Source organism: Mycobacterium xenopi (assembly GCF_009936235.1).
GTDB lineage: Bacteria > Actinomycetota > Actinomycetes > Mycobacteriales > Mycobacteriaceae > Mycobacterium > Mycobacterium xenopi.
In genome coordinates, this window is the sequence record NZ_AP022314.1 from 1,544,365 (window position 1) to 1,659,707 (window position 115,343).

The window sequence follows — 115,343 nt, forward strand, 5'->3', positions numbered from 1 at the left end:
GATCACGCAGTCGTCGCCGAGCGAGATGCCCAACCCGGAGTTCGCGCCCAGCAGGCAGCGTTTGCCGATCGAGATGACCTCGGTGCCGCCGCCGGACAGCGTGCCCATGATCGATGCGCCGCCGCCGATGTCCGAGCCGTCACCGACCACGACGCCGGCCGAGATGCGGCCCTCCACCATCGACGTGCCCAGTGTGCCGGCGTTGTAGTTGACGAAACCTTCGTGCATGACGGTGGTGCCCGCAGCCAGGTGGGCACCCAGGCGAACCCGATCGGCGTCGGCGATGCGCACGCCGCTCGGCACCACGTAGTCGAGCATCCTTGGGAATTTGTCGACGCCGTACACGGTGACCGGGCCGCGCCGGCGCAGCCGGGCGCGGACCGACTCGAAACCTTCGATCGCACACGGTCCGTGGTTGGTCCACACCACGTTGGTCAAGATCGCGAAGAAACCGTCGGCGTTGAGGCCGTGCGGCGCGACGAGCCGGTGCGACAACAGATGCAGCCGCAGGTAGGCGTCGTGGGCGTCGACGGGTTTGTCGTCCAGTGAGCCGATCGCCGTGCGCACCGCGACCGTTTCGACGCCCCGGTCCTCGTCGCGGCCGGCCAGTGCCGCCAGGTCGGCGGGAACCTCGGCCGGCGACAGCCGGGTGGTGCCGGTCTCGCCGGAGTCGCTGAGTTCCGGTGCGGGAAACCAGGTGTCGAGGACTGATCCGTCGCCGGCAAGCGTCGCCAGCCCGATACCCGAAGCTCCAGTCACGGGCTCCACGCTACTTTCTTTCGCCGAGCAGACGTAAACGCCCCCATATACGGCCTCGCAGGGGCGCTTTTGCGTCTATTCGGCGGCTATGGTGACAGCGTGCTGGACCTACATGGCGACCCCGTCGAGCTGACCGCGGCGCTGGTCGACATTCCCAGCGAGTCGCGGGCGGAGCGCCGCATCGCTGACGAGGTCGAGGCCGCGCTGCGGGCGCAGACCACAGGGTTCGAGATCGTCCGCAACGGCAACGCCGTACTGGCACGCACGCATCTCGGTCGTCCGACGCGGGTGCTGCTCGCGGGCCATCTCGACACCGTCCCGGTGGCCGACAACCTGCCCAGCCGGCGGGACGGCGACCTGCTGCACGGCTGCGGCAGCGCGGACATGAAATCCGGTGACGCGGTGTTCCTGCATGTGGCCGCCACGGTCACCGCACCTTCACACGACCTGACCCTGGTGTTCTACGACTGCGAGGAAATCGAGTCCACAGCAAACGGTTTGGGCCGCATCGAGCGCGAATTGCCGGACTGGCTGCAAGCCGACGTGGCCATTCTTGGCGAACCCACCGCCGGCTACATCGAGGCGGGCTGCCAAGGCACGCTGCGCGCCGTCGTCCACGCGACCGGAGCCCGGGCCCATTCGGCGCGATCATGGCTGGGCGACAATGCAATTCACAAACTCGGCGCCGCGCTCGAGCGGCTTGCAGGCTATCAGGCGCGCAGTGTCGAGATCGATGGCTGCACCTACCGCGAGGGGTTGTCGGCAGTGCGCATCGACGGCGGCATCGCCGGCAACGTCATTCCCGACGCCGCGTCGGTGACGGTCAACTACCGGTTCGCGCCGGATCGCTCACCGGCCGAGGCGCTACGCCATGTCGCCGAGGTGTTCGACGGGCTCGACGTGCGCATCGAGCAGACCGACGTCGCGGCGGGCGCGCTGCCCGGGTTGTCCAAGCCCGCGGCCAAGGCCCTGGTCGAGGCGGCGGCCGGGCAGGTCCGGGCGAAATACGGCTGGACCGACGTAGCGCGGTTCGCTGCCCGCGGCATTCCCGCGGTGAACTACGGTCCGGGCGACCCCAACCTGGCTCACCGACGCGACGAACGGGTGTCGGTCGGGCAAATCACCGCCGCGGCTGACATGTTGCGCCGCTATCTGACCAGTTGAGCCCGCCGCGACTGAGCTGCGGCGTCGGCGGCGGCCGGATGCAACCCCGCGTCGGCGAGGTCGGCTGCCACCTCGGCCAGCGCGTCGGCGTCACCGGCGGCTAGCGCGCGCGCATGAGCCAACGTCAGCCGCCCGAGCACGCAGTCCACTTCGACCGCGAGGCGTTCGGCTCGATACACCGCACGGATGTCGCCGAGTCGCGCCGCGTCCTGCAGCGCACGCAGCGCGATCGCCGACTGGCCACCGCGCTCGGCGGCCTGCACCGCTTCTCGGGCGGCATCGATCGCGCCGATCTCGTCGCCGCGAGCCGACCTCGCCCAGGCTTTGGCCAAAGCCAGCTCCGGGGCGAACAACGCCGATTTCAGACCGTGCCGAGACTCCGCTCGGCTCAACACCTTTGCCGCTTCCACTTGCTTGCCCTGCTGACCCAGCGCGTGCGCGAGCAGCATCAGCGACAGCGGGCCCCACGAATACCCCGTGCGCGCCAGCGCATCGCTGGCCGGGCCCAGCAACGCCACCGCGGTATCGAAATCACCCTGGGCGATCGCCACATATGCGACCAGCACCTCGCCGATCGCCCGACCCGGCTGCTGCAGTTCGGCGAAATCGGTGTACCGCTGCGCCAACGAGCGTGCTGCGTCCAGCCGTCCCGCCATCACCAGCGCCGTGACCCGGGCAAAGCCACTGGTGAACCTCAACAACCCCGGATGTTCACCGGCCACCGCCCGGGCCGCCAGCGCCTCGACCTCGCCGAACCGGCCCGTGCGGGCAGAACACAGCGCCGCGGTCGACGCCGCCCATCCCACGCCCACTTCGTCGGCGTGCGGAGAGGCCAGCACCTCGCCGGCGATCCGCAACGCGCGCAGCGGGGTACCTGAGTTCATCGCGAAAGTCGCCGCGAGCGCGTCGAGCGTGGCCTTCGCGGTCGGTGCCGCCACCCGGTTGCGAATGGTCTGCAGGAATGCGGTTGCCCGCTCCGGCTCGTCGAGCATCCAGAACTGGTTGGCCGCGCGCGGCAGCGCCCAGGCCATCAGCTCGGTGTCCGACAACGTGTCCGGGTCCACGGCGGCCAACACGGCTCCGGCCTCTCGGCCGTGGCCCTGCCAGGCCAGCGCGTATGCCAACACCAGCCGCGCCGCCAGCCCCTCTGAGCGGTCCAGCGCTGCGCGCGACAGCCGCTCGGCAAGCACCAGGTCGCCCAGCCGCAGCGCCTGCTGCGCCGCGCTCACCGTGGCCGCAACCGGCGCGGGCGTGTCGCTGTCGGCGGCTAGCGCGGCCAGGCGCAGTTGGTCGCCGACGTGGTCGGACGGGTGCGTTGACAGCTGCGCAACCACCGCCGCCCGCAGCGACCGGGCACGCTCCGGCCCCAGCGCGGCCCGGGCCCGCTGGGCGTAGAGCGGATGAGCCGCCCGCGCCTGCTCCTGGTCGTCGAAGAGGACCACGCCCGCGGCTTGTTCGACGGCCTGTTCGCCGGCTAATGCGGTCAAATCCGTCCGGGGCAGGGGTTCGGCGACGGCCAGGTAGTCCAGCACGCCGCGCACCGGCTGCGGCAACCCGCGAAGGTAGACGTCGATCAGCGCAAACAGCGGCAACCGCTGCACGTCGCGGCAGCGCCAGCCGTCGCCGGCCTGCACCAGCCCGTCGCCCTCGATCAGATGCCGCAGATACAGCGGGTTGCCCTGGCTGCGGGCGAAGATCTCGTCGGCCAGCGCGCCGGGCGGTGGCGTCCCCAGCGCGGACGCCAGCACCGCCGCCGTCCCCGCGGCATCCAGCGGCCGCACTTCGATTCGGCTGAGCAGCTGATCGGTCCACAACGCGGCGACCACGTCGGGCATCGGGGCCTCCGAGTGCACGGTGACCACAAGGCGCGCCGAACCGGTCAGAGCCAGCTGATACACCAGCGTGGCCGAGAGGCTGTCCAAGTCGTGGGCATCGTCAACCACCAGCAGCAGGTCGCCGTCGGCGCTGGTGAGAGATTCGCGGGCAGCGCGCAGCAGCGCCGCCGCCGCCCGATATCGGCCAGGGTCACCAAATGGCGGAACGCGCCGAAAGGCGCCATGCGCTCCGACGAAGTGCCCGCCACCCACCGCACGATCGTCGACGGCCGCCGCGCGGCAAACCTCCCAGCCGCGGCCCGCGCCAGCGACGTCTTGCCCACACCGTCGGCACCCACCAGCACGGCGCCGGACACGTGCGGGCTTTCCAGGGCGTTGGTCACCTGCTGGACGGCGGTTTCGTCCACCTCGGCTACCCAGCGCATCGCCGGATTGTATGGCGCGGAGCTGAACCGGCACGGCGATAGGTCGAAATGCGCTCCGCGGCAAGGCTGGTCTACGTTTCGGTGTATGAAGCCGAGGCAGTGGGCGATCTGCGTGTACTGCGCGTCCGGGCCGACCCATCCGGACCTGCTGGCGTTGGCTGCGCGGCTCGGTGAGGCGATCGCCGATCGCGGCTGGACCTTGGTGTGGGGCGGCGGCAACGTTTCGGCCATGGGCGCGCTGGCCACAGCGGCGCGTGCCCGCGGCGGCCGGACGGTCGGCGTCATCCCGAAAATGTTGGTGCATCGCGAAGTCGCCGACACCGACGCCGACGAGCTGATCGTCACCGACACCATGCGCGAGCGCAAACAGGTCATGGAAGACCGCGCCGATGCGTTTATCGCACTGCCCGGCGGGATCGGCACGCTCGAGGAGCTGTTCGAGGCGTGGACCGGCGGCTATCTGGGCGTGCACGACAAACCGGTGGTGATGCTCGACCCGGACGGGCACTACGACGGGTTGCGGGCATGGCTATACGGGCTGATCGACAGTGGATACGTCTCGCAGATGGCCTTGGACCGGTTGGTGGTGGTCGACGACGTGGACGCGGCCCTGGCGGCGTGCGCTCCCCGTGGGGGTTAGGCTGGCCGCCGACTGCGGTTCAGCAAAGGGGAGACACCGTGTCCGATCATGACTCAGGTACCCGCACCAGCGTCGGGCTAGCCGACGTCGCCGCCCGGGTACCCGCCGTGTTGGCCGACGTGCCGGTGCTGGCGCGGGGGGCGCTGACCGGGCTGTTGCCCCAGCGCAACTCCAAGGCGTCGATCGGCAGGGTGTTCCAGGATCGGGCCGCTCGCTACGGCGACCGGGTCTTCCTGCGGTTTGGTGACCAGCGATTGACCTACCGCGAAGCCAACGCGACCGCCAACCGCTACGCCGCGGTGCTGGCCGCACGGGGAGTCGGCCGCGGCGACGTGGTCGGCATCATGCTGCGCAACTCGCCCGACGCGGTGCTGATGATGCTGGCTGTGGTCAAATGCGGGGCGATTGCCGGCATGATCAACTACCACCAGCGCGGCGACGTGCTCGCTCACAGCCTGGGACTGCTCGACGCCAAAGTGCTGGTCGCGGAATCCGACCTGGTCAGCGCCGTCCTCGAGTCCGGGGCGCCCGCCGACCCGGTAACCATCGAGGAATTGCAGCGACTGGCGGCCACCGCGCCCGCCAACAATCCCCCCTCGGCGTCGGCGGTGTTGGCCAAAGACACCGCGTTCTACATCTTCACGTCGGGCACGACCGGTTTCCCGAAAGCTAGCGTGATGACCCACTTCCGGTGGCTGCGGGCGTTGGCCGCGTTCGGCGGCGCGGGGCTGCGGCTGCACAGCAACGACACGCTGTACTGCTGCCTGCCGCTGTACCACAACAACGCGCTGACGGTCGCGCTGGCCTCGGTGCTCACCTCCGGCGCCACGCTGGCGTTGGGCCGGTCGTTCTCGGCGTCACGGTTTTGGGACGAGGTGATCGCCAACGACGCGACCGCGTTCATCTACATCGGCGAGATCTGCCGCTACTTGCTCAACCAGCCGCCCAAGCCGACCGACCGCGCGCACAGGGTGCGGCTGATCGCCGGCAACGGGTTGCGCCCGGAGATCTGGGACGAGTTCACCGCCCGGTTCGGCATCGACCGGGTGTGTGAGTTCTACGCCGCCAGCGAGGGCAACACCGCATTCATCAACATCTTCAACGTGCCCAAGACGACCGGCATCTCGCCGTTGCCGTTGGCCTACGTGGAATACGATCCCGACACCGGCGCGCCGCTGCGTGACGACAATGGTCGGGTGCGCCGGGTACGGCCGGGGCAGCCGGGCCTGCTGCTGAGCCCGGTCAACTGGCTTCAGCCCTACGACGGCTACACCGATCCGACCGCCAGTGAAAAAAAGTTGGTGCGCAACGCTTTTCGTGAAGGTGACTGCTGGTTCAACACCGGCGACGTAATGAGGCCGCAGGGCATGGGACACGCCGCATTCGTCGACCGGCTCGGCGACACTTTCCGGTGGAAGGGCGAAAACGTCGCCACCACACAGGTCGAGGCGGCGCTGGCGTCCGACAAAGCCGTCGAGGAATGCGCGGTCTATGGGGTCGAAATACCACGCACCGGGGGCCGGGCCGGGATGGCCGCAGTCAAGCTGCGGGGCGACGCCGAGTTCGACGGCAAGGCGCTTGCGGAAACGGTGTACGACCGGCTGCCCGGGTACGCGTTACCGCTTTTCGTGCGGGTGGTGGAGTCGATGGAGCACACGACGACATTCAAAAGCCGCAAAGTCGACCTGCGCGAGCAGGCATATGGCCCCGGCATCGAGGACCCGCTGTATGTGTTGGCCGGCCGCGACGAGGGCTACGTGCCGTTTTACCCCCAATACCCCGACGAGGTCGCGGCCGGTAAGCGACCGCGGCCCTGAGCCGGACACGGGCAAGATAGGACGCGTGCACTCGACGCTGTGTGGCCGTCCGGTGGCCGCTGATCGTCCGCTGATCATGGCGATCGTCAACCGCACTCCGGACTCGTTTTACGACCGGGGCGCCACGTTCAGCGACGATGCGGCCAAGGCTGCCGCCCACCGCGCGATCGCCGACGGCGCCGACGTCATCGATGTCGGCGGCGTCAAGGCCGGGCCCGGCGACGACGTCGATGCCAGAACCGAAGCTGCGCGCGTGGTGCCGTTCATCGAATGGTTGCGTGCCGCGTACCCGGACCAGTTGATCAGCGTCGACACCTGGCGTTCGGAAGTGGCCCGGCTGGCCTGTCGCGCCGGCGCGGACCTGATCAACGACACGTGGGGCGGCGTCGACCCCGAGATGCCGGCAGTTGCTGCCGAATTCGGTGCCGGTCTGGTGTGCTCCCACACCGGGGGGGCGGCACCGCGAACCCGGCCGTTCCGGGTCAGCTACGGGACGACCACCCGCGGTGTGGTCGACGACGTGATCCGTGAGCTGACCGCCGCCGCGGAGCGCGCGGTCGCGGCCGGGGTTGCCCGCGACCGCATACTGATCGACCCCACCCATGACTTCGGCAAGAACACCTTCCACGGTTTGGCGTTGTTGCGCCACGTGGAAGATCTGGTAAACACCGGATGGCCCGTCTTGATGGCGCTCAGCAACAAGGACTTCGTCGGGGAGACTCTTGGCGTGGACCTCACCGAACGGCTGGAGGGGACACTGGCAGCCACTGCGCTTGCGGCCGCCGCCGGTGCCCGGATGTTCCGCGTGCACGAGGTGGCTCCCACGCGCCGAGTACTGGAGATGGTCGCGTCCATCCACGGGACCCGTCCGCCGACGCGCACGGTGAGAGGACTGGCATGACGGCATCAGACCTGGTCGATCTGGCCGGCGACGGAGTCCTGGTTGCCCGCCCCGGTGACACTTGGCTGCCCGACCGCAGCTGGAACCGCCCGGACTGGACAATCGCCGACTTGGAGGCGGCCAAGGCCGGTCGCAGGGTCTCGGTGGTGCTGCCGGCTCTCAACGAGGAAGAAACCATCGGATCGGTCATCGACAGCATCTCGCCGCTGGTCGGTGGGCTGGTCGACGAGCTGATCGTGCTGGACTCCGGCTCCACCGACGACACCGAGATCCGCGCCATCGCCGCCGGTGCCCGCGTCGTCACCCGTGAGCAGGCCCTGCCGGACGTTCCGCCGCGGCCGGGCAAGGGCGAGGTGTTGTGGCGTTCGCTTGCGGCCACCACGGGCGACGTCGTGGTCTTCGTCGACTCCGACCTGATCGACCCCGACCCGATGTTCGTGCCGTGGCTGGTCGCCCCGCTGCTTACCGGTGATGGCATCCACTTGGTCAAGAGCTTCTATCGACGGCCGTTGAACGTCAGCGGCAGCGCGGGCGCCACCGGCGGAGGCCGGGTGACCGAACTGGTGGCGCGACCGCTGCTGGCGGCGCTGCGACCTGAGCTGGGGCATGTGTTGCAGCCGCTGGGCGGTGAGTACGCGGCCAGCCGGGAGCTATTGATGTCGCTGCCGTTCGCGCCGGGTTACGGCGTGGAGATCGGGCTGCTGGTCGACACCTACGACCGGCTGGGTCTCGACGCAATCGCGCAGGTCAACCTCGGTGTGCGGGCGCACCGTAACCGGCCGCTGGCCGAGCTGGGTGCGATGAGCCGTCAGGTCATCGCCACGCTGTTGTCGCGCTGCGGCATCCCCGACTCTGGGGTCGGGTTGACCCAGTTCTTCGCCGACGGCGATGGTTACACCCCGCGCACGTGGCCCGTGTCGTTGGTGGACCGGCCGCCGATGAGTGCACTGCTTCCACGCTAAGACGCCCGCGACGGCGCGGCGCGGGATGAGGCAGGATCGTTGGCGTGGCGTTGGTGTTGCTGTATCTGGTGGTGCTGATTTTGCTGGCGCTTGTCCTGTTCGGCGTGGCCAGCCTCCTGTTCGGCCGCGGCGAACAGCTGCCGCCGCTGCCGCGGGCCACCACGGCAACCGTGCTGCCCGCCTCCGGTGTCACCGGCGCCGACGTCGAAGCGGTGAAATTCACCCAGGTGCTGCGGGGGTACAAGACCAGTGAGGTGGACTGGGTGCTGGATCGGCTCGGCCAGGAACTCGACCTGCTGCGCAGCCAGCTCGCGACGGCTACCTCCACGGCCGGGGCCGAAGACCGCGAAGACCTCCCAGACGACAAGGAACCGGGGTGACCGCGCCCGACGGCGGACTGATCCGCTGCCCGTGGGCGACCACCGAGCTGTACCGCGACTACCACGACCGTGAGTGGGGCCGTCCGGTGCGCGACGGGGTTGCGTTGTTCGAGCGGATGTGCCTGGAGGCCTTTCAGAGCGGACTGTCGTGGCTGATCATCCTGCGCAAGCGGGAGAACTTTCGGCGGGCCTTCGCAGGCTTCGACATCGAAACCGTCGCCGGCTACACCGACGCCGACGTGACCCGGTTGATGGCCGACGACACCATCGTGCGCAACCGGGCCAAGATCGAAGCCACCATCGCCAACGCGCGGGCGGCAGCGGCCCTGGGCTCCTCCGACGACCTAGCCGAGTTGCTGTGGTCGTTCGCGCCGCCCCCGCGGCCAAGGCCCGCCGACGCATCGGAAATCCCTTCGGCCACCGCCGAATCCACCGCCATGGCACGCGAACTCAAGCGGCGAGGGTTTCGGTTCGTCGGGCCCACCACCGCCTATGCCCTGATGCAGGCGAGCGGGATGGTCGACGACCACCTCAGCACCTGCTGGGTGCCTATGTTGGCCCAGTAGGATTTCCCAGAACCGGGTCTTGTACACCCTGACCGTCCCAATAGGGAACAATAGGGGGGTGAATTGGCAGTTCATTGCCGGGTATGGGGGGTCCCGGCCTGGACAAGGTCCGTGATGTCGGGCCGGCTCGAACCTGGAGGGAGTACTCGATGGCGGCGATGAAGCCCCGGACCGGAGACGGTCCTCTGGAAGCGACCAAGGAGGGGCGCGGCATCGTGATGCGGGTACCGCTAGAGGGCGGTGGTCGACTCGTCGTCGAGCTCACGCCCGACGAAGCCGCCGCACTGGGTGACGAACTGAAGGGCGTTACCAGCTAACCCGTCTCACCCAACCCATTGTGGGTCCGGCGAGCGGTCGCTGCTATGCGCACACCTTCCGGTAGATATCCAATGTCTGTTCAGCGATGTGCGCCCACGAGAATTCGTCGATGCACCGCTGACGACCGGCCCGGCCGTAGCGCTCGGCTTTCTCTGGGTCGGCGACCAAGGCATTGACCGCGTCGGCCAGCCCCGCTTCATAACCGGCCGGATCGGCGGGGTCGTAATTCACCAGCGACCCGGTGATTCCGTCGGCCACCACCTCCGGTATCCCGCCGACATCTGAGGCTACCACCGCGGTCGCGCAGGCCATTGCCTCGAGGTTGACGATACCCAGCGGTTCGTAGACCGATGGGCACACGAAAACAGTTGCAGCAGAAAGTATTTCACGTATCTGCCCGATGGGCAGCATCTCCCGGACCCAGAACACACCGGTGCGCTCACGGGCCAGTGCGGTTACCGCGGTGGCTACCTCTGCGGCGATCTCCGCGGTGTCGGGGGCGCCGGCGCAGAGCACCAGCTGGATGTCGGGGCTGAACCGGTGCCCGGCGGCCAGCAGGTGCGCGACCCCTTTTTGCCGGGTGATCCGCCCGACGAACGCCACGATCGGCCGACTGCGGTCCACGCCGAGCCGGGCTAGCACGGATTCGTCGCCTTGGGGATGGGCTGGATGCCACACGTCGGTGTCAATTCCGTTGCGCACCACATGCACTCGGCTCGGATCCAGCGCCGGGTACAGGCGCAGCACGTCGTCGCGCATGTCGGAGCTGACCGCGATGACGGCGTCGGCGGCGTTCAGCGCGGTGCCCTCCACCCACGACGACACCCGGTAGCCGCCGCCAAGCTGTTCGGCCTTCCACGGCCGCAACGGCTCCAGCGAGTGCGCGGTCGCCACATGCGGGATGTCATAAAGCAAGGCGGCCAGATGACCGGCCAGGCCGGTGTACCACGTGTGCGAGTGAACGACATTTGCGCCCGCGGCGGCGTGGGCCATCACCAAGTCGGTGGACAACGTCGCCAGCGCCGGGTTGGCGCCACGCAGTCGCGGGTCGGGCTGGTGCGCGGACGCCGTCGGGCGAGGAGCGCCCATGCAGTGCACGTCGACCTCGCACAGGCGGCGCAGCTGCGCGACGAGCTCGGTGACGTGCACGCCGGCACCGCCGTAGACCTCCGGCGGGTACTCCCGGGTCATCATCGCCACGCGCATACCGGCACGCTAGCGGCCCGGTGAGGAGTCGGGCCATCCGATCTACTGGTTTGCCCCTGCGATGTGGCGGCAATACTTAGGGCGAGCCGCGCCAAATTCCTTGACGGGCAGTCCGTCAACGTGGGCGAATCGAGCCAATGCCCTGGCAGGGGCTCACAGCGGCCGATAGGTTTGAGCCATGAGGGAAGCGCCACATGTGCTGGGCATCGTCCTGGCCGGGGGGGAGGGCAAGCGGCTTTATCCGTTAACCGCGGACCGGGCCAAGCCCGCGGTTCCCTTTGGCGGCGCCTACCGGTTGATCGACTTCGTATTGTCCAATCTCGTCAACGCCCGATACCTGCGGATCTGCGTTCTCACGCAATACAAGTCGCACTCCCTCGACCGCCACATATCGCAGAACTGGCGGCTCTCCGGCTTGGCCGGTGAATACATCACTCCGGTCCCTGCGCAGCAGCGACTCGGCCCACGCTGGTACACCGGCTCCGCCGACGCGATCTATCAGTCGATGAACCTCATCTACGACGAGGACCCCGACTACATAGTGGTTTTCGGGGCCGATCACGTGTACCGGATGGACCCCGAGCAGATGGTGCGGTTCCACATCGACAGCGGCGCGGGCGCGACGGTGGCTGGCATCCGGGTGCCCCGCTCGGAGGCGACGGCGTTCGGGTGCCTCGACGCCGACGACTCCGGTCGCATCCGCAGCTTTGTGGAGAAGCCCGCCGACCCGCCCGGCACGCCCGACGATCCGGAGTCCACGTTCGTGTCGATGGGCAACTACATCTTCACCACCAAGGTGCTCATCGACGCGATCCGCGCCGACGCCGAGGACGAGAATTCCGACCACGACATGGGCGGTGACATCATCCCCCGGCTGGTGGCCGACGGGTTAGCCGCGGTCTACGACTTCTCCGACAACGAGGTGCCGGGCGCCACCGACCGAGACCGGGGCTACTGGCGTGACGTCGGGACTTTGGACGCGTTCTACGACGCGCACATGGATCTGGTGTCGGTGCATCCGGTGTTCAATCTCTACAACAAGCGCTGGCCGATCCGCGGTGCGACCGAAAACCTGGCCCCGGCGAAGTTCGTCAACGGCGGGTCGGCGCAGGAGTCGGTGGTCGGTGCGGGCAGCATCATCTCCGCGGCGTCGGTGCGCAATTCGGTGCTGTCGTCGAACGTGGTTGTGGACGACGGCGCGATCGTCGAAGGCAGTGTGATTATGCCCGGCACCCGGGTGGGCCGCGGCGCCGTGGTGCGCCACGCGATCCTGGACAAGAATGTGGTCGTCGGGCCCGGCGAGATGGTCGGCGTCGACTTGGAAAAGGACCGGGAACGCTTCGCGGTCAGCGCTGGCGGCGTGGTTGCGGTCGGCAAAGGGGTGTGGATCTAGGGGCTCACCATAGGTAGGGCACCAGGTGGTAGCGCACCTGCTGCAGGTACTCGCGGTATCCACCGAGTCGCTGCGCGAGCAACTGTTCTTCGTCGCGGATGCGAAGCACCAATGCGACCAGTCCGGGTACGACGAAGACGAGTCCGCAGTACGAGCCGAGCGCAAGCGGGGTGCCCACCATCAAGATGACGTTGCCGGTGTACATCGGGTGTCGCACTAGCCCGTAGAGGCCGGTGGTGACGAGTTGCTGGTCTTCCTCCACGGTGACGTTGGCGGCTGCATAGCTGTTTTGGATGATCACCAGCATTGCGACGCCGAGGCCGATCGCGACCAGTACATCGCCGACCAGCGACACTGTCGCCGGCACCGGCGACCAGCCAAAGCGGTGGTCCAGTGCGCTGACCACGAACATGGCCGCAAAGCAGATGAACAACCCGGCGATAACGATCCGCTGCAGCGTTCTGGTCTCCGCCAATGGTCCGGCACGCATCCGCCGTTCCAGCGCGGCTGGGTTCGTCCGCAACAGATAGATGCTGGGAAGCCAAGTGGAAAGCGCGAACACGGCGAGAAATACCCAGGCCTGCCAATAGTGCAAGGTACCTGCCGGCAAGAACAACATCACGCCGAACACGAGCAGGCCTAAGGCAGCCGAGAGTGCGCCTTTACCAAAGGTTTTCATGCAGCTCTCCTCAACAACGCAGATCCCGACGTCGAAATGCCGCAAGTCCCGACGCGATCAGCGCCGCATCGGTCAGCAGCAACCACAGCAGCGGAACCGGTGTGAAGTTGCCGTCGCCCACCCGCGGTATGTGAGTGAAGGGCTCTAGATCCAAAACCCATTGCGCAGAACCCGACAACGAGCCAAGCAGGTACAGCGCGACGAACCCGACGAGCACACCCCACGCCACTGACGCAAGCCGCGGCATCAGTCCGAACAGTGCAGCCGTGACCGCTGCGAGCAGCCACACGGCGGGCAGCTGTACGGCCGCGGTGCCGACGACCGTGGACAGCTTGCCGCCCACGTCACCGGCCGCTGTGCCGTAGCTGAGCCCAGCCGCTATCCCCGCAAGCACCATGGCGACCGCCGGCCCGGCGATTGCCATAGTCAAATGAGTTGCTGCCCAATGGATTCGACCCACAGCGCCAGCCAATATCGTTTCGGCTCGCTGGCTGGTCTCCTCTTGGTGCAGTCGCAAGCTGAGTGAGATGCTGAACGCGGCCGCTGCCATCCCCAGCATGGTGAATGCCACCGTGATGAAAGCCTGCTCCAGTGCACCGGTGCCGCCCATGCGCGCCACGATGTCGCGGGCAGCGGAGCTGCCGATCTCCTCGCCGATGCCGTGCACGATGCTGCCGATCAGCAAGCCGTAAAGACACAGCCCGACGGTCCAGATCAGCACCGCACCACGGTCTAGCCGCCACGCCAGGCCGGCCGCGCCGCGCAGCGACCAGCCGGCCTTTCCGGGTCCGGGACGTTCGGCGATCAATCCCGCGCCAACGTCGCGCCGCGCCAGCAGCAGGTAGGCCACGACGATCAGCACGGCGGTCGTCAGCAGGTGTAGTGAGAGCACCCACCAGCGGTCCCCGGCATACGGGCGCACCTGCAACGACCAGCCCAGCGGCGACAGCCACGAAAGTGCACCGGAGCCGGCGTCACCGATGGCGCGCAGCGAAAACGCGACCGCCAGCACTGCGAAGGCCGCGCTGCGGGTGAAACGGGCGCTGGGTGACAGTTGTGCCGCCACCGCTGCCACGGCGGTGAACACGAGACCGGATGCGGCCAGCGCCGCGCCAAAGGCAAGCGATCCGCCGGAGGGTACGTCGGTGCTCAGCAGGCCGGCGGCACCGATCATGCCGGTGGCAATTGAGGCCCCGGACGACAACAGCAAGGCAGCCGTCAGGCTGGCGTATCGGCCGACCGACGTCGAGTCGAGCAACTCGGCCCGGCCGGTCTCTTCGTCGGCGCGGGTATGGCGAATCACCGTGAGGATCACCGCGATAGCGATCAGCAGATGGAACATCCCGGCTTTCCAGACGCCGACGGCGCCGAGGTTGTCCGCATAGATTTGCCCGTAGAGCGCCCGCTGGGCCGGGCTGGCCATGATCGAGGCCGCAAACGCAGCCCGGGCGGCCTGGTCCGGATACACCTTCTCGATGCTGCCGACGTAGACGGTCGCCAGCGGCACCGACAGCAGCAGCACCCACAGCGGCAGCACGATGCGGTCGCGGCGCAGGTACAGCCGGAGAAGCCCAAGTGTTCCGGAAAAGTTCGATTTCCGCGCCGGCGGCGCCTGGTGAGCGGGTCGGTGCGGTCGGTCCAGCGTGGCTGTCGTCATGCCGATACCTCCTGCCTGCTGTGGTCCCGTTGGCCGTCGACGCCGTAGTGGCGCAGGAAGAGTTCCTCCAGGGTCGGCGGCTGACTGACCAGGCTGCGCACACCGGCGTCGCCGAGAACCCGTATCAGCTCGCCGAGGCTTTCGCTGTCGACGTGGGCACGCACAGTTTTGCCTTCGACGCTGACGTTTTCGACACCTTTGATTCGTGTGAGATCGCCTGGGTCGCCGATCATTTCGGCCTTGATTGAGGTTCGGCTGAGATGGCGCATGTCGTCCAGGGAACCGCTCTCGACGGTCTTGCCGGCCCGGATGATGGTCACTCGATCGCAGACCGCCTCGGTTTCGGCCAGGATGTGGCTGGACAGCAGTATGGTCACGCCGCGATCGCGTGCTTCGCGCACGCACTCTTGAAAGACGTGCTCCATCAACGGGTCTAGGCCACTGCTGGGCTCATCGAGCAGCAGTAGTCGCGCTTGTGAGGAAAACGCGGATATCAGCGAAACCTTCTGGCGATTGCCCTTCGAATACGTGCGGGCCTTCTTGCATGGATCGAGGTCGAAGCGTTCGATCAATTCCGCACGCCGCTTCTCATCGATGCCGCCGCGCATGCGGGCCAGCAAGTCGATCGTCTCCCCGCCGGTGAGATTCGGCCACAAAGTCACATCGCCTGGCACATAGGCGATCTGGCGATGTAGCTCCACAGCGTCGGTCCATGGGTCGCCGCCCAGCAGGCGGGCTGTGCCTCCGTCGGCTTTCACGACACCGAGCAGAATGCGGATGGTCGTCGACTTGCCCGCGCCGTTGGGGCCGAGGAAGCCATGCACCTCGCCCTCGCGCACTGTGAGTTCTAACCCATCCAGAGCCCGCACTGCGCCGAAGCTTTTTCTTAGGCCGTGAATTTCGATAGCAGCTTGACGGTCGTCAACTGACATTGGCTTCTCCTTGATCGGCTCGGCCTTCTGCTTGGGCGAGAAATGCGTCGTACATGGTCCGGTCCGCCATCAGGCCTTCGGTAGAGACCTCGAGGGCCGGCAGCACCATGTCACGCGCGTAATCGCGCAGCACTGCCCGCAGATCCGCAGGGGTTTCGTGCATCTGCAGATACAACAGAAAGCCGCCGCCACCGGTGATAGCCAGATACTTGGCCCTGGCCGCTGGATCGCGGCTGGGTTTGATGGTGCCGGCCCGCACACCCTCTTCGAGATATTGCTCGGTGTTGTCGATCATCCTGTGCCACAACATGTTTGCTAACTCGCCACCGGACATCATGCTGCGGACCAGGTAAGCCATCATCGGCGCGTACGATTCGATTTCGGCCATCTGCGCAAACCAGGTGGCCGGATCATTGGATCGCACGGCCTCGGACTTTTCGCTGCGGATCTGCTCGGCGACGTAGTCGTCGCAGGCTTTGCGCAGGCCTTCCTTGGAGCCGAAGTGGTGGATCACCAGCGCGGCGCTCACCCCTGCCGCTTCGGCGATCCTTCGCAGTCCGACGTCGAACCCATGCTCACCGAACTGCTCGATGGCCGCATCGCGAATCCGGGCGGCCGCGGTGAGATCGGCTGAACGCATGTTCAATAGACTAAACGCACGTTCAGCCTGCGGTCAAGGGGGCGGCCCGTAAGCGATTCGTAAAAACTCGTAAAAACTCAGTCGCGGACCGCGGCCAGCAGTCCGTCCCCGAGCGGTACCAATGCGGGCGTAAGGCGTTCGTCTTCGGCGATGAGCCTCGCCGCCTCGCGCACCGCTGCCACCTCCGCATCATGTGCGGCAGGGTCGTTGGCCCGGCCGCCCAGCGCCGCCCGATGCACGACCGCGACACCGCCCGAGCGGAGCAGGCGCACGCCCTCGACGACGTAATCCGGCTGGTCGACGGGATCGGCGTCGATGAATACCAGGTCGTAGGACTCGTCGGCAAGCCGGGTCAGTACCTCTTGCGCGCGCCCGCTTATCAGACGTGTGCGTGACGGCGCGATGCCAGCCTCGGCGAAGGCTTGTTTGGCGATCCGCTGGTATTCCGGCTCGATATCGATCGTGGTCAAGACACCGTCGTCGCGCATACCGGACAACAGCCACAACCCACTGACCCCCGCGCCGGTGCCCACTTCCACGACGGCCTTTCCGCCGCTGAGCTTGACCAGCACGCTCAGCAGTGCGCCGACCGCGGGTGTGACGGCGTCGGCCCCGATTTCCGCCGCGCGGTCGCGGGCCGCAGCGAGGATCGCATCCTCAGAGATCGAGCCCTCGGCGTGCGTCAACAGGGATTCGGCCCGGCTCGCCGGGACCGCCTGGCCCGAAGTGTGGTTGGTGCTGGCCATGCCCGCAGCGTAGGTGCAATCGAAGTCGCACCCTGACAGGCGCGCCCGGCCCGATAGCGTCGACACGCCCGGACGCGTCCAGTGTTCAACGTCACACACCGGGGAATAGCCGCACTACAGTAGGGGTGCGGTCCCGTTTCTCAGTGAAAGCTCAGTCTGCTCATATGTCGGCCACACGCCGATACGCGACGGTATCTGCATGGAACGCGGGGAATGGTCTGGGAATACACCTGAGATTCCCGGCGTTGGGGGCGGTGACGAACTGCCGACGATTTATCGCGGTCTCGACCCGGAGGAACTAATCATCACCACATTGATCGGCCCAGCGAGCATGTCGCACCCCGAGCGGTATCGCGACGCCGACTGGGTGGAACTTTCTGACGAGCCCTACGGCACCGCAGTCTTCGACGCGACCGGGGACAAGGCCACGATGCCGTCGTGGGATGAGCTGGTGCGCCAGCACGCGGACCGGGTATACCGGCTAGCCTACCGGCTTTCGGGCAACCAGCACGACGCCGAGGACCTGACCCAGGAGACCTTCATCCGGGTGTTCCGTTCGGTGCAGAACTACCAGCCCGGCACATTCGAAGGCTGGCTGCACCGCATCACCACGAACCTGTTCCTGGACATGGTGCGCCGCCGCAGCCGCATCAGGATGGAAGCGTTGCCCGAGGATTACGACCGGGTGCCCGCCGCCGAGCCCAACCCCGAGCAGATCTACCACGACGCCCGGTTGGCCCCCGACCTGCAGGCCGCGCTGGATTCGCTGCCCCCGGAGTTTCGCGCCGCGGTGGTGTTGTGCGACATCGAGGGTTTGTCCTACGAAGAGATCGGCGCCACGTTGGGGGTGAAGCTGGGCACCGTGCGCAGCCGCATTCACCGGGGCCGACAGGCGCTGCGCGACTATTTGGCGGCCCACCCCGAGCATGACCGAGGCGCAACCCAGGACGCCGCGGAAAAGTCTGCATAGCGCCGCGCCGGCGGTTCATCGGCTGTTCACGGATGTCCGGCATGAGGCAGCGCGCTACATTCAAAGTAGTGCCGTGTAGGCCTGGGTAAATGTCGAGAGGAGCAGGTGATGGCCGATCGGGGACAAGTGTTCCGCCGAGCGTTCTCCTGGCTGCCCTCGCAATTTGCCTCCCAGAGCGACGCGCCCGTGGGCGCGCCACGCCAGTTCGGCTCCACGGAGCACCTGTCCACCGAGGCCATCGCCGCATTTGTCGACGGTGAACTGCGGATGAATGCGCACCTGCGCGCCGCGCATCACCTGTCGCTCTGTGCGCAGTGCGCCGCCGAGGTTGAGGATCAAAGCCGTGCGCGCGCTGCGCTGCGCGACTCGCAGCCGATCAGAATCCCCAGCACCTTGCTCGGCATGCTGGCCCAGATTCCTTATTCTCGGCCCGATAGCGCAGCCTGGCTCGACGACGACGTCTCGGGATCTGATCTGTCCGACCAATTGGCTGATGGCGGCGCGCATGACCGGCGCAAACGCCGGTAGGGTGGGCACGCGGCGCGCAACGCCGTGCACACGCCTAGACCGCGCGTTGTCTCGAGCGCCTAGAAGAGGATGACGTGAGCTCCGATCAGGACTACCACGGCGCCCATCGGCTGGCGCCGCGTCCCATTTCCCGACCACCCGTCGACCCGGCCTCGCGGCAGGCTTTCGGCCGCCCCGCTGGGGTACAGGGCTCGTTTGTCGCCGAAGGTGTGCGCCCGCCGAAATACCGCAACCAGACCGAGTTCGTCCCGCATGACCAGCCTGCCGACCCGGTGCTGGCCGAGGCCTTCGGCCGGCCGTTCCCGGGTGCCGAGTCGTTGCAGCGTCATCCGGCCGACGCCGGGGCGCTCGAAGCTGAAAAGCACAAAGACGGGGAAGAGCCCGACGATCCCTGGCGTGACCCGGGTGCCGCCGCGGCGTTGGGTAGGCCGGCGCTGACACCGCCGGCTCCCGCGCCCCGGTTTGGCCACGGCGACAAACTCGGTGTACGCGACGTGCTCTTCGGCGGAAAGGTGTCCTATCGGGCGCTGATCATCCTGGGCGTGATCGCGCTGCTGATCGGCCTGGTCGGGGGATGGGTCGGCCGCAAGACGGCTGAAGTCGCCGAGGCATTCACCACCTCCAAGGTCACGCTGTCCACCAAGGGCAACGCCGAAGAGCCGGCCGGGCGCTTCGCCAAGGTCGCCGCGTCCGTGGCCGATTCGGTGGTGACCGTCGAATCGGTCAGCGACCAAGAAGGCACCCAAGGCTCCGGTGTCGTCATCGACGGCCGCGGCTACATCGTCACCAACAACCACGTCATCTCCGATGCGGCCAACAACCCGAGCCAGTACAAGACGACGGTGGTGTTCAACGACGGCAAAGACGTGCCGGCACACCTGGTCGGCCGTGACCCCAAGACCGACCTGGCCGTACTCAAAGTGGACAACGTGAACAACCTGACGGTGGCCCGGCTCGGTGACTCGGACAAGGTGCGCGTCGGTGATGAGGTGCTAGCGGCCGGTGCGCCGCTGGGGTTGCGCAGCACGGTCACCCACGGGATCATCAGCGCCGTGCACCGGCCCGTCCCATTGTCGGGGGAGGGTTCCGATACCGACACCGTGATCGACGCCGTGCAGACCGATGCGTCGATCAACCACGGCAACTCGGGCGGGCCGCTAATCGACATGGACTCCCAGGTCATCGGCATCAACACCGCCGGCAAGTCGCTGTCGGACAGCGCCAGCGGGCTGGGCTTCGCCATCCCAGTGAATGAAACGAAAAGGGTTGCGCAGAGCCTGATTCGGGACGGCAAAATCGTGCACCCGACGCTGGGCGTCAACACCCGCTCGGTGAGCAACGAGCTCGCCAAGGGTGCTCAGGTCGCCAACGTCAAGGCGGGTAGTCCCGCCGAAAAGGCCGGCATCCTGGAAAACGACGTGGTGATCAAGGTCGGCAACCGCACCGTCGCCGACGCCGACGAGATGGTGGTCGCTGTGCGTCAGCTGACGATCGGACAAGACGCGCCGATCGAAGTCATCCGCGACGGTCGCCACGTCACGCTCACGGTCAAACCCGGACCGGATACCAGCTAAGTGTTCGCCAACGTCGGCTGGGGGGAGATGCTCGTCCTGGTGGTGGTCGGGCTGGTGATCCTTGGCCCCGAGCGGCTTCCGGGCGCGATCCGGTGGACGGCCAACGCGCTGCGCCAGGCGCGCGACTACCTCAGCGAGATGTCCAATCAGCTGCGCCAGGACATCGGACCGGAATTCGACGACTTGCGTGAACCGCTCAGCGAATTGCAGAAGCTGCGGGGCATGACCCCGCGCGCGGCGTTGACCAAACACTTGCTCGACGGCGACGATTCGCTATTTCGCGTGTTCGACCGGCCCGACGGCGTCGCCGTCCAGCCAGCGCCGTATCCGCCCGCGCAGCCGCCGCCGGTCGCAGGCCCCGCCCCGTTCGACGTCGACGCGACCTAATCAGAGGCCAGCTCCGGCATCAACGGCTGGCTCTGGCGTTCTCAGGGCAGACAGGAGCCGCTTAACGGCGCACTGGGTCCAGGCCCAGCGACATGCCGGCCAACCCGCGTTGCCGCGATGACAGCGCATCGGCGATGTTGCGCAGTTCCTTACCCGCCGCGGAATCGGGTGCGCTCAACACCATCGGCACCCCGGAATCGCCGGCGGCGACCAGCGCAGGATCCAGCGGAATCTGTCCCAGTAGCGGCACGTCGGCACCGACCGCGCGGGACAGCCGCTCGGCGACTTGCTGGCCGCCGCCCTCGCCGAACACCTGCATCTTGGCACCGTCCGGCAACACCAGCCACGACATGTTCTCCACCACCCCGACGATGCGCTGGCGGGTCTGCAACGCGATGCTGCCCGCGCGCTCGGCCACTTCGGCGGCGGCGAGCTGCGGTGTGGTCACCACCAGGATTTCGGCGTTCGGGATTAGTTGCGCGACCGAGATGGCGATGTCGCCGGTGCCCGGGGGCAGGTCCAGCAGCAGCACGTCCAGCTCGCCCCAGTACACGTCGGCCAAGAACTGCTGCAGCGCCCGGTGCAGCATCGGGCCACGCCAGGCCACCGGGGCGTTGCCCTTGGTGAACATCGCGATCGATATCACCCGCACGTCGTGGGCGATGGGCGGCAGAATCATCGATTCGACCTGGGTAGGCCGATCGGTGGTGCCCATCATCCGGGGGATGGAATGGCCGTGAATGTCGGCGTCGAGCACGCCAACCGACAACCCTCGAGCGGCCATCGCCGCGGCCAGGTTGACGGTCACCGTCGATTTACCGACCCCGCCCTTGCCGGAGGCCACCGCGTAGACCCGGGTCAGCGACCCGGGTTGCGCGAACGGGATCACCGGTTCGCGGGCGTCCCCGCGCAGTTGCTTGCGCAGCTCGGTGCGCTGCTCGTCGCTCATCACGTCGAGGCTGACCTTCACCGCGCCGGTTCCGGGAACATCGGCGACCGCACGAGCGACGCGCTCACTGATTTCGGTTTTCTTGGGGCAGGCAGCCGTCGTCAGGTAGATCTCGACGTACACCGCGTGGTCGGGCGCGACCTCGACGCTTTTGACCATCCCGAGTTCGGTGATGGGACGCCGCAATTCGGGATCGATCACCTTGGCCAGCGCGCCCCGTACGGCGGCCGAAAGCTCGGCGGTGTCGTCGTGAGTTTTGGACATCATCGCCGAGTCTAGTTCGGCGACGACGCGAGCCGATTCGGCCTGAGGAGGAGCCCAACGGTCGGCTCAGGCGGCCGTCAGCTGACCGGCGCGGCTGCGGGCGGGGGCGCCGACGGCGGCCCGGCCGGCGGCGGGCCTGGCTGTGGGGCGGCGGGGCCCGGTCGCGCCGGCGGGGAGCCGGGCTGGGACCCGACCGGCCCGGCAGCCGGTGCCGCGCCTGTCGGTCCGGGCTGCGGTCCGGCCGGGGGCTAGCTGGCGGCGCTGCCGGCATGCCGGGGACATCATGTCGGCCGCCGGCGGGGCCGACCCTGGCGGCACCGTCCCGGGCGGCTGCTGGGCCGGGTCCGGGCCGATGCAGATGAGGGTGCAGGACGGCGCGCGGGGAGCCGACGACTGCCATGGCCACATCGGCTGCTGGGTCGGCATGGTCGACTGGCCCAAGTCGATCAGCGGCATCTGGGCCAGCGGGTCGGTCGACGGCAGGCCGTGGATGTTGAGCGGCAACCCGGGCCCCAGGCCCTCCGGGTTCTCCAGATGTATGTCGCCAAGCGGCGGTGGCGGGCCGGTCAGCGGTGGCAGGTCCACCGGAACCACGCCGGTGGCGTATGCCGCTGCCCAGCCCAGTACGTTGCGGGCATACGGCATCGAGTTGTTGTAGCGCAGGATCGCAGCGATCACCTGCGACGAATCCCGCAGATTGAGCCCCCCGCTGCACAGGTATCGGGCGGCCGCCAGCGTCGAGTCGTACAGGTTCTGGGGGTCGGCCACCCCGTCGCCGTCGCCGTCGGACGCGTAATGTGCCCACGTTCCGGGTAGGAATTGCATCGGCCCCATCGCCCGCGCGTAGGTCACCCGGCCGGCGATGCTGCTTTGGACGACGATCGCGTTGCCGGGCAGTGTGCCGTCGAGCGCCGGGCCGTAGATGGGCGAAATCGCAGTGCCGCGCGCGTCGGTGGCGCCACCGTTGGCGTGCATCGACTCGATACGGCCGATGCCGGCCAGCAGGTTCCAACTGACACCGCAGCCGGGATCGGACGCGGCCATGATTTGCTCGGCATTGCGGTAGGCCGACAGCGCCATCTTCGGGATTCCCAGCACCCCGGGAGTATTGACGACGAACGCGGGGGGCGGAGCCGACAGGGTGGCCGCCGCGACGCGGAATCTGCTCGGCCGACGCGTGACCGCGATGACGGTCGGGCGGGACAGGTCGGCACCGGATCGGGTGACCGCAGCCACGGGCGTGATGCCGGTGTCGCGCGTCGCCGGCGCCGGTCCCGGAAAGCGCGGCGCGGCCGCACCGACAGCTCCGGCGAACATCAGCGGAGTGATCAGGGCCACGCCGAACACCGGGGTCTGCGTCACGCGGGCCGCTTGCCGGCGCAGCGAAGTGATGGGGCCCGCGCCGAGGGCTGGTGCCGACGCCACCCGGTGCCGCAGCGAAGTGAACACGGCCGCGGCCAGCGCCGGTGTGCGAGCCACGCGAGCTGCTTGTCGCCGCATGGCTGCAAGGGTCGGGCGTGCCCCCGATCGTCCCCCTATGCGCACTCGACCGTCCTCAGTATGTGACTCAAGCGTCCGTGACCCGAAAAGGGCGTCGTGAACTAGGTCACCATACATAACTCTGGTGACGGCAGTGGCAACAATGGCGGAGTTGGGCCTGGCGCCGATGCGCGTTTCAGCTGTGTCGCCTGGCGCGACGGACCGCGCCGTCCGCGGCACGGGCTGGCTTCTCAGGCTGCCGATCCTCTAGGAGCTCACGCAGGCCTTCCAATTCGTGGCGCAGGTAGTCGCGGGTCTTTTGCACCTCGCCGATGGCCAGCCGGAGCGCAGCCAGCTCGCGAGCCAGATATTCGGTGTCGGCCTTGGTCTGGGCGGCGCGGCGACGATCCTCCTCCAGCGCGACGCGATCCCGATTCTCCTGGCGATTCTGGGCCAGCAGGATCAGCGGCGCGGCATACGCGGCCTGCGTGGAGAACGCCAGGTTGAGCAGGATGAATGGGTAGGGGTCCCAGCGAAAGCCAGCCGCGGACACGTTCAGCGCGATCCAGGCCACCACGACGACGGTCTGCAGCAGCAGGTAGCGGCCGGTCCCGAAAAAGCGGGCGATGGACTCGGTGATCTGCCCGACCGCTTCGGGGTCGACTCGCGGTGCGGCCATCCGCGAAGTGCGTGGAGTGTAGAGCCGCTGCCGCGGCGGGGAATTGGTCACGAGGTGCTCCCGACGCCGTCTAGGGCGGATTCTTCGTCCGCCTCGCGCCAGTCGGGTGGCAGCAGGTGGTCGAGCACATCGTCGACGGTCACCGCGCCGAGGAGGTGGCTCTGGTCATCGACCACCGGCCCGCACAGCAGGTTGTAGGCGGCGAAATAGCGAGTCAACGGCGCCAGCGGCAATTCCGGTGTCAGGGTGGGCAGATCGGCGTCGACGATCCCGCCGACGAGGGTGGCCGGTGGCTCACGCAGCAACCGCTGCAGGTGCACGCAACCCAGGTACCGACCGGTTGGGGTGGCCGTCGGGGGGCGTGCGACAAACACCAGCGAAGACAACGCGGGAGTGAGATCGGGGTCGCGCACCCGGGCCAGTGCTTCGGCGACCGTGGTGTCCGGGGTCAGCACAATCGGATCGGACGTCATCAAACCGCCGGCCGTGTTGGGAGAGTGCTTGAGCAGTCGTCGCACCGGGTCGGATTCGCCGGGATCCATTCGGCCCAAAAGCATCTCGGCCTCAGCCGGATTCATTGCGCCGAGCAGGTCTGCGGCGTCGTCGGGGTCCATCGCCGCCAGCACATCCGCCGCGCGTTTGGCGCCCAGCTGCTGCAACAGGTCGGCCTGGTCGTCTTCTGGCAGCTCTTGCAGGATGTCGGCCAACCGGTCGTCGTCAATGGCGTTGACCACTTCGTAGCGCCGCTTGGGCGGTAGTTCCCGGATGGCATCGGCCACCTCCACCGGCCGCAGCCCTTCGAACTGTTGCAACAACTGCGCCACCGCCTGCCCCGGCATCGCCAGCGCCGACGGCGTCAGACCCACCACGTTGTGCCAGTCGACGATGTGGGCCGCGCCGCGCCGCCCAACCGGCGCGGGATGCGCACGGCGACCCTGGTCACCATCCAGTCGCGGGTCCGGGTCTGCTCGATCCCCAGATCGGTGATGACGACGTCGGTATCGGCCAGCTGCGGCAGTTCCGGGTCGTTGACCCGCACCCGGGTGTCGAGCACCTGACCCAGGACCAGCGCTTCACCGGGCCGCTGCTCGAACCGGCGCAGCGACACGTTAGCGGTGGTGAGAGTGACCGCGTTCGGCTCGATCGCCGCAACCCGCAGCATCGGGACGAAAATGCGACGCCGGGTCACCAGTTCGACCACCAGCCCAAGCACGCGTGGCTGCTGGCGAACAATGCTGATGCTGATCACGACGTCGCGAACCCGTCCCAACGATTCGCCCATCGGGCCCAGGACCAGCATTCTCGCCAGCCGCGCGACATAGACCCTGTTGACCGACGTCATGGATGCCAGGGTAGGAGTGAAAGCGTGAACGACGCCTATCGACCCCGCCGCACCTGTCTGTCGGTGCCGGGCAGCAGCCAGAAGATGATCGACAAGGCCAAAGGCCTGCCCGCCGACGAGGTTTTCCTCGACCTCGAAGATGCCGTGGCGCCGGCCGCCAAGTCCTCGGCGCGTGCCCGGGTGGCCGCCGCGCTGGGCGAACCGGGATGGGCCGGACAACTGCGCGGGGTTCGGGTCAACGACTGGACCACCCCGTGGACGCACGCCGACGTCATCGAGGTGGTCTCGGCCGTCGGCGCCACACCAGGGGCCCAGCTCGACGTAATAGTGCTGCCCAAGGTCTCCGACGCGTCGCATGTGCACGCGCTTGACCTGCTGCTGACCCAACTGGAGACCGTCCACGGGCTGCCCGTCGGCGGTATCGGCATCGACGTGCAGATCGAAGACGCCCAGGGTCTGACGAACATCAACGCGATCGCGGCCGCGCCGCGGGTCCAGGCGCTGGTGCTCGGCCCCGCCGACCTGACCGCCAGCCTCAACATGCGTGCCCGTGTGGTCGGCGAACAGCCCGAGGGTTACGACGTCGGAGACGCCTACCACCATGCGCTGATGACGATTTTGGTGGCGGCTCGCGCCCATGGTGTGGCCGCGATCGACGGGCCCTACCTCAAGGTCCGCGACATCGAGGCGTTCCGGCGCGTTGCGGGCCGGTCGGCGGCTCTGGGTTACGACGGCAAATGGGTGTTGCATCCGGATCAGATCGCTGCGGGCAACGAGATCTTCAGCCCTCGCCAGGACGAATACGACCACGCCGAGCTGGTGCTCGAAGCCTATGAATGGCATACCTCGGCCGCGGGCGGAGCTCGGGGCGCGGTGATGCTCGGCGACGAGATGATCGACGAGGCCAGCCGCAAAATGGCGCTGGTTGTGGCCGCTAAGGGCCGGGCGGCTGGAATGCGGCGCCAGTCGGGGCCATTCGTGCCACCGACGGATCACAAGCAGGCTAGCGCAGCGCGTAAATCGTGATGATCAAGTTCACCAGCAGGGTGGCGACACCGACCACGATGCCGGCGACGGCCAGGCCGTAGCCCTCCTGGCGGGTCTGCTTGATCTGGTTGAGTGCCACCGCGCCCAACACGATGCCGACGATGGAGCCGATCCCGCACAGCAACCCGATGAACGACGCGACCAGGGAGGCGATGGCCAGCGTGTTCGTGCCGGGCTGCGGCGGGGGCCCGTAGCCCCCGAATAATCCGGCCCAGGGTAGCCACCCGGATACGGCTGGCCGTAACCGCCCGCCGAGGAGCCGTACTCCGGCGGTCCCGGGGGATACGACGCGCTGTAGCCAGACTCGTTTTGGTAGCCCGGGGGCGCCCCGTAACCGGTAGGCGGCGGGCCGGGTGGCGGATAACTGGGCTGCTGGTAACCGGGCGGAGGATAAGCCGGTGGTGGATAGCCTGGCGTCGGTGGAGCCTCGAATCCCGAGGGTGGCGGCTCGAATCCGGAGAACGCAGGCTCGCCGGCAGCATTTCGCTCGGACTCACCCGGAGGTTGCCCACTCGACCCGGGTTTTGTGCCGCCGTCGTGCGCGTTCTCGCCGGAATCGCCACCGGGAGTTGTCATGCGTTTCAACCTAGCTTATGACCTGCTGGCGTGTGTGGTCATAGTCGGCGGGCACCAACGGCTGATCCGGCGCGTTGGGGAAGATAGCAATCGAGTGCCGGGCAGTCGACGAACCGATGGCCGGCGCAGAGGAGGATAAGGATCGATGACCAGCCCGTTCCAGCCCGGAGAAGTTCCCGGTGCCACGCCGGGTAACCCCGCCGCCGGTCGGCGTGGCGTGCCGGCCCTGCCCACGCCGCCGAAAGGCTGGCCGGTCGGGTCCTATCCGACCTACGCCGAGGCCCAGCGTGCCGTCGACTACCTGTCCGAACAGCAGTTCCCGGTCGAGCAGGTGACGATCGTCGGGGTCGACCTGATGCAAGTCGAACGGGTGACCGGCCGGTTGACCTGGCCGAAAGTGCTGGGCGGCGGCATGCTCACGGGCGCGTGGCTGGGCCTGTTCATCGGTTTGGTGCTCGGCTTCTTCAGCCCGAACCCGTGGGCCGCGTTGACCACTGGTCTGGTCGCCGGTGTGTTCTTCGGCTTGATCACGTCGGCTGTTCCCTACGCGATGGCCCGCGGCACAAGGGATTTCAGCTCGACGATGCAATTGGTGGCGGGCCGCTACGACGTGCTGTGCGATCCACAAAACGCCGAAAGGGCGCGTGATTTGCTGGCCCGTCTGGCGATCTGACGGTCAGTGTGCGGCACGCCCGCGCAAGTGTTGCAAATCACGCGTAGCTGGCTCTACGGTTCTGGCGCGGGACAGCGGGAAAAACCCCGACGGAAAGAGGCGGGTGTGGTGGCGAGTCGTCGCGTGCGCGCACGGCGGATGTGCGCGGTCGCGTTGGCGGCGTTGACCACCGCGTTGCTGCCGCTGGCCTGTGGGCAGGGCAACGGCGGGCCGGTGATCAGCCTCTATACGCCCGCCGACGACAGCGGCACCTACACCGCGATCGCCAAGCGCTGCACCGCCCAGTTCGGTGGGCGTTTCGCCATCCAGCAGATCAGCTTGCCGCGCTCCGCCGACGACCAGCGGCTGCAGCTGGCTCGCCGGCTCACCGGCAACGACCGCACCCTCGATGTGATGGGCCTCGACGTAGTCTGGACCGCGGAGTTCGCCGAGGCGGGCTGGGCGCTGCCGCTGTCCGACGACCCGGCCGGCCGCGCAGAAGCCGACGCCACCGCCGACACGTTGCCAGGTCCGCTCGCCACAGCCAGATGGCAGCACAAGCTCTACGCCGCGCCGATCACCACAAACACCCAATTACTTTGGTACCGAGCTGATTTGATGGATCAGCCGCCGTCGACGTGGGATGGCATGGTGGCCGAGGCGACCCGGCTGCACGCGGCCGGAGAACCCAGCTGGATCGGCGTGCAGGCCAAGCAGTACGAGGGTCTGGTGGTGTGGTTCAACACGTTGCTGACCAGCGCCGGCGGGCAGGTGCTCTCCGACGACGGCAAGACCGTCACCCTGACCGACACGCCGCAGCATCGGGCCGCAACTGTCAAGGCTTTGCAGATCATGAAGTCGGTGGCGACCGCGCCCGGCGCCGACCCGTCGATCACCCAATCCGATGAGAGTTCGGCGCGGTTGGCGCTCGAAGCGGGTAGGGCAGCGTTGGAAGTCAACTGGCCGTTCGTGCTCCCCTCGATGCTGGAGAACGCCGTGAAGGGCGGGGTCGCGTTCCTGCCGCTCAACCAGCGGCCCGACCTGGTCGGCAGCATCAACAGCGTCGGCTCGTTCCGGCCCGACGATGAGCAGTTCCGGGCCGCTTACGAAGCCAGCAAGAAGGTGTTCGGGTTCGCGGCCTACCCGGGTGTGCAGCCCGGCCAACCGGCCCGAGTAACGATCGGCGGGCTGAATTTGGCGGTGGCCAAGACAACTCGCCACAAGGCAGAGGCGTTCGAAGCGGTGCGGTGTCTGCGCAGCCTGCCCAACCAGAAGTATGTGTCGATTCGAGGCGGCCTGCCGGCGGTGCGCGCCTCCCTGTATTCCGACCCGCAATTCCAGGTGAGGTATCCGCAGTACGAGATCATCCGCCAGCAGCTCACCACCGCCGCCGTGCGGCCCGCCACTCCGCTCTATCAGGCGGTTTCCACCCGGATCTCGGCGACGCTGGCTCCGATCACCGCCATCGACCCCGAGCGCACGGCCGATGTGCTCACCGTCGAGGTGCAAAAGGCCATCGACGGAAAGGGGCTGATCCCATGACCGTCGCTGCCACCGAACCGTCGGCCACCGCGGCCAGCGAGTCGCGCAAGTCCGAACGGCGCCTGGCGTTGGTTCTCATCGCCCCCGCGGTGATCCTGATGCTGGCGGTGACGGCTTATCCGGTCGGCTACGCGGTCTGGCTGAGCTTGCAGCGCTGCAACTTCGCAACCCCCCGCGACACCCGCTTCGTCGGCCTGGCCAACTACCAGACCATCCTGACCGACCGGTTGTGGTGGACGGCGTTCGTGGTCACCCTGGCGATCACTGCCGTCTCGGTTGCCATCGAGTTCGTGGTGGGTCTGGCGTTGGCGCTGGTGATGCACCGCACCGTCGTCGGCAAGGGCGTGGTGCGCACCGCGGTGCTGATTCCCTACGGAATCGTCACGGTGGCGGCGTCGTATAGCTGGTATTACGCCTGGACACCTGGCACCGGGTATTTGGCCAACCTGTTGCCACAAGGCAGCGCGCCGCTCACGCAGCAGATCCCGTCGCTGGGCATCATCATCCTGGCCGAGGTGTGGAAGACCACCCCGTTCATGGCATTGCTGCTGCTGGCAGGGCTGGCGTTGGTGCCCGACGACCTGCTGAAGGCCGCGCACGTCGACGGCGCCGGGCCCTGGCGACGGCTCACCAAGGTCACCTTGCCGCTGATCAAACCGGCGATCCTGGTGGCGCTGCTGTTCCGGACGCTGGATGCGTTCCGCATTTTCGACAACATCTACGTGCTCACCGGTGGCTCCAACAAAACCGAATCGGTGTCGATTCTGGGTTACGACAACCTATTCAAGGGCTTCAACTTGGGCCTGGGATCGGCGATATCGGTGCTGATCTTCGGTTGCGTGGCCATCATCGCGCTCATCTTCGTCAAGGTGTTCGGCGCGTCGGCGCCCGGAACTGACGGGGGCGGGCGGTGAGCCATGGCTGAGCGGATCGGCGTCAGGCGTGGCCTCGGCTGGGCGGTCATCGACACCCTGGTGGTGGTCTATGCGCTGTTCCCGGTGCTCTGGATCCTGTCGCTGTCGCTGAAACCGAGCTCAAAAGTTAGGGACGGCAAGCTGATTCCGTCGACGGTGACTTTCGATAACTATCGTGGCATCTTCCGCGGTGACTTGTTCACTTCGGCGCTGATCAACTCCATCGGCATCGGTTTGATCACCACCGCGATCGCGGTGGTGGTCGGCGCTATGGCAGCCTATGCGGTGGCACGCCTGGCCTTCCCGGGCAAGAGGTTGCTTATCGGTGTCGCGCTGTTGATCGCGATGTTTCCCCAAATTTCGCTCGTCACGCCGATTTTCAATATCGAGCGCGAATTCGGGTTGTTCAACACCTGGCCGGGGTTGATCATCCCCTACATCACGTTTGCGTTGCCGCTGGCCATTTACACGTTGTCGGCATTCTTCCGCGAGATCCCATGGGATCTGGAGAAGGCGGCGAAGATGGACGGCGCGACGCCGGGCCAAGCATTCCGAAAGGTGATCGCACCGCTTGCTGCTCCGGGGATCGTGACCGCAGCGATCCTGGTGTTCATCTTCGCGTGGAACGACCTGCTGCTGGCGTTGTCGTTGACCGCTACCAAGGCCTCGATCACCGCGCCCGTGGCGATAGTCAATTTTCCCGGCAGTTCGCAATTCGAGGAACCAACGGGATCCATCGCGGCCGGCGCGATGGTGATCACGGTCCCGATTATCGTTTTTGTTCTAATCTTCCAACGAAGGATTGTTGCCGGATTGACCTCAGGTGCGGTGAAGGGATAGCTCGATGGCCGAGATTGTGTTGGACAGGGTGACCAAGAGTTACCCCGACGGCGCGACGGCCGTGAAGGAATTGAGCATTACGATCGCCGACGGCGAGTTTGTCATTCTGGTCGGGCCCTCGGGTTGCGGCAAGACCACAACGTTGAACATGATCGCCGGCCTGGAAGACATTTCCTCTGGCGAGTTGCGCATCGACGGTGAACGCGTTAACGAGAAGGCGCCCAAGGACCGTGACATCGCCATGGTATTCCAGTCGTATGCGCTTTACCCGCACATGACGGTGCGGCAGAATATCGCCTTCCCGCTGACTTTGGCCAAGAAGAAAAAAGCGGAGATTGCCGAAAAGGTCGAGGAGACCGCGAGAATCCTCGACCTAACCGATCTTCTGGACCGCAAGCCTTCGCAATTGTCTGGGGGGCAGCGCCAGCGCGTCGCGATGGGGCGGGCAATTGTGCGGCACCCCAAAGCGTTTCTGATGGACGAGCCGCTGTCGAATTTGGATGCCAAACTACGGGTGCAGATGCGCGGCGAGATCGCCCGGCTGCAGCGGCGGCTGGGCACCACGACCGTCTACGTCACCCACGACCAGACCGAGGCGATGACGCTCGGCGACCGGGTGGTGGTGATGCACGGGGGCGTCGCGCAGCAGATCGGCACCCCCGACGAGCTCTACGAGCGGCCGGTCAACCTGTTTGTCGCCGGGTTTATCGGCTCGCCCGCGATGAACTTCTTTCCCGCGACCCTGACTCCGACCGGTCTGAGTCTGCCGTTCGGCGAAGTGACGCTGACGCAGCCAGTGCATGACGTGATCGCACAGCATCCCGCGCCGGAGAATGTCATCGTCGGTGTGCGCCCCGAGCATCTTGCCGATGCCGCGCTGATCGACGCCTATCAACGCCTGCGGGCACTCACGTTCGAGGTGAAGGTCGACCTGGTGGAATCGTTGGGCGCCGAAAAATATGTGTACTTCACCACTGCCGGCTGGGATGTGCATGCGCCTCAGCTCGACGAACTGGCCGCCGAATCGGGGGCCCGGGAAAGCCAGTTCGTCGCCCGCGTCCCGCCCGAGTCGAAGGCAACAAAAGGGCAGTCGCTCGAATTGGCGCTCGACACTGTGAAACTCACCGTTTTCGACGCCGACTCAGGCGTCAACCTGACCATTCCGCCACCGCCCGAGTAGACGCCGACGAGCAGACACGTCGACACGCCGGGCTAGAGCCAGTCGCGGCGGCGGAAGTTGCGGTAGAGCACCAGGCAGATAGCCACCATCACGGTGACCACGACCGGGTAACCCCAATGCCAGTGCAGGATGGGCATGTACTTGAAGTTCATCCCGTAGATGCCGGCGATCATGGTCGGCACGGCGGCGATCGCCGCCCAGGCCGAGATCTTGCGCATGTCGATGTTCTGCTGCATGCCGACCTGGGCCAGCGCGGCCTGAACCAGTGAGGTGAGCATTTCGTCATAGCTGGAGATCTGGTCGGCCGCTTGCGCCTGGTGGTCGGCGACGTCACGCAGATAGCGCCGCACTTCCTTGGAGATCAGGTCCTTGTGCTCGGACTGCATCCGCTGGAACGGGACCGACAGCGGACTCACACATCGGCGCAGTTCGACGACTTCACGCTTGAGCAGGTAAATCGGTTCGATATCGAGCTTGTGGCCGGGGGTAAACGCGACCTCCTCGAGGTTGTCGATGTCGGCTTCGATGAGGTTGGTCACGTCAAGGTAGTGGTCCACCACGTAGTCGGCGATCGCGTGCATCACCGCGTACGGCCCCAGCCGCAGATGATCGGGATCGGCCTCCATCCGCTTGCGCACATCGGCGAGCCCGCCGTGCTCGCCGTGCCGGACGGTGACCACGAAATCCTTGCCGACGAAGACCATGACCTGGCCGGTCTCGACGATCTGGCGGGCCAGTACCACCGAGTCGTGCGGGACGTACTTGACCGTCTTCAACACCAGAAACAGGGTTTCGTCGTAGCGTTCCAGCTTGGGTCGCTGGTGTGCGACGACGGCGTCCTCCGCGGCCAGCGGGTGCAGTCCGAAAACATCGGCCACGTCTTGCATCTGGTGCTCGTCGGGCTCGTGCAAACCAACCCAGGCAAACGCTTCCTGGCCGGTCTGCTCAAGCTCACGCACCTTGGCCAGCGCGTCCGCGTGGGTGTACACCCCGGGCAGCCGTGCGCCGTCCACGTACACACCGCAGTCGACCATCGCGTTCGCGACCGGGACAGGCGAAGGCTGGCTGTTCGGCTCGGCGAATTTGGGCCGGGCCACCGGTCGAAGTGAGGTGCGAAACGAGGGCATCGGGTCAATCTCCCGTCGCAGCGCAGGTCTGATTCGGCGCCGGTCCATGCTACGCCGCGGCGACACGTCAACGCCCCATCACCGCGGCCCGGCCAGCCATGAACCGGCCGGCGCGATGCGGCACCACCAGGTCCGTACCCGCGAATTCGGGGCCGCCCCGGTGCGCTAGTTTCGACCCGACGCAACCTGAGCCCAAGGAGCACCTGACGTGAGCACATCTGCCCTTAAAGTGGCCGTCACCGGCGCCGCCGGCCAGATCGGTTACAGCCTGCTGTTCCGCCTGGCCAGCGGCGCGCTGCTCGGCCCTGACCGCCCGATCGAGCTGCGTCTGCTGGAGATCGAGCCCGCGTTGAAAGCGCTCGAAGGTGTGGTGATGGAGCTTGAGGACTGCGCGTTCCCGCTTTTGGCCGGCGTCGAAATCGGCGCGGACCCGGCCAAGATCTTCGACGGCGTGAGCCTGGCCTTGCTCGTCGGCGCCCGCCCGCGCACCAAAGGCATGGAGCGCAGCGACCTCCTCGAAGCCAACGGCGCCATCTTCACCGCGCAGGGCAAGGCCCTCAACGACGTCGCCGCCGACGACATCCGTGTCGGCGTGACCGGTAACCCCGCCAACACCAACGCGCTGATCGCGATGAACAACGCGCCCGATATTCCGCGGGAGCGGTTCTCGGCGCTGACCCGGCTCGACCACAACCGGGCGATCGCCCAGCTGGCCAAGAAGACCGGCGCCGCGGTCACCGACATCAAGAAGATGACGATCTGGGGCAACCATTCGACCACCCAGTACCCCGACATCTTCCACGCCGAGATCGCCGGCAAGAACGCCGCAGAGGTGGTGGGCGACCAAGCCTGGATCGAAAACGACTTCATCCCCACCGTGGCCAAACGCGGCGCAGCGATCATCGAGGCCCGCGGCGCTTCCTCGGCCGCCTCGGCGGCGTCGGCGACGATCGACGCTGCCCGCGACTGGCTGCTCGGCACCCCTGACGGCGACTGGGTGTCGATGGCGGTGGTCTCCGACGGCTCCTACGACGTGCCGGAGGGCCTGGTGTCGTCGTTTCCGGTGACGACCAAAGACGGCAACTGGAGCATCGTTTCCGGTTTGGAGATCGACGAGTTCTCCCGCGGCCGAATCGATACGTCGACCGCCGAGCTCGCCGACGAGCGCGCCGCGGTCACCGAACTTGGCCTGATCTGAGGCCCAGTACGCTGAAAGACCGTGCCAGAAATCGTGCCCCACGCGGTGACGAACCCAGCTGACGAGCGCTCCCAGATTCTCATCGGCGACGAGGAGATTTTCGAGGCCCACGTAGCGGGGAAGCTTTCCGTGGGGCTCAAGACTCGGCTAGACACTCAGCGTGCGTTGTCGATCGCCTATACCCCCGGGGTGGCGCAGGTCAGCCGTGCCATCGCCGCCGACCACACGCTGGCGGCCCGCTACACCTGGGCGAACCGGCTGGTCGCCGTCGTCAGCGACGGCAGCGCGGTCCTCGGTCTCGGCGACATCGGCCCCGCCGCGGCACTTCCGGTGATGGAGGGAAAGAGCGCGCTGTTCAAGGCGTTCGGTGGCTTGGACTCAATTCCGATCGTCCTGGACACCAAAAATCCCGACGAGATTGTCGAAACATTGGTGCGGCTGCGGCCGAGCTTCGGCGCGGTTAGCCTCGAGGACATCTCCGCGCCACGCTGCTTCGAGATCGAACGCCGTGTCGTCGATGCACTGGACTGCCCGGTCATGCACGACGACCAGCACGGCACCGCGATCGTCGTGCTGGCGGCGCTGCTGGGTGCCAGCACGCTGCTCGACCGCGACATGGCCAAACTGCGCGTGGTGATCTCCGGCGCCGGAGCTGCTGGGGTTGCTTGCGCGAATCTCCTTCTTGCCAACGGGATTTCCGACATCACGGTGCTCGATTCGAGCGGGATTCTGCACCCCAGCCGTGACGACATGAACAGCGTCAAGGCTGAACTGGCGCAGCGCACCAACCCGGCCGGGCGCACCGGCGGCATGGTGGAGGCGCTTGAGGGCGCCGACGTGTTCCTCGGGGTATCTGCCGGGGTGGTACCCGAGGATTTGATCGCCACCATGGCGCCCGACGGGATCGTGTTCGCGCTGTCCAATCCCGACCCGGAGATTCACCCGGACGTGGCGGCCAAGTACGCGGCGGTGGTAGCCACGGGCCGAAGCGATTTTCCCAACCAGATCAATAACGTGCTGGCGTTTCCCGGGGTTTTCCGGGGCGCGCTGGACGCGGGCGCCAGCCGGATCACCCAGAAGATGATGGTGGCCGCGGCCGAGGCGATTTTCTCCGTGGTCGGCGACGACCTTGCGCCCGACCGGATCGTCCCGAGCCCGCTGGATCCGCGGGTCGCGGCGGCGGTGGCCGCCGCGGTGTCGGCCGCGTCAGATACCGCAGAGTGACGGTCCGCAGGCTTACCGCGCTGGCACTGACCGCAGCAGTGGCGCTGGTCGGCTGTGGTCATGGTTCGCGTGCGACCCACCCGGTGCGCGAACTCGTCGTGGCATCCGCTCCCGATTCCGAGTCGGTGCTGCTGGCCGATATCTACGCCGGGGCGCTGCGCTCCTACGGTTTCCCCGCGCGCGTCGAATCGGCAGCCGACCCGTTGAGCGGGCTGGACTCCGGCACTGCCGACGTAGCCCCTGGTTTCACCGGTCGCCTGCTGCAAAGGTTTCAGCCCGGCGCCACCGTGCGCTCCGACGCGCAGGTGTACCGTGCGATGGTCGGCGCGCTGCCCGAGGGCATTGCCGCCGGCGACTACGCCACCGCCGCCGAGGACAAACCCGCGCTGGTGGTGAGTCGATCCACAGCCAAGGCTTGGGGTGGCAACGAGTTGAGCGAGTTACCGCGGCATTGCGGCGGGCTTGTCATCGGTTCTGTCGCGACAGTCGCGACACCGCAGAAAATCAGCCGCTGTCGGCTACCTCCGAGCCGTCAATTCCCAGATAGCACAACCATGTTCGCTGCCCTGCGGTCCGGGGAGCTGACCGCGGCGTGGAGCAGCACCGCCGCTCCCGATGTGCCCGCCGATCTGGTCATGCTGGTCGACGGCAAACCGGCTCTGGTGCAGGCGGAGAACGTGGTGCCGCTGTATCGCCGCAACGAGCTGACTGACCGGCAGGTGTTGGCGATCAACGAGGTCGCCGGGGTGCTGGATACTGCCGCGCTGGCCGACATGCGCCGGCAAGCCGCCAAGGGCGCCAATCCTCAGGGTCTGGCCGACGCGTGGCTGGCCGACCACCCGTTGGGCCGTTCTTAGTGGGCCGTCGGCCCAAGTCAGCGGGGCAGCATGCGTCCGAGCACCGGGGTGAACAGCCGCTGATATCCCGGGCCAGTTAGCCGCACCAGCAGGTCAAGCACCTTGGCGTCGGTGCCCACCAGCACCCGCGCCTTGTTCTTGCGCACCGCGTCCAGGATGATCCGGGCAGCGCGCTGCGGGCTGGTGGTGGCCAGCCGCTTGTCGAACAGCTCCGCTAGTTGGTCCTTGTCGAGTCCTTCGGCGGCGGTGGCGTTTCGGGCGATCGCAGTCTTGATACCGCCGGGGTGCACCGCCGTCACCTTCACCGGGTGACCGGCCAGCGCCATCTCCTGTCGCAAGGCCTCGGTGAACCCGCGCACCGCGAACTTGGCCGCGTTGTAGGCGGCCTGGCCCGGCACCGAGAACAAGCCGAAGACGCTGGAGACGTTGATGACGTGCCCGTCACCGGAGGCGATCAGGTGCGGCAGAAACGCCTTGGTGCCGTTGACAACTCCCCAGAAGTCGACATCCATGACCCGTTCGATGTCCTTGAACTGGCTGACTTCGATGTCACCGGTGAAGGCGATGCCCGCGTTGTTGTAGATCTGGTTCACCTTGCCGAAATGCTCGTTGACCTGATCGGCGTAGGCCAGGAACGCCTCGCGCTCGGTGACGTCGAGCCGGTCCGCCCTGACCGGCGCACCGATGGCCGTCAGCCGCTCTTCGGTCCGAGCCAGTCCTTCCGTGTCCACGTCGCTGATCGCCACCTTGGCACCGGAACGGGCCAGCTCGATGGCCAACGCCTGGCCGATGCCCGACCCCGCGCCGGTGACCACGGCGACCTTCCCGGCAAACCCCTCCATGGACACGCTCCTTGCTAGTTGTCTCCCGTCGAGGCTAGCCGGTACCAGAGGTCCGAGGTACCTGGGGTCGGTGAACCAGGCAACGCCGCCACCGCGAGCGGGGCGCAAAATGGGCGGTTGCGACGTGCTCAGCCGAACGCCAGGTCGATGATTTCCTGCTGCTCGACCGCGTGGACCTTCGACGAGCCTGACGACGGCGCGGACATCGCCCGTCGCGAGATGCGCTTGAGCCCGGTTAGCTTGTCGGGCAACAACTCTGGCAGCTCGAGCCCGAAGCGCGGCCATGCGCCCTGATTGGCCGGTTCTTCTTGAACCCAGAAGTACTGGTCCACCGACGGGTAGCGGTCCAGTGTTTCTCGAAGCCGGCGCCGCGGCAGGGGAGCCAGCTGCTCGATCCGCACGATCGCAATGTCGTCGCGGTGGTCCTTGGCCTTGCGGGCCGCCAACTCGTAGTACAGCTTGCCGCTAGTCAACAGGACGCGGCGAACCTTGCTCCGATCGCCAATGCCGTCCTCGTAGGTGGGCTCTTCGAGCACCGAGCGGAACTTGATTTCGGTGAAGTCCTTGATTTCACTCACCGCGGCCTTATGGCGCAACATCGATTTCGGCGTGAACACGATCAGCGGACGCTGAATCCCGTCGAGGGCGTGGCGGCGCAGCAAATGGAAGTAGTTCGACGGCGTCGAGGGCATCGCGATCGTCATCGAACCCTCCGCCCACAGCTGCAGGAAGCGTTCGATGCGACCGGAGGTGTGGTCGGGGCCCTGGCCTTCGTGACCGTGCGGCAGCAGCAGCACCAGGTTGGATAGCTGCCCCCACTTGGCCTCGCCGGAGCTGATGAACTCGTCGATGATCGGCTGAGCGCCGTTGACGAAGTCGCCGAATTGGGCCTCCCACATGACGAATGCGTCCGGGTTGCCGACGGTATAGCCGTATTCGAAACCGACAGCGGCGAATTCGGACAGCGGCGAGTCGTAGACCAAGAACTTGCCGCCGGTCGGGCTGCCGTCGGTGTTGGTGGCCATCAGTTGCAGCGGGGTGAACTCCTCGCCGGTGTTGCGGTCGATGATCACCGCGTGGCGTTGGGAGAAGGTGCCGCGTCGGGTGTCTTGCCCGGACAGTCGCACCAGCTTGCCCTCGGCCACCAGCGATCCGAGCGCCAGCAACTCGGCGAACGCCCAGTCGACCTTGCCCTCGTAGGCCATCTCCCGGCGCTTTTCCAGCACCGGCTTGACCCGCGGGTGCACGGTGAACCCCTCCGGCAGCGCCAGATGCGCGTCGCCGATGCGGGCCATCAGCGCCTTGTCGATCCCGGTGAACAGCCCCCGCGGAACCTGTTGATCGGCCTCCACCGATTCGCTGGGCTGCACCGGGTGTTTTTCCAACTCGCGGACTTCGTTGAACACCCGCTCCAACTGGCCCTGGTAGTCGCGCAGCGCGTCCTCGGCCTCTTTCATCGAGATGTCGCCGCGGCCGATCAGCGCCTCGGTGTAGCTCTTGCGGACCCCGCGCTTGGTCTCGATCGCGTCATACATCGCCGGGTTGGTCATCGACGGGTCGTCGCCCTCGTTGTGGCCGCGACGGCGGTAGCACAGCATGTCGATGACGACGTCTTTTTTGAACTTCTGCCGGAAATCCACCGCCAGCCGCGCCACCCACACACACGCCTCCGGGTCGTCGCCGTTGACGTGAAAGATCGGCGCCCCAACCATTTTCGCGACATCGGTGCAGTACTCGCTGGACTTGGAGTGCTCCGGCGACGTGGTGAAGCCGATCTGGTTGTTGACGATGATGTGGATGGTGCCACCGACACGGTAACCGGGTAGCAGCGCCAGGTTCAGCGTCTCGGCGACCACACCCTGCCCGGCGAAGGCGGCATCACCGTGCAGCATCAACGGCACCACCGAGTAGCCCTCTTCGGTGTCGCCCTTGTCCAGCAGGTCCTGCTTGGCCCGCACCTGGCCCTCCAGCACCGGGTCGACGGCCTCCAGGTGCGACGGGTTCGCGGTCAGCGACACCTGAATGTCGTTGTCGCCGAACATCTGGATGTAGACCCCGGTGGCGCCCAGGTGGTATTTCACGTCGCCGGAGCCATGGGCCTGCGACGGGTTGAGGTTCCCCTCGAATTCGGTGAAAATCTGCCGGTACGGCTTGCCGATGATGTTGGCAAGCACGTTGAGCCGGCCGCGGTGCGGCATCCCGATGACCACTTCGTCGAGCCCGTGCTCGGCGCACTGGTCGATGACGGCGTCCATCATCGGGATCACGCTTTCCGCGCCTTCCAACGAAAATCGTTTTTGCCCAACGTATTTGGTTTGCAGGAATGTCTCGAACGCCTCGGCGGCGTTGAGTTTGGACAGAATGTACTTCTGCTGGGCAACGGTCGGCTTTTCGTGTTTGGTCTCGATGCGCTGCTGCAGCCACTGCTGCTGTTCGGGTTCGAGGATGTGGGTGTACTCCACCCCGACATGGCGACAGTAGGCGTCGCGCAGCACCGAGAGCACGTCGCGCAGCTTCTTATATTCTGCCCCCGCGAAACCGTCGACTTTGAATTCGCGGTCCAGATCCCACAGCGTCAGACCGTGCGTCAACACGTCGAGGTCGGGGTGGCTGCGAAAGCGAGTGTTGTCCAATCGCAGCGGGTCGATGTCGGCCATCAAGTGGCCGCGGTTGCGGTAGGCGGCGATCAGCTCGATGACCCGGGGGTTCTTGTCGACGATCGAGTCGGGGTTGTCGGCCCGCCAGCGCACCGGCTCGTACGGGATGCCCAGCTCGCGGAAGATCTCGTCCCAGAACCCGTCGGAGAGCACCATTTCGTGGATGGTGCGCAAGAAGTCACCGGATTCCGCGCCCTGGATGATGCGGTGGTCGTAGGTCGAGGTGAGCGTGATCAGCTTGCCGATGCCAAGTTCGGCGATCCGCTCGGGGCTCGCACCCTGGAATTCGGCAGGGTATTCCATCGCGCCGACGCCGATGATGGCGCCCTGGCCGGCCATCAGCCGCGGCACCGAATGCACCGTGCCGATGGTGCCCGGGTTGGTTAGCGAAATCGTCACGCCGGCAAAGTCTTCCGCGGTGAGTTTGCCGTCGCGCGCGCGCCGCACGATGTCCTCGTAGGCGGCGACGAACTGCGCGAAGCGCATCGTCTCGCAGCGCTTGATGCCGGCCACTACCAGCGAGCGCTTGCCGTCCTTGGCCTGCAAGTCGATTGCCAGACCCAGGTTGATGTGCGCCGGTGTGACGGCGCTGGGCTTGCCGTCGACCTCGGCGTAGTGCCGATTCATGTTGGGGTACTTCTTGACCGCCTGTACGAGCGCATAGCCCAGCAGGTGGGTGAACGAAATCTTGCCGCCGCGGGTGCGATTGAGCTGGTTGTTGATGACGATGCGGTTGTCGATCAACAGCTTGGCCGGAATGGCGCGCACGCTGGTCGCTGTCGGGACCTCCAGCGACGCGGACATGTTCTTCACCACCGCCGCGGCGGCGCCGCGCAGCACCTGCACCTCGTCGCCTTCGGCCGGTGTGTAGGCGGCGGGCTTAGCCGGCGCCGTCGGCGCACCGGCGCCGTTGCTGTCGGCAGCTTTCGTCGGTGGTGTCGACGGCGTGGCCGCCGGGGCCGGTTGTGGCTCGGGCGGCGCGGCAGGCGCCGGTGCGGCCGGTGCCCCGTCGGTCACGGTCGACGTATCGACGGTCGGTTCCGGGTTGTAGTCGACCAAGAACTCGTGCCAGCTGGGGTCGACCGAGGAGGGATCTTCGCGGAACTTGCGGTACATCTCCTCGACCAACCATTCGTTCTGGCCGAATGGTGAACTCGTACTGCTCACTGCGGCTGCTCGCCTCGCTTCTTCTGCCCGGGCAAGCGCGGCGTGACGCTTGCCCCTCGGTGCGCCCGCGACAGCGGCGCATCTGGACCTGCGACGGTTCGGAGTATTCCCGCCCAATAAAGGCTAACCCTTTGCGGGCGATCCGCCACGCCCGGCAAAAAGCTCGCCGCGTGGTCGCCGTCGGTTAGCCGATGTCGGGCACGCTCGGCAGCAAGTGCAGGGTCACCGGCCAGCGGGCGGGCGGGGGACCAAACGCTTTGCGGGCGTTACGAACGATCTTCTTGCCGGCCATTCGATTGCCGACACCGCCGATCAGCGCGCCGACACCGACCGGCAGCATCTTGCCGAAGACCAGCGCGCTGCGCCGCAGCGTGTAGCGGCGGACCAGGTATTTCAGCAGCCGCGAATTCAGCTGGGACACGGCGGGCAGCGGCAACGAGGCCAAGCCGTCGGAGAGCCAGCCGCCGGTGGCTCGACCCGGGCCGATCAAATCGGCGGCGGCACGCCTGGAGTCGTCGCCGACCAACACGGCGAGCACTAGCGCGCGCCGGCGTTCCCGGTGATCGGCGGGAACGCGATACACCTCGGCGAGCGCCAGCACGAACAGCGCGGTGGCCTCGAGAAACACCACCGTTTCCCCGGCGGCCGCGGAAAGCGCCGTCAGCGTGCCGATCCCGGGAAACAGCGCCGCCGAACCCACCGCCGCGCCGCTGCCGGTGACGGCGGCGAGGTAACGCTTCTCCAGCTTGGCGGCGATCTGGGCGGGCGTGGCATCCGGGTTGGCGCGCCGCAGCCGCGCCACGTACGCCTGGGCTGCCGGACCCTGCAGCCGCGCGCTGCGCTCGATGACCTGCGCTAATGCGCGGGTGGACAGCTTCGGCCGCTCGGCTTTGGTGGCCGATGATGGATCAGGCGTCGGCCCGGTGCCTCGGGCGCTCATGGTGCCTCCGATTCCCAGTGCCCGGCGTCGTCCCGGGCGGCAAATGGCGCTGTTCCAGGCTAGCGCCGGTGCAGGGAGTTGTCGGAAAACCCCAGCACCCGCCGATTTCCCCGACGAGAGTGCTCCGGGGGAGTTGTGCCGGCGAGCGTCAGCCCCGTAGCCTCGCAGCGATTACTCCGCTCGGAATAATCCATGCGGGGCCATGACCGGACGGAGCATGCATGGCCTACAAGTTGACGTCATTGGGTGTCGCCGTGCTGGCGTTGCTGCGGGACCGTCCCATGCACGGCTACGAGATGTTCCAGACGCTTGCCGACCGTCAGGCGGGGCGCATCGTCAAGGTCCGGCCGGGATCGCTGTATCACGTCGTGGACCGGTTGGCGGAGGAGAAACTGATCCGGCGCGCGGCGACCGGCCGCCAGGGAAACCGGCCGGAACGGGCGATCTATGAGATCACCGACGCCGGCGTCGAAGCGCTCATCGATCGGGTACGTGACGTGGTAGCCACCCCGGTCGATGAGTTCCCGCAGTTCGTCACCGCGCTGGCCGAGATCGGCCATCTCGACGTCGACACCGCGGTGGACGCGGTAACCAGCCGGGTGGCGGCGTTGGAGGCTGATGTTGCCGAGATGATGGCGCTGCGCGACGCCAGCGCTGCGGCGGCGGCGAACCGGGTCGCGTTGGAGTACTTGCTAGCAATTACCCAGGCCCAGGTCGCCTGGTTGCGTGGGTTCGCGGAGTCGTTGCGCACCGGGGAGCGACCGTCGCACCCGCCCCGACGCGACACCGGCGAGGTCCCGATATGACCGCGCCAGCCAGGGCGAGCGCTGCCAGGAGCACCCGGCGCGCGACCGCGGCGAGGCCCCGCAACCGCCCGCGGGTGACGAACCCGTGGAACGCGCTGTGGGCGACGATGGTCGGCTTCTTCATGATCCTGGTGGACGCCACCATCGTCGCGGTCGCCAACCCCAGCATCATGGCCAAGCTGGATAGCGGCTACGACACGGTGATCTGGGTAACCAGCGCCTACCTGCTCGCCTACGCGGTGCCGTTGTTGGTGGCCGGTCGCCTTGGTGACCGGTTCGGCCCGAAGAATCTCTATTTGGCCGGTCTGGCGGTGTTCACCGCGGCCTCCCTGTGGTGTGGCCTGGCGGGCAGTATCGGCGTGTTGATCGCCGCCCGGGTGGTTCAAGGCATCGGGGCCGCCGTGCTGACACCGCAAACCCTGTCGATGATCACCCGGATCTTCCCGCCCGAGCGTCGCGGCGCGGCGATGAGCGTATGGGGCGCTACCGCGGGTGTCGCCACCCTGGTGGGGCCGCTGGCCGGTGGTGTGCTCGTCGACGAGTTGGGCTGGGAGTGGATCTTTTTCGTCAACGTGCCGATCGGCATCATCGGCCTGGCGCTGGCGGCCTGGTTGGTTCCAGTGCTGTCGACTCGCGATCACCGGTTTGACCTGGCGGGCGTGGGATTGTCGGGCGCGGGCATGTTTCTCATCGTCTTCGGCCTCCAGCAGGGCCAAGCCGGCGGCTGGGCACCGTGGATCTGGGCGGTGATCGTCGCCGGCGTGGGCTTCCTGGCGATGTTCGTGTACTGGCAGGCGATCAATACTCACGAGCCGCTGATCCCGCTGGAGATTTTCCGGGTCCGCGACTTTGCCGTGGCCAACCTCGGGGTAGCGGTGATCGGGTTCGCGGCAACCGCGATGATCCTGCCGCTGATGTTCTATACGCAGGCAGTGTGTGGGCTGTCGCCGACCCGTTCGGCACTGCTGACCGCGCCGATGGCGCTCGTCAGCGGCCTGCTGGCCCCCGTGGTCGGCAAGATCGTGGACAACTACCATCCGCGCGCCGTGGTCGGGTTCGGTTTCTCGGTGTTGGCGAGCGCGCTGACGTGGCTCTCGATCGAGATGACGCCGTCGGCCCCGATCTGGCGCCTGCTCCTACCGTTGACCGCGATGGGGGTCGGGATGGCCTTTATCTGGTCGCCGCTGGCCGCCACGGCCACCCGAAACCTGCCACCGAGCCTTGCCGGAGCCGGTTCAGGTGTCTACAACGCGACCCGGCAGGTCGGTGCCGTGTTGGGCAGTGCCGGCATGGCGGCCTTCATGACCTCGCGGATCACCGCCGAAATGCCGGCGCTGCCCGACGGCGTGTCTGCGCAGCGGCCCGAAGGCGCGGCGTTGCAACTGCCGGCGTTTCTGCGTGAACCGTTCGCGGCGGCGATGTCGCAGTCGTTGCTGCTGCCGGCGTTCATCTCGCTGTTCGGCGTGGCAGCGGCGCTGTTTATGGTCGGTTTTGCCGCTTCGGGGGCGATCGGCGCACCCGACCGCGCCGGCGAGCGGACCGAAGCCATCGCGGTGACACCGGACGACGACGTGGTCGGCGATGACTACGACGACTACGTCGAGTACACCATCGCCCGCGGACCGGAGCCGTCTGGTGAGCCCTTCACCGCCCGGCCGCACCTCGGCCACGACGACGCAGCTGACACCGAGCCGCTCGACGCGCGGGCCGCGCATCTTCGGGCGGCATCAGCCGAAGCAGGGTACGGCGACCCGGTCGGACGCAAGCAGAAATTGGCGGATGAGCCGATTGGATTCGCCCACAACGGATTTCATGTTGACCACGAGCAACGGTTCCGCCCGCTGGCCGGATTTGTGCCGCCGTCAGCGAATCGCCACGCCGATTCGGGTGCAGGGCACGCGCGAGCGGGTGGCGCTCTTGTTCCCGACGATTCGTGGAACGACATGTGGTATCGCAGGTCCGCGCGCCATCGGCTTCGTGAGGACGAGCAGCCGCGTAATAGACATTATCGCGCCGATTTCGATGACACCCCAACCCACGGGCGGCATTCGTTCCCGCAGCGCGATTAGCCGCGCAACAGCGCACCGTGACGCTCGGCTTGCCCGTCGCCGCACGGCCAGGGTGCCCGCAGGTCATCGGAAGTCAACGCCAGGAAAGCGCCCAGCTCCATCAGCCCGGCGGGCGTGGAGGGCAGGTACTGGGTCAACATGACCGAGCGCACGATCACCGCCGCGTACTGCGCGCGGCTGACTGCCACGTTCAGCCGATTCCTGTTGAGCAGGAACGACATTCCGCGCGGCACCTCTTCAATGGACGAAGCCGTCATCGAGACGAAGACCACCGGGGCTTGGGCGCCCTGGAACTTATCCACCGTGCCGACCCGGACCGCGTCGAGCCCTGCGGCCGCCAACCGCTCGCGTAACAGCACCACCTGCGCGTTGTACGGTGCCAGCACAAGCACATCGGAGGCGTTCAACGGTCGAGTGCCCTGCTCGTCGGTCCACGACGATCCGAGCAGCCGGCGGATCTCGGCGACAATCGCGTCGGCTTCTTCCGGGCTGTCGGTGGAGTTGCCGTCATGCTCGACCCACAGCACGTGCACCCCGGGCGCATACCCGTCGAGGCGACGCGCGGCGGTGCTCTCGGTGTGCGAGCACAGCCGCCCTTCGTAGCACAGCCGCGACACCGGTCCGCACACCGCCGGATGCATGCGGTACGAGCGGTCCAAAAAGTAGCCTCGCTCGGGCGGTAAGGTGCGCTGCCCGTCGGCCAGCCAGCCCAGGGCGGACGTGTCGACCGGTTCGGGATGGGTACCCTGACTGACCTGCGGGAGCTGTTGGGGATCTCCGAGCAACAGCAGGTTTGCGGCGGCCGGTGCTACGGCAATAGTGTTCGCCAAACAGAACTGGCCGGCCTCGTCGATCACCAAGAGGTCGAGGCTGCCCGGCGGAACGCGGGCCCGGTTGGCGAAATCCCATGCGGTGCCGCCGATCACGCATCCTGCGGACCCGGAAATGAACGCCGCGTAGTCGCTTTCGTCTATGTGTCGCCAGCGCGGATTGGTGCGCTCGTGCGGTTTCTTGCCGACCCGCATGGGATCCATGCCAACCGTGATCGCGCAGTCGAACAAGTGCTCCACCACGGCATGCGATTGCGCGACGACGCCGATGCGCCAGCCGTGTTCGTTGACCAGGCGGGTAATCACCTTCGCGGCCGTGTAGGTCTTGCCGGTCCCCGGTGGTCCGTGCACGGCGACATATGACGAGTCGAGGTCGAGCAGTGCGGCGGCGATGTCGGTCGCGGTATCGCCGCTGTGTGGCAGTGGAGCGCCGCGGCGGGTTCGTGGTGGGCGGCGCAGCAGGATGTCGAAGAGCGCGGTGTTGGGCAGTTGCGGTAGCCCGCCAGCCACCTCGGTGGCCGTAGCCTCGATCGACTCACGAAGCCTCGCCGTCGGCGGCGGCGGTCCCGGGGTGAGCGCGAACGGCACTTGGTGAAATGCTTTGCCGTCGCTGGCTCGTTCCAGGACCACCAGCTCGGTGGGCACCGTCGGATCGTCGAACTCGACGACTTGGGCGCGGCCCGCTGCACGACGGTCGGGGTCGTCGGTGAGGGTTGGCGGGCCGGGTGGCTCGTAGAGCGCAAACACGTCAACCTTGAGCTCGCCGCGTGCCAGTTCGCCGGTCAATCGCACGCGCCGCCGCAGTTTGCGCGCTCGGGGAGGCTGGTGCCAATCCGACAGCACGGAGGCCCGGTCGACGATGAACACGTCGGTGTCGTCGGCCCACTCGTCGACGGGGTAGTTCAGCCGATCGAAATGCGCCCACCAGAACGGTTTGTCCTCGCGCCGGTGATAGCCGCGGGCAGCGGCGAGCAAGGCCACAGCGGTCTGTTCGGGGGTGCGATCGCCGCTGGCGGCGTCGCCGACGAAGTCCGCGAAGGTGGTTGCCAGTTGATCATGCTGGTCGACGCCGTCGCCGTCGGAAACAGGCTGGGCGCCACGGGGTGTGACACCACATTCGAAGGCACGGATGAGCAACCAGTCACGCAGCGCGCGAGTCGAGCGGCAGTCATAGTGGTTGTAGTCCTCGATTTCCTTGAGCATCGCCGCGGCCTCGTCCGCGCAGCCGCTGTCGCGCAACTCGCAGAATCGGGCGTACTGGGCGATCGAATCCGTGGCGGTGGTGACGTCGCCGCGGCGCTGCCCCGCGCCCATGTAGAGCGGTTCCAAGGCCTTGAGGCCAAACGACTCGGCGCCCACACGAATGCTCTTGCGCACCAAAGGGTATAAGTCGACCAGCACCCCGTTGCGCAGTAGGTCGTCGATTTCGTCCTCCCCGACGCCGTGGCGTCCGGCCAGCCGTAGCAGCGCGGTCTTCTCGTAAGGGGCGTAATGATAGATGTGCATGTTCGGGTAGCGCTTGCGGCGCTTGGCCACCATTGCCAGAAAGCTCGACAGCGCCTTGCGCTCCTCGGCCCGGCTATGAGCCCACAGCGGTCGGAAGCCGCCCTGGGCGTCCAGGACGCCGAACAGGTACTCCAGGCCCCAGTCGCGGCCGTCGGCGCTCCAGAGCGGATCGCCCTCGAAGTCGAAGAACAGATCGCCATCGTCGGGGTCTGGCAGCACGGCCAGTGGCTGGGGATCGGAGATCTCGAATTGTGGTGTGCCGCTCTGACGTTCGGCGACCTGCAGCCTGGCCTGCGCCGTGAGATCGTGCAGCGTGCGGGCCGCTAGGTGGGGGACCGGGCCAACGTGGCGGGCCAGCTGCGCGACTGTGGTGATGCCGGCATCGATCAGCTTGGCCCGCTGGCTGACCCGCATGCCGGCCACCAACAGCAGGTCGTCGGACGCACGCAGTTGCGCTTGGCACTCTGGGCAGCCGAAACACGCCCTGACATCCTCGTCGTCCCAGCGCACCGGGACGCCCGCGGCGTAATGGTCGTCGAGCAGCCGCTGTAACGCGGCGCGCTGAGCCAGGTAGACCGGGATCAGCTCGTCGACGCGGTAACGCGCGACAGCGCCGTCGCCGAGTATCAGTTCGGCCTCCGGCGCCACCGCCACACCCGAGGACGCCAGGCCGTGGGCGTAGGCCGCCAGCTGGAGCAAGGCCTTGACTTGGGCCGAGCGGGCGAGCTTGGTGTCGGTGACCCGGTAGCGGTCACCGTCGCGGATGAGGAAGTCGACGAACCCGGCGAAGCGCCCGTCGAAGACTGTCGCCTGATACACCACCGGCGCGCCGTCGGCGATGGCGCGCCGCGTCGCCTCGGCCGCCGCGGTCAGCCCTGCGACCGTGTATGGCGGGCGGCCGATGACCACCACGGTCCCAAATTGCTCGCGGAATTGATCGAGCCGCCGCCGCTCGTGCTCGTCACCAAGAGCAGCGGCGCGCGCCAACAGGTCGTCGTCTTCGACGGCGACGGCCGGACCGCGACCCAGGTTTGCGTCGAAAACCCGCAACAGCGCGTATTCGCATCGGCAGGCTGCGACCAAATCCGATGCGCTGTAGATGACGGTGTCGTCGTCGACGAACACACCAGCAACTGTAGGTCGGCGTACCGACGCGCCCGCTGGCGCACTTTGGCGACTCGCTCAGCCGCGGGTGTTGCCGATGAGTTCTACCCCGTTGCCGTTCCAGCGGAATTTCACCACGCTGACCAAGCCCGGCAGCCCGCTGGAATACGTCAGCGCCACGGTGTCACCGGTGCACTGCGAGGTGTCGATCCCGTTGAAGCCGTAGGTGTCCGGTAGTCCCTGCGGAATGTACTTGCCGAGGTGAAACATCACTGCGCGGGTGTTGGGGTTGGCCGCATTCGTGTTCGCCTTGACGATCACCGCCGACAGCTGCGCGCACTCGTTGTAGTTGCCCGCCAGCGGTTCGGGGTTCCAGGGTTGCCGGCTGCGCGGATCACGGGGCAGCTCGGAGACCGCCCGGGCGATCGCCGGCGCTGCGAGATTGACCGCGCACGGGTCGACCGGGGGCGGGCTGGCGATCGGGGCGGGGGATGCAGCCGGCGGCGGTTTGGACGTCACAACGGGCCGGGTAGTCGACGGCTGCGGTGTCTTGGCGACTGTGGAGTCACCCGACCCGCAGCCGGCCAGCGCCCCGGCCGCCAATGCGCCGGCGGCCAGGCCCGCCAGCGTCCGGACTCGGCAGGGTAGCCACCACACACCGCGCACCGTACCGTCATCGGCTGCACGGATCTGGCAGGCGCGGCGGTGTGGCCGGGCAACCGTCGTGTTGTCCGGTCGCCACTAGACTCAATCCGCAATGACCTCCTCCGACATCGCGGCTGAGCGGTTGCCCGCCGCCTTCGACGACCTGCAGATCCACCCATCGGTTCTGCGGGCGATAGCCGAGGTCGGCTACGAATCACCGTCGGCCATTCAGGCGGCGACAATTCCGGCGCTGATGGCCGGGTCCGACGTGGTGGGGCTAGCCCAGACGGGCACGGGTAAGACCGCGGCCTTCGCGATCCCGATCCTGTCCAGGATCGACACCACCAGCAACGCCACCCAAGCGCTGGTGCTGGCGCCGACCCGCGAACTGGCGCTGCAGGTGTCGGAGGCGTTTAGCCGCTACGGCGCCCACTTGCCGCGGCTGACGGCGCTGCCGATCTACGGCGGCGCGTCCTACAGTGTGCAGCTGGCCGGGCTCAGGCGCGGCGCCCAGGTGGTCGTCGGAACTCCCGGCCGGGTCATCGATCACCTGGAACGCGGGACACTCGACCTGTCCCGGGTGGACTATCTGGTGCTCGACGAAGCCGACGAGATGCTCGCAATGGGTTTCGCCGAGGACGTCGAACGCATTCTGTCCGACACCCCGGAGTACAAGCAGGTGGCCCTGTTTTCGGCGACGATGCCGCCGGCTATCCGCGCCATTACCGCCAAATATCTGCATGAGCCGCTCGAAATCACTGTCGAAGCCAAAACCACGACAGCGGAGAATATTTCGCAGCGTTACATCCAAGTGGCCGGTCCCCGCAAAATGGACGCGCTGACCAGGGTGCTCGAAGTCGAGCCCTTCGAGGCGATGATCGTCTTCGTCCGCACCAAGCAGGCCACCGAAGAAGTCGCCGAAAAGCTGCGTGCCCGAGGGTTTTCCGCGGCCGCGATCAACGGCGACATTCCGCAGACACAGCGCGAGCGCACAATCACGGCGCTCAAAGACGGCGGTCTCGACATTCTGGTCGCCACCGACGTGGCGGCCCGCGGACTGGACGTAGACCGGGTGTCGCATGTGCTCAACTACGACATCCCGCATGACACCGAGTCTTACGTGCACCGGATCGGCCGCACCGGCAGGGCGGGACGTTCGGGAACCGCGCTGCTGTTCGTCTCACCGCGAGAGCGCCACCTGCTCAAGGCGATCGAAAAGGCAACGCGCCAAAGGCTTATCGAAGCCGAATTGCCCACCGTCGACGACGTCAACGCCCAGCGGGTGGCCAAATTCGCCGATTCCATCACCGACGCGCTGGGCTCGCCGGGCATGGAGCTGTTCCGCAGCCTGGTCGAAGACTACGAACGCGAACACGACGTTCCGATGGTCGACATCGCGGCGGCGCTGGCGCTGCAGTCGCGTGACGGCGAAGAGTTCCTCATGGCGCCGGAGCCCCCGGAGCCGCCGCGATCGCGTCGCACCGAGCGCCGCCCCGCCAAGCCGGTGCGCACGGCGGGAACCGGAATGGCGACCTATCGCATCGCCGTCGGCAAACGACACCGAGTCGGTCCGGGCGCGATCGTCGGTGCTATCGCCAACGAAGGAGGTTTGCACCGCAGCGATTTCGGCCACATCACGATCGAGCGCGACTTCTCCCTGGTCGAATTGCCCGCCCGGCTGCCACGCGCGACGCTGAAGGCGCTCGAACACACCCGCATCTCCGGCGTACTGATCAACCTGCGGCCCGACCGGGCAACCCGCAACGGCCGCCGCCGCGACGGCGCTAAACCACGCCGAAAACCAGCCGGATGACCCTGCCGAAGATCAGCACCGCCCAAGGCGGACTCGAGCAAGTCTCCGGGCCCGACCGCATCGCGTCGCTGACCGGAATCCGCGCCGTCGCCGCACTGCTCGTCGTGGGAACGCATTCGGCCTACACCACCGGGAAATACACCCACGGCTACTACGGGCTGATCTGCTCGCGGATGGAGATGGGTGTGCCGATCTTTTTCGTGCTGTCCGGATTCCTGCTGTTCGGCCCCTGGGTGAAGGCACTCGCCACCGACGGTCCGCCGCCGTCGGTCGGCCGCTACGCGTGGCACCGGGTGCGGCGCATCATGCCCGCCTACACCGTCACAGTGCTAGTGACCTATCTCATCTATCAGTTCCGCACCGCGGGCCCGAACCCCGGTCACACCTGGATGGGGCTCTTCCGAAACCTCACCTTGACGCAGACCTACACCGACAACTACCTGGGGTCCTATCTGCACCAGGGACTCACCCAGATGTGGAGCCTGGCCGTGGAGGTCGGCTTCTACCTGGTGCTGCCGCTGCTGGCCTATTTGCTGTTGACGCTGCTGTGTAAGCGACGCTGGCGGCCGGTGCTGCTGCTGGTCGCCTTGGGGGCGCTGGCGCTGATCACCCCGGCCTGGCTGGTGCTGGTGCACACCACTCACTGGTTACCGGACGGCGCGCGGCTGTGGCTGCCGACGTACCTGGCCTGGTTCATCGCCGGCATGGCGCTGGCCGTGCTGCAGGCAATGGGTGTGCGCTGCTACGCGTTTGCCGCCATACCGCTGGCGACGGTGTGCTACTTCATCGCCTCGACGCCGATCGCCGGTGCCCCGACGACGACGCCCAGCGGGTTGTCGGAGGCGCTGTTCAAGGCCGTGTTTTATGCGGTGATCGCCGCGCTGACGGTGGCGCCCCTGGCACTGGGCAACCAGGGCTGGTACGCCCGGATGTTGGCCTCGCGGCCGATGGTCTGGCTGGGCGAGATCTCCTACGAGATCTTTTTGATCCACCTGGTGACGATGGAGATCGCGATGGTCGAGATCGTCCGGTACCCGGTCTACACCGGGTCGATGCTCAACCTTTTCGTTGCGACGCTGGCGCTCACCATCCCGCTGGCCTGGCTGCTGCACCGCTTCACCCGGGTGCAGGGCTGAACCGGACCCGCAAGATAGGTTACCCTGCCCTAAGTTGATTGGCGACACGGAAGGGTTAGCAGGACGTGGTCGAACAGAGGCCCTCGCGCGGCTGGCAGGGCGCGGTACTGAAGTTGTGGCGGCCCGGCGAATACCGGCTCACCGTGACCGGCCGCCGTGACATCAGCCCGCACTACATCCGGCTGAGCTTCGCCGCCGGCGGGCTGCTGGCCGATAACTCGCTGCACCCGACGATGTGGGTGCGGCTGTGGTTTCCCGGCGGGAACAAGCTGCATCAACGCGGCTACACGCTGGTCAACCCCGACCCGGTCGCCGACACCGTCGACATCGAGTTCGCGCTGCACGAGGGCATCGCGTCGCAGTGGGCCAGAACGGCGCAGCCCGGCGACACCATCGAGGCGACGGTGCTGGGCAGTAAGTTCGCGCTGCCAGAGCCGCGCCCGGCGGGATACGTCATCGTCGGCGACACCGCGTCACTGCCGGCGGTCAACTCGCTGCTCGACGCCATCGGGGACGCTCCCGCGCGGGTGTTCCTGGAGGCCGGTTACGACGACGACAAAGAGCTGCCGGTAGCGCGCAACAACGGTGTCACCTGGGTGGACCGCGAGGACGACGGTAAAGCATTGGTGCAGAAGGTCAAATCTGCGGCGTTCGACGCAAGCGACCACTTCGGTTGGGTGGCTTGCGACAACCACACCACTCGGTCGGTGACCAGGGTGCTGTCTCAGGACTACCGCATCCCACGGAAATCCATTGCAGCGCGCGCTTATTGGATGGTTGGGCGACCTTCGGCCTGACTGGATGCCTGCTCGGCGGGCACCACGATCGGGACGACGAACTCTGCGACCATCGCGCGTTCGTCGGTTTCGTCTTGGCCGGGAAACAGGAGCAGCGACGTGATCACACGTACCAGCCAGCGGGCTCGGCGTTCGACAGCGGCCGGATCGCCGGGCCCCAGCGAGTTGAGGAAGGCGGCGGCTAACGCCTTGATCACCTCGGAATGCTCGGCCACCTCGACGCCGATCGGTGGTTGCGTGGTCGCGAACCACGATGCCAGCGCGGGGTTTTCGCGAACCAAGCGCAACGTGGTCATGACACCGGCGATCAGCCTTTCGCGCGGGTCGGCGATCCCGCTGATCTGTGTGTTGATCGCGCCGGCGAGCCGGTGAGTCTCGCGGTGTACGTATGCGGCGCGCAATGCTTCCCTGCTCTCGAAGTAGCGGTACAGCGTCGCACGGGAACATCCTGCGGCAGCAGCAATCTCGTTCATGCCTACCGCACCCGGGTCGCGCTCGGTGAAGAGCCGTTCGGCGGCGTCGAGAATCCGGTCGGCGGCGATCTCGGTGCGCCGCGGCGCCAGCCAGTCGTTACCCGCCATCAGCGCTTCACGGTGAACGGCACAGACAGGGGACGTCGTACATAGCTGCCGCCGGCCCATATGATCGCCGACTCGTCGACCTCGAAATCCGGGCAACGGGCCAGCAGTTCGGTCAACGCCACCCGCGACTGCATCCGGGCCGCCGCTGCCCCCAGACAATGATGGGCACCGTGGCTGAAGGTCAGGATGTTGCGCGGACGCCGGGTGACGTCGAGCTCGCCGGCATCGGGGCCGTATTGGCGTTCGTCGCGGTTGGCGGAGCCGTACAGCAGCAGGACTTTGCGCCCGGCCGGCACGGTGGTGTCGCCGATCGTGACGTCGCGGGTGGTGGTGCGCGCCAGTCCCTGCACCGGCGAGGTCAGCCGCAGCAGCTCCTCGACGGCGTCGGGGATCAAGCCCGGATTGTCGACCAGCAGCTGGCGCTGGTCTGGGCGCTGGTGCAGTAAAGGCATTGAGCCACCGAGCATTCCCGTCGTGGTGTCGTTGCCGCCGGTGACCATCGTGAAGGTAAACGCCAGCACCGAGAGCGTGCCGGCGATGTCGCCGTCGGCGCCGACACCGGCTGCCACCAGATGGGAGATGGTGTCGTCTTGCGGCTCGGTGCGACGCCGCTCGATCAGTTCGGTGAAGTAGGCCATCATCGAGGCGACGGCGTCGCCGGCGGTGGCGATGCCGCCTTCGGCGGTGTTGGCGGCCACGATGGCCTGCGTCCAGCCGTCGAACTGCGCGCGGTCTTCTTCCGGGACGCCCAGGTAGTGCGCGACGACCATCGAGGGAAGCGGCTTGAACAGCTCGGCGACGATGTCACCGCCACCGCGGGCGCGCAACCGTTCGATGCGCTCGACGACGAACTCGCGCACCTTGGGCTCGACGGCTTCGACCTGGCGCGGCGTAAATCCACGCGACACCAGCTTGCGGAACTCGGTGTGCACCGGCGGGTCCTGCATGACCATTGGCGGGTTATCTTGCAGCCCAATAAGTTCCAGCTCGCCGTAGTTGACGGTCAAACCGTGTGCCGAGGAGAACGTCTCGTGGTCTCGAGCGGCCGCCCAGACGTCGGCGTGGCGGGAGAGCACGTAGTAGTCGCTCGCGGGCCGGCCCTGCGGAACGACGTGATGCACTGGGTCGTGATCGCGCAGGGCTTTGTACATCGGCCACGGGTTGGCCCAGGTGTCGGCCGTCGCCAGCTGAAACCGAGCCTCGTGAGACAAGCTAGCTGTCATGTCTTATTCGTATGACAACCACCTGGATATGTCAACCCAGCCCGGGCCCCAAACTCGCCACGGCGTCCCGGTCGGCGATGCAGTCAGATGGCCACGCCGGGGTTCAGGATGCCCAGCGGGTCCAGCGCGTCTTTGATCCGGCGGTTCAACGCCATCGCGTCCGGTCCGAGCTGGTCGGCAAGCCACGGCCGCTTCAACCGCCCGACGCCGTGTTCGCCGGTGATCGTGCCGCCGAGGCGCAAGGCCAGGTCCATGATCTCCCCGTATGCCGCCTCGGCTCGCTCGGCCACCGCCGCATCGGTGGGGTCGTAGACGATCAGCGGATGGGTGTTGCCGTCGCCGGCGTGCGCGATCACCGAGATCATCAGCTGACGTTCGGCAGCGATGCGTGCGATGCCGCTGACGAGGTCGGCGAGCGCGGGCAGCGGCACACCGACGTCTTCGAGCAGCAGCGGCCCCTTGGCCTCCACCGCGGGGATCGCGAAACGGCGCGCGGCGACGAACGCCTCGCCTTCCTCCGGGTCCTCGGTCGAAAACACTTCGGTCGCACCGTATTCGCTGAACACACCCGCCATGAACTCGGCGTCCTCGCTGCCGGCGCGGCCCCGTTCGTCGGAGCAGGCCAGCAGCATCGCAGCGGCGCCGCGGTCCAGGCCCATCCGCAGCTTGTCCTCCACCGCGTTGATCGCGACCGAGTCCATGAACTCCAGCATTGCGGGGCGGATTCGCGCGCTCACCGCGAGCACCGCCTCGGCGGCGGCTTGCACCGACGAGAAGTTGGCGACCACCGTGCACGACGGCCGCTGTGGCGGCACCAGCCGCAGCGTCACCTCGGTGATGATGCCGAGCGTGCCTTCGCTGCCGACGAACAGCTTGGTCAGCGACAGCCCGGCCACGTCCTTGAGCCGGGGACCGCCGAGCCGGACCGCGGTGCCGTCGGCCAACACGACCTGCACCCCGAGCACATAGTCGGTGGTGACGCCGTACTTGACGCAGCACAGTCCGCCGGCGTTGGTGGCGATATTGCCGCCGATGCTGCAGATCTCGTACGACGACGGGTCCGGCGGATACCACAGCCCGTGTTCGGCGACGGCCTTTTTCACCTCGGCGTTGAGCAGGCCGGGCTGGCACACCGCGGTGCGGGTGACCGGGTCGACGGTGATGTCGCGCATCTTCTCGGTCGACAGCACGATCCCGTCGTCGACCGCGGTGGCCCCACCCGACAGGCCGGTGCCCGCGCCGCGCGGCACCACCGGCACCCGGTGGCTGCTGGCCCAGCGCATGATGGTCTGCACCTCTTCGGTGCGGCGCGGTCGCACCACCGCCATCGGCTTTCCTGCCGAAGGGTCGAACGCGCGGTCCTGGCGGTAGCCTTCGGTGATCGCCGGGTCGGTGACCACCATGCCGTCCGGCAGCTCGGCGATCAGGCTCGCCAACACGTCCGCGCCCACATAGCGATCCTAGGAGGTGTCGGCCAGGCCCATCGCGTACATAGCTCCACGCCTGGATAAATCTGGATAATTGCAGTGCGGCTGACCTCGAGGCATATCAGCGCCTTCGTGCGCCGCGGCGCTCGCCGAACGAATCGTTCTGCACAAGGCTGCGGCTCGGCATCCCCATCGTCACCGCCAACGTTGCCGACTTCGGGCGTATCGACGGGCTGGGAATAGCGCAGTACCGTTGAGTTCCGTTGGCGGGCAATGTTATTCGACGGTAGTCGCGGGCATGCGATCCAAGTCGTGCAGCGACCTCAGCCGCACTGACATCACCGCGATCACGATCATCGGGATAGCCAGCACCATAAACGTCGTTCGCAGACCGGCAGCGTCGGTCAGCGGGCCCGCCAGCATGAAGCCCAGCGGCCCGGCCGCGTACGCCACCGACGTCATGACAGCGACGACCCTGCCCCGCAGCGGCGGCGGCGACCTGGTCTGCATCGCGTGGTTGTAGATCGGCGCGATCGGCCCATAGACCAGTCCGATCAGTCCGCACAGCACCAAGATCACCGGCAGCGCAGGCAACAACGAGATCAATGCGGTGCTCACGCCCAGCGTCACGGTGGCGGCCAGCAGCGCGGTGCGCCGGTTTATCCGTCGGACCACGACCGGATAGGCCAAGGCGCCCGCGAACCCACCCGCACCAAGTGCCATCAGCACCCAGCCCAGGTGCGCGGGCTCGTTGCGTTCGGTGAAGTACTTCGGAAACAGCACGCTTTCCATCGGCAAGTACAGCCCGGTCATCGCCAAATCGATCAGCGCCAACGTGCGCAGCACCTTGACGTCCCACACCAACCGCAGCCCGTCGACCATCCCCGACCACGGACGCCGCGGCAGTTCACCGGCCGGTGGCGGCCCGGTGCCGGAGAGCCGCAGCACGGCGATCGCCGCGATGGATACGCCGAACGCCCCGGCGGTGACCCACATCGTGTTGACACCTCCGAGGGTCGCGATCAGCGCGCCACCGAGGCCCGGGCCGACGATGTAGGCGACGTTGAAAATCGCTTCGTAGAGGCCGTTGGTGCGGTCCAATGTCCACCCGGCGTGCGCAGCGGCTTCGGGCAGCATCGATTCGCGCGCGGTGATGCCTGCCGGGTCGAACACCGCACCCAGCGCGGCCAGTGCGGCGAGGACTCCGACGGTGATGCTCTGCCGGCCGCAGCTCGTCGCCAGCACCGGCACCGCGGCCACCGTGGCGCCCGACAGTGCGTCGGAGACGATCGAAACGCGCTTTCGCCCAAGGTAGTCCACTGCGGTGCCGGCGATAAGTGTGGACAACAGCAGCGGCAACGACGCGGCACCGGCCACAATCGAGGCGTCCGACGCGCTGCCATTGCGCTGCAACACCAGCCAGGGGAACGCGACCAGCGAGATGCCGTTGGCCGCCGCGGCGACCAGGGCCGCGGACAAGATCAGGTAAACCGGTCGGCGCGACGGGGTGGGCATGGGACTCGCGAAATCTAGCAGCGGCCCCGACCTGTCGGCGAGCGATTTTCCCCGCAGGTGCACGGGCGTGCACAGTAGAGCGGTGAGCCTCGCCCATCCCCGAACCGGCGCGCTGTTCGACTCCCCGGTGCCACCAGGAACCGGCTGGCCGGGCGATCCCGCGACATCCGAGACCCCGGCGGCGTCGACCCCGGCGCAAGTGATCGCGCTCGCGGACGCCGCTCGAACCCTGGCGGGGCTCGACGCTGTGGTGTCGGTGTGCCGAGCATGTCCACGCTTGGTGGAGTGGCGGGAGCACGTCGCGGTGACCAAGCGACGGGCGTATGCCGACGAGCCGTATTGGGGCCGGCCGGTCCCGGGCTGGGGCGCCGAACGCCCGCGGGTGCTGCTCGTCGGGCTGGCGCCCGCGGCGCACGGCGGCAACCGCACGGGGCGGATCTTCACCGGCGACCGCTCCGGTGACGTGTTGTTCGCCGCCTTGCACCGCGCCGGACTGGCCAACTCGCCGATCAGCGTCGACGCCGCGGACGGCCTCGCCCTCAATGGCACCCGGGTGGTGGCGGCGGTGCGCTGCGCGCCACCGGGCAACGCGCCGACGCCAACGGAGCGGGCGACCTGTGCGCCGTGGCTGGACGCCGAGTGGCGGCTGGCCGGGATCGACGTGCGGGCCATTGTGGCGCTGGGCAATTTCGGCTGGCGGGCCGCGCTGCAGATGGTGCGCGCAAGCGGCGCCCAAATCAGCAGGCCGACACCGCAATTCGGCCACGGAGCGCAGGCCAGACTGCGCACCGGCGAACGCGACGTCGTGCTGCTGGGCTGTTACCACCCCAGCCAGCAGAACACCTTCACCGGCAAGCTGACGCCGGCGATGCTCGACGACGTCCTCGGTCGCGCCGCGACGATCGCGGGACTATCGCGGTGAGCGGCGGCGTTGACAGCGTCGTGCGACTGTCTGTTCTCGATCTCGTCCCCGTGCGCACCGACCAGTCGACGTCGGATGCGCTGGCCGCTACGGTGCGGCTGGCTCAGACGGCGGACCGGCTGGGCTACACCCGTTATTGGGTCGCCGAACACCACAACATGCCGTCGATCGCGGCGACCAGCCCGCCGGTGCTGATCGCCTACCTGGCCGCGCAGACCACCCAGCTGCGCCTGGGATCCGGTGGGGTGATGCTGCCCAACCATGCCCCGCTCGCGGTGGCCGAACAGTTCGCGCTGCTGGAAGCCGCCGCCCCGGGTCGCATCGACCTGGGTATCGGTCGCGCGCCCGGCTCGGATCCGGTGACGTCGCTGGCGTTGCGCGGCCCAGCTGGCCGCGACGACCGCGACATCGAGAACTTCCCGGATTATCTCGACGACGTCGTGGCGCTGATGAGCGCGCGCGGCGCGCGGGTGCCGATCCGCAACCACGACTACATCCTCAAGGCCACCCCGGCTGCGGTCAGCGAACCGCGGCTGTGGCTGCTGGGGTCGTCGCTGTATTCCGCACACCTGGCCGCCGCCAAGGGGTTGCCGTACGTGTTCGCCCACCACTTCTCCGGCAAGGGAACCGAAGAAGCACTCGCCGTCTACCGCTCGAAATTCAAGCCCAGCAAGCTAGCCGCCGAACCGACGACATTCCTCACGGTGAACGCCGTGGTAGCCGAAACCCGCGACGAGTCAACCGCGTTGATGCTCCCCAACCTGCACATGCTGGCCCGCATGCGTACCGGGCAGCCACTCGGACCGCTGCAGCTGGTCGAAGACGCCGAAACCGACGAACTCACCCCCGACCAGCGGCGCATCGTCGCCAGCGGGCTCAAACGTGCCGTGGTGGGCACCGCGGTCGAGGCCGCCGACCAGCTGCGGGCGCTCGCCGAGCGGTTCGGCGTCGACGAGGTGATGGTCAACCCGGTCGCCTCGGCTCGCCGCGGCACGGAGCCGGCAAGCGCGCCGGGGCGGGAAAAGACGCTGGAACTGCTGGCGAAAGAACTGTTCTAGCGCGGCGTCAACACAAACACCGGGATGGGTCGCGACGTCTTGCGTTGATACCCGGTGTAGCGGTTGGCGTTGTTCTTGTTGACGATCTGCCACAACCGCAAATACTCGGCGTCGTCGGGATTGACCTGCTGCGCGCTCACCGGGAAACGCCTTGGGCCGACGTTGATTTCGCAATCCGGGTGCTTGCGCAGGTTGTGGTACCAGCCCGGGTACCGTGAGGCTCCGCCGTTGGAGGCCACGATGAGATACGAATCGCCGTCGCGCGCATACGTCAACGACGTGGTGCGCGGCTGCCCGGTCTTGGCACCGGTCGTGTGCAGCAGCAGGTTCGGCGGCGCGCCGGGTATCCGATGCCCGATCCAGCCGTTAGTTTTCCGGTAGATCAAGTTGTGGATCCGCAACAGCTGCGCGCCTGCCTGCTCGATCGGCGAGAGATGAGTCATGGGCCCAGTCTTACTGGCCGCCATCGATCCGCGCCAGCGCTTCCCGCAGGATCTGTCCGGTGGCTTCCCGGTCGGGGTCGCGGCGCAGCACCATTCCTTTGGCGAACGACAACTTGTCGCCGTTGCGCCGTGGCACCACATGCAGATGGATGTGCGACACGGTCTGGAAGGCCGCTTGCCCGTCGTTGATCGCAATGTGGGTGGCATCGGCCAGTTCGGTCGCCCGCGCCGCCCATGCCACCCGCTGGCCGATGGTGACCAGGCTGGCCAGCGTTTCCGGCGGTGTGTCGGTCAGGTCGGTGGTGTGCCGCTTCGGCAGCACCAGCGTATGGCCGCGGGTAAACGGACGAATGTCGAGGATGGCCAGGTATTCGTCGTCGTCGTAAATCTTGATTGCCGGCGCCTCTCCGGCCGCGACCGCACAAAACACACAGGACATGCGGTTACCGTACTGGCTCGGCCGTCAAGCCGGCATCGCGGCGGCCATCGCCGTAATCGCCCGGTCCAGGATGGCGCGGGTGGTGCCGAAGTTCAGCCGCGCGAAACCCGCACTCACCTTGGCGCCGAACGGGATTCCCGGGCTCAGCGCGACCTTGGCCTTGGACAGCAGATAGTCCGCCGGCTCGGCGGGCAGGTTCAGCGCGCGGAAATCCACCCACGACATGTAGGTGGCGTCCGGGGTATTGACCTTCACCCCCGGAATCAGTTCCGGCAGGCGCTGCGCCAGGTGGTCGCGGTTGGCTTTTAAGTACCTGAGCAGCTCGTCCAGCCACGGGCCGCCGCGCCGGTAGGCGGCGATGTTGGCGCGAATACCGACGGTGGATGCGCCCATCTTGTGCAGCATGTTGATCCGGTCCCATTCGGTGGCGTCGCGACGGTTGGACAGGATCACTTGAGCGCACATCAGCCCGGGCAGGTTCCAGCCTTTGGACGCCGACACCAGCGTGACCACCGTGTCGGCGGCCGCGTCGGAAACCGAGGCGGCGGCAACATGCGGTCGCTCGTAGACCAGCGGGGCGTGGATCTCGTCGGCGATCACTCGCGCGCCGTGCCTGGCCGCGATCTCGACGATGGCCCGCAGCTCCTCCGCGGTGAACGCCGTGCCCAGCGGATTGTTCGGATTACAGAGGATCAGCGATCCGGCTCCGCTGGCGAACGCCGCATCCAGTGCGTCCAGGTCCATCACGTACCGGCCGGAAACATCTTGCAGCATAGGGATTTCCGCTCGCTGTCGACCGGTGACTCGTAGCACGTCGAAGAACGGCATGTACGCGGGAACGGGCAACACGACCGGGCTTTCCGGGCGGGTGAGGAAATTGACGACGGCCTCCATGCCCTTGAGTACGTCGGGAACCACTCTTACCCAGTCGGCCTGCACGTCCCACCCATAGCGCCGTCGGCACCAGTCGGCGGTCGCCTGCGGCAGCTCGTCGTCAACGGGCGGATAGCCGAACTCCTCGTTGGCGACGCAGGCCCGCGCGGCGTCAACCACCACCGGCGCGGTGGGAAAATCCATCTCGGCAATCCACAGCGGCAATACGTCAGGTTCGAAGTAGTTCCACTTGATGGTTTTGCGTTGCCGCAGCCGCTCCTCGGTCAGCGCATCGAATCCCCAGTCGGTCATGTGCAGTAGTCTGCCGTGGCAACGCGATACGCTGCCGCGGTGGACCCCCGCGAGGTTGCTTTCGCCGGTGCGGCCCAGCAGGCGCAGATGCTGGCGGCCGGCACCATCACCGCTCCCGAACTGCTTGAGATCTATCTGGATCGCATCACGCGACTCGACCGCCAGCTTCGGTGCTACCGCGTGGTCATGGCCGACGCGGCGCGCCACGAGGCAGTCGCCGCGCAGCTCCGCCTAAACGCCGGCGAACGGTTGCCGCTGCTCGGGGTGCCGGTCGCGGTCAAAGACGACGTCGACGTCGCCGGAGAGCCTACGACGTACGGCACCTGCGCCCACGGCCCGGCCGCCAGCCGCGACGCCGACGTGGTACGCGCGTTGCGCGCCGCCGGCGCGGTGATCATCGGCAAGACCGCGGTACCCGAACTGTTGATGTTGCCCTTCACCGAGTCGCTGACCTACGGCGCGACCCGCAATCCGTGGGACATCTGCCGCAGCCCGGGCGGCAGCAGCGGTGGCAGCGCCGCCGCGGTGGCCGCCGGGCTGGCGCCGCTGGCGCTGGGATCTGACGGTGGCGGGTCGATCCGCATCCCGTCGACGTGGTGCGGTCTGTTCGGCCTCAAAACCCAGCGCGGCCGGATTTCGTTGGCGCCGCACGACGACGCGTGGTGCGGCCTGAGCGTCAATGGCCCGATCGCGCGTTCGGTGAGCGATGCGGCGTTGCTTCTCGATGCGACGGCGACCCTGCCCGGCCCCGACGGCGGATTCATCGGCGCGGCCGCGCGACACCCCGCACGGCTGCGAATCGCCTTGAGCACCAAGGTTCCACCGCCGCTGATCGTCAAGTGTGGTAGGGAGCAGCGCGCAGCGGTGCACCAAGCCGGTGATCTGCTTCGCGACCTCGGCCATCACGTCGTCACCCGTGACCCCGACTACCCGCCGGCGGCGGTCTCGGGCAACTATCTACCGCGGTACTTCCGCGGAATCTACGACGATGCGCGCACCCTGCCTTATCCCGAGCGGCTGGAGACACGCACCCGCAACATGGCGCGCATCGGTCGGCTGATCTCCGACCGGCGTATCGCAGCGGTGCGCGCGGGCGAGGCAGCGCTGGCCGCCAGGATCCAGTCGATCTTCGACGACGTGGACGTGGTCGTCACGCCGGCCACCGCCACCGGTCCATCTCGAGTCGGCGCCTACCAACGCCGCGGCGCAGTGTCGAGCCTGCTGCTGGCCGGACGCCAGGTTCCGTATTTCGAGATCTGGAACCTGACCGGCCAGCCCGCGGCCGTGGTGCCGTGGGGATTGGACCGCGACGGGCTGCCGCTCGCGATTCAGCTGGTCGGCCGACCCGACGACGAGGCGACACTGTTGGCGCTCAGCGCCCAAATCGAGAAGGCCAGGCCCTGGGCGTACCGGCGCCCGCCGGTGTCATGACAGCGAAATAACCTGCCACGCAGCCAGTTTCGTGTCGAAGGCGATAGTATTCGCCGGGCTGGTGGACGGTAGCCGTCGACAGTTGACCGGGGTGTCCACGTGGACCAGCCTGCGGAACATCGTGGCCGCCTTCTCGCCGTTGAAGTACACCCGGGTGATAGTCGGGTGATTCGCGAAAAGCTCGGCAAAGTCGTTGACGACCACGCTGCGCGGGTCGATCTTGGCGTCCGAACTGCCGATGCGCCGACACTTGTGCAGCACGTCCCACAGTGCCACCCCGTGCGATTGCAACGCGGCCAACCGACGTTCGTATGCTGCGCGGTAGTCGAATTCGAACAGCTCGCCGGTGAGGCGCCAGAACGTGTTGCGCGGATTGGCGTAATACTGACGAGCTGCCAGCGATTGTGCGCTCGGAAACGAACCCAGAATCAGCAGCCGAGCACCACGAGCGACCGCCGGCGGCAACCCCTCGAGCAGCGGCGTGGTCATCAACTCACATCATCCGCCGACGGCGTTATACGTTGACCAGATGAACGTGCCGGACGATTTGCTCGGCGGCCTGGAAGGCAAGGCGCGCGCCGAGCGCGCCGAGTTGATCGAATGGTTGCTCGACCACGGAGTCACCGTCGAGGAAATACGTGGCTCGTTCACCCCGATGTTGTTGGCCTCTCGGCGGCTGATCGGCGATGACGGCAGCTATGTTTCGGCCCGCGAGATCAGCGAAACCACAGGCGTCGATCTTGAGCTGCTGCAACGAATCCAGCGCGCGATCGGGCTGGCGCGGGTCGATGACCCCGACGCGGTCGTGCACATGCGGGCCGACGGCGTCGCTGCCGCGCACGCGCAACGGTTCCTTGAGGTCGGCCTCGATCCGGACCATTTGGTCCAGGTGGTGCGTGTTCTTGCCGAGGGCCTCTCGCATGCGGCCGAGGTGATGCGCTACACCGCGTTGGCCGCCATTCTCGAACCCGGCCTAACCGAGCTGGACATCGCAAAGCGCTCCTATGAGCTGGTCAGCCGGATCGCGCCGCTGCTGGGTCCGTGGATTGAGGACATGCTGTTCATGCACCTGCGGCATCAGATGGAGACGGAAGCCGTCAACGCCAGCGAGCGAGCCGCGGGAGCGCCGCTGCCCGGAGCGCGCCACGTGGCCGTGGCTTTCGCCGATCTGGTCGGCTTCACCCGCCTCGGTGAGGTGGTGCCACCCGAGGAGCTGGTGCAGCTCGCCGAACGGCTGGCCAACCTCGCCCGAGACGTGGCGGTCCCGCCGGTGCGATTCGTCAAGACGATCGGCGACGCGGTGATGTTCGTCAGCCCTGATGCGGTTCCGCTCCTGGACGCGGTGCTCAAGCTTGTCGAGATCATCGACACCGACAACGAGTTTCCACGGTTGCGGGCCGGTGTCGCCGCCGGGCCCGCGGTAAGCCGGGCCGGCGACTGGTTCGGCAGCCCGGTCAACGTGGCCAGCCGGGTCACCGGCGTGGCCCGGCCCGGCACGGTGCTGGTCGCCGAGTCGGCGCGGGAGGCGATCGAGGCGGACATCGACGCCGTCGGGTTCAGCTGGTCGTTTGCCGGCGCGCGGCGCCTGAAGGGCATCAAGGGGGAGGTAAAGCTGTCTCGCGCCCGGCGCGGGCAGAGCCGCGAGGGTGGGCCGGCGTGAGCACGGCGTCAGCACAAATAAAGGCAGACCCGGAGGGCACTTGGGCGCGTCTCCATACATCCTGCGCGGCCGGCTCTAACCCTATGCCGACACTTTGGATCAGCCACTTCCGGGTCTGCTTCGGTCATAAAGTTACGCCATCCGGCCCGACGTATCAATGGTTTTCACCGCACAGACCGAAGTCTGGCATCCTGGCCACATGCCGGGTAAGGAGATCGACCCGATACGAGCTCGTAGCGCGCTGGAAGTCGTCAGACAACATCCGGCGATGGTGTTGTTCGCGGCGTCGCCGGCGATAGCCGCTGTCGCCGCGGTGTGGGTTTTGGCCGGTGTGGGCTGGGCGGTGGTCCTGTTGCTGGCGCTCTCCGTGGCCGGCGGGGTGGCGGTCCTTCGTAAGCACTGAGGGCTCGGCGTGGTTGTTCGCTCGTGGAGAACGGCTCACCATCGGTCGTGTAATGATGTAATCATGTAATCATGAAACGTCATCACATGCATGGGCGCCGGTACGGCCGGCCCGGTGGCTGGCAGCAGGCCGATCAGCCCGACGCCAGCGACGCCGCGGAGTGGTTCGCCGGGCGCCTACCCGACGACTGGTTCGAGGGGGATCCCACCGTCATCGTCGACCGCGAGGAGATCACCGTCATCGGCAAGCTGCCCGAACCGGAAAAGCCGGACGAAGACAAAGGGGAAAGCGGCGCCCGTCTATCGGGGCGTGTCTCGCGTTTCCGTGAGGAAACCAGGCCCGAGCGCATGAACATCGCCGACGAGGCACAGGCCCGATACGGGCGCAAGGTCTCATGGGGCGTCGAGGCCGGTGGTGAGCGAATCCTGTTCACCCACATCGCGGTACCGGTCATGACGCGGCTGAAGCAGCCCGAGCGTCAGGTGCTTGACACCCTGGTCGACGCCGGCGTGGCCCGGTCCCGCTCCGATGCGTTGGCCTGGGCGGTCAAGCTGGTCGGCGAGCACACCGAGGAGTGGCTGGCCAGGCTGCGTGAGGCGATGGCAACAGTCGACGACCTGCGTGCGCAGGGCCCGGAGCTGTAGGTCGGGCGCAGCGAACTGACCACGCAAGCAGTGCAGCTCGAATACCGCCGACTACCAATCGCTTTGGCTATCTGCCGCGTCGGACGCTCAACTCAACGGCTTGCCGCACTGCGGACAGAAACGAGCCCCTGGGCTGTGGGCGGCCCCGCACGAGCCACAAAAATTGCCTACGTTTCGTGTCGGAGTTGTCATCGTGTCACCGCCGCTCCACTGGCTGGTTCCAGTCGGCGTCGGTCCGGGTGGACCTGCGCTGGCGCCCGGCGGCGCGGTAGCCGGGGCCGGTGGGGTCTGGCTCATCGGAGCGGTCGGCCCGGGAGCTTGACCGGGCATCCAGCCCGGCACGGGCCCGGGCGCCGGCCCTGACATCGGGTAGCCGGCGATCGGAGCACCGCCGCTCCCGCGAACTGCGGAGTACGCCGGCGCCGCAGCAGCAGTAGCAGCAGCCCGACGACCGCCGCGCCGATCAGCACCGCAGCGCCGATCAGGTACCACTGCATTCCTGAGCCGGCCTTGGGCGGGGCCGGAGGCTTGACCAGGGTCACGTTGTGCGACACCAAAAATGACCGCAGGTCCGGGGTATTGGTGATGAAGTTGAAGCCGGCTTGGGTGGTCAGGCCCCGGCTGTTGACGCCGACGACTTGACCGTCCTTGTTGACGGTGGGCCCGCCGGACATACCCGGGGCGAGTTCGGTGCTCACCTCGATTTGCACCACGCCCGACGGGGTCACTTGGTTGCTGGAGATCGTGCCGGTCTTGAACGAGGCTCGAGCAATCTGGCTCTGGTCGGCGATGTCCTGCAGATCTCCGGGGAAGCCGATCGAGGTCACCGGGTCGCCCACTTGGGGTGCATTTCCGGCAATGACCAACCCAGGGGTCTGCTTGCTCAGGTTGGGAACGTGCAGCAGGGCGATATCGCCTGCCTCAGGAGCTTTGACATCGACAACTTCCACTGTGGTAGGGCTGGTGATGGTCGCACCATCGACGCCGTTGGGCTGGATAGCCCGCACGCTGCGATCGGGAGGCGATCCACCCAAGTCGCCTTCGACACGCCAGTTGGCGTACGCCTGGTCCTTTAACTTGGTCGCTTTCTGGTCCTGTAGATAGCCGTCGAGAAGGACGAGGCGGCCTTGTCCGGGATCCACGCAGTGTCCGGCCGTGACAATCTGCGCCGAGGTACTGGCATACCAGCCGGTGCAGGTCACCGAATACTTGAGTTTCTCTGTCCAGTAACCTTCTCCGGCCGCGTCGGCACTGGGCGGGACCTGGATCGAGCCGCTCCATTGCGTCTGCAGAAACACGATGGATTTCTCCAAGCTGGCCAGCGCCTCTTTGTTGTCGGATCTCGCGGGCGGCGCTGCGGTCAACGCGACGGCGGCGGTCAACACGAAAACCGCGAGCAAGTGTGCCGAATTTCTGGTGAGCGTAGCCCTCATGGCCATTCCTTTATTCAATGGATGTGCTGAATTCCGGCAACCGTGGCCGGGTGGATGGGGAAACGTCACCGATCACTGGCAAACAGCCGCGGTCACCACCGCCCATTTCGCCACCTCGCTGGTCGACGCGGGGTGATAGCGGCCATCCCGTATCGGGTTAGCGCACGTACCCCGAACGACGGAAGTGTACGTGGGCGCATCGACCCGTGATGCCAAATTGCCAAGACTCTTTAGCGCGGCCGCAGGCCGCGCGCTATGCCCGGGTCATGGCGTAGTAGGCGCCGCGGCGGGCCAGTAACTCAGCGTGGCTGCCGCTCTCGACGATGCTGCCGGCTTGCATCACAAGAATCTGGTCGGCGTCCCGAATTGTCGAAAGTCGGTGGGCGATGATAAAACTCGTGCGGTCGCGCCGAAGCTCATGCATCGCTTGCTGAACAAGTAATTCGGTGCGGGTATCCACCGAGCTGGTCGCCTCATCGAGGATTAGCAGCTGTGGGCGGGCTAAATACGCGCGCGCGATGGTGATCAGTTGCTTCTCGCCGACGCTGATGTTGGCGCCGTCGTTGCTGATTCGCGTCTGATATCCGTCGGGCAGCGTGTGAACGAACCGGTCGACGTGAGCCGCCTTGGCGGCTTCGACGATCTCATCGCTGCTGGCATCCGGGCGCCCGTAGGCGATGTTGTCTGCGATCGTGCCGTCGAACAGCCAGGTGTCTTGCAGCACCATGCCAATACGTGACCGCAACGACTGACGGCTCACCGACGCGATGTCGACCCCGTCGACCAAAATCCGTCCCGCATCCACGTCGTAGAACCGCATCAGCAGGTTCACCAGCGTGGTCTTGCCCGCCCCGGTCGGTCCGACGATCGCGACCGTGCTGCCCGCATCGGCGACGAAGGACACATCGCGGATCACCGGCGTGCCCGGGCGGTAAGCGAAACTCACATGCTGGAACTCGACCCGGACACCGGTCGAACGCTCAACCCTTGCCGAAACCAAGTGCGCGGCTGGTCTCGGCGTGGCCGGCGCCCGGCTCGTATTGTCAGCGGGCGGCATTTCACCGTTGGGCGGAGGCAAGGCAACCGCGCGGTCAGCGGGTTCCTCTGTCGCGTCGAGGAATTCGAAAACCCGCTCGGCGCTTGCCACTCCGGATTGCAGAGTGTTGTACATGGCCGCCAGCTGGGTCAGCGGCTGGTTGAACTGGCGCACGTACTGAATGAAAGCCTGGACGCTGCCCAGCGTGATCTGCCCGGTGGCCACCTGCAGGCCGCCGACCACCGCTACCGCGACAAAGCTGAGGTTGCCGATGAACATCGCCGCGGGTGACAACAGACCCGAGACGAACTGCGCGCCGAAACTTGCCCGGTAGACATCGTCGTTGAACTCGCGGAACTGCTCTTGCGCACGGGCCCGGTGGCCGAACGTCTTCACCACCGTGAAACCGCTGTACGTCTCTTCGATGTGGGCATTGAGCCGCCCGGTGTTCGTCCACTGGGCAACGAAGAGCCGCTGCGAACGCCGCGCGATTATCCGGGTGACGGCTATCGACAGCGGCACCGTCAGCAACGTTATCCCGGCCAGCAGCGCAGAGATCGACGCCATCATCGCCACCACGGCCACCACCGTCAGCACCGCGCTCAGCAGCTGGCTGATCGTCATCGAGATCGACGTCTGGACGTTGTCGACGTCATTGGTGACCCGGCTGAGCAGCTCGCCGCGCTGCCGAGTGTCGAAGAACGACAGCGGCAACCGGTGCACCTTGTCCTCTACGTCGCTGCGCAGCGTGCGCATCGTCCGCTGGATGGTAAGGTTGAGCAGCCTTGCTTGCACCCAAAATAGCGCCGCTGCAACAAGATAGATGGCCAACGCCAACGCGAGTGTGCGGCCCACCGCGCCGAAGTCCACGCCGCGGCCCGGCACCACGTTCATCCCGGACAGCAAGTCGGCGAACGTGTCGTTGCCCCGGGCGCGGGCGGCGGCGACGGCCTGGTCCTTGGTGATCCCGGCCGGTAGTTGTCGGGCGATCACACCGTTGAACAGGAGATCGGTGGCATGACCCAGTACGCGGGGTCCGACCACCGAAACCGCGATGCCGGCTATCGAGAGCGTAACCACGGCAGCGGCCAGCCACCGTTGGGGGGCAAGACGTTTCATCAGCCGGATGGCCGAGCCCAGGAAATCGCGGGACCGCTGTGCGGGGGCTTGAACCGCTCCACGGATGGGCCTTCTCATCGCCAGGGTCACTACGCGCCCCCAACCCTCGCGCAGAGCGATTGCGACTCGACGAATTGGGCGTAGGTTGGGCACTCGGCCACCAACGAGCTATGTGTACCGACGCCGACCACCCGGCCGTCGTCGACGACGATCACCTGGTCAGCCTGAGCAATGGTCGAAATCCGCTGCGCCACAATGATCATCGTCGAATCAGCTGATACTTCACGCAACGCTGCACGGATTCGAGCGTCGGTGTGCACGTCTAGTGCGGAAAACGCGTCGTCGAACAAGAAGATCGCGGGACGGCGAATCACCGCGCGCGCGATCGCCAGTCGTTGCCGCTGTCCGCCGGAGAAGTTCACGCCGCCCTGAGCCACGCGCGTCTGCAGCCCGTCGCCCGCGGTCACGAATCCGTCGGCGTCTGCCACCCGCAGCGCATCCCACATCTCGTCGTCGGTCGCGTCGGCCCTTCCGTAGCGCAAGTTGTCCGCCACGGTGCCCGAGAACAAATAGCCGCGCTGAGGGACCAGCCCGATCGCCGACCACAGCCGTTCGATGTCGTAGTCGCGAACATCGACGCCGTCGATGAGCACGGCGCCGTCGGTCACGTCGTAGAGTCGGCAGATCAGCGATATCAGCGTCGACTTTCCCGAACCGGTGCTGCCGACGACGGCGGTGGTGGTGCCGGGCGGTGCGGTCAGCGAAATATCCTGCAACACAGGCCGATCAGCGCCCGGATAGCTGAATGTGGCGCCGTCCAGTCGCACCACTCCGGTCACACCGGCGGCCGGAAACAGCGGCGCCGGGGGATTTCTGACGGCGACGCCCGTCGACAGCACCTCGGTGATCCGCTCGGCACACACCGAGGCCCGCGGCAGCATCATCAGCAGCATGGTGGCCATCAGCACCGCGATCAAAATCTGCATGAAGTAGGACAGAAAGGCGACCAGCGAGCCGACTTGCATCTGGCCGTGGTCGATGCGCAGGCCGCCGAACCAGATCAGCGCGACGCTCGAGCAGTTGATGGTCAGCGTGGTCACCGGCAGCATCAACGCCTGCCAATTACCGGCGGCCAGCGCGGTATTCGACAGCGCCAGGTTGGCTTGGGCGAACCGGTCCCGCTCGAACTGCTCACGTGTGAACGCCCGGACCACCCGGACACCGGACAGTTGGTCGCGCATCACCCGGTTGACGCCGTCGATCAGCTTTTGCATGCTGCGGAAGATCGGCAGCATGCGGGAGATGATCCCGTAATTGGCCAATCCCAGCACCGGAACGCTGACCAGCAGCAGCCACGACAACCCGGCGTCTTGGTGGACGGCCATGACGATCCCGCCGATACACATGATCGGCGCGGTGACCAGCACGGTGCAGGTCAGCTGCACAAGGAGCTGGACCTGGCGAACGTCGTTGGTAGTGCGGGTCAGCAGCGTCGGTGCGCCGAAGCGGGCGGTTTCGTGCTCGGAGAAGGTGAGGACGTGACCGAACATCGCCGCCCGCAGATCCCGGCCGAATCCCATCCCGGTGCGTGAGCCGAAGTAGACGGCGCCCACCGAGCACAGCACCTGCAGACCTGTGACCGCGAGCATCAGGCCGCCGAGCCGCACGATGGTGGCCGTGTCGCCCCTGGCGACCCCGTCATCGATGAGGGTGGCGTTGACCGTCGGCAGGTACAGCGAAGCCAGGGTGCTGATCATCTGCAGCGTCATCACCGCCGCGACCAGCCATCGGTATGGCCGGGCATAGTGGCGCAGCAGTGTCAGCAGCACCTGGTAACTGTTGCACAGCTCACGCCGGCGAGTCCGGACGACCGCCGGATGACGTCGGCGCCGGCACCTGGCTGATCGGAGATGATAAAGACCTGGTCAGCGCGTGTGCGTGGTTGACCCAAGGTGCTGCCGCTACAGTGCATCGTGTGACAGGCAGAAGGTACGCGTAGCAGTGCGGCGCAGCGTCGTGGCGCTCGCCCTGGCGGCGGCCACCTCGATCCCGGCGATGGCCGCGTGCTCGGATTCCGGCTCCAACCAGCCGCAGCCGACGCAGTCGTCGTCGCCGTCGTCCGCCGAGGGACATCACGGACCGTTCTTCCCGCAGTGCGGCGGGGTCAGCGACCAGACGGTGTCCGAGCTGACCAAGGTGCCCGGACTGGTCAACACCGCCCAGAACTCGGTCGGCTGCCAGTGGCTGGCCGGCGGCGGCATCCTCGGGCCACATTTCTCCTTCTCCTGGTACCGGGGCAGCCCGATCGGGCGCGAGCGCAAAACCGAGGAGCTGTCGCGGACCAGCGTCGAAGACATCAACATCAATGGCCACGGTGGTTTCATCGCCATCGGCAGCGAGCCGACGTTGGGCGACTCGCTGTGCGAGGTCGGTATCCAATTCCAAGACGACTTCATCGAATGGTCGGTGAGCTTCAACCAGAAACCGTTCCCGGATCCCTGCGACGTGGCCAAAGAATTGACTCGTCAGTCGATTGCGAACTCGAAATGAGTCGTCCAATGCGTTATCGGGTACTCGCGGGGGCGCTGGCCGTCGTCGCGGCGGCGGCGATGGGGACCGGCTGTTCGCGATCGGTGGCCGGGCCACCCGGTCAAGGCGGGCGGAGCCGGGCACTCCGCGGAACAACAACTCCGAACAGCAGTACCCCAACCTGCTCAAGGAATGCGAGGTCTTGACCACCGACATTTTGGCCAAGACGGTGGGCGCCGACCCGCTCGACATCCAAAGCACGTTCGTCGGCGCCATCTGCCGATGGCAGGCAGCCAACCCGGCCGGTTTGATCGACATCACCCGGTTCTGGTTCGAACAGGGCAGCCTGGCCAACGAACGCAAGGTCGCCGAGGGGTTGAAATACCAGATCGAGAGCCGCTCGATTGCCGGCGTGCAGTCCATCGTGATGCGGCCGAACGACCCCAACGGCTCCTGCGGGGTGGCCAGCGACGCCGCCGGGGTGGTCGGCTGGTGGGTCAACCCGCAGGCACCCGGCATCGACGCGTGCGCGCAGGCGATCAAGCTGATGGAACTGACGCTGTCCACCAATTCCTAGGTCGGCGCCCGCGAGACAGAAGCCACGGCTGTTGATCCGGCCTCAACCACGACCCTGGCTTCTGTTTCGCGGCGAGCGTCAGCGCGGCACGTGGAAGTCGACCAGCGCGGCGCCGCCGAGCGCGAGATGCTTCCAGCTTCCGCTCACCCGCAGCACCGCCAGCGCCGAGGTCGGAAATTTTGCTGAAAGGCGTTGCAGCGCAGAAGTGTTCGTGCTGTCAGCACCGGCCAGGCCGATCGCCACCTCCGATATTGTCGGCTCGTGCCCGACGACCAGCAGGGTGCCTATGTCGTCGGCGACGGCGTTGATCTCATCGATCATCACGCCCGGTGTGGCCCCGTACAAGCGCTCGAGATAGCGCACCGGCGCATCGATGCCGGTGCGCGCCAACGTCTGGCGCGCGCGGGTGGCCGTGGAGCACAGCACCGCATCGACGGCAGGGACATTGGCGCGCAGCCAGTCACCGGCCAACCCCGCTTCCCGTTCGCCGCGCGGCGCCAGCGGTCGCGCGTGGTCGGCGACGCCGTCCGGGTAGGCCGACTTCGCGTGCCGCAGCAGCACCAAGGTGCGCACTGGACCACTCACCCGACCCACCGTAAAGCGAGACGCCCGGACGTGCCGAGCGAGGTCCCCCGACTTGTCGGCGGCCAGTCCTACACTCGCGGTGCCCGGGTCACGGCACGGCAGAAAGGACGGGATCGGCATGCGGTTCGTGCACACCGCCGACTGGCAGCTGGGTATGACCCGCCACTTCCTTGCCGGCGAGGCTCAGCCCCGGTACTCAGCGGCCCGCCGCGACGCGGTATCCGGTCTCGGCGCCCTCGCCGCCCAGGTGGGTGCGGAGTTCGTGGTCGTCGCCGGCGACGTCTTTGAACACAACCAGCTTGCTCCGCAGGTGGTAAGCCAGTCGCTGGAAGCCATGCGCGCCATCGGTGTTCCGGTCTACTTGCTGCCGGGCAACCATGACCCGCTGGACGCGTCGTCGGTGTACACCAGCGCCCTGTTCGCCGCCGAACGCCCGGGCAACGTCGTCGTGCTCGACCGGCCCGGTGTGCACGAGGTGCGCCCGGGCCTACAACTGGTCGCCGCGCCCTGGCGGTCCAAGGCGCCCACCACCGACTTGGCCGCCGCGGTGCTCGACGGGCTGCCCGACGACGGGGCCACCCGAATACTCGTCGCCCACGGCGGCGTCGACGTGCTCGACCCCGATCCCGATAAGCCGTCGCTGATCCGGCTCGCCGCCCTGGAGGACGCGCTGGCCCGCGGTGCGGTGCATTACGTGGCGCTGGGCGACAAGCATTCGGTCACCAACGTCGGTGGCAGCGGACGGGTGTGGTATTCCGGCTCGCCGGAGGTCACCAACTTCGACGACGTCGAAGCCGACCCAGGGCATGTGCTGGTCGTCGATGTCGACGAATCCGACCCGCAGCGAACGGTCGCCGTTGACGCGCGCCGGGTCGGGCGCTGGCGCTTTCTAACCTTGCGCCGCCAGGTCGACAACAGCCGCGACATCGCCGACCTCGACGTGAACCTCGATCAGCTGACCGACAAGGACCGCACCGTGGTGCGGCTGGCTTTAACCGGGTCGCTGACGGTCACCGACCGCGCGGCCCTGGATGCCTGCCTGGACAAATACTCGCGGGTGTTCGCCTGGCTGGGGCTGTGGGAGCGTCACAGCGAGTTGGCGGTGATCCCGGCTGACGGCGAGTTCGGCGACCTCGGTGTCGGCGGGTTCGCGGCCGCGGCCGTCGACGAGCTGGTCGCCACCGCGCGTAGCGGCAGCGGCGATGCCGCCGACGACGCCCAGGCGGCCCTGGCGCTGCTGTTGCGGCTCGCCGACCGCGGCCGGGGTGCGGCATGAAGCTGCACCGCTTGGTCCTGACCAACTACCGCGGTATCGCTCACCGCGAGGTCGAATTCCCCGACAGCGGCGTGGTTGTGGTGTGCGGCCCCAACGAAATCGGCAAGTCGTCGATGATCGAGGCGTTGGATCTGCTGCTGGAATCCAAAGACCGCTCGACGAAGAAAGACGTCAAGCAGGTCAAGCCCACCCACGCCGACGTCGGCTCGGAGGTCACCGCCGAAATCAGTACGGGCCCTTACCGTTTCGTCTACCACAAACGCTTCCACAAGAAATGCGAGACCCAACTGACAGTGTTGGCCCCACACCGGGAACAGCTGACCGGCGACGAGGCACACGAGCGGGTACGCGCGATGCTGGCCGAAACGGTGGACACCGAACTGTGGCACGCCCAGCGGGTGCTGCAGGCGACGTCGACCACCGCGGTAGACCTCTCCGGCTGCGACGCGCTGTCGCGTGCGCTCGACGTCGCGGCCGGCGATGCTTCCGCCCTGTCGGGCACCGAGCCGTCGCTGATCGAGCGCATCGACGCCGAGTATGCCCGCTACTTCACGCCGACCGGACGCCCCACCGGAGAGTGGGCGACCGCGATCTCCCGATTGCACGAGGCCGAGCAGGAGGTGGCCCGCTGCGCGGCGGCCGTCGCCGAAGTCGACGAGCGGGTGCGCCGACACGCCGCGTTGACCGACGAGCTGGCCGAGTTGTCCAGGCGTCAGCAAGACACCGAGGCCCGTCACCGCGCCGCGCAGGCGGCTGCCGCCCGGATCACGGAGCTCACCGAGCAACTCCGCGAGGCCAGGCTGATCGCCACTGCCGCGGCCGCGACCCGCGCCGCATCCAACGCCGCGCACAGCGAGCGGCTGCGGCTGCGAGCCGAGATTGACGCTCGCACCGCCGCGATCGCGTCCTTAGAAACCGAACTCCGCCAGGCCATCGATGCCCAGTCGACGGCGCGCGAGGCTGTCGCCGCCGCGGACGCCGCGGCGGAACAGGCCGGCGGCGAGCTAGCAGCTGCCCGCCGACGAGTCGACACCGCGCGGCATGCGCTGGAGAAGATGTCCGAGCGCGCGGAGGCCAACCGGCTGACCGCACAGCTGGCCAAGATCGAGGCCGCCCAACGCGACCGAGACCGGATCTGCGCGGAACTGGCGCTGCTTCCCGTCACCGAGGCCGTCATGCACCGGATCGAGGATGCGGCCGCTGCTGTCGAACGGGCCAAAAGTCGACTCGAAACGGTCTCGGCGACACTGGAATTCATCGCCGTCGTGGACATCGAGCTCGAGGCCGGGGGGCAGCGGGTCGCACTGCCCGCGGGGCAGAGCTGGTCGACGACGGCGAGCGGTCCCACCGAGATCGCCGTTCCTGGCGTGTTGACCGCCCGATTCACTCCCGGGGCCACCGCCCGCGACATCGAGGCCGAATATGCCGCTGCGCAAAGCGAATTAGCCGATGCACTGGCGGCCGGCCAGGTGGCTGACCTGGCCGCGGCGCGACGCGCCGATGCCCGCCGCCGCGAACTGCAGAACCACCGAGACCAGCTGACTGCCAGGCTGTCGGCCCTCTGCGGCGACGGCGATGTCGACCAATTACGTGCGCGATTGGCGCAGGTGCGTGGCAGTCACCCCGATGGGCCCGCCGACGTCGTGGATGCCGACGCCGCTCGTGCCGAGGTCGGCGCTGCGGACGCCGCCCACGCGCAGGCGGCAGCCCGCTGCGACGAATGCCGCGAGGCGGCAGCGACCGCGGCCAGCCGTGCCGTCGAGATATCCACGCGTGTAATGCTTTTACAAGACAAGCTCGCGGCCCAGCGGGCGGAGCTGGATGCTATTTGCGCCCGGCTGGCCCAGTCTTCGGACACCGACGAGGACCTCGCCGTCACGGCGGATTCCGACCGGCGGGTGGCCGAGGCAGCCGACCAGCGAGTCTCGGATCTGTCTGAGCAGCTTAAGGCCGCGGCGCCCGACGTGGTCGCCGCCGAACTTGCCGATGCCGCCGCGGCCGCCGAGGGTGTGCGCGCACGGCGCGACGAAACGGCCCGCGTCCTGCACGAGATCACGGTCGAACTCGCGGTTTTCGGCACCGAGGGCCGCAAGGGCAAGCTCGACGCGGCCGAAACACGCCGCGAGCATGCCGCGGCCGAGTACTCCCGGGTGAGCCGCCGGGCGCGCGCCGCGGAGTTGCTGCGATCGGTGATGATCCGTCACCGCGACACCATGCGGTCACGCTACGTCGAACCGTTCCGGACCGAACTGCAGCGGCTTGGCCGTCCTGTGTTCGGCCCGAGCTTCGAGGTCGACGTCGACAATGAGCTGAACATCCGCAGCCGCACCCTCGACGGTCGCACGGTGCCCTACGAGTCGCTGTCGGGCGGGGCCAAAGAGCAGCTGGGCATCCTGGTGCGGTTGGCTGGCGCGGCGCTGGTCGCCAAGGAGGACACCGTCCCGGTGCTCATCGACGACGCGCTCGGCTTCACCGACCCTGACCGGCTGGCGAAAATGGGGGAGGTGTTCGACATGGTCGGCGCCGACGGACAACTCATCGTCTTGACATGCACCCCGGCTCGCTACGACGGCGTGCACAGCGCACACCGTATCGACCTGAGCGGCCCGCAGCGCCTCAGTCCCGTGTGAATCCGATCGCCGGGTAAACCACGTCGGCCAGCCCGAACGCGCCATAGTTGGCGAGATCGCTGCGCACCGCGATATCACCCGGCGACTGAAACAGCGGCAGGCTGAAACCTTCCCGCCAGATCATCACGTCGACCTGATTGGCGAGCGCGCGCGCCTTGTTTTCGTCCAACTCGGAGAGCGTCTGCTCGATCTTGGCATCGATCTGTGGGCTGCCGATCTTGCCGAAATTGCTGTCACCGTCGGAGGTATAGATCTGGGGGAGCGCGGATAGGGGGAAAGCGTTACCCACCCAACCGAACTGAGCGAGGTCGAAGTCGCCGACGCTCACATGCTGGCTGAAGAACCCGGTGCCCGGCTTGGGTTCGAGCACCAGCTTGACACCGATCTGCGCCAGGTTGTGCTGGGCGACCAGGGCAATCTGGCGGGCCGTTGGCGCGTCGTAAAACACGTCCCTGATGACAAGCCGCTTTCCGTCCTTTTCCCGCACCGTTCCATTGAGCTTCCAGCCCAGCGCATCCAAATCCCTGCGTGCCTGGTCAGGGTTGAAAGCGGCTGGAGCACTGTTGTTTTGGTAGCCGAGCTGGCCCGCGACGTAGACATGGTTATCCAGCGGAGCCGGGTGGTCGGTCAGGCCGTGCTGGACGACATTGACGATGGCCTGGCGGTCGATGCCCCTGCAGATCGCCAGCCGCAACCTCGCATCTGCCAGCAGGGATCCGGCTGCACCGTTGAAAGTCAAGTGGTACCAGGTTGGCGCCGGCGCACGCCGTATCGCGATCCCCGGAGTGCGCTCGGCAGTGACTAAATCGTCGAGCGTGGTTACACCGGCGGCGTCGATAGCGTTGTTTTGCAGGGCGGGAATGACGGCGGTGGCATCGAGCACCAGAAATGTGATGGAGTCGAGTCGCGGCTTGGCACCCCACCAGCGGGGGTTGCGGGTCAGCACGATGCGCTGCGCGGTCCTGTCGATCGTGGACACGATGAACGGGCCGGCCGACGGGCCCGGCGCATTGAGTTGGCCCTTGTTGAAGACGTCAGGATTCGCTGTCATGCTGCGGGGTTGGATGCCGCCGGCAAACATCCCGCGCCACTCCGCGTACGGTTGGGCGAAGGTGACGACGGCCTGGCGATCGTCGACTCCGCGGGTCACCGAGCGCACCCGTTCGAACCCGGCCCGGCTCGCGATCAGGTAGCGCTTGTCCCGGCCGCTGCACGCCTCGACCTCGGATCTGAGGTCCTCCCAGGTGAATGGGGTGCCGTCGCTCCACACGGCTTTGGGATTGATGGTGTAGGTGACCACCTGCGGGTCGGTGCTGGTCAACTCGGCGCCAATGAAATAGTCGGTGTTGAGTTTTAGTGACCCGTCTGCCTGGGTGATAAACGCCCCCGGCAGCGTCGGGCTGACGATCGAGCCGACGTCGGCTGTGTTGCCGTCGATGTTCAACTCGTTGAAATTCGAAGGGAACTCCGTCAGTGGAAGCCGCAGGTTGCCGCCGTCGCGCAGGGTCGCCGGGTCACGGGGATTTATGTCGCTGGTGGTGCCGACGCGCGCGGAGTGGCCTTGCTGGAGGTCCCGATATCCGGCCGCGCACCCGGTCGCGATCAGCCCAACAACGAGCGCTGGCAACGCAACCCTGGAAAGCAACGCCGGGCGCCTCACCCGCGCGATGTTAACCGCTAGCGACATCTGAATGTGCCCGCGGCACCGCCGCCAGCAGTCGTCGGGTGTACTCGTGCTGCGGGTTGGTGAACACCTGATCGCTTTCTCCCTGCTCCACAATCATCCCCCGGTACATCACCGCCACTCGGTGGGCCAGATGCTTAACCACCGAAAGATCATGTGATACAAAGAGATAGGACAACCCGAACCGCCGCTGCAGGTCCAGCAGCAAGTTGACGATGCCAGCCTGAATCGATACGTCGAGCGCGGATACCGGCTCATCGAGGGCGAGGATCTTCGGCTGCAGCGCAAGCGCACGGGCGATACCGATCCGCTGCTTCTGTCCGCCGGAGAACTCGGCGGGATAGCGGCTGGCGTCGGAGTGGTCCAGTCCGACGACCGCAAGGAGTTCAGCGACTCGTTCTTCGCATTCATGCCTGTGGAATCCGTTGGCACGCAACGGTTCAGCGATCACATCGTAGACCGGCAGCCGTGGATCCAGGGAGGCGACCGGATCCTGAAACACCACTTGCAGTTCGGTCCGCAGCCTGCGGCGGGCGGCTGCGTCGAGGACCGCGACATCGGTGCCGAGGATCTCGATGGAGCCCGCCTCGGGCTTGGTGAGCTCCAGAATCTGGTTCAGGGTCGTCGATTTGCCCGAACCGGATTCGCCGACGATGCCCAAAGTGCGGCCCTGCTCCAAGGTGAAGCTGATCCCGTCGACCGCACGCACCTCACCCACCCGCCTGCGCACCACCACGCCCTTGGTGAGCCGGTAGGTTTTAGTGAGGTCGCTGACCCGCAGCACCACCGGTGGTTGCCCCCCAGCGGCATTGTTCGGCGGTGGCTGCGTTGACACGCCGAACACGTCGGCTGCGCTGCGGCCCGCGACATCGTCGGTGCGGATGCACGCCGCCCAGTGGCCGTCGGCGACGCGGACGAGATCGGGCTCCGCCGAGAGGCATTCGTCGATCGCCAAGGGGCAGCGAGGGGCGAACGTACAGGCGCCGGGCGATAGCGACGTCATCGTCGGGGGCGCTCCCGGGATCGGAATCAGCCGCGTGCCCTGCGCGGCGTCGAGTCGCGGCACCGAGCCGAGCAGTCCGACCGTGTAGGGCATGCGGCGGTCGCGGTAGAGCTCGTCGACCGCCGCGATCTCGACGGGACGTCCGGCGTACATGACCAGTGCCCGGTCGGCGAATTCCGACACCACACCCAGGTCGTGGGTGATGATCAGCACTGCGGCGCCGGTGACGTCGCGAGCGGTTCTCAACACGTCGAGAATCTGCGCCTGCACCGTGACATCCAGCGCAGTGGTGGGTTCGTCGCAGATCAGCAGGTCCGGGTCGTTGGCGATCGCGATTGCGATCACCACCCGCTGGCGCTCGCCGCCGGAGAGTTCGTGCGGGAAGGCCCTGGCCCGGCGCTCCGGCTGCGCGATGCCGACCAGCTCGAGCAGCTCGACGGCACGTCGGCGTGCATCGGCCCGGCTGATCTCGCGACTGTGGATCTCGATGGCTTCGGCTATCTGGTCACCGATGGTGTAGACGGGTGTCAGCGCCGACATCGGATCTTGGAAGACGGTGCCGATCATCCTGCCGCGGATCTGTGACATCGCGTGGTCGGACAGCCCGAGTAGCTCCTTGCCGTGCAACCGTATTGATCCCGACACTCGAGCGTATTCCGGCAGTAATCCGATCACGGCCAAAGCCGCCGTCGTTTTGCCGCAACCGGATTCGCCGACAATGGCGAGCACTTCGCCCGGATCGATGTGGTAGCTCGTGCCCCGCACCGCGGGCACCTCGATGTCCTCGGTTTCGAAGGTCACGTTGAGATCCGTCACCTCTAACACCGCCGTCACCTCGGGCGCCTCCTGCGGCGTGCCCATCCGCTACCCGGATCCAGCGCGTCGCGTAACCCGTCACCGGTAAGGTTGGCGCACAACACGATCAGCACCAATGCCCCGGCCGGGAACAGAAACACCCACGGGAATGTGGTTGTCGATGGAGTGCCGTCCGCGATCAGCGTCCCTAGTGACACATCGGGTGGTTGAATACCAAATCCCAGAAAGCTCAATCCTGTTTCGGCGAGGATGGCGAATCCGACGTTGAGCGTGGCGTCGATAATCAGGATCGAGGCGACATTCGGTACGATGTGATGCACGATAATGCGACGGGTTGCGGCACCTGCATACCGCGCTGCCCGGACAAATTCGCGCTCCCGCAAGCTCATCGTCAAACCGCGTACCATTCGCGAGCTAACCATCCAGCCGAACACCGCCAGCAGCACGACGAGCCACAGAATGCTGCTCGACTGTTTGGCGCGCGGAGTAACGATAGCGATCAGGATGAAGCTCGGCACCACCAGCAGCAGGTCGACCAGCCACATCAGTGCCCGGTCGCGCCAGCCGCCGAAGTAGCCGGCCACCGATCCGACCGCGGCGGCGATACTCGTCGAGATCACTGCCACGCAAAAACCGATCAGCATCGACTTCTGCATGCCGCGAAGGGTCCTGGCCAGCAGGTCCTGGCCGAGCGCATTGGTGCCGAACCAGTGCCGCGGTGACGGCGGCTGCAGCAGCGCATCGTAGTCGAGGGTCGTGTAGCTGTAGGGCAGGAGCACCGGGCCCACATAGCAGCCGACGAACAACAGTACCAGCAGAATCAACGCCACGACCGCGGGCTTATTGCGAATGAACCGGCGTGCCACCAGGTTTCGCCGCGACGTGAAGGTGGCCGGATGGATGCCGGAACGCACCGGCGTGGTTTCCGCAGTCGCTTCTTGCGTCATCTCGGCTGGCCCCTATCGCCGCGCTCTGGATCGCCGACACGTCATGACACCCGCACCCTTGGATCCAGCGCCGCGTAGATGACGTCGGACAGCAGCCCGGCCAGCAGAACCGCCGCCCCGGAAAACACGGTGATTGCCGCGACCACGTTGGTGTCCTGCGTCGAGATGCCTTGTACCACCCACTCGCCCATGCCATGCCAGCCGAAGATCTTCTCGACGAACACTGCGCCGACGACCAGGCCGCTGACGCCGTAGGCGAACAACGTGGCCATCGGAATCAGCGCGGTGCGCAAGCCGTGCTTGAATAGCGCACGCCGCCGCGTCAGGCCCTTGGCGCGAGCGGTCCGGATGAAGTCTTCACTGAGCACGTCGAGCATCGCGTTGCGTTGGTAGCGGCTGAACCCGGCGATCGCGGCCAACGCGAGCGTCAGGGTCGGCAACACGATGTGCTGGGCCCGGTCAACCAGCTGATGCCCTACACCGCCAGCCGGAATCGGTGAAGTCTCACCGGTATACAGGAAGATCCTCAGCCCGGTGAAGTCGTTGACCCGCAGCCCGGCCAGGATGAGCAGGCCGGCCAGCACGAATGACGGGATGCTCAGGACGGTCAACGACAGCACGGTGATGACACGATCGCTGAGGCGATACTGGCGCACCGCTCCCCACGCCCCCGCGGCGACGCCGATCACCGCGCCCAGCACCGAGCCGATCGCCACCAGGCGCAGGCTGACCCCGACCCGGCGCCACAGCTCCTGCGAGACAGGATGACCGGTCACCGTCACGCCGAAGTCACCGCGGACCGCCCCGGAAGCCCATTTCGCGTACCGCAGCGGTATGGGCTTATCCAAGCCAAGCTCAACGGCTTTGGCGTGGATGGCTTCGGCCGGGGGCTGTGGGTGACGCTGGATGAAACTGTCCAGGGGGTGAAATGTCACCGAGGTCAGGCAGAACGCCAGAAACGACGCCAGCGCCAACAACACGACATAGTTGAGCAACCGGCGTGCCAGGAAGCGGATCATGTCTGCCTGCTAGGCCAGTCTCGCATGCGCACAGGGTAGCGAGAGGACGCGACGGCCCGACCGGTCAGCGGTTGTCGGCCTTGGTGGGTCCTGCGCTATTTCGATCGGGTTGATTCGGACCAGTGAAATCGCCGCCGCTGATTGCTAGAATCGGCCACCCGAATCGTCCGCGCAGCAAACGACGTCGTGTAACACACAAGGAGATGGGCGTGACGGCTACCGACGAATTTCTGGCCAATAACGCCAAGTATGCAGCCACGTTCAAAGGCCCGCTGCCGCTGCCGCCGAGCAAACACGTCGCGGTGCTGGCGTGCATGGACGCCCGGCTGGACGTCTACCGCATCCTTGGGCTCCAGGAGGGCGAGGCACACGTTATCCGTAATGCTGGCGGGGTGGTCACCGACGACGCGATCCGCTCACTTGCCATCAGCCAGCGGCTGCTGGGAACGAAGGAAATCATCCTGATCCACCACACCGACTGCGGGATGCTGACCTTCACCGACGACGAGTTCAAGCGGGCCATCCAGCAGGAGACCGGTCTTAAGCCGCCGTGGGCCGCCGAGGCATTCCCGGACCTCGAAGAAGACGTTCGGCAGTCGTTGCGCCGCATCGAGGCCAGCCCGTTTGTCACCCAACACGAGTCGCTGCGCGGGTTCATCTTCGACGTCGCCACCGGCAAGCTCAACGAGGTCACCGTCTAAAAGCGTGTCCTCGCTCCGGGCCGGCTCAGCGCCGTCAGCCGAGCTTGTAGGTGGCAAGCGCCTTCGCGATCAGCCGGTCCTGCGGGTCGACGAGCTCGGCCTCGCAGTTGACCAGTGACCGGCCGCGCCGCAACGCCCGGCCTATCCCGATCACGTCGGTTGCGCGTGCGGGCGCCATGAAGTCCAGCGCCATCGACACGGTCACGCCCCGCGGCTCGGGCGGCGCGTCTGCGCCGCACCACGCTGCGGCCATGACCGTGAGATCGGCCAGCGTCGCGATGGCCCCGCCGTGCACCATGTCGCCGACGGTGACATTGGACGGATCCCACGGCAGACGCAGCCGCACCTCGTGGTCGTCGAGCACGTCAGCGACGATTCCAAGCTTGGCGACGAAGGGGGATTGGGGCAGGAATTGGGCGATCACGTCGCGACCACTCGGGGGTTTGACGGGAGTTGACATGCGTCCATGTTTTCGCAACCTCGCCGCCGCCGCGAAACCGCTATCCGAACCCGCAGTTGACAGCTGCTCAGGCGGCTGGTTATATACACGGCAATGCCAATTAATATGGCCAGTTCTACCAACTTAGTCAGGTAAGGGTCGATGACCAGTCAAGTAGCCGCCGGCCCCACCGCCGGTCCAGCAGCCGGGCAATACGAGTTGAGCCATCTGCGCTCGCTGGAAGCCGAAGCGATCCACATCATCCGCGAGGTGGCCGCGGAGTTCGAGCGGCCGGTGCTGCTGTTTTCCGGCGGCAAGGACTCGATCGTGATGCTGCACTTGGCGCTCAAGGCCTTTCATCCTGGCCGGTTGCCCTTCCCGGTGATGCATGTCGACACCGGACACAACTTCGACGAGGTCATCGCCACCCGCGACGAGTTGGTCAAACAGACCGGGGTGCGGTTGATCGTGGCCAAGGTGCAAGACGACATCGATGCCGGCCGAGTCGTGGAGACCATCCCGTCACGCAACCCGCTTCAGACGGTGACGTTGCTGCGCGCGATCCGCGAAAACCGCTTCGATGCGGCGTTCGGCGGGGCGCGCCGCGACGAGGAACGCGCGCGCGCCAAGGAACGGGTGTTCAGTTTCCGCGACGAGTTCGGGCAGTGGGATCCCAAGGCGCAACGCCCCGAGGTGTGGAACCTCTACAACGGCCGCCACCACAAGGGCGAGCACATCCGGGTGTTCCCGCTTTCCAACTGGACCGAGTTCGACGTCTGGTCTTACGTCGGCGCCGAGAAGATCACACTGCCGTCGATCTATTTCGCGCACCGGCGAAGGGTTTTCGAGCGTGACGGCATGCTGCTAGTGTCCCGCGCCAGAAATTCGTTTCATTAGTCGTTGGATGGACTGGAGGATCTGTTCGGCGGTCTTGGTCCACACGAATGGTTTGGGGTTGTCGTTCCAGGCGGCGACCCAGGCACGGATGTCTTTTTCGAGTGCTTGGACGCTGCGGTGGTCGCCGCGTTCAAGGAGTTGGCGGGTCAGCTCGGCGAACCAGCGCTCAACTTGGTTGATCCAGCTGGAATAGGTTGGGGTGTAGTGCATGTGGAAGCGAGGGTGGCGCTCGAGCCAGCTTTGCACGGTGGGCGCTTTGTGAGTGCCGTAGTTGTCGCAGACCAGGTGGACGTCGAGGTGGTCGGGGACCTGGGCGTCGATCCTGGCCAGGAACTTGCGGAACTCGATGGCGCGGTGGCGCCGGTGCAGCGCGGTGATCACGGTGCCGTCGGCGATGTCGAAGGCGGCGAACAGGCTGGTGGTGCCCGAGCGCACGTAGTCGTGGGTGCGTTTCTCGGGCATGCCGGGCATCATCGGGAACGCCGGCTGGCTGCGCGCCAGCGCCTGGACCTGGCTCTTTTCGTCCACGCACAGCACCACCGCGGCCTCGGGCGGGTCAAGATAGAGCCCGACGATGTCATAGACCTTCTCCACAAACAGCGGATCATTGGACAGTTTGAAGTGCTCGGCCCGATGTGGTTGCAGCTCAAATGCTTTCCAGATCCGCCCGATCGTGGACTTCGACAGCCCGCAGCGTTGGGCCATCGAGGCCCGCGACCAGTGCGTGGCGTTGGCCGGAGTGGACTCCAAGGTGGCCACCACCACGTTCTCGACCTGCTCGGCGCTCACCGACGCCGGCCGGCCCGGCCGGGGTCATCGACCAGCCCCGTCTAGCCGTGCCTCGACGAACCGGCTCCGCCACTTGCCCACGGTCGGCTGCGATACCCGCTCGCGCGCCGCGACCTGCTTGTTGGTCAAGCCCTCGGCGCAACCGAGCACGATCCGTGACCGCAACGCCAGCGCCTGGGCGGATTTGCGCCGCCGCGCCCACCGGGTCAGCGTCTCGTGTTCTTCATCGGTCAACACCAATTCCGCTTTCGGTCGCCCCTGTGATGCCACATGCGAATCATCCCACGCACCAATGCGTTTCGCCGTGGAACACCGCCGATCCGCACCGATTACATTTATGTAACGAATTTCTGGCGCGAGACACTAGCGGTTCATCGCTACATGCAGCCACGCCCGGGAGAGAAAGTGTTCGAGGCGTCCGTGCGATTCCGCACGGTCGGCGACGTCACCTGCACCGGTTGCGTGGAATCGACTGCGGCCACGGTCGCGGAGGTGATCGCCGAGACGGCGGTGGCGCGGTTGACCGAGCGGGGAGCCACCCGCGCCGACGACCGGATCTCGGAAGCCGGCATGGAAGACCGCAAACGGCAGGGGTACTTCTGATGGCTGGATCCACCACGCTGCTTCGCATCGCCACCGCGGGCTCGGTCGACGACGGCAAGTCCACGCTGATCGGGCGGCTGCTCTACGACTCCAAGGCCATGATGGAAGACCAGTGGGCGTCGGTGGAGCGCACGTCCAAAGAGCGCGGCCACGACTACACCGACCTGGCACTGGTCACCGACGGTCTGCGGGCCGAACGCGAGCAGGGGATCACCATCGACGTCGCATACCGCTACTTCTCCACGCCCAAGCGGAAATTCATCATCGCCGATACCCCAGGACACATCCAGTACACCCGCAACATGGTGACCGGGGCATCCACCGCACAGTTGGCGGTGGTGCTGGTCGACGCTCGCCACGGTCTTCGCGAACAGTCGCGTCGCCACACGTTTTTGGCATCGCTGCTGGGCATCCGCCACATTGTGCTGGCCGTCAACAAGATGGACCTGATCGACTGGAGCCAAGAGAAGTTCGAGACGATCCGCGACGAGTTCCACGCTTTCGCGGCCCGGCTGGACGTGCACGACGTGGTCACCATCCCGATGTCGGCGCTGCACGGCGACAACGTGGTGACCAAGTCGGAGCGCGCGCCGTGGTACGACGGTCCCGCACTGCTGCCATATCTGGAAGAGGTGTACATCGCCGGCGACCGCAATCTGGTCGACGTCCGGTTCCCGGTGCAGTACGTCATCCGGCCGCAGACTAGCCAACATCAAGACCACCGCAGCTACGCGGGCAGCATGGCCAGCGGAGTGATGCGACCGGGCGACGAAGTCGTGGTCCTGCCCAGCGGCAAGACCACCAGGATCACCGCGATCGACGGTCCCAGTGGCCCAGTGGCGGAAGCATTTCCGCCGATGGCTATCTCCGTCAGGCTCGCCGACGACCTGGACATCTCACGTGGCGACATGATCGCCCGGCCCACCAACCAGCCACGTGTGGCCCACGAGTTCGACGCGACCGTGTGCTGGATGGCCGATTCCTCGGCCCTGGAGCCTGGCCGCGAGTACCTGATCAAACACACCACCCGCACCACACGCGCGAAGGTGACTGAGCTGGCCTACCGGCTTGACGTCAACACCCTTCACCGCGACAAAAGTGCGACAGCGTTGACGCTCAACGAACTTGGCCGCGTCACATTGCGCACCCAGGAACCTTTGCTGCTTGACGAGTACACCCGCAACACCAGCACGGGATCGTTCATCCTCATCGACCCCTACACCAACGGGACCGTCGCCGCCGGCATGGTGTTGCGTGACGCCTCTGCCCGCACACCGAGCCCGAACACCGTGCGGCACAAGTCGTTGGTGACCGCAGAAGATCGGCTGACCGGACGTGGGCGCACCGTATGGTTCACCGGACTGTCCGGATCGGGCAAGTCGTCGGTCGCCATGTTGGTGGAGCGGAAGCTTCTTGAAAAGGGCGTTCCCGCTTACGTTCTCGACGGCGACAACTTGCGGCACGGCCTCAACGCCGACCTCGGGTTCAGCATGGCCGACCGCGCCGAAAACCTGCGCCGGCTGGCGCATGTGGCGGTGCTGCTCGCCGATTGTGGGCAGACCGTGCTGGTGCCGGCGATCAGCCCGCTAGAAGAGCACCGCGAGCTTGCCCGTCGGGTGCACGCCGAGGCCGGAATCGACTTCTTCGAGGTGTTCTGTGACACCCCGCTCGAAGACTGTGAGCGACGCGACCCGAAGGGCTTGTATGCCAAGGCCCGGGCTGGCGAGATCACGCATTTCACCGGCATCGACAGCCCCTACCAGCGGCCCAAGAACCCGGATTTGCGGCTCACCCCCGAGAGGAGCGTCGACGAACTGGCGCAGCAAGTCATCGACCTACTCGAGTCCCGCCGGTGAGCGATCACGAGCTGGCCGCCCGGTTGGCCACCCAGGCCGGAGAGCTGCTGCTAGCGGTGCGCAACGAGCTCGCGGGAGCACCCGCTGCTGAACGAAAAGCCGCAGGCGACAAGCGATCGCACGACTTCTTGATGGAGGCACTGGCCAGGGCGCGGCCCGAAGATGCCGTGCTGTCCGAAGAAGGCGACGACGACGCACTGCGATTAGGGGCTGAGCGGGTCTGGATCGTCGACCCGTTGGACGGCACGCGGGAGTTCTCCGAACCGGGCCGCGAGGACTGGGCGGTCCACGTGGCGCTGTGGGAATCCGGGGAACTCGTCGCAGGTGCCGTCGCGCTGCCCGCTCAGGGTCGTACCCTGGCCACGCCGCACGTCGCAGCCTCGCCGGCACACCGCGGCCCGCCACGCGTCGTCGTCTCACGCACCCGCCCGCCGGCGATTGCACTGCAAGTGCGTGACCAACTCGCCGGCACCCTGGTGGAACTCGGCTCGGCTGGTGCCAAAGTCGCCGCGATCATCCACGGCCTGGCCGACGTGTACGTCCACGCCGGCGGGCAGTACGAATGGGACTCGGCGGCACCGGTCGCGGTGGCTCGCGCGGCCGGCCTGCATACCTCGCGTATCGACGGGTCGGCGCTGGTCTACAACCAACCCGATCCGCTGCTTCCCGATCTGCTGGTGTGCCGGCCCGAGCACGCCGAGGCGGTGCTGGCCGTCACCGGTTGATGCTGCGATGCCGGTGGCAGAATTCAGGTCGTGCGCATGTCGGCCAAGGCGGAATACGCGGTCCGGGCGATGATCCAGCTCGCCACGGTCGATAGCGGTGAGCTTGTCAAGACCGATGACCTGGCTCATGCGCAGGGCATACCGCCGCAATTTCTCGTCGACATCCTCTCCGACCTGCGTACCGACCGCCTGGTCCGAAGCCACCGGGGCCGCGACGGCGGATATGAGCTAGCCCGGCCGGGCACCGAGATCAGCATCGCTGACGTGCTGCGCTGTATCGACGGTCCGCTGGCCAGTGTGCGCGACATCGGGCTGGGCGACCTGCCCTATTCCGGGCCGACGGCCGCGCTGACCGATGTGTGGCGGGCGCTGCGCGCGAGCATGCGCTCGGTGCTGGAGGAAACGACCCTGGCCGACGTGGCCGCGGGCACGCTGCCCAAGCATGTCAAACAACTCGCCGACGACTACCGCGCTCAGGAAAAGAAGCGGCACGGCCCGCGCAGCGCCAGCTGATCAGCCGCTCGAGCCGTAGGGGCGAGTGAGGATCTCCAGGTGGTGGCCATTCGGGTCGCGGAAGTAGACGCCGCGGCCGCCATGGTTGCGGTTGATCTCCCCGGGTCGTTCCCCGCGCGGATCAGCCCAGTGCTGCATGCCGCGCGCGCAGATCTTGCCGTAGATCGCATCAAAGTCGTCCTCCGACACGAGGAATGCGTAGTGCTGGGGCCGGATCTCTTCCCCCTCGGGCACGTCGGCGTAGTCGAGGGTGGCGCCGTGTTCGAGGGTGACGGCCATGAACCGGCCCACCGGCACTGGGTCCGGCAGCCCGAACAACTCGGTGAGAAACTGCGCGGATGCCTTCTTGTCGCGCGCCGCGACGATAGTGTGGTTGAAACTGATACCCATTGCCCCTCCCAGTCAACCACTCCCGTTGGCTCTACGCGAGTTCCCTTTACGCGAGCGGGCGCTGGCACTTCGTGCCCGCTAGTCCGAAGTTCCCCCTGGTAAGGGGTATCTGAACTACGCATGTGGTGCTGTGCAGGTGTTTTGCGTCTGCTTCCAGTGGATTATGTAGGCATGTATTGAGTAGATTTGTCGGCGTGTCATCGCTGTAATAGCGGGGATATGCAAGATTGATGTGATATGAAGTAGACATGTACGTGGCTCGGGTGCCGAACCGGGGGTCGCCACCGGCGATCCTGCTGCGCGAAAGCTACCGCGAGGGCGGCAAGGTGAAAAACCGCACCTTGGCCAATCTGACCCGCTGGCCGCAGGACAAGGTTGAGGCGTTGTCGCGGGTGCTCAAGGGGCAGCCTGCCGGGCAGGATTTGGCCGAGGCGTTTGACGTCACCCGCAGCCTGCCGCACGGGCACGTGGCCGCGGTGCTGGGCACCGCCCGACGGCTGGGCATCGAGGAACTGATCGACCCGACCCCGTCGCGGCGGCGTGATCTGGTGGTCGCGAGGCTGGTGGCGCAGGTGATTGACCCCGGCTCCAAGCTGGCATTCGCGCGCGGGCTGCGCGCCGAGACCGCCACCAGTTCCCTCGGTGAGGTGCTCGGGCTGTCGGGCTGTGACGAGGATGACCTGTATGCCGCGATGGACTGGGCGCTGGCCCGCAAGGACGGGATCGAAAACGCTTTGGCCGCACGGCATCTGACTGATGGGACGCTGGTGCTCTATGACGTGTCCTCGGCGGCGTTTGAGGGCCGCACCTGCCCGCTGGGCAAAATCGGGCACGCCCGCGACGGGGTCAAAGGCAGGTTGCAGATCGTCTACGGGCTGCTGTGCTCGCCGGCCGGGATACCGATCGCCATTGAGGTGTTCGAGGGCAACACCGCCGACCCGAAAACGCTGGCCGCCCAGATCACCAAACTCAAAACCCGCTTCGGGCTGTCCAACATCGCCCTGGTGGGCGATCGAGGCATGATCACCAGCGCCCGCATCGACAAAGAGCTACGCCCAGCACAGCTGGATTGGATCAGCGCATTGCGCGCCCCACAGATCAACGCCCTGGTCAACCAGGGCGCGCTGCAGCTGTCGCTGTTTGACCAGCAGAACCTGTTCGAAATCACCCATCCCGACTACCCCGGCGAGCGGCTGGTGTGCTGCCACAACCCGGCGCTGGCCCACCAGCGCGCCCGCAAACGCGACGAGCTGCTGGCGGCCACCGAGGCAGAACTGGCCAAGATCGCCGCGGCCACCAGCCGGGCCCGCCGGCCGTTGCGCGGCAAAGACACCATCGCCCTCAAAGTGGGCACGGTGCGCAACAAATTCAAAATGGCCAAGCACTTTGACCTGCAGATCAGCGACGACTCATTGACCTTCACCCGCAAGTCCGATCAGATCGCCGCCGAGGCCGCCCTGGATGGCATCTACGTGCTGCGCACCAGCCTGCCCGACCACAGCCTGGGCCGCGATGACGTGGTGGGCCGCTACAAAGACCTCGCCGACGTCGAGCGGTTCTTTCGCACCCTCAACAGCGAACTCGATGTGCGCCCCATCCGCCACCGGCTCGCCGATCGAGTGCGCGCACACCTGTTCTTACGCATGCTGTCCTACTACATCAGCTGGCACATGAAACAAGCCCTAGCCCCAATCCTGTTCGCCGACAACGACAAACCCGCCGCCGCCGCCAAACGCGCCGACCCCGTCGCCCCCGCCCAACGCTCCGATAAAGCCCTCGCCAAGGCCGCCCGCAAACGCACCGAAGACAACTACCCGGTGCACAGCTTCACCAGCCTGCTCGCCGACCTGGCCACCATCTGCGCCAACACGATTCAACCCACCCACGACCTGCCGGCATTCACCAAAATCACCAACCCCACCCCACTGCAACGGCGAGCCTTCGAACTGCTCGACATCTCCCACCGCCACGGCCTGACGTAGCCAGTACCCACCACAAAACCCCAGGTCAATCCCACAATCGCGCCCAACCAGGAGGAACTTCGGGCTAGACAGCCTGGCACTCGCGTGCCGAAAACACCGCCGTCAGCAGCTGAATCGCATGGCATTTAGGGCGATTGAGTCCAGTTCTGTCGGACGTATTTCTCAACCTCTGTGCGCTCCAAGCTAAAGTGTTCATGCGCCAACTTGAGATGCTCGTCGCGCAGTCGCAAAACATCGTTCCACATATTCCTGATCGGTGTCGTAACTGGCCGCTGACCGTCCAAGATTGGCCTTGTGATAGATGGGATCCCCTGCTGTCGAATCGTATTGATTCCGTTGTTGATCTGGCCTACTGCTGGATACATGGCCGTACCATGAAGCAGGTAGAGGGCAACAAACAGCGGTGGCTCGATTCGGTCCATCCACTTCGCCATAAACTTCTCTATCTGCTCGTGAATCTCGTCTCCGTACGTCTTCACCGGCGCTGTAATCGAAGCGGGGCTGCGCTGCTCAACCGGGTTGAATGTGGGTTCCAGGTCATCGAGATAGTTGATGAGAGAACGAAAGTCGATCTGTAGGCTGACGAGTGCCCCCCAAAGGTCACCTAGTGCCGTCATGCATTCTCGTCGCCTAGTGACTTCATGGTCCACAAGCCGCGCCAGGTGGCCGCGCTGTGCTTCGTGCCGTGCGCGGATCGACTCTCGCAGCGCCACCACCACAGCGGCGAGTGTTGCTATCCCTGCGAGCCATTCAGCCAGCGGTCCCCACTGCGGGGCTCCCCATTGCGCTCCGACACCGGCACCGAGAAGAAAGATCAGGGCCAGCGCGCCGACGATGCCGGTGACTATCAGCCAAGGCGACGGCGCGTTGCCGCCGCTGGTACGTGGGTCTGCGGTCATGGTGGCAAGTGAATCAGGGACCGCTGGGGGGTTAGCGGTGACACGCTTGACCCACACGCCGCTCAGAGTGTGTCGGGACAAATCGCGAACTGAGCTGCCGACACCAGATTGGCTGCCTGCTTATCGGTGATGCGCGGCATCTCCCGGTAAATCTGATCGGCCACGGCCACTGGGGTGTTTCCGTTGTGGAGTTCGGTGCAGATATCCTGCCCCAGCTCGATAGCGTCCTGTCGGCTGATCGGGCGACCCATCAATGCCGACAAGTCGATCCCGTACCAGTTCAGCCTGGCAAGGAAATCAGTGCCGGGATCGGCGCCGGCCTGAGCAGGTTGCAAGGCAGCCACGTTCACGGCGAGCGCGACTCCGACCAGAGTGCTGATCAACATTCTCCGAGTGGTGCTCATATTGTCATGATGTGCGATTCCGGAATGATCAATGGATTAAATTGCCCCAATTCACTTCCCACCCGGGGCCGCGTCACAAAGCCCTACCCTTGTTTCATGCCCGCAGTCGGCGAACTGGTCCGCGATGGCAAGTGGATGATTCGGCCGCCGCAGCACAGCCCACGCGGTCACCGGCCAGCGTCCTGGCCGCGTGCTGGTCGGTCACAAGGTGTGTTCGTGCGGTGGGCATACGTCTTGGGGCTGTGATTGTGGCGCGGTGGTTACGCGCCGCCCCTAGCTGGGGGCTACCGGGTGCTCCACGGTCCCGACGCGCGGTGCGTAGAGGCTCACCGACCTATTCCTGTTATTGCTCTTGTGCTCTGGGTGTATTCCAGTCCACGAGCCGCATCCGCACGTCAACACTCGGCCCGAGTCTCTGCTTCAGGACGTGACGGAAGCTCCACTGATGCGAGGCCTGCTCGGCTAAGCGTCGACACACCTGCTGCACCGAATCGACCGGCTGGTATTCGTAGTCGGTGTCGCCGCGCCCCTCCAGGCTTTCCGTTGCGGAAGCGACTGGTACCTCATTCTCCATGAGCACAACCGCGATCTGGCGCTTGTCCAGCAGCACCACCCAGCGCATCCCTTCGGGCAGTTCGGGCAGGGTCGAGGTCGTTTCGTTGCTGGACGGATACGTCATGTGCTGCCCACGCTATCGCCCTGGCCGGGCCTTTGACCGCCGGAGCCAGTCGTAGCCAAATCCACCGACGGTGACTAGCGCCGCGAGTGTTAAGGCAATCCCGTTTACCCAACGGTCCTGTGGCGTGATGATGAAGTCGACAGCAAGCCAGACCGCTGCCAAAACCGGCAGTACATATAGGACGATGCGAAGTCGACGCTGTGCATTGTCGCCGCGGCGGACCTGCTGGATTAAGACAAAGGCAAGGGCAACGCCGAGCACGGCGGCGAGGATTGCGAACGCTATGGGATGTACGTGCATCGCGCTACCCGCATCCCGCAAGGTTTCCGAAGCCATCGATGGTGGTCGCACCACCTGTTAGAACTCCACCGATAGCCATAGCCCACTCGGGTGGACCCAGTGGCGACGCGGCAATACCGCCAAGAATAGAACCCGTGACCAGCAATGGTCCACCTACAGCCTCGCCCACGTCTTTCGTGACGTCCCAGCCACTGCACTGATGTCTACCCGAGTCAAGCTGTTCTCCGGCGTGCATGTTGATGACGGACGGCGGAGTCTGATGAGGGGTGATCTTCACAGCCGGGGGTGGCTGCGGAGCGTTATTGTTGCCACCAGTTCCGTTGTCGACAGCCATAATGTGACCTTGTCCGGGGTGGTAGTTCCCGTCTTGGATACGACCATGCACTGCTCCCTCACCACCCAAGTCACCTGCGGCTTGGGCCACGTCGGTGGCGGTCTGGTACTCCTGTCCGGTGAAGGTGGCCACCTGGGTGCGCAGGTCGGCGGCGATGGCGTGCGCGGTGGGGAACCGGGCATACCATCCCATCGAGCCGGGCCGATACATGGCGTCGGTGACTGACCAGTCCTCGCCTACCGCAAAACCGGATTGGTGTGCTTGATCAACCGTGGAGAGGATCGACTGCTGCTGCTGGTGCAAGACGCTGGCACCGCGCTCGGCGGTCTGGGCGGCGGTGTGCAGCAGCTCAGCCTCCTGCTCGGCTGTCGAAAGGTGCTGAGACATCGCGGCTTTCATCGCCTCGTCGCCCTGGCCCTCCCAGTCGAGCGACTTAGCTTGCGCATTGATCGTGCCCACCACTGACCTGCGGCGCTCGGCGAGTTCGCGCCAGTGAGAAGCGTGCTCGGTCAGATGGGACACGTCATAAGCGCGCACCGCCGATTGGGTGGGGATCACGTGTTCTTCCGTACCGTATCGGTGACCGTTGTGATCACGTTTTTGATCGTGTCCGCCGCATTCGAGTCGCCGACTTCGTAGGCGGTGCCCGCGGCCTGCGTCGCCTCGGCGGTGGTGGTGATGCGGGAGTGCAGATCGGCGGTAGCCGCCTGGGCCACGCCTGTCATGGCAGCGGCGGCAACCATTGTGGGCCAAGCGCCAGCCGGGTCCAGCGATGGCGGTACGGCATGAAGCTCGGCGGCTTCCATATGCCAGCCAGCACCGGCTCCCTGCAGTTCTGAGGGAATGACGTGCAGTTCATCACCCATGCATCGCATCGTAAGCCAAGCCGACGACTCGTATTTACGGTAAATATGTCGAGGGTGGTGGGCAGCTTCGGTCGGTACCGGGCTCGCCAGTCAGGCGGTAGTCGGGTGGCGCTCACCCGGTCAGACCCGCAGGCTCCCGCAGCAAACCGAAACCGTGACCAGACCGTGACCCGACCTGGTGGCAAATGCCCACGGGCTAGGTTGCGGCTAAGGTGCGAGCCACTGAGTTACAGGTAAAAAAGTGCCTCTGACCAGGCGGTCAGCAAGTGCCCCCCGGCAGGATTCGAACCTGCGGCCTTCTGCTCCGGAGGCAGACGCTCTATCCCCTGAGCTACGGGGGCGCACACTCGAAATACTGCGCCATCGGGCTCCGCCAGATTAGCGCATCCGGGCGACTCGGCGGGCGTCGCACGGATGCGGGCGGTGACCACGACAGACCATAGGATGGACCTTCGTGACCCCCGCCGACCTGGCTGAGCTGCTCAAGACCACCGCCGCCGCGGTGTTGACCGACCATGGCCTTGACGCGTCCATGCTGCCGGCCACGGTCACCGTCGAGCGGCCGCGCAACCCTGAGCACGGCGATTACGCCAGCAACCTGGCGATGCAATTGGCCAAAAAGGTCGGTGTCAACCCGCGCGAGCTGGCCGGGTGGCTCACCGAGGCGCTGGCCCGGGCCGACGGAGTCGCCTCGGCCGAGGTGGCCGGGCCCGGGTTTATCAACATGCGCCTCGAAGCGTCGGCGCAGGGCGTCATCATCAACAACGTCATCGAGGCCGGCGAGAACTTCGGTCACTCTGACGCCTTGGCCGGTCACAAGATCAACCTCGAATTCGTCTCGGCCAATCCGACCGGGCCCATCCACATCGGCGGCACCCGCTGGGCCGCCGTCGGTGACGCGCTGGGCGGCTGCTGTCGGCGCAGGGCGCCGAAGTGGTGCGCGAGTACTACTTCAACGACCACGGCGCGCAGATCGACCGGTTCACCAGCTCGCTGATCGCCGCCGCGAAAGGTGAACCCACGCCGCCCGACGGATACGCGGGCACCTATATCAGCGACATCGCGGCACAGGTTCTTCAGCAGGCGCCCGACGCGCTCGACCTGCCCGACACCGAAATGCGGGAAACCTTCCGGCGCATCGGGGTGGACTTGATGTTCGCCCACATCAAACAGTCGCTGCACGACTTTCGCACCTACTTCGACGTCTACACCCATGAAGAGTCGATGCATACCAGCGGCCGGGTGAACGAAGCGATCGAACGGCTGCGTCAAAACGGCAACATCTACGAGAAAGACGGTGCAATCTGGTTGCGCTCCAGTGCATTTGGTGACGACAAGGACCGCGTCGTGATCAAAAGCGACGGCAAGCCAGCCTACATCGCCGGTGATCTCGCCTACTACTTGGACAAGCGCCAACGCGGTTTCGATTTGTGCATCTACATGCTCGGCGCCGACCATCACGGCTACGTCGCCAGGCTCAAGGCCGCGGCGGCCGCATTCGGTGACGATCCGGCCACCGTCGAGGTGCTCATCGGCCAGATGGTCAACCTGGTCCGCGACGGGCAACCGGTCCGGATGAGCAAACGCGCCGGCAATGTGCTGACCCTCGACGACCTGGTCGAGGCGATCGGCGTCGATGCCGCGCGCTATAGCTTGATCCGCTCGTCGGTGGACACCCCGATCGACATCGACTTGTCGCTGTGGTCGTCGGCCTCTAATGAAAACCCGGTTTATTACGTGCAATACGCGCATGCCCGGCTTTCGGCACTGGCCCGTAACGCCGCCGAGCTGGGCCTGATTCCCGACACCAGCCATCTCGAGTTGCTCACTCATGACAAGGAGGGCGCGCTGGTCCGCACACTCGGCGAATTCCCCCGGGTGTTGAAAACCGCTGCCTTGCTGCGTGAACCACATCGGGTGTGCCGCTACCTGGAAGACCTGGCCGGGGACTACCATCGGTTCTACGACTCCTGCCGGGTATTGCCGCAAGGCGACGAGGAGCCCAACCAGCTGCATACCGCGCGGCTGGCGCTGTGTCAGGCCACCCGGCAGGTGATCGCTAACGGCTTGGGCATCCTCGGAGTCACCGCGCCGGAGCGGATGTGAACGTCCGTCCGGCCGGCCGCCGGTATGCCGAAGAATCCCATCCTGGTGGGAGTTCGCTGCAGCCGCCAACCGCAGAAGAGCTGACACGTCTACCACGAAACATATGGCCCCGCAACGTGTCTCGTGAGTACGACGGCGTGGTAGCGATAGCCGGAGTTTCCCTGGTCGATCTTGCCCGCGAGTACGGCACGCCGCTGTTCGTCATCGATGAAGACGACTTCCGTTGGCGCTGCCGCGACACGGCGACTGCCTTTGGCGGTGCCCAAAATGTGCACTATGCCGCGAAAGCGTTTCTGTGCAGCGGAATCGCGCGGTGGATTGACGAGGAAGGGTTATCCCTTGACGTGTGTACCGGCGGCGAGTTGGCGGTCGCGTTACACGCGCAGTTTCCCGCTGAGCGGATCACTTTCCACGGCAACAACAAGTCGGTTGCCGAGTTGACCGCCGCCGTCAAGGCCGGGGTGGGCCATGTCGTGGTGGACTCCATGACCGAGATCGAACGCCTCGACGCCATCGCCGCCGATGCCGGCGTCGTCCAAGACGTTCTGATCCGGCTGACCGTCGGTGTCGAAGCACACACTCACGAGTTCATCTCGACGGCTCACGAAGACCAGAAATTTGGCTTGTCGGTGTCCAGCGGCGCCGCCATGGCTGCGGTCCGACGCGTGTTCGCTGCCGAAAACCTTCGACTTGTCGGCCTGCACAGCCATATCGGCTCGCAGATCTTGGATGTCGCCGGCTTCGAGCTCGCGGCGCAGCGTGTCATCGGCCTGCTGCGTGACATTGTCGGCGAATTCGGCGCGACGAAGAGTGCACCAATAAGCATGGTCGACCTTGGCGGCGGAATGGGAATTTCGTATCTGCCGCACGATGATCCACCGTCGATGAGCGAGTTGGCGGCCAAGCTCAACGCCGTTGTGCGCAACGAGTCGGCCGCGGCCGGCTTGTCGCCACCTAGGCTGGTGGTCGAACCCGGACGCGCGATTGCCGGGCCGGGAACCATCACCCTCTATGAGGTCGGCACCGTCAAAGACGTCGACGTCAGCGCTACTGCGCAACGCCGCTACGTCAGCGTGGACGGCGGAATGAGCGACAATATCCGCACCGCGCTCTACGGTGCGCAATATGACGTCCGACTAGTCTCCCGACGCAGCGACGCGGCGCCGGTACTTGCTCGTGTGGTCGGAAAGCATTGTGAGAGCGGCGATGTCGTCGTTCGCGATGCTTGGGTTCCGGCAGACCTGCAGCCGGGCGATTTGGTGGGGGTGGGGGCGACCGGGGCCTATTGCTACGCGCTGTCGAGCCGTTACAACATGATCGGCCGCCCGGCAGTGGCCGCGGTGCGCAACGGGCAGGCCCGGCTGATCCTTCGGCGCGAGACAATCGATGATCTACTGAGCCTGGAAGTGAGGTGAGCGGTGTTCAGTGAAGAAAAACGGGTCGGCGTAGCCGTACTCGGCCTGGGTAATGTCGGCAGTGAAGTTGTGCGCATTATCCAAGACAATGCCGATGACCTCGCGGCCCGTATCGGTGCGCCGTTGGCGCTGCGCGGCATCGGCGTACGTCGTGTCGCCGCCGACCGCGGTGTGCCCGTCGACCTGCTCACCGACAACGTCGAAGAACTGGTATCTCGTGAGGACGTTGACATCGTCGTCGAATTGATGGGACCGGTCGAGCCGGCCCGCAAGGCCATCCTGTCGGCCCTGGAAAACGGCAAGTCTGTCGTCACCGCGAACAAAGCCTTGCTGTCGATCTCAACCGGCGAACTGGCTCAGGCCGCCGAAAGCGCGCATGTGGACTTGTATTTCGAAGCCGCGGTCGCCGGCGCTATCCCCGTCATCCGTCCGCTGACCCAGTCGCTGGCTGGCGACACAGTGCTGCGGGTGGCCGGCATCGTCAACGGCACGACTAATTACATCCTTTCCGAAATGGACAGTGCCGGCGTCGATTACCAGACTGCGCTGGCCGACGCGAGTGCGCTGGGCTATGCCGAGGCCGACCCCACCGCCGATGTCGAAGGCTATGACGCCGCGGCGAAGGCGGCGATCCTGGCATCCATCGCCTTTCATACCCGGGTGACCGCCGACGAGGTCTATCGCGAAGGCATCACCAAGATCACCCCGGCCGACTTCGCGTTCGCGCGGGCGCTCGGCTGCACGATCAAGTTGCTGTCGATCTGTGAACGCGTCACCGATGGCGATGGCCGGCAATGGGTCTCGGCCCGGGTCTACCCGGCGCTGGTTCCCCTGACCCACCCGCTCGCCGCGGTCAACGGTGCCTTCAACGCGGTGGTCGTCGAGGCCGAAGCCGCCGGTCGGCTGATGTTCTACGGCCAAGGCGCCGGGGAGCGCCGACCGCCTCGGCGGTGACCGGCGACCTGGTGATGGCCGCCCGCAACAGGGTGCTGGGCAGCCGTGGACCACGCGAATCCAGGTACGCCCAGTTGCCGGTGCTGCCGATCGGGTCGGTGTCGACCCGCTATTACGTCAGCATCCATGTCGCCGACAAACCGGGCGTATTGTCCACGGTCGCAGCGGAATTCGCCAAGCGCGACATCAGCATCGCCGAGGTGCGCCAGGAAGGTGTGGCCGACGAGGGCGGCCACCCGATAGGAGCCCGCATCGTGGTGATCACACACCGCGCCACCGACGCGGCGCTGTCGGACACCGTGGCCGCCCTGGCGGACCTCGATGTGGTGAAACGCGTGGCCAGCGTGCTGCGGCTGGAAGGAACGGCCGAATGACCGCAGCCCGGGCGACGACCCGTCAACCATGGCCCGGTGTTATCGCGGCCTACCGCGATCGACTCCCGGTGGGCGACGACTGGACCCCGGTGACGCTGCTCGAGGGCGGCACCCCGCTCATCTATGCCGCCAAGCTCTCAGCGCAGACCGGATGCACGGTGCATCTTAAAGTCGAAGGCCTGAACCCCACCGGTTCCTTCAAAGACCGCGGCATGACCATGGCGGTCACCGACGCGGTGGCCCGCGGCCAGCAGGCGGTGCTGTGTGCGTCGACGGGCAACACCTCGGCGTCGGCAGCGGCGTACGCGGCCCGCGCAGGCATCACCTGCGCGGTGCTGGTGCCGCAGGGCAAAATCGCGATGGGCAAGTTGGCGCAGGCTGTTATGCACGGCGCCAAGATCATCCAGATCGACGGTAACTTCGACGACTGCCTGGAACTGGCGCGCAAAATGGCAACCGATTTCCCGACGATCTCGCTGGTCAACTCCGTCAACCCGCTGCGTATCCAAGGCCAGAAAACGGCGGCCTTCGAGATCGTCGATGTTTTGGGCAACGCGCCAGACGTGCACGCCCTGCCGGTAGGCAACGCGGGCAACATTACTGCGTATTGGAAGGGCTACACCGAATATCATGCCGACGGAGTCATCGACAAGTTGCCACGCATGCTGGGCACCCAGGCAGCCGGGGCGGCACCGCTAATCGTCGGCGCCCCCGTGCGCAAACCCGAAACAATCGCCACCGCGATCCGCATCGGCTCACCTGCGTCGTGGGCGACGGCCGTCGAGGCGCAACAACAGTCCAACGGGCGATTCCTGGCCGCCACCGACGAGGAGATCCTCGCTGCTTACCACCTGGTGGCCGCCGCTGAAGGCGTCTTCGTCGAGCCCGCATCCGCGGCCAGCATCGCGGGCTTGCTCAAGGCCATCCACGATGGCTGGGTGGCCCCCGGATCAACCGTGGTGTGTACGGTCACCGGCAACGGTCTCAAAGATCCCGATACCGCGTTGAAGGACCTGCCGCAGGTGTCACCGGTGCCGGTTGACCCCGCCGCCGTCGTCGCGAAGCTGGGGCTGGGCTAGTGGTGGGCTCCCGGTGACCAGGACGCTGCCCGCCGGGCTTATGGCCAGCGCCGTCGTAGCGGCGTCGAGCGCCAACTTGGGTCCCGGTTTCGACAGCATCGGCCTGGCGCTCAGTCTCTATGACGAGATCTTAGTCGAGACAACGGATTCCGGCTTGATCGTCGAAGTCGAAGGCGAAGGCGCCGGTCAGCTGTCGTTGGACTCTGGTCATTTGGTGGTTCGGGCAATCCAATGCGGTTTGGACGCCGCGGGCGCCGGTGTTTCAGGCCTGATAGTGCGGTGCCGCAACGCCATTCCGCACTCACGCGGACTTGGCTCGTCGGCCGCAGCTGTTGTTGGCGGTCTGGCGGTGGTCAATGGCCTTGCCGCGCAAGCTGATTTGACGCCCTTTGACCAATCTCAACTCATCCAGCTGGCCTCGGAATTCGAAGGCCACCCAGACAACGCCGCAGCGGCGGTACTCGGCGGTGCGGTGGTGTCGTGGACTGACCGCAACTGCGATCCGCCGACCTACTCGGCGGTGCCGTTGCGCTTGCATCCCGACATCCACCTATTCCCCGCGATCCCCGAAGAGCGCTCGTCGACCGCCGAGACCCGGGTAATGCTGCCCGCGCAGGTCAGCCACCACGACGCCAGTTTCAACGTCAGCCGCGCCGCGTTGCTCGTCGTGGCCCTCACCGAGCGGCCGGATCTGTTGATGGCGGCCACCGAGGACGTCCTGCATCAGCCACAACGAGCAGCCGCGATGCCAGCGTCGGCGGAATACCTCAGGTTGCTGCGGCGTTACAAAATTGCGGCGGTGCTGTCCGGTGCCGGGCCCGCGGTGATCGGGTTGACGACGGAGCCGGAACTGCCTTCCGAGGCGGTGGAGTACGGGGCCGCAAACGGATTTAGCGTTAGCGAAATGACTGCTGGTGACGCAGTTCGCTGGAGTTCTGGAGTCGCTGTTCCCGGTTGATCCACACCATCTCGGGAGGGGTTTCTTGCTTCCGGCCCAGAACCGGGCTATCCTCGGAGCCGTCCAGCAATCGCAGCATCTGCATCTGCATCGATACTGTCTTGCCCCTAGGACAACCACCAAATTCTTCTCGTGGACGATGGTTCGCCACATACGCCGCCAATCCAGGCGATCACCGTTGCCGAGTTGATGGTTGGACGCACTCGGTGGTTTGGCTGAGTGCAACGAACCCCTCGCTTGACGAAATCAGCCGGGGGAAGAAAGGAAATCCGTGACTGATACGGACCTCATCACGGCGGGCGACAGCACCAACAACGACAAGCTGTCGAGTTCCGTGACCTCACAAACTGTTTTGCCCACTGACTCCAACACCGAAAGCGCGGCGCCATCCGAAGCCGGGACTGCGGTGTCGGACGGTTCGCTGTCAGCGATGGTGCTGCCCGAGCTGCGGGCGCTGGCCAATCGAGCTGGCGTCAAAGGCGCGTCGGGCATGCGCAAAAACGAACTGATCGCCGCGATCCGAGAAACTCAGGGCCAGGCTAACGGCGGGCAATCCGACGTCGCAGCTTCACCTGACAGCGATCACAGCGCGAACGACGCTGCGGGCGCGCAGGTCGAAGCGTCGGCCGGATCGGCCGGTGCCGAGGCGTCGAGCCGGGAACGACGCAGCGCCGTCCGGGAGCCCGGATCACCCGCTGCGACGGCAGTCGCTGAGCAGGGCGAAGTCGACCAGGTCGACGCGGTACCCGCTGAAACCGCTCCACCAGACACCAAGCCGGAGCAAGCCGAGAAACCCAGCGAAGTTGGCGGTGATCAGCAAGGTCCCGACGGGCAGGGACGCGCCGACGAGGAGGGGGAAGGCCGGCAGGGCCGCCGAGGACGGCGGTTCCGTGAGCGCAGGCGTCGTGGTGAACGCCTAGGCGACGGCGCCGACGCCGAGCTGCGGGAAGACGATGTCGTTCAGCCGGTGGCCGGCATTCTTGACGTTCTCGACAATTACGCGTTTGTGCGCACCTCCGGTTACCTGGCCGGCCCGCACGACGTCTACGTGTCGATGAACATGGTGCGAAAGAACGGCTTGCGTCGGGGTGACGCGATCACCGGTGCCGTTCGGGTGCCCAGGGAGGGCGAGCAGCCCAACCAGCGCCAGAAGTTCAATCCGCTGGTGCGTCTGGACAGCGTCAACGGCGGGCCGGTCGAGGACGCCAAGAAACGTCCGGATTTCGGCAAGCTAACCCCCCTGTACCCCAACCAGCGGCTCCGCCTGGAAACCTCCACCGAGAAGCTGACCACCCGGGTTATCGACCTGGTCATGCCGATCGGTAAGGGTCAGCGCGCGCTGATCGTCTCGCCCCCGAAGGCGGGTAAGACCACGATCCTCAAGGACATCGCCAACGCGATCACCAAGAACAATCCGGAATGCCACTTGATGGTCGTCCTGGTCGACGAGCGGCCGGAAGAGGTCACCGATATGCAGCGCTCGGTCAAGGGCGAGGTGATCGCCTCCACCTTCGACCGGCCACCGTCAGACCACACCACAGTTGCCGAACTTGCGATCGAGCGAGCCAAGCGGCTCGTCGAGCAGCGCCAAGACGTCGTCGTGTTGCTCGACTCGATCACCCGGTTGGGACGCGCCTACAACAACGCCTCGCCGGCGTCGGGGCGCATTCTGTCCGGTGGTGTGGACTCCACGGCGCTGTACCCGCCGAAGCGGTTCCTCGGGGCGGCCCGCAACATCGAAGAAGGCGGTTCGCTGACGGTGATCGCGACGGCGATGGTGGAGACCGGCTCGCAGGGTGACACCGTGATCTTCGAGGAGTTCAAGGGCACCGGCAACGCCGAACTCAAACTGGACCGCAAGATCGCTGAACGGCGAGTGTTCCCCGCGGTCGACGTGAACCCCTCCGGTACCCGCAAGGACGAGCTGTTGCTCTCGCCCGACGAGTTCGCGATCGTGCACAAGCTGCGGCGGCTGCTGTCCGGCCTGGACCCGCATCAGGCGATCGACTTGCTGATCTCGCAGCTGCGCAAGACGAAGAACAACTACGAGTTCCTGGTGCAGGTGTCCAAGACGACTCCGGGCAGTCTCGACACCGACTAGGGATCGCCACGCCGACCGGCGTGACGGTGCTCACACCGGCCCTGCTTAAAGTGATGAGCCGTGGCCGAAACCATCCAGCAGCTGCTTCGCGAGCGGATCGACGACCCGACCCCGGCGGTGAAATACGCCGACCGGGTGTGGACGTGGCGTGAGCACCTGGCCGAGGCATCCACCATGGCAGCGGCGTTGATCGGCATCGCCGATCCCCAACGGCCCCTGCACGTCGGCGCGCTGCTGGGCAACACCCCTGAGATGCTCACCGCGATGGCCGCCGCTGCGCTGGGCGGATACGTGCTTTGCGGGATCAACGACACTCGCCGCGGGGCCGCGCTGGCAAACGACATTCTGCGGGCCGACTGCCAGCTCCTGCTCATCGATCCCGAGCACCGTGATCTGCTCGACGGGCTGGAGTTGCCCGGTGTGCAGGTATTCGACACGTCGAGCAGTAACTGGTCGGCTTTGCTGGCGTCGGCCGGTCCGCTTCAGCCCCACCGGGAAGTCGCGCCGACCGACACCTTCATGATGATCTTCACGTCGGGGACCAGCGGTGAGCCGAAAGCGGTGCAGGTAATGCATTTGACGGTCCTCTTCGCCGGTTCGACACTGATCGAGCGATTCGAGATCACGCCCGACGACGTTTGTTACCTTTCGATGCCGCTGTTTCACTCGAACGCGTTGCTGGCCGGGTGGAGCGTGGCGGTGGGATCCGGTGCGGCGATGGTCCCGGCCAAATTCTCGGCATCCCGGCTGCTCGCCGACCTGCGCCGGTACGGGGCGACGTTCATGAACTACGTCGGCAAACCCTTGGCGTACGTGCTTGCCACACCCGAGCAGCCCGATGACCGCGACAACCCGTTGCGGGTGGCGTTCGGCAACGAGGCCAGCGATCGTGACATCGCCGAATTCAGCCGGCGCTTCGACTGCACGGTATGGGACGGGTTCGGGTCCACCGAGGGAGCGATCATCATCACCCGGGAAGACGGGTGTCCGCCCGGCTCGTTGGGCCGCGGTTTTCCCGGTGTCGCGATCTACAACCCGCAGACCGGTACCGAATGCCCGCCGGCCGTATTCGACGACGACGGTGCCCTGGCCAATCCCGACGAAGCGATCGGCGAGCTGGTCAATACGTCCGGCGCGGGCTTGTTCGCCGGTTACTACAACGATCCCGAAGCCACAAGTGCCCGGCTTCGAGACGGCATGTTCTGGTCGGGCGACCTCGCTTACCGCGACGAGGATGGCTGGATCTACTTCGCGGGGCGCAGCGCGGACTGGTTGCGCGTTGACGGCGAGAACATGACCACCGCGCCCATCGAACGCATTCTGCAGCGGCTGCCGGCGATCAACCACGTCGCGGTCTACGCGGTGCCCGACGAGCGTGTCGGCGACCAGGTGATGGCTGCAATTGTGTTGCAAGACAACGCCGATCTGACACCCGAGGAGTTCGGTAAGTTCCTCGCGGCGCAGCCCGATTTGTCACCGAAGGCGTGGCCGAGGCATGTCTGGCTCACCGATCGCTTGCCGACCACAGCAACCAACAAGATCCTCAAGCGCGAGCTGACGGCGCGGGGTGCCAGACCCGACGGCGGTGTTCTGTGGACGCGGGCGGCACCCAGCAACACCTACGTCGTCGTGGATCGCAATCCGAAGAACCAAAAGGTCTATGAGGTAAGCCACGGATAGCCGCCGCGCCATTGGCTCGGGAATGCCCGGGCTTAACCCTGTGTTTTGGGCTTATGGTGGTTGACCTGGCATAATCGACCGCCAGGCAGCACGGGCAAAGCTCAGGTTGGAAGTTCAGGCCTTACGGCCGATCGGGTCCAGGCGACCCGGCGGCCACGATCGAAAAGGACATCATGAAACCCGGCATTCACCCGCCTTACGTCGAGACCACGGTTGTCTGTAGCTGCGGCAACACCTTCCAGACCCGCAGCACCAAACAGAGCGGTCGCATCGTGGTGGAGGTGTGCTCGCAGTGCCATCCGTTCTACACGGGCAAGCAGAAGATCCTCGACAGCGGTGGACGGGTGGCTCGCTTCGAAAGGCGGTACGGCAAGCGCAGGACCGGCGCCGACAAGGAAGCCAACGTCGAGAAGACCAAGGCCGACAAGTAGCCGGCTGACCGACGCCCGAACTGTCGCGGAACTCCGCGCAGGCCGGGCGTCGTTTGGTGTTCGGGGCAGGAGGGTGACATGACGCAAAGCGTGCAGGCGATCGACGCACTGCTTGCCGAACACGCCGACCTCGAGCGTCGGTTGGCCGACCCCGAACTGCACACCAATCCTGCCGCAGCCCGCAAAGCGGGACGCCGCTTCGCACAGCTGGCGCCGATCGTCGCCGCCTACCGCAAGCTGGAATCGGCGCGCGGCGACCTGGAGACCGCCCGGGAACTGGCAACCTCCGATGAGTCGTTTGCCGCTGAGGTTGCCGAACTGGAAACGCGGGTGGCCGAACTGGACACCCAACTCACCGACATGCTTGCGCCGCGTGATCCGCACGATCCCGACGACATCGTGCTGGAGGTTAAGTCCGGTGAGGGCGGGGAGGAGTCGGCGCTGTTCGCCGCCGACCTGGCCCGGATGTACATCCGCTACGCCGAGCGCCGCGGCTGGACGGTGACGGTCCTAGACGAAACCACCTCAGACCTAGGCGGCTACAAAGACGCGACACTATCCATCGCGAGCAAGGGCGACTCGCCGGAGGGGGTTTGGTCGCGGATGAAGTTCGAAGGCGGCGTGCACCGGGTCCAGCGGGTGCCGGTGACCGAATCGCAGGGACGAGTGCACACCTCGGCGGCCGGGGTGCTGGTTTACCCCGAACCCGAGGAAATCGGCGAGGTGCAGATCGACGAGTCGGACCTGCGCATCGACGTCTACCGATCCTCCGGCAAGGGTGGGCAAGGCGTCAACACCACCGACTCCGCGGTGCGAATCACCCATCTACCCACCGGCATCGTCGTCACCTGCCAAAACGAGCGCTCCCAATTGCAGAACAAGACCCGCGCACTGCAGGTGCTTGCCGCGCGTCTGCAGGCGATGGTCGAGGAGCAGGCACTGGCAGACGCGTCCGCAGACCGGGCGAGCCAGATCCGCACCGTGGACCGCAGCGAACGCATCCGCACCTACAACTTTCCGGAAAACCGCATCACCGACCATCGGATCGGGTACAAGGCGCACAATCTCGATCAGGTTCTCGACGGTGACCTCGACGCGCTGTTCGACGCGCTGGCCGCCGCCGACCGGCAGGCGCGATTACAGCAAGCATGACCACGCAACTGCGACAGGCAATCGCTTGCGCGGCAGCGGTGCTCGCAGAGGCGGGCATAGGCTCGGCGCGCTATGACGCCGAGGAGTTGGCCGCGCACCTGGCCGGGGTTGAGCGCGGCCGGCTGCCATTGCTCGACCCGCCCGATGAGCAGTTCTTCGACCAGTACCGCGACTTGGTCAGTGCGCGTTCCCGACGGGTGCCGCTTCAGCATCTCACCGGGACAGTGGCATTCGGCCCGGTGACGTTGCAGGTTGGTCCCGGCGTGTTTATCCCGCGCCCCGAAACCGAGGCCATGCTGGAGTGGGCGTGCACGCAACAACTTGGGGCGGGGCCGGTAATCGTTGACCTCTGCACCGGATCCGGCGCGCTGGCGGTCGCGTTGGCTCGGCACTGGCCGCACGCGCGGGTGATCGCCGTCGACGACTCCGAGACCGCGGTTGACTACGCGCGTCGCAACGCCGCGGGCACCGCCGCCGAAGTCGTGCTTGCTGATGTCACAGCGCCGGGCCTGTTTCCTGATCTTGACGGTAAGGTCGACCTCCTGGTGGCCAACCCGCCCTATATCCCGGACTGTGCTTCACTGGAAACCGAAGTGGCTCAATATGATCCACCACACGCGGTGTTCGGGGGCCCAGATGGGATGGCGGTGATCGCCGCCGTGGTCGGCCACGCCGGACGGTTACTGCGCCCGGGTGGTCTGCTCGCCGTCGAGCACGACGACGCGGCATCGGCGCAAACCGTCGAAATAGTCTGTAACACAAGGTGTTTCGACGACATCGTGGCTCGACGAGATTTCGCGGGCCGACCGCGGTTCGTCACCGCCCGCAGGATGGGTGAACGATGACCGAGCTGTTCGACTGCCGCGACCCCAGTCAGCGCTCCCGCGGGATCGCGTCAGCGGTCAAGGCCGTCAAAAGCGGCAGGCTGGTGGTCATGCCAACCGACACCGTCTACGGCATCGGCGCCGACGCTTTCGACAGCTCCGCCGTGGCCGCGCTGTTGGCGGCCAAGGGGCGCGGGCGCGACATGCCGGTTGGTGTGCTGGTTGGTTCCTGGCAGACAATCGACGGACTGGCCCTCACCGTGCCGGAGGCCGCGCGGCAACTGATCCGCGCCTTCTGGCCCGGCGCGCTGAGCCTGGTGATCCAACACGCTCCGTCGCTGCAGTGGGATCTCGGCAATGCCCGCGGCACCGTGATGCTGCGAATGCCGTTGCACCCGGTGGCAATCGAGGTGCTACGCGAAGTCGGGCCGATGGCGGTGTCCAGCGCCAACATTTCCGGTCAACGGCCCGCGGTCGCCGTCGGCGACGCCCGGCGCCAACTCGGCGACCTTGTCGACGTCTACCTCGACGCGGGCCCCTCCGCCGAGCAGGCAGCCTCCACGATTGTGGACTTGACTGGCCCTAGCCCCCGCATCCTGCGCTCGGGACCGGTCAGCGCCGAGGCCATCGGTCGGGTCCTCGGCTTGGATCCTGCAAGTTTGACGGACTGACCCGTGCAGTACGGTCTCGGCGTGGTTAGCGATGCCGACAGCCTGGCCGCCGGCCTGCTGGCCCTATCTGACCGCGGCGCGGGAGTCCCGCTGCGCGAACTTGCGCTCGTCGGGCTGACCGCTGCGATCGTCACCTATTTCACGACCGGGCCGGTGCGGGTGCTGGCCACCCGATTCGGGGCGGTGGCCTATCCACGGGAACGCGACGTACACGTCACACCGACCCCCAGGATGGGTGGGCTTGCGATGTTCCTGGGCGTTGTCTCCGCGGTCTTTCTGGCATCCCAGCTTCCGGCCCTGACCCGAGGTTTCGTCTATTCCTCCGGCATGCCCGCGGTGGTGGTGGCCAGCGCGGTGATCATGGGCATCGGGCTGATCGACGACCGGTGGGGTCTGGACGCACTGACCAAGTTCGCCGGCCAGATCACCGCGGCCAGCGTGCTGGTCACCATGGGCGTGGCCTGGAGCGTGCTGTATATCCCGCTCGGCGGTGTCGGCACCATCGTGTTGGACCAAGTCTCCTCGATCCTGCTCACCCTGGCGCTGACCGTGTCGATCGTCAACGCCATGAACTTCGTCGACGGGCTCGACGGATTGGCCGCAGGCTTGGGCCTCATCACGGCGCTCGCGATCTGCATGTTCTCCGTCGGTTTGCTGCGCGACCACGGGGGAGACGTGTTGTTCTACCCGCCGGCGGTGATCTCGGTGGTACTCGCGGGGGCGTGTCTGGGTTTTCTGCCGCATAACTTTTACCCGGCCAAGATCTTCATGGGGGACTCCGGTTCGATGCTGATCGGCCTCATGTTGGCCGCCGCGTCGACGACTGCCGCGGGACCGATATCGCAGAACGCGTACGGCGCGCGTGACGTGTTCGCTTTGCTGTCCCCCTTCCTGCTAGTGGTTGCGGTGATGTTCGTGCCGATGCTCGACCTGCTGCTGGCGATCGTGCGGCGCACCCGCGCCGGCCGCAGCGCATTCAGTCCCGACAAGATGCACTTGCATCATCGCCTGTTGCAGATCGGCCATTCGCACCGTCGGGTAGTGCTGTTGATCTATCTATGGGTAGCCATCGTGGCGTTCGGCACCGCGAGCACGATTTTCTTCAACCCGCGCGACACCGGAGCAGTGATGCTGGCGGCGATCGCGATCGCGATTATCGCGACGTTGGTGCCCCTTCTCCGCCGTCGCGATGATGTCTACGACGAGGAGTAGTAGGACGGTGTTTGATGTGGTACGGTGCAGGTAGAACCCCGAATGAGCCTCGCGGGTTGCCGGCCCACCCGGCCGTCGGAGAGGTCTCCGAGCGCGCCGACGTACGACCGACATAGGGAGCTATCCCTTGGGTGATTCCAGCGCGATGACGGGACTCCGATACGCTCTACGGGCCGAGCAACGATCAGCCAGGCGACTCCCTTATACCCGGGATTGAGGTGCACCAGTGACGACACCAGCGCAAGACGCGCCGTTGGTGTTTCCCTCTGTTGCGTTCCGGCCGGTCCGTCTGCTTTTGATATGCCTCGCGCTGACTGCCGCCGCCCTCCCCATCGCTCACTGGCTCGGAAACCTGATGCTTGGCGTGTTCTTCGGCATTGGTCTGCTAATGGGTTTGCTCAACGCCGTCCTGGTGGCGCGTTCGGTGTCGGTGATCACCGCCAAGGCGCATCCGCTCAAAAAGAGCATGGCGCTGAATTCGGCGACCCGGCTGGCGTTCCTCACGGTGATCGGTCTGGCCATCGCGTTTGCCTTCCGCCCCGCCGGGCTAGGGGTGGTGTTTGGGCTGGCGCTATTTCAGCTGTTGCTTGTGGTATCGACCGCACTGCCGGTTTGGAACAAGCTGCGCACCGGAGCCACGCAGTCGGCTTCAGACGGCGAGCGCGCGGAAGGGACGGCACCCAGCGATGATTGAGACAATCCTGGCCGACGCCCAGATCGAAGTCGGCGAGCACACCACGGCCAAATGGTTCGGGCTGACCGTCAACACCGACACGGTGCTCTCGACCGTCATCGCCGCGATCATCGTGATTGCACTGGCGTTTTATCTGCGCGCCAAGGTCACCTCGACCGGCGTGCCCAGCGGAGTGCAGTTGTTCTTCGAGGCGATCACCATCCAGATGCGCAACCAGATCGAGAGCACGATCGGCATGCGGATCGCACCATTCGTGCTGCCACTGGCGGTCACCATCTTCGTGTTCATCCTGATTTCGAACTGGCTCGCGGTCCTGCCGCTGCAGGTCACTCAAAACGGGCACCCCACCGAGCTGCTCAAGCCGGCGGCAGCAGACATCAATTACGTGTTAGCGTTGGCGCTCTTCGTGTTTGTCTGCTACCACACGGCGGGAATCGCGCGACGCGGCATCCTGGGCCATCCGGTCAAACTCCTTAAAGGACATGTCGCGGCGCTGGCGCCGATCAACATGGTCGAGGAAGTCGCCAAGCCGATATCGCTGTCGCTGCGACTCTTCGGCAACATCTTTGCCGGCGGGATCATGGTGGCACTGATCGCGCTATTTCCGCCGTATATCTTGTGGGCGCCCAACGCCATCTGGAAGGCGTTTGACTTGTTCGTCGGGTTCATCCAGGCGTTTATCTTCGCGCTGTTGACGATCTTGTACTTCGCTCAGGCGATGGAGCTGGAAGAGGAGCACGGGTAAGGCAGCCACGAATGGCACACCGGGTCACTACTACGAGAGCCTGGTAGACGGCTACCAGACATCAAGGAGGATATGGAATGGCAGCGTTAGATCCACAAATCGCCGCTGGCGCTCTCATCGGCGGCGGATTGATCCTGGGCGGGGGTGCGGTCGGTGCCGCGATCGGTGACGGTGTCGCCGGTAACGCACTGATCTCAGGCATTGCTCGCCAGCCGGAAGCGCAGGGGCGGCTTTTCACCCCGTTCTTCATCACCGTTGGTCTGGTAGAGGCCATGTACTTCATCAACCTGGCCTTCATGGCGCTGTTCGTTTTCGCCACCCCGGTCAAGTAATCGGCTGAGATGGGGGATATGGGCGCCATCGTCCTGGCCGTGGGCCAGGCAGCCGGGGAGGGCGGCGGCAACAACTTCCTCGTCCCGAACGGCACTTTTTTCGTCGTGCTGATCATCTTCTTGATCGTGCTCGGCGTCATCGGCACTTTCGTCGTTCCGCCGATCATGAAGGTGCTGCGCGAGCGCGAATTCATGGTCGACAAGACATTGGCCGACAACAGGCGGTCGGATGAGCAATTCGCTGCCGCACGCGCCGACTATGAAAATGCGATGGCGCAGGCCCGGCTCGAGGCCTCGGCCATCCGCGATGGCGCTCGGGCCGAGGGCCGCAAGGTTTTAGAGGAGATGCGGGCGCGTGCCGAAGAAGAGGTGAACGCGACCCTGCAGAGTGCCGGCGAACAACTGAAGCGGGCAGGTGACGCCATCGCGGCGGATCTGCGTTCCCACGTGGAAACCATGTCGGCGACCTTGGCGAGCCGAATCCTCGGCGTCGACATCGCCTCGGCAGCGTCGGCGAGATCAGAGCGGTAAGCGGCAATGTCGACATTCATCGGGCAACTGGCCGGGTTCGCGGTGATCGTGTTCCTGCTATGGCGCTACGTCGTGCCGCCCGTGCGCAAGCTGATGACGGACCGGCAAAAGGCTGTCCAGCAGGAACTGGACGAGGCGGCGGAAGCGGCCAAGCGGCTGGAGGAAGCCAGCCAGGCGCACGCCAAAGCGCTCGAGGAGGCCAAGGCCGAGGCACAACGGATCATCGAAGAGGCCCGCGCCGACGCCGAGCGCATCGCCGAACAGCTGCGTGAACAGGCCGACGCCGAAGTCGAACGCATCAAAGTGCAAGGTGCCAAGCAGGTCGAGCTGTTGCGTGCTCAACTTGTGCGACAGCTTCGGCAGGACCTCGGGTATGAATCCGTGCAGCGGGCCGGCGAATTGGTGCGCGAGCATGTCGCTGATCCCGCGCGGCAATCCGCCACCGTCGATCGGTTCCTGGACGAGCTCGACGCCATGGCGCCATCAGAGACGGACGTCAAGTATCCGGTGTTGGCGAAGATGCGCTCGGCCAGCCGCCTGGCGCTGGGTAACCTGGTGCAGCGGTTCGACGAGGTAGCCGACCGCGTCGACGACCAGGGATTGTCGAATCTGGCCGACGATCTGGCGGCGGTGGTGCAGCTGCTGCACCGCGAAACGGTGGTAACTAGATATCTGACGGTGCCGGGCGAAGACGCCGGGCCCAGAATTCGGCTGATTGAGCAGCTGGTGGTCGACAAGGTCGGCGAGCCAGCACTTAAGGTGCTTCAGGCGGCGGTGACTGAGCACTGGTCTGCCAGTTCTGATTTGGTCGACGCCGTCGAACATCTAGCGCGGCAGGCATTGTTAGCGCGCGCCGAACGGGCCGGCCAAGTCGACGACGTGGAAGACCAGCTGTTCCGGTTCAGTCGGGTTTTGGCTGCGCAGCCGCGTCTTGCCCTGCTGCTCGGTGATTACGGCACGCCCGCCGACCGGCGGGTCGAGTTGCTGCGCAATGTGCTCGACCGGGCCGGGGGCGTCAACACGATCACGGCGGCTCTGCTGGCGCAGACGGTGCAACTGCTGCGCGGCAAACCGGCTGAGGAGGCGGTGCTCGAACTTGCCGAAGTGGCGGTAGCCCGTCGCGGCGAAATTGTGGCTCACGTCAGCGCCGCGGCCGAGCTCGGCGACGCCCAGAGGACCCGCCTCACCGCAATCTTGACCCGTATATACGGTCATCCCGTGACGGTCCAGATGCAGATCGAACCCAAACTGCTGGGCGGGCTGGCGATCTCTGTCGGCGACGAGGTGATCGACGGGACGCTCTTGTCTCGTCTCGCCGCCGCCGAGAACCAGCTCCCCGACTGATACGAACCAGCCATCACACCGAGCAGGAAGACGAAAAGCAATGGCCGAGTTGACAATCTCCCCGGACGACATCCAGGGCGCCATCGAGGAGTATGTGAGCTCCTTCACCTCCGAAACGGCCCGCGAGGAAGTCGGCACCGTCATCGACGCCGGGGACGGCATCGCGCATCTCGAGGGTTTGCCCTCGGTGATGACCCAAGAGCTGCTCGAGTTTCCCGGAGGCATCCTGGGCGTGGCGCTCAACCTCGACGAGCACAGCGTCGGCGCGGTGATCCTCGGTGAATTCGAGAAGATCGAGGAGGGCCAACAGGTCAAGCGCACCGGACAGGTGCTCTCCGTCCCGGTCGGTGACGGGTTTTTGGGCCGGGTGGTCAACCCGCTCGGCCAGCCGATCGACGCCCGCGGCGACATCCCCGCCGAAACCCGCCGGGCGTTGGAAATCCAGGCCCCGTCGGTGGTGCAACGTCAGGGTGTGAAAGAGCCGCTGCAGACCGGCATCAAGGCGATCGACTCAATGACCCCGATCGGCCGCGGCCAGCGGCAGCTGATCATCGGCGACCGCAAGACCGGTAAAACCGCGGTCTGCGTCGACACCATCCTCAACCAGCGTCAGAACTGGGAGAGCGGAGACGAGAAGCTGCAGGTCCGCTGCGTCTACGTGGCAATTGGGCAAAAGGGCACCACCATTGCCGCGGTGCGCCGGGCGCTCGAAGAGGGCGGCGCAATGGACTACACGACGATTGTCGCCGCGCCCGCATCGGATTCCGCTGGATTCAAATGGCTTGCGCCGTATACCGGTTCGGCGATCGGCCAGCACTGGATGTATCAGGGCAAGCATGTGCTGATCGTCTTCGACGACCTGTCCAAGCAGGCCGAGGCCTACCGCGCCATCTCGTTGCTGCTGCGTCGCCCGCCGGGCCGCGAGGCTTACCCCGGCGACGTCTTCTACCTGCACTCGCGGCTACTGGAACGGTGTGCCAAGCTGTCCGACGAACTCGGTGGCGGTTCGCTGACCGGGCTGCCGATCATCGAGACGAAGGCCAACGACATCTCCGCCTACATTCCGACCAACGTCATCTCGATCACCGACGGACAGTGCTTCCTGGAGACCGACCTGTTCAACCAGGGCGTGCGCCCGGCGATCAACGTCGGGGTATCGGTGTCGCGGGTAGGTGGCAACGCGCAGATCAAGGCGATGAAGGATGTCGCCGGGTCGTTGCGCCTAGACCTGTCGCAGTATCGCGAACTAGAGGCCTTCGCCGCCTTTGCCTCCGACCTGGACGCCACCTCGAAGGCGCAGCTGGAGCGGGGCGAGCGGCTGGTCGAGCTGCTGAAACAGCCGCAGTATCAGCCGATGCCGGTCGAGGAGCAGGTTGTCTCGATCTTCCTCGGAACCCAGGGCCACCTCGACTCGGTGCCGGTGGAAGACGTCAGACGCTTCGAAGCCGAATTCCTCGACCACGTCCGGGCTTCCGAGGAGGACATCCTCAAAGAGCTTCGCGAGTCCCAAAAGCTCACCGACGAGCTCAGTGACCGGCTCACCGAGGTCGTCAACCAATTCAAGAAGGGCTTCGCGACAACCAGCGGCGTCTCGGTGGTACCCGACGAGCACGTCGAGGCGCTCGACGAAGAGAAACTGGGCAAGGAAGCGGTCCAGGTCCACAAGCCCGCGCCGAAGAAGAAGAAGTAGCAAAAGTGGCTGCCACGCTTCGCGAGTTACGCGGACGGATTCGTTCTGCCGGGTCGATCAAGAAGATCACCAGGGCCCAAGAGCTGATCGCAACCTCGCGCATCACCAAGGCACAGGCCCGGCTTCAAGCGGCTCGGCCCTACGCCGCCGAGATCACCCGTATGCTCACCACTTTGGCCACCGAAGCTGCGCTGGATCACCCGTTGCTCGTCGAGCGCCCCGAACCCAAGCGGGCGGGTGTTCTGGTGGTGTCCTCTGATCGGGGCCTGTGCGGCGCATACAACGCCAGTGTGCTTCGTCGCGCAGAGGAACTCTTCTCGCTGCTCCGTGAAGAAGGCAAGGCCCCGGTGCTATACGTTGTCGGCCGTAAAGCGCTGAGTTACTACAGCTTCCGCAACTGGGACATTACCGAATCGTGGACGGGATT

The 115,343-nt window shown here is 66.3% G+C and carries 99 protein-coding genes, 1 tRNA gene and 9 pseudogenes (2 of these 109 only partly in view); 64 read left to right on the forward strand and 45 right to left on the reverse strand.

Annotated features, from left to right (window positions below):
- On the reverse strand, positions 1–768 hold the 5' portion of the coding sequence (gene dapD / locus MYXE_RS07295) for a 2,3,4,5-tetrahydropyridine-2,6-dicarboxylate N-succinyltransferase (RefSeq protein WP_112650321.1). It extends 186 nt beyond the left edge of the window; 768 of the gene's 954 nt are visible here — the first part of the coding sequence; its start codon is at positions 766–768; the stop codon falls past the left edge of the window.
- A 90-nt stretch (positions 769–858) separates the two neighbouring features.
- Here dapD and dapE point away from each other — a divergent pair, with 90 nt between their 5' ends.
- Positions 859–1,923 (forward strand): succinyl-diaminopimelate desuccinylase, encoded by a 1,065-nt coding sequence (gene dapE, locus MYXE_RS07300; protein WP_085197719.1) that lies wholly within the window; start codon positions 859–861, stop codon positions 1,921–1,923.
- Here the strand turns inward: dapE and MYXE_RS07305 are convergent.
- Entirely contained in the window at positions 1,908–4,010 is a 2,103-nt protein-coding gene (locus MYXE_RS07305) for an AAA family ATPase (RefSeq protein WP_232061760.1), read from the reverse strand. The two genes, dapE and MYXE_RS07305, sit on opposite strands and share 16 nt — an antisense overlap.
- 258 nt (positions 4,011–4,268) lie before the next feature.
- Here MYXE_RS07305 and MYXE_RS07310 point away from each other — a divergent pair, with 258 nt between their 5' ends.
- The 7 genes from MYXE_RS07310 to MYXE_RS07340 all read left to right on the forward strand — a co-directional run bounded on the left by MYXE_RS07310 (position 4,269) and on the right by MYXE_RS07340 (position 9,766).
- Positions 4,269–4,823 carry an LOG family protein gene (locus MYXE_RS07310; protein ID WP_085197634.1) on the forward strand — a complete coding sequence of 185 codons (555 nt, stop codon included), beginning with the start codon at positions 4,269–4,271 and terminating at the stop codon, positions 4,821–4,823.
- A gap of 38 nt (positions 4,824–4,861) precedes the next feature.
- Positions 4,862–6,640 (forward strand): long-chain-acyl-CoA synthetase FadD6, encoded by a 1,779-nt coding sequence (fadD6, locus tag MYXE_RS07315; RefSeq protein WP_085197636.1) that lies wholly within the window; start codon positions 4,862–4,864, stop codon positions 6,638–6,640.
- A gap of 76 nt (positions 6,641–6,716) precedes the next feature.
- On the forward strand, positions 6,717–7,541 hold the full coding sequence (gene folP, locus MYXE_RS07320) for a dihydropteroate synthase (protein ID WP_232061816.1): 825 nt from the start codon (positions 6,717–6,719) through the stop codon (positions 7,539–7,541).
- A complete protein-coding gene (locus MYXE_RS07325; RefSeq protein WP_085197640.1) occupies positions 7,538–8,503 on the forward strand; it encodes a glucosyl-3-phosphoglycerate synthase in 966 nt (321 codons plus the stop codon). The genes folP and MYXE_RS07325 overlap by 4 nt, the downstream gene beginning before the upstream one ends.
- Before the next feature lie 44 nt (positions 8,504–8,547).
- Entirely contained in the window at positions 8,548–8,883 is a 336-nt protein-coding gene (locus tag MYXE_RS07330; RefSeq protein WP_085197642.1) for a DivIVA domain-containing protein, read from the forward strand.
- Entirely contained in the window at positions 8,880–9,449 is a 570-nt protein-coding gene (locus MYXE_RS07335) for a DNA-3-methyladenine glycosylase I (protein WP_085197644.1), read from the forward strand. Before MYXE_RS07330 ends, MYXE_RS07335 begins: the two co-directional genes overlap by 4 nt.
- Before the next feature lie 149 nt (positions 9,450–9,598).
- Positions 9,599–9,766, forward strand: a complete 168-nt coding sequence (locus MYXE_RS07340) for a DUF3117 domain-containing protein (protein ID WP_003406247.1) — start codon at positions 9,599–9,601, stop codon at positions 9,764–9,766.
- Positions 9,767–9,809: 43 nt separating this feature from the next.
- On the opposite strand, the gene glgA is transcribed toward MYXE_RS07340, so the two are convergent.
- Positions 9,810–10,973 (reverse strand): glycogen synthase, encoded by a 1,164-nt coding sequence (gene glgA / locus MYXE_RS07345; protein WP_085197646.1) that lies wholly within the window; start codon positions 10,971–10,973, stop codon positions 9,810–9,812.
- Between the two features lie 178 nt (positions 10,974–11,151).
- Between glgA and glgC the strand changes: the two genes are divergently transcribed.
- Complete coding sequence (gene glgC / locus MYXE_RS07350) at positions 11,152–12,366, forward strand: glucose-1-phosphate adenylyltransferase (RefSeq protein WP_003922389.1); 1,215 nt, start codon at positions 11,152–11,154, stop codon at positions 12,364–12,366.
- Between the two features lie 4 nt (positions 12,367–12,370).
- On the opposite strand, the gene MYXE_RS07355 is transcribed toward glgC, so the two are convergent.
- The 5 genes from MYXE_RS07355 to MYXE_RS07375 form a co-directional block, all read right to left on the reverse strand.
- Positions 12,371–13,045, reverse strand: a complete 675-nt coding sequence (locus MYXE_RS07355; RefSeq protein WP_003922388.1) for a methyltransferase family protein — start codon at positions 13,043–13,045, stop codon at positions 12,371–12,373.
- Positions 13,046–13,055: 10 nt separating this feature from the next.
- Positions 13,056–14,702: an ABC transporter permease gene (locus tag MYXE_RS07360; protein WP_085197648.1), complete on the reverse strand. Its 1,647-nt coding sequence runs from the start codon at positions 14,700–14,702 to the stop codon at positions 13,056–13,058.
- Positions 14,699–15,634, reverse strand: a complete 936-nt coding sequence (locus MYXE_RS07365; RefSeq protein ID WP_085197650.1) for an ABC transporter ATP-binding protein — start codon at positions 15,632–15,634, stop codon at positions 14,699–14,701. The genes MYXE_RS07360 and MYXE_RS07365 overlap by 4 nt, the downstream gene beginning before the upstream one ends.
- Complete coding sequence (locus tag MYXE_RS07370; protein ID WP_085197652.1) at positions 15,624–16,274, reverse strand: TetR/AcrR family transcriptional regulator; 651 nt, start codon at positions 16,272–16,274, stop codon at positions 15,624–15,626. The genes MYXE_RS07365 and MYXE_RS07370 overlap by 11 nt, the downstream gene beginning before the upstream one ends.
- Positions 16,275–16,351: 77 nt before the next feature.
- On the reverse strand, positions 16,352–17,020 hold the full coding sequence (locus MYXE_RS07375; protein ID WP_085197654.1) for an O-methyltransferase: 669 nt from the start codon (positions 17,018–17,020) through the stop codon (positions 16,352–16,354).
- Between the two features lie 199 nt (positions 17,021–17,219).
- On the opposite strand from MYXE_RS07375, the gene sigE reads away from it, so the two are divergent.
- The 4 genes from sigE (at position 17,220) to tatB (ending at position 20,479) form a co-directional block, all read left to right on the forward strand.
- Entirely contained in the window at positions 17,220–17,990 is a 771-nt protein-coding gene (gene sigE / locus MYXE_RS07380) for an RNA polymerase sigma factor SigE (protein ID WP_085197656.1), read from the forward strand.
- Positions 17,991–18,098: 108 nt separating this feature from the next.
- Positions 18,099–18,518, forward strand: coding sequence for an anti-sigma E factor RseA (gene rseA, locus MYXE_RS07385; RefSeq protein WP_085197658.1), 420 nt, complete (start codon positions 18,099–18,101; stop codon positions 18,516–18,518).
- Between the two features lie 74 nt (positions 18,519–18,592).
- Positions 18,593–20,092, forward strand: coding sequence for a serine protease HtrA (htrA, locus tag MYXE_RS07390; protein ID WP_003922381.1), 1,500 nt, complete (start codon positions 18,593–18,595; stop codon positions 20,090–20,092).
- Entirely contained in the window at positions 20,093–20,479 is a 387-nt protein-coding gene (gene tatB, locus MYXE_RS07395) for a Sec-independent protein translocase protein TatB (protein WP_085197660.1), read from the forward strand.
- 61 nt (positions 20,480–20,540) lie between these two features.
- Here tatB and MYXE_RS07400 read toward each other — a convergent pair whose 3' ends face one another.
- From MYXE_RS07400 to MYXE_RS07415, 4 genes and pseudogenes are all read right to left on the reverse strand, one after another.
- Positions 20,541–21,692: an Mrp/NBP35 family ATP-binding protein gene (locus tag MYXE_RS07400; protein WP_003922379.1), complete on the reverse strand. Its 1,152-nt coding sequence runs from the start codon at positions 21,690–21,692 to the stop codon at positions 20,541–20,543.
- Positions 21,693–21,769: 77 nt separating this feature from the next.
- A pseudogene (locus MYXE_RS07405) lies at positions 21,770–23,024 on the reverse strand (lytic transglycosylase domain-containing protein).
- Between the two features lie 343 nt (positions 23,025–23,367).
- The gene (locus MYXE_RS07410) at positions 23,368–23,850 is read right to left on the reverse strand and encodes a DUF1003 domain-containing protein (RefSeq protein WP_003922377.1); all 483 of its coding nucleotides are present in this window, start codon (positions 23,848–23,850) and stop codon (positions 23,368–23,370) included.
- Positions 23,851–23,897: 47 nt separating this feature from the next.
- A pseudogene (locus tag MYXE_RS07415) lies at positions 23,898–25,192 on the reverse strand (magnesium transporter MgtE N-terminal domain-containing protein).
- A gap of 24 nt (positions 25,193–25,216) precedes the next feature.
- On the opposite strand from MYXE_RS07415, the gene MYXE_RS07420 reads away from it, so the two are divergent.
- Entirely contained in the window at positions 25,217–26,218 is a 1,002-nt protein-coding gene (locus MYXE_RS07420) for an HpcH/HpaI aldolase/citrate lyase family protein (RefSeq protein WP_085197662.1), read from the forward strand.
- On the opposite strand, the pseudogene MYXE_RS07425 reads toward MYXE_RS07420, so the two are convergent.
- A pseudogene (locus MYXE_RS07425) lies at positions 26,196–26,815 on the reverse strand (DUF4190 domain-containing protein). The gene MYXE_RS07420 and the pseudogene MYXE_RS07425 sit on opposite strands and share 23 nt — an antisense overlap.
- A gap of 145 nt (positions 26,816–26,960) precedes the next feature.
- Here MYXE_RS07425 and MYXE_RS07430 point away from each other — a divergent pair.
- From MYXE_RS07430 to MYXE_RS07450, 5 genes are all read left to right on the forward strand, one after another.
- Positions 26,961–27,488 (forward strand): YflT domain-containing protein, encoded by a 528-nt coding sequence (locus MYXE_RS07430; protein WP_003922373.1) that lies wholly within the window; start codon positions 26,961–26,963, stop codon positions 27,486–27,488.
- A gap of 138 nt (positions 27,489–27,626) precedes the next feature.
- Positions 27,627–29,009: an ABC transporter substrate-binding protein gene (locus tag MYXE_RS07435; protein ID WP_161552158.1), complete on the forward strand. Its 1,383-nt coding sequence runs from the start codon at positions 27,627–27,629 to the stop codon at positions 29,007–29,009.
- Positions 29,006–29,923 carry a carbohydrate ABC transporter permease gene (locus tag MYXE_RS07440; protein ID WP_085197664.1) on the forward strand — a complete coding sequence of 306 codons (918 nt, stop codon included), beginning with the start codon at positions 29,006–29,008 and terminating at the stop codon, positions 29,921–29,923. The genes MYXE_RS07435 and MYXE_RS07440 overlap by 4 nt, the downstream gene beginning before the upstream one ends.
- A 15-nt stretch (positions 29,924–29,938) precedes the next feature.
- On the forward strand, positions 29,939–30,763 hold the full coding sequence (locus MYXE_RS07445; RefSeq protein ID WP_172468633.1) for a carbohydrate ABC transporter permease: 825 nt from the start codon (positions 29,939–29,941) through the stop codon (positions 30,761–30,763).
- Positions 30,764–30,767: 4 nt separating this feature from the next.
- Positions 30,768–31,943: an ABC transporter ATP-binding protein gene (locus MYXE_RS07450; RefSeq protein WP_085197668.1), complete on the forward strand. Its 1,176-nt coding sequence runs from the start codon at positions 30,768–30,770 to the stop codon at positions 31,941–31,943.
- 32 nt (positions 31,944–31,975) lie between these two features.
- Here MYXE_RS07450 and corA read toward each other — a convergent pair whose 3' ends face one another.
- The gene (gene corA / locus MYXE_RS07455) at positions 31,976–33,070 is read right to left on the reverse strand and encodes a magnesium/cobalt transporter CorA (protein ID WP_085197725.1); all 1,095 of its coding nucleotides are present in this window, start codon (positions 33,068–33,070) and stop codon (positions 31,976–31,978) included.
- A 208-nt stretch (positions 33,071–33,278) separates the two neighbouring features.
- Here corA and MYXE_RS07460 point away from each other — a divergent pair, with 208 nt between their 5' ends.
- From MYXE_RS07460 to MYXE_RS07470, 3 genes are read left to right on the forward strand one after another with little or no spacing between them, the layout of a single operon-like run.
- Positions 33,279–34,268, forward strand: a complete 990-nt coding sequence (locus MYXE_RS07460; RefSeq protein WP_003922364.1) for a malate dehydrogenase — start codon at positions 33,279–33,281, stop codon at positions 34,266–34,268.
- 33 nt (positions 34,269–34,301) lie between these two features.
- Positions 34,302–35,492 carry an NAD(P)-dependent malic enzyme gene (locus MYXE_RS07465; protein ID WP_086009230.1) on the forward strand — a complete coding sequence of 397 codons (1,191 nt, stop codon included), beginning with the start codon at positions 34,302–34,304 and terminating at the stop codon, positions 35,490–35,492.
- A complete protein-coding gene (locus MYXE_RS07470) occupies positions 35,489–36,349 on the forward strand; it encodes a glycine betaine ABC transporter substrate-binding protein (protein WP_039890997.1) in 861 nt (286 codons plus the stop codon). The genes MYXE_RS07465 and MYXE_RS07470 overlap by 4 nt, the downstream gene beginning before the upstream one ends.
- Before the next feature lie 17 nt (positions 36,350–36,366).
- Here MYXE_RS07470 and MYXE_RS07475 read toward each other — a convergent pair whose 3' ends face one another.
- The 3 genes from MYXE_RS07475 to MYXE_RS07485 all read right to left on the reverse strand — a co-directional run bounded on the left by MYXE_RS07475 (position 36,367) and on the right by MYXE_RS07485 (position 41,955).
- Complete coding sequence (locus MYXE_RS07475; protein ID WP_003922359.1) at positions 36,367–37,191, reverse strand: SDR family NAD(P)-dependent oxidoreductase; 825 nt, start codon at positions 37,189–37,191, stop codon at positions 36,367–36,369.
- Between the two features lie 128 nt (positions 37,192–37,319).
- Complete coding sequence (locus MYXE_RS07480) at positions 37,320–41,015, reverse strand: multifunctional oxoglutarate decarboxylase/oxoglutarate dehydrogenase thiamine pyrophosphate-binding subunit/dihydrolipoyllysine-residue succinyltransferase subunit (RefSeq protein WP_085197670.1); 3,696 nt, start codon at positions 41,013–41,015, stop codon at positions 37,320–37,322.
- A gap of 184 nt (positions 41,016–41,199) precedes the next feature.
- The gene (locus tag MYXE_RS07485) at positions 41,200–41,955 is read right to left on the reverse strand and encodes a hypothetical protein (protein WP_003922357.1); all 756 of its coding nucleotides are present in this window, start codon (positions 41,953–41,955) and stop codon (positions 41,200–41,202) included.
- Between the two features lie 221 nt (positions 41,956–42,176).
- Here MYXE_RS07485 and MYXE_RS07490 point away from each other — a divergent pair, with 221 nt between their 5' ends.
- Both MYXE_RS07490 and MYXE_RS07495 read left to right on the forward strand, forming a co-directional pair.
- Positions 42,177–42,761, forward strand: coding sequence for a PadR family transcriptional regulator (locus MYXE_RS07490; RefSeq protein WP_003922355.1), 585 nt, complete (start codon positions 42,177–42,179; stop codon positions 42,759–42,761).
- Between the two features lie 107 nt (positions 42,762–42,868).
- A complete protein-coding gene (locus MYXE_RS07495) occupies positions 42,869–44,830 on the forward strand; it encodes an MFS transporter (protein ID WP_232061817.1) in 1,962 nt (653 codons plus the stop codon).
- Here MYXE_RS07495 and MYXE_RS07500 read toward each other — a convergent pair.
- Entirely contained in the window at positions 44,827–48,291 is a 3,465-nt protein-coding gene (locus tag MYXE_RS07500) for a TM0106 family RecB-like putative nuclease (RefSeq protein WP_085197675.1), read from the reverse strand. The two genes, MYXE_RS07495 and MYXE_RS07500, sit on opposite strands and share 4 nt — an antisense overlap.
- Before the next feature lie 57 nt (positions 48,292–48,348).
- On the reverse strand, positions 48,349–48,936 hold the full coding sequence (locus MYXE_RS07505; RefSeq protein ID WP_039890995.1) for an LppP/LprE family lipoprotein: 588 nt from the start codon (positions 48,934–48,936) through the stop codon (positions 48,349–48,351).
- 91 nt (positions 48,937–49,027) lie between these two features.
- Here MYXE_RS07505 and MYXE_RS07510 point away from each other — a divergent pair, with 91 nt between their 5' ends.
- The 3 genes from MYXE_RS07510 to MYXE_RS07520 all read left to right on the forward strand — a co-directional run bounded on the left by MYXE_RS07510 (position 49,028) and on the right by MYXE_RS07520 (position 52,661).
- Complete coding sequence (locus MYXE_RS07510) at positions 49,028–50,728, forward strand: DEAD/DEAH box helicase (RefSeq protein WP_085197677.1); 1,701 nt, start codon at positions 49,028–49,030, stop codon at positions 50,726–50,728.
- On the forward strand, positions 50,725–51,864 hold the full coding sequence (locus tag MYXE_RS07515; RefSeq protein ID WP_085197680.1) for an acyltransferase family protein: 1,140 nt from the start codon (positions 50,725–50,727) through the stop codon (positions 51,862–51,864). The genes MYXE_RS07510 and MYXE_RS07515 overlap by 4 nt, the downstream gene beginning before the upstream one ends.
- A 65-nt stretch (positions 51,865–51,929) precedes the next feature.
- Positions 51,930–52,661, forward strand: coding sequence for a siderophore-interacting protein (locus tag MYXE_RS07520; protein WP_085197682.1), 732 nt, complete (start codon positions 51,930–51,932; stop codon positions 52,659–52,661).
- On the opposite strand, the gene MYXE_RS07525 is transcribed toward MYXE_RS07520, so the two are convergent.
- The 4 genes from MYXE_RS07525 to tap form a co-directional block, all read right to left on the reverse strand.
- On the reverse strand, positions 52,631–53,242 hold the full coding sequence (locus MYXE_RS07525; protein WP_003922344.1) for a TetR/AcrR family transcriptional regulator: 612 nt from the start codon (positions 53,240–53,242) through the stop codon (positions 52,631–52,633). The two genes, MYXE_RS07520 and MYXE_RS07525, sit on opposite strands and share 31 nt — an antisense overlap.
- Positions 53,242–54,465 carry a cytochrome P450 gene (locus tag MYXE_RS07530; protein WP_085197684.1) on the reverse strand — a complete coding sequence of 408 codons (1,224 nt, stop codon included), beginning with the start codon at positions 54,463–54,465 and terminating at the stop codon, positions 53,242–53,244. The genes MYXE_RS07525 and MYXE_RS07530 overlap by 1 nt, the downstream gene beginning before the upstream one ends.
- Before the next feature lie 83 nt (positions 54,466–54,548).
- Positions 54,549–55,916: an FAD-binding oxidoreductase gene (locus MYXE_RS07535; RefSeq protein WP_085197686.1), complete on the reverse strand. Its 1,368-nt coding sequence runs from the start codon at positions 55,914–55,916 to the stop codon at positions 54,549–54,551.
- Between the two features lie 252 nt (positions 55,917–56,168).
- On the reverse strand, positions 56,169–57,407 hold the full coding sequence (tap, locus tag MYXE_RS07540) for a multidrug efflux MFS transporter Tap (RefSeq protein ID WP_085197688.1): 1,239 nt from the start codon (positions 57,405–57,407) through the stop codon (positions 56,169–56,171).
- 82 nt (positions 57,408–57,489) lie between these two features.
- On the opposite strand from tap, the gene MYXE_RS07545 reads away from it, so the two are divergent.
- Entirely contained in the window at positions 57,490–58,329 is an 840-nt protein-coding gene (locus MYXE_RS07545; protein ID WP_169714215.1) for a uracil-DNA glycosylase, read from the forward strand.
- Positions 58,330–58,349: 20 nt separating this feature from the next.
- Entirely contained in the window at positions 58,350–59,387 is a 1,038-nt protein-coding gene (locus MYXE_RS07550; protein ID WP_003922337.1) for an LLM class flavin-dependent oxidoreductase, read from the forward strand.
- Here MYXE_RS07550 and MYXE_RS07555 read toward each other — a convergent pair.
- Genes MYXE_RS07555 through MYXE_RS07565 form a run of 3 tightly spaced genes read right to left on the reverse strand, consistent with a single transcriptional unit; the run spans position 59,384 to position 61,454 of the window.
- On the reverse strand, positions 59,384–59,830 hold the full coding sequence (locus MYXE_RS07555; protein ID WP_085197692.1) for a nitroreductase family deazaflavin-dependent oxidoreductase: 447 nt from the start codon (positions 59,828–59,830) through the stop codon (positions 59,384–59,386). The genes MYXE_RS07550 and MYXE_RS07555 overlap by 4 nt on opposite strands.
- A gap of 10 nt (positions 59,831–59,840) precedes the next feature.
- Positions 59,841–60,269 (reverse strand): HIT family protein, encoded by a 429-nt coding sequence (locus MYXE_RS07560; RefSeq protein ID WP_085197694.1) that lies wholly within the window; start codon positions 60,267–60,269, stop codon positions 59,841–59,843.
- 24 nt (positions 60,270–60,293) lie between these two features.
- The gene (locus tag MYXE_RS07565) at positions 60,294–61,454 is read right to left on the reverse strand and encodes a MalY/PatB family protein (RefSeq protein ID WP_085197697.1); all 1,161 of its coding nucleotides are present in this window, start codon (positions 61,452–61,454) and stop codon (positions 60,294–60,296) included.
- Positions 61,455–61,493: 39 nt separating this feature from the next.
- Here MYXE_RS07565 and MYXE_RS07570 point away from each other — a divergent pair, with 39 nt between their 5' ends.
- Positions 61,494–62,885 carry an amidase gene (locus MYXE_RS07570; protein WP_085197727.1) on the forward strand — a complete coding sequence of 464 codons (1,392 nt, stop codon included), beginning with the start codon at positions 61,494–61,496 and terminating at the stop codon, positions 62,883–62,885.
- Here MYXE_RS07570 and MYXE_RS07575 read toward each other — a convergent pair.
- Complete coding sequence (locus MYXE_RS07575; RefSeq protein ID WP_085197699.1) at positions 62,880–63,374, reverse strand: DNA-deoxyinosine glycosylase; 495 nt, start codon at positions 63,372–63,374, stop codon at positions 62,880–62,882. The genes MYXE_RS07570 and MYXE_RS07575 overlap by 6 nt on opposite strands.
- Positions 63,375–63,414: 40 nt before the next feature.
- Between MYXE_RS07575 and MYXE_RS07580 the strand changes: the two genes are divergently transcribed.
- From MYXE_RS07580 to MYXE_RS07590, 3 genes are all read left to right on the forward strand, one after another.
- Positions 63,415–64,545 (forward strand): adenylate/guanylate cyclase domain-containing protein, encoded by a 1,131-nt coding sequence (locus tag MYXE_RS07580; protein WP_050947778.1) that lies wholly within the window; start codon positions 63,415–63,417, stop codon positions 64,543–64,545.
- A gap of 199 nt (positions 64,546–64,744) precedes the next feature.
- Positions 64,745–64,948, forward strand: a complete 204-nt coding sequence (locus tag MYXE_RS07585) for a hypothetical protein (RefSeq protein ID WP_039891040.1) — start codon at positions 64,745–64,747, stop codon at positions 64,946–64,948.
- 71 nt (positions 64,949–65,019) lie between these two features.
- The gene (locus tag MYXE_RS07590; protein WP_085197701.1) at positions 65,020–65,592 is read left to right on the forward strand and encodes a hypothetical protein; all 573 of its coding nucleotides are present in this window, start codon (positions 65,020–65,022) and stop codon (positions 65,590–65,592) included.
- An 87-nt stretch (positions 65,593–65,679) separates the two neighbouring features.
- Here MYXE_RS07590 and MYXE_RS25235 read toward each other — a convergent pair whose 3' ends face one another.
- Both MYXE_RS25235 and MYXE_RS07600 read right to left on the reverse strand, forming a co-directional pair.
- Entirely contained in the window at positions 65,680–65,958 is a 279-nt protein-coding gene (locus MYXE_RS25235) for a zinc-ribbon domain-containing protein (protein WP_415624462.1), read from the reverse strand.
- Positions 65,886–67,025 carry a S1 family peptidase gene (locus tag MYXE_RS07600; protein ID WP_161552058.1) on the reverse strand — a complete coding sequence of 380 codons (1,140 nt, stop codon included), beginning with the start codon at positions 67,023–67,025 and terminating at the stop codon, positions 65,886–65,888. The genes MYXE_RS25235 and MYXE_RS07600 overlap by 73 nt, the downstream gene beginning before the upstream one ends.
- Between MYXE_RS07600 and MYXE_RS07605 the strand changes: the two genes are divergently transcribed.
- Positions 67,024–67,161: a hypothetical protein gene (locus tag MYXE_RS07605; RefSeq protein ID WP_161552059.1), complete on the forward strand. Its 138-nt coding sequence runs from the start codon at positions 67,024–67,026 to the stop codon at positions 67,159–67,161. The genes MYXE_RS07600 and MYXE_RS07605 overlap by 2 nt on opposite strands.
- Before the next feature lie 117 nt (positions 67,162–67,278).
- On the opposite strand, the gene MYXE_RS07610 is transcribed toward MYXE_RS07605, so the two are convergent.
- Together MYXE_RS07610 and MYXE_RS07615 are read right to left on the reverse strand one after the other, a co-directional pair.
- On the reverse strand, positions 67,279–69,258 hold the full coding sequence (locus MYXE_RS07610) for an ABC transporter ATP-binding protein (RefSeq protein WP_085197731.1): 1,980 nt from the start codon (positions 69,256–69,258) through the stop codon (positions 67,279–67,281).
- A gap of 11 nt (positions 69,259–69,269) precedes the next feature.
- Positions 69,270–71,009 (reverse strand): ABC transporter ATP-binding protein, encoded by a 1,740-nt coding sequence (locus MYXE_RS07615; RefSeq protein WP_085197703.1) that lies wholly within the window; start codon positions 71,007–71,009, stop codon positions 69,270–69,272.
- A gap of 172 nt (positions 71,010–71,181) precedes the next feature.
- On the opposite strand from MYXE_RS07615, the gene MYXE_RS07620 reads away from it, so the two are divergent.
- A complete protein-coding gene (locus tag MYXE_RS07620; RefSeq protein ID WP_003922319.1) occupies positions 71,182–71,730 on the forward strand; it encodes a DUF3558 domain-containing protein in 549 nt (182 codons plus the stop codon).
- Positions 71,731–71,738: 8 nt separating this feature from the next.
- A pseudogene (locus MYXE_RS07625) lies at positions 71,739–72,286 on the forward strand (DUF3558 domain-containing protein).
- 78 nt (positions 72,287–72,364) lie between these two features.
- Here the strand turns inward: MYXE_RS07625 and MYXE_RS07630 are convergent.
- A complete protein-coding gene (locus tag MYXE_RS07630; protein ID WP_112650322.1) occupies positions 72,365–72,859 on the reverse strand; it encodes a SixA phosphatase family protein in 495 nt (164 codons plus the stop codon).
- A 130-nt stretch (positions 72,860–72,989) separates the two neighbouring features.
- Here MYXE_RS07630 and MYXE_RS07635 point away from each other — a divergent pair, with 130 nt between their 5' ends.
- Together MYXE_RS07635 and MYXE_RS07640 are read left to right on the forward strand one after the other, a co-directional pair.
- Positions 72,990–74,147 carry a metallophosphoesterase family protein gene (locus MYXE_RS07635; protein WP_085197707.1) on the forward strand — a complete coding sequence of 386 codons (1,158 nt, stop codon included), beginning with the start codon at positions 72,990–72,992 and terminating at the stop codon, positions 74,145–74,147.
- A complete protein-coding gene (locus tag MYXE_RS07640) occupies positions 74,144–76,777 on the forward strand; it encodes an AAA family ATPase (protein ID WP_085197709.1) in 2,634 nt (877 codons plus the stop codon). Before MYXE_RS07635 ends, MYXE_RS07640 begins: the two co-directional genes overlap by 4 nt.
- On the opposite strand, the gene MYXE_RS07645 is transcribed toward MYXE_RS07640, so the two are convergent.
- The 4 genes from MYXE_RS07645 to MYXE_RS07660 are packed head-to-tail and all read right to left on the reverse strand — an operon-like array spanning position 76,764 to position 82,246.
- Positions 76,764–78,464, reverse strand: coding sequence for an ABC transporter family substrate-binding protein (locus tag MYXE_RS07645; RefSeq protein WP_085197711.1), 1,701 nt, complete (start codon positions 78,462–78,464; stop codon positions 76,764–76,766). The two genes, MYXE_RS07640 and MYXE_RS07645, sit on opposite strands and share 14 nt — an antisense overlap.
- Positions 78,448–80,298: a dipeptide ABC transporter ATP-binding protein gene (locus MYXE_RS07650; RefSeq protein ID WP_112650332.1), complete on the reverse strand. Its 1,851-nt coding sequence runs from the start codon at positions 80,296–80,298 to the stop codon at positions 78,448–78,450. The genes MYXE_RS07645 and MYXE_RS07650 overlap by 17 nt, the downstream gene beginning before the upstream one ends.
- A complete protein-coding gene (locus MYXE_RS07655) occupies positions 80,295–81,227 on the reverse strand; it encodes an ABC transporter permease (protein WP_003922307.1) in 933 nt (310 codons plus the stop codon). The genes MYXE_RS07650 and MYXE_RS07655 overlap by 4 nt, the downstream gene beginning before the upstream one ends.
- Before the next feature lie 41 nt (positions 81,228–81,268).
- Complete coding sequence (locus MYXE_RS07660) at positions 81,269–82,246, reverse strand: ABC transporter permease (RefSeq protein ID WP_003922306.1); 978 nt, start codon at positions 82,244–82,246, stop codon at positions 81,269–81,271.
- A gap of 209 nt (positions 82,247–82,455) precedes the next feature.
- On the opposite strand from MYXE_RS07660, the gene MYXE_RS07665 reads away from it, so the two are divergent.
- Complete coding sequence (locus tag MYXE_RS07665; protein ID WP_085197733.1) at positions 82,456–82,947, forward strand: beta-class carbonic anhydrase; 492 nt, start codon at positions 82,456–82,458, stop codon at positions 82,945–82,947.
- A gap of 34 nt (positions 82,948–82,981) precedes the next feature.
- Here the strand turns inward: MYXE_RS07665 and MYXE_RS07670 are convergent, their stop codons facing one another.
- Positions 82,982–83,371: a PaaI family thioesterase gene (locus tag MYXE_RS07670; RefSeq protein WP_003922303.1), complete on the reverse strand. Its 390-nt coding sequence runs from the start codon at positions 83,369–83,371 to the stop codon at positions 82,982–82,984.
- A gap of 177 nt (positions 83,372–83,548) precedes the next feature.
- Here MYXE_RS07670 and cysD point away from each other — a divergent pair.
- Positions 83,549–84,253 (forward strand): annotated as a pseudogene (gene cysD, locus MYXE_RS07675) (sulfate adenylyltransferase subunit CysD); the annotation flags it as partial.
- On the opposite strand, the pseudogene MYXE_RS07680 reads toward cysD, so the two are convergent.
- Positions 84,251–85,342 (reverse strand): annotated as a pseudogene (locus tag MYXE_RS07680) (IS630 family transposase). The pseudogenes cysD and MYXE_RS07680 overlap by 3 nt on opposite strands.
- On the opposite strand from MYXE_RS07680, the pseudogene MYXE_RS07685 reads away from it, so the two are divergent.
- From MYXE_RS07685 to MYXE_RS07700, 4 genes and pseudogenes are all read left to right on the forward strand, one after another.
- Positions 85,340–85,675 (forward strand): annotated as a pseudogene (locus MYXE_RS07685) (sulfate adenylyltransferase subunit CysD); the annotation flags it as partial. The pseudogenes MYXE_RS07680 and MYXE_RS07685 sit on opposite strands and share 3 nt — an antisense overlap.
- Positions 85,675–87,531, forward strand: a complete 1,857-nt coding sequence (gene cysC, locus MYXE_RS07690) for an adenylyl-sulfate kinase (RefSeq protein ID WP_085195188.1) — start codon at positions 85,675–85,677, stop codon at positions 87,529–87,531. The pseudogene MYXE_RS07685 and the gene cysC, both read left to right, overlap by 1 nt.
- Entirely contained in the window at positions 87,528–88,256 is a 729-nt protein-coding gene (locus tag MYXE_RS07695; RefSeq protein ID WP_085195186.1) for a 3'(2'),5'-bisphosphate nucleotidase CysQ, read from the forward strand. The genes cysC and MYXE_RS07695 overlap by 4 nt, the downstream gene beginning before the upstream one ends.
- Before the next feature lie 30 nt (positions 88,257–88,286).
- Complete coding sequence (locus MYXE_RS07700) at positions 88,287–88,769, forward strand: Rrf2 family transcriptional regulator (protein ID WP_003922296.1); 483 nt, start codon at positions 88,287–88,289, stop codon at positions 88,767–88,769.
- On the opposite strand, the gene MYXE_RS07705 is transcribed toward MYXE_RS07700, so the two are convergent.
- Positions 88,770–89,159 carry a VOC family protein gene (locus MYXE_RS07705; protein ID WP_003922294.1) on the reverse strand — a complete coding sequence of 130 codons (390 nt, stop codon included), beginning with the start codon at positions 89,157–89,159 and terminating at the stop codon, positions 88,770–88,772. It lies immediately after the preceding gene.
- A 248-nt stretch (positions 89,160–89,407) separates the two neighbouring features.
- Here MYXE_RS07705 and MYXE_RS07710 point away from each other — a divergent pair, with 248 nt between their 5' ends.
- Positions 89,408–91,141, forward strand: a complete 1,734-nt coding sequence (locus tag MYXE_RS07710) for an IS1634 family transposase (protein WP_085195184.1) — start codon at positions 89,408–89,410, stop codon at positions 91,139–91,141.
- A gap of 125 nt (positions 91,142–91,266) precedes the next feature.
- Here MYXE_RS07710 and MYXE_RS07715 read toward each other — a convergent pair whose 3' ends face one another.
- The 6 genes from MYXE_RS07715 to MYXE_RS07740 form a co-directional block, all read right to left on the reverse strand.
- The gene (locus tag MYXE_RS07715; protein WP_112650323.1) at positions 91,267–92,040 is read right to left on the reverse strand and encodes a hypothetical protein; all 774 of its coding nucleotides are present in this window, start codon (positions 92,038–92,040) and stop codon (positions 91,267–91,269) included.
- A gap of 62 nt (positions 92,041–92,102) precedes the next feature.
- Positions 92,103–92,444: a DUF732 domain-containing protein gene (locus MYXE_RS07720; RefSeq protein WP_085195177.1), complete on the reverse strand. Its 342-nt coding sequence runs from the start codon at positions 92,442–92,444 to the stop codon at positions 92,103–92,105.
- 343 nt (positions 92,445–92,787) lie between these two features.
- Positions 92,788–93,123: a hypothetical protein gene (locus tag MYXE_RS07725; protein WP_085195175.1), complete on the reverse strand. Its 336-nt coding sequence runs from the start codon at positions 93,121–93,123 to the stop codon at positions 92,788–92,790.
- Positions 93,124–93,427: 304 nt separating this feature from the next.
- Complete coding sequence (locus tag MYXE_RS24330) at positions 93,428–94,315, reverse strand: WXG100 family type VII secretion target (RefSeq protein ID WP_085195171.1); 888 nt, start codon at positions 94,313–94,315, stop codon at positions 93,428–93,430.
- On the reverse strand, positions 94,312–94,623 hold the full coding sequence (locus tag MYXE_RS07735; protein WP_232061761.1) for a hypothetical protein: 312 nt from the start codon (positions 94,621–94,623) through the stop codon (positions 94,312–94,314). The genes MYXE_RS24330 and MYXE_RS07735 overlap by 4 nt, the downstream gene beginning before the upstream one ends.
- Positions 94,624–94,890: 267 nt before the next feature.
- Positions 94,891–94,964 (reverse strand) — tRNA-Arg (locus MYXE_RS07740).
- A 113-nt stretch (positions 94,965–95,077) separates the two neighbouring features.
- Here MYXE_RS07740 and argS point away from each other — a divergent pair.
- The 19 genes and pseudogenes from argS to MYXE_RS07835 form a co-directional block, all read left to right on the forward strand.
- Positions 95,078–96,729 (forward strand): annotated as a pseudogene (argS, locus tag MYXE_RS07745) (arginine--tRNA ligase).
- A 56-nt stretch (positions 96,730–96,785) separates the two neighbouring features.
- Entirely contained in the window at positions 96,786–98,144 is a 1,359-nt protein-coding gene (gene lysA, locus MYXE_RS07750; RefSeq protein WP_172468634.1) for a diaminopimelate decarboxylase, read from the forward strand.
- Positions 98,145–98,147: 3 nt separating this feature from the next.
- A pseudogene (locus tag MYXE_RS07755) lies at positions 98,148–99,472 on the forward strand (homoserine dehydrogenase).
- The gene (gene thrC / locus MYXE_RS07760) at positions 99,469–100,551 is read left to right on the forward strand and encodes a threonine synthase (RefSeq protein WP_003922256.1); all 1,083 of its coding nucleotides are present in this window, start codon (positions 99,469–99,471) and stop codon (positions 100,549–100,551) included. Before MYXE_RS07755 ends, thrC begins: the two are co-directional and overlap by 4 nt.
- A 40-nt stretch (positions 100,552–100,591) precedes the next feature.
- On the forward strand, positions 100,592–101,509 hold the full coding sequence (gene thrB / locus MYXE_RS07765; protein WP_218565227.1) for a homoserine kinase: 918 nt from the start codon (positions 100,592–100,594) through the stop codon (positions 101,507–101,509).
- Between the two features lie 271 nt (positions 101,510–101,780).
- On the forward strand, positions 101,781–103,610 hold the full coding sequence (rho, locus tag MYXE_RS07770; protein WP_085195158.1) for a transcription termination factor Rho: 1,830 nt from the start codon (positions 101,781–101,783) through the stop codon (positions 103,608–103,610).
- Between the two features lie 60 nt (positions 103,611–103,670).
- Positions 103,671–105,290, forward strand: a complete 1,620-nt coding sequence (fadD1, locus tag MYXE_RS07775) for a fatty-acid--CoA ligase FadD1 (RefSeq protein WP_003922252.1) — start codon at positions 103,671–103,673, stop codon at positions 105,288–105,290.
- A 173-nt stretch (positions 105,291–105,463) separates the two neighbouring features.
- Positions 105,464–105,721: a 50S ribosomal protein L31 gene (gene rpmE / locus MYXE_RS07780; protein WP_003922251.1), complete on the forward strand. Its 258-nt coding sequence runs from the start codon at positions 105,464–105,466 to the stop codon at positions 105,719–105,721.
- Between the two features lie 78 nt (positions 105,722–105,799).
- Complete coding sequence (gene prfA, locus MYXE_RS07785; RefSeq protein WP_003922248.1) at positions 105,800–106,873, forward strand: peptide chain release factor 1; 1,074 nt, start codon at positions 105,800–105,802, stop codon at positions 106,871–106,873.
- On the forward strand, positions 106,870–107,718 hold the full coding sequence (prmC, locus tag MYXE_RS07790) for a peptide chain release factor N(5)-glutamine methyltransferase (RefSeq protein ID WP_003922247.1): 849 nt from the start codon (positions 106,870–106,872) through the stop codon (positions 107,716–107,718). Before prfA ends, prmC begins: the two co-directional genes overlap by 4 nt.
- A complete protein-coding gene (locus tag MYXE_RS07795) occupies positions 107,715–108,368 on the forward strand; it encodes an L-threonylcarbamoyladenylate synthase (protein WP_003922246.1) in 654 nt (217 codons plus the stop codon). Before prmC ends, MYXE_RS07795 begins: the two co-directional genes overlap by 4 nt.
- Positions 108,369–108,371: 3 nt before the next feature.
- Positions 108,372–109,580 carry a glycosyltransferase family 4 protein gene (locus MYXE_RS07800; RefSeq protein WP_003922245.1) on the forward strand — a complete coding sequence of 403 codons (1,209 nt, stop codon included), beginning with the start codon at positions 108,372–108,374 and terminating at the stop codon, positions 109,578–109,580.
- Positions 109,581–109,806: 226 nt separating this feature from the next.
- Positions 109,807–110,274 carry an ATP synthase subunit I gene (locus MYXE_RS07805; protein ID WP_085195156.1) on the forward strand — a complete coding sequence of 156 codons (468 nt, stop codon included), beginning with the start codon at positions 109,807–109,809 and terminating at the stop codon, positions 110,272–110,274.
- A complete protein-coding gene (atpB, locus tag MYXE_RS07810; protein WP_085195154.1) occupies positions 110,267–111,019 on the forward strand; it encodes a F0F1 ATP synthase subunit A in 753 nt (250 codons plus the stop codon). Before MYXE_RS07805 ends, atpB begins: the two co-directional genes overlap by 8 nt.
- A gap of 77 nt (positions 111,020–111,096) precedes the next feature.
- Positions 111,097–111,351, forward strand: coding sequence for a F0F1 ATP synthase subunit C (locus MYXE_RS07815; protein WP_003922242.1), 255 nt, complete (start codon positions 111,097–111,099; stop codon positions 111,349–111,351).
- 9 nt (positions 111,352–111,360) lie between these two features.
- Positions 111,361–111,882, forward strand: a complete 522-nt coding sequence (locus tag MYXE_RS07820; protein WP_085195152.1) for a F0F1 ATP synthase subunit B — start codon at positions 111,361–111,363, stop codon at positions 111,880–111,882.
- Between the two features lie 6 nt (positions 111,883–111,888).
- Positions 111,889–113,226: a F0F1 ATP synthase subunit B/delta gene (locus MYXE_RS07825; protein ID WP_085195150.1), complete on the forward strand. Its 1,338-nt coding sequence runs from the start codon at positions 111,889–111,891 to the stop codon at positions 113,224–113,226.
- 40 nt (positions 113,227–113,266) lie between these two features.
- On the forward strand, positions 113,267–114,916 hold the full coding sequence (gene atpA / locus MYXE_RS07830; RefSeq protein WP_085195147.1) for a F0F1 ATP synthase subunit alpha: 1,650 nt from the start codon (positions 113,267–113,269) through the stop codon (positions 114,914–114,916).
- Between the two features lie 5 nt (positions 114,917–114,921).
- On the forward strand, positions 114,922–115,343 hold the 5' portion of the coding sequence (locus tag MYXE_RS07835) for a F0F1 ATP synthase subunit gamma (protein ID WP_003922238.1). It continues 502 nt past the right edge of the window; the window shows 422 of its 924 coding nt (coding positions 1–422); its start codon is at positions 114,922–114,924; the stop codon falls past the right edge of the window.

What these genes read in the sequence shown, in the direction of transcription:
- MYXE_RS07310 (WP_085197634.1), top strand. Translation starts at nt 4,269, where the DNA reads ATGAAGCCGAGGCAGTGGGCGATCTGCGTGTACTGCGCGTCCGGGCCG.
- folP (WP_232061816.1), top strand. Translation starts at nt 6,717, where the DNA reads ATGGCGATCGTCAACCGCACTCCGGACTCGTTTTACGACCGGGGCGCC.
- MYXE_RS07325 (WP_085197640.1), top strand. Translation starts at nt 7,538, where the DNA reads ATGACGGCATCAGACCTGGTCGATCTGGCCGGCGACGGAGTCCTGGTT.
- MYXE_RS07340 (WP_003406247.1), top strand. Translation starts at nt 9,599, where the DNA reads ATGGCGGCGATGAAGCCCCGGACCGGAGACGGTCCTCTGGAAGCGACC.
- glgA (WP_085197646.1), bottom strand. Translation starts at nt 10,973, where the DNA reads ATGCGCGTGGCGATGATGACCCGGGAGTACCCGCCGGAGGTCTACGGC.
- glgC (WP_003922389.1), top strand. Translation starts at nt 11,152, where the DNA reads ATGAGGGAAGCGCCACATGTGCTGGGCATCGTCCTGGCCGGGGGGGAG.
- MYXE_RS07355 (WP_003922388.1), bottom strand. Translation starts at nt 13,045, where the DNA reads ATGAAAACCTTTGGTAAAGGCGCACTCTCGGCTGCCTTAGGCCTGCTC.
- MYXE_RS07360 (WP_085197648.1), bottom strand. Translation starts at nt 14,702, where the DNA reads ATGACGACAGCCACGCTGGACCGACCGCACCGACCCGCTCACCAGGCG.
- MYXE_RS07365 (WP_085197650.1), bottom strand. Translation starts at nt 15,634, where the DNA reads ATGTCAGTTGACGACCGTCAAGCTGCTATCGAAATTCACGGCCTAAGA.
- MYXE_RS07370 (WP_085197652.1), bottom strand. Translation starts at nt 16,274, where the DNA reads ATGCGTTCAGCCGATCTCACCGCGGCCGCCCGGATTCGCGATGCGGCC.
- MYXE_RS07375 (WP_085197654.1), bottom strand. Translation starts at nt 17,020, where the DNA reads ATGGCCAGCACCAACCACACTTCGGGCCAGGCGGTCCCGGCGAGCCGG.
- sigE (WP_085197656.1), top strand. Translation starts at nt 17,220, where the DNA reads ATGGAACGCGGGGAATGGTCTGGGAATACACCTGAGATTCCCGGCGTT.
- rseA (WP_085197658.1), top strand. Translation starts at nt 18,099, where the DNA reads ATGGCCGATCGGGGACAAGTGTTCCGCCGAGCGTTCTCCTGGCTGCCC.
- MYXE_RS07400 (WP_003922379.1), bottom strand. Translation starts at nt 21,692, where the DNA reads ATGTCCAAAACTCACGACGACACCGCCGAGCTTTCGGCCGCCGTACGG.
- MYXE_RS07410 (WP_003922377.1), bottom strand. Translation starts at nt 23,850, where the DNA reads ATGGCCGCACCGCGAGTCGACCCCGAAGCGGTCGGGCAGATCACCGAG.
- MYXE_RS07430 (WP_003922373.1), top strand. Translation starts at nt 26,961, where the DNA reads ATGACCAGCCCGTTCCAGCCCGGAGAAGTTCCCGGTGCCACGCCGGGT.
- MYXE_RS07435 (WP_161552158.1), top strand. Translation starts at nt 27,627, where the DNA reads ATGTGCGCGGTCGCGTTGGCGGCGTTGACCACCGCGTTGCTGCCGCTG.
- MYXE_RS07440 (WP_085197664.1), top strand. Translation starts at nt 29,006, where the DNA reads ATGACCGTCGCTGCCACCGAACCGTCGGCCACCGCGGCCAGCGAGTCG.
- MYXE_RS07450 (WP_085197668.1), top strand. Translation starts at nt 30,768, where the DNA reads ATGGCCGAGATTGTGTTGGACAGGGTGACCAAGAGTTACCCCGACGGC.
- corA (WP_085197725.1), bottom strand. Translation starts at nt 33,070, where the DNA reads ATGCCCTCGTTTCGCACCTCACTTCGACCGGTGGCCCGGCCCAAATTC.
- MYXE_RS07475 (WP_003922359.1), bottom strand. Translation starts at nt 37,191, where the DNA reads ATGGAGGGGTTTGCCGGGAAGGTCGCCGTGGTCACCGGCGCGGGGTCG.
- MYXE_RS07485 (WP_003922357.1), bottom strand. Translation starts at nt 41,955, where the DNA reads ATGAGCGCCCGAGGCACCGGGCCGACGCCTGATCCATCATCGGCCACC.
- MYXE_RS07490 (WP_003922355.1), top strand. Translation starts at nt 42,177, where the DNA reads ATGGCCTACAAGTTGACGTCATTGGGTGTCGCCGTGCTGGCGTTGCTG.
- MYXE_RS07495 (WP_232061817.1), top strand. Translation starts at nt 42,869, where the DNA reads ATGGTCGGCTTCTTCATGATCCTGGTGGACGCCACCATCGTCGCGGTC.
- MYXE_RS07510 (WP_085197677.1), top strand. Translation starts at nt 49,028, where the DNA reads ATGACCTCCTCCGACATCGCGGCTGAGCGGTTGCCCGCCGCCTTCGAC.
- MYXE_RS07515 (WP_085197680.1), top strand. Translation starts at nt 50,725, where the DNA reads ATGACCCTGCCGAAGATCAGCACCGCCCAAGGCGGACTCGAGCAAGTC.
- MYXE_RS07525 (WP_003922344.1), bottom strand. Translation starts at nt 53,242, where the DNA reads ATGGCGGGTAACGACTGGCTGGCGCCGCGGCGCACCGAGATCGCCGCC.
- MYXE_RS07530 (WP_085197684.1), bottom strand. Translation starts at nt 54,465, where the DNA reads ATGACAGCTAGCTTGTCTCACGAGGCTCGGTTTCAGCTGGCGACGGCC.
- tap (WP_085197688.1), bottom strand. Translation starts at nt 57,407, where the DNA reads ATGCCCACCCCGTCGCGCCGACCGGTTTACCTGATCTTGTCCGCGGCC.
- MYXE_RS07555 (WP_085197692.1), bottom strand. Translation starts at nt 59,830, where the DNA reads ATGACTCATCTCTCGCCGATCGAGCAGGCAGGCGCGCAGCTGTTGCGG.
- MYXE_RS07560 (WP_085197694.1), bottom strand. Translation starts at nt 60,269, where the DNA reads ATGTCCTGTGTGTTTTGTGCGGTCGCGGCCGGAGAGGCGCCGGCAATC.
- MYXE_RS07565 (WP_085197697.1), bottom strand. Translation starts at nt 61,454, where the DNA reads ATGACCGACTGGGGATTCGATGCGCTGACCGAGGAGCGGCTGCGGCAA.
- MYXE_RS07575 (WP_085197699.1), bottom strand. Translation starts at nt 63,374, where the DNA reads ATGACCACGCCGCTGCTCGAGGGGTTGCCGCCGGCGGTCGCTCGTGGT.
- MYXE_RS07580 (WP_050947778.1), top strand. Translation starts at nt 63,415, where the DNA reads ATGAACGTGCCGGACGATTTGCTCGGCGGCCTGGAAGGCAAGGCGCGC.
- MYXE_RS07585 (WP_039891040.1), top strand. Translation starts at nt 64,745, where the DNA reads ATGCCGGGTAAGGAGATCGACCCGATACGAGCTCGTAGCGCGCTGGAA.
- MYXE_RS07590 (WP_085197701.1), top strand. Translation starts at nt 65,020, where the DNA reads ATGAAACGTCATCACATGCATGGGCGCCGGTACGGCCGGCCCGGTGGC.
- MYXE_RS25235 (WP_415624462.1), bottom strand. Translation starts at nt 65,958, where the DNA reads ATGTCAGGGCCGGCGCCCGGGCCCGTGCCGGGCTGGATGCCCGGTCAA.
- MYXE_RS07605 (WP_161552059.1), top strand. Translation starts at nt 67,024, where the DNA reads ATGGCCATTCCTTTATTCAATGGATGTGCTGAATTCCGGCAACCGTGG.
- MYXE_RS07600 (WP_161552058.1), bottom strand. Translation starts at nt 67,025, where the DNA reads ATGAGGGCTACGCTCACCAGAAATTCGGCACACTTGCTCGCGGTTTTC.
- MYXE_RS07610 (WP_085197731.1), bottom strand. Translation starts at nt 69,258, where the DNA reads ATGAGAAGGCCCATCCGTGGAGCGGTTCAAGCCCCCGCACAGCGGTCC.
- MYXE_RS07635 (WP_085197707.1), top strand. Translation starts at nt 72,990, where the DNA reads ATGCGGTTCGTGCACACCGCCGACTGGCAGCTGGGTATGACCCGCCAC.
- MYXE_RS07640 (WP_085197709.1), top strand. Translation starts at nt 74,144, where the DNA reads ATGAAGCTGCACCGCTTGGTCCTGACCAACTACCGCGGTATCGCTCAC.
- MYXE_RS07645 (WP_085197711.1), bottom strand. Translation starts at nt 78,464, where the DNA reads ATGTCGCTAGCGGTTAACATCGCGCGGGTGAGGCGCCCGGCGTTGCTT.
- MYXE_RS07655 (WP_003922307.1), bottom strand. Translation starts at nt 81,227, where the DNA reads ATGACGCAAGAAGCGACTGCGGAAACCACGCCGGTGCGTTCCGGCATC.
- MYXE_RS07660 (WP_003922306.1), bottom strand. Translation starts at nt 82,246, where the DNA reads ATGATCCGCTTCCTGGCACGCCGGTTGCTCAACTATGTCGTGTTGTTG.
- cysC (WP_085195188.1), top strand. Translation starts at nt 85,675, where the DNA reads ATGGCTGGATCCACCACGCTGCTTCGCATCGCCACCGCGGGCTCGGTC.
- MYXE_RS07705 (WP_003922294.1), bottom strand. Translation starts at nt 89,159, where the DNA reads ATGGGTATCAGTTTCAACCACACTATCGTCGCGGCGCGCGACAAGAAG.
- MYXE_RS07710 (WP_085195184.1), top strand. Translation starts at nt 89,408, where the DNA reads ATGTACGTGGCTCGGGTGCCGAACCGGGGGTCGCCACCGGCGATCCTG.
- MYXE_RS07715 (WP_112650323.1), bottom strand. Translation starts at nt 92,040, where the DNA reads ATGACCGCAGACCCACGTACCAGCGGCGGCAACGCGCCGTCGCCTTGG.
- MYXE_RS07720 (WP_085195177.1), bottom strand. Translation starts at nt 92,444, where the DNA reads ATGAGCACCACTCGGAGAATGTTGATCAGCACTCTGGTCGGAGTCGCG.
- MYXE_RS07725 (WP_085195175.1), bottom strand. Translation starts at nt 93,123, where the DNA reads ATGACGTATCCGTCCAGCAACGAAACGACCTCGACCCTGCCCGAACTG.
- MYXE_RS07735 (WP_232061761.1), bottom strand. Translation starts at nt 94,623, where the DNA reads ATGGGTGATGAACTGCACGTCATTCCCTCAGAACTGCAGGGAGCCGGT.
- thrC (WP_003922256.1), top strand. Translation starts at nt 99,469, where the DNA reads ATGACCGCAGCCCGGGCGACGACCCGTCAACCATGGCCCGGTGTTATC.
- thrB (WP_218565227.1), top strand. Translation starts at nt 100,592, where the DNA reads ATGGCCAGCGCCGTCGTAGCGGCGTCGAGCGCCAACTTGGGTCCCGGT.
- rpmE (WP_003922251.1), top strand. Translation starts at nt 105,464, where the DNA reads ATGAAACCCGGCATTCACCCGCCTTACGTCGAGACCACGGTTGTCTGT.
- prfA (WP_003922248.1), top strand. Translation starts at nt 105,800, where the DNA reads ATGACGCAAAGCGTGCAGGCGATCGACGCACTGCTTGCCGAACACGCC.
- prmC (WP_003922247.1), top strand. Translation starts at nt 106,870, where the DNA reads ATGACCACGCAACTGCGACAGGCAATCGCTTGCGCGGCAGCGGTGCTC.
- MYXE_RS07795 (WP_003922246.1), top strand. Translation starts at nt 107,715, where the DNA reads ATGACCGAGCTGTTCGACTGCCGCGACCCCAGTCAGCGCTCCCGCGGG.
- atpB (WP_085195154.1), top strand. Translation starts at nt 110,267, where the DNA reads ATGATTGAGACAATCCTGGCCGACGCCCAGATCGAAGTCGGCGAGCAC.
- MYXE_RS07815 (WP_003922242.1), top strand. Translation starts at nt 111,097, where the DNA reads ATGGCAGCGTTAGATCCACAAATCGCCGCTGGCGCTCTCATCGGCGGC.
- MYXE_RS07820 (WP_085195152.1), top strand. Translation starts at nt 111,361, where the DNA reads ATGGGGGATATGGGCGCCATCGTCCTGGCCGTGGGCCAGGCAGCCGGG.
- MYXE_RS07825 (WP_085195150.1), top strand. Translation starts at nt 111,889, where the DNA reads ATGTCGACATTCATCGGGCAACTGGCCGGGTTCGCGGTGATCGTGTTC.
- atpA (WP_085195147.1), top strand. Translation starts at nt 113,267, where the DNA reads ATGGCCGAGTTGACAATCTCCCCGGACGACATCCAGGGCGCCATCGAG.